Genomic DNA, 115,343 nt, shown 5'->3' on the forward strand with positions numbered 1-115,343 from the left:
CGCCAGTGGAAATCTCTCTTTAATTGACGGAATCAACGGCGACACCAACTGGAGAAAAGGAGAATGGCTGGGCTACCAGGGACAGACTTTTGAGGCGATTATTGATATGAAGTCTCCACAGCAATTTACCCAATTGTCATCAACCTATCTTCAGGACAGCAAAGCGTGGATTTTAATGCCGAAAAAAGTTGAATACTATGTTTCCAACAACGGCAAAGATTATATTTTGCTGAAAACTGTAGAAAATACAATTGATCCGAAAGATGAAACCGTTCAGGTAAAAGATTTTTCAGCTGAAGTGTTGCCAACGCAGGCCCGATATATAAAAGTAAAAGCCTATCATTTCGGCAAGCTTCCGGAATGGCACCAGGGAGCCGGCGGAGACGCGTATATTTTTATTGATGAGATTTCTGTTAAATAATTAATTATGAAAAAATTATTCTCGTTATTGCTTTTGATTCTGTGCATCATAAGCATTCCTGCATGCAAATGTAATATAGATCCGTTGGCAGAGAACTATCTGGCTGCAGATGTTGCAGGAATTATCCGGATTATGAAGGTTTATGGTGAAAATACGGAGCAAAGAACTTATAAAGCTGACATTAAATTTGAGAAAATCTATAAAGGGAAAGAGTTCAAAATTCTGAATGTGCGCGGCCTTATCGGTAATTCGTATTCGGGAGCATGTGAGATCGATGTAAAACCAGGTGAAACCTATCTTATTTTATTAAATAAATACAATGGTGAATATTCTATTTCTGCGTGTTCTCCAAAATACAGGTTTGATATGGAGAAGGAAAAGACCACCGCAAAAGCTTTAGAAAAGACCTTTGCTTATCTTGATAAAAACAAATCTAAGTTCATAGGGTTTGAGTTTACAACGTGCTTCGATGAATTACAGAAAGGTGACAAGTCCGATCTTTCTGCAATCAGAAATTTTTCGCCGAAAAATCCTTTTGCCATTTATAAAGTAAAAATAAATGATCTTTCAAAGATAGATGAACTTACTCCGCTAACAACTTTTGGGGATAAAGATCAGGAAGTAGAAGACATTCTCAAAAAAAACATGATAGTTGACCTTCCCATGTTCGTAAATAAAGAACCCGGAAAAGAATTTCTGATATTGCTTTTGTACATGCCGGATAATATCAAAACAAAATACGGAGAAATAATCAACGCCGAATGGTAAAAAATAAACCTCTTTCTATGGAAAGAGGTTTATTTTTGACTCGACAATTCAATTTATCGGATAATTGATAGACTTGTCATTTTCCGGTGATCATAGGATTGGAAGAAAGATCCTACCGTTTCAGGGCTTTATCCGGTTTTGTATCAATTTTCAAACTCCATTCTCTCCGACCAGCTCAATCCGCACGGTAATTCCCTGTCGGAAAATTCGATGTGAATGACTCTCCTTCTCTTTCCGTTGGTGGTGCGGTTGGAACCATGCAGAATCAAAGGTTTCATAATCATAATTCCCCCTTTTTCTACCCTGCAGATCTCCTCGGTTTCGATGGTCCAGTCGATGGTTTCGGGTCTGTAAATTTCTTTGGCATGAGATCCGGGAATGACTTTCAGTGCACCATTGTTTTCATCGGTATCATCAAGATGAATTCTGATGGTAAAAATATTTTCGAGAATATCAAGTGGAGGCTGAACCGCAAACTGATTTTGCTTGGTTGTCCACGGACCGAAATCCGGGAGTTCAGCTTTTCTGTCTACTGAAATGGTCAGGTCCTGGTGATAAGCAACATACCAGTTTGATTTTTCAGGTTTATCGAAATAAATACTTTTTACTACGAAATAGTCACTCCCGAAAATATCCTTGATGATGCTTTTAATATTTTCATTAAAGATTAAATCTTTCACGTTGGGAATTTCTTTCAGGAACTGCCGAATGGCGAAAAGGTCTTCCGATTTCCTGAAGGTTTCTTTGGAAGTGTCTATATGTTGAATGAACTCACTTATCTTTTCAGTTTCTTCATCCGAAAAAATATTGTTGATTATTGTAAAGCCGTTTTCTTGTATTAAATCTTTATGATTTTGTAAATTCATTTTTATCGTTTTATTCTGGAGACTCATTTCTAACGCAAAGATGCAAAGATTTCTTTCAATCAAACAATTGCTTCTTTATTCATCGAACAAAACTTCAAAGAAAACAGCATTTCCTAGCCCTGATCGAACGGCATGTCTGAGCTCTTTTTATATTCTTCCGCGGCGGCTTTGCCGCCGCGGAAGAATATAAAAAAGCGAGTAGTGAGAGCAGGAAACAGCTCCTAAAAAAATAAATGGTCAACAATGAAAAACACTATTGACCATTCACCAGCTAAAGCTGAAATTTATATTTTATAAATCGCCGCCGTGATTATCCAACTGTCCTTCCCATTTGGAAACCGCTGAGGTAGCCAGAGCATTTCCGAGAACATTGGTCATGCTTCTTCCCATATCGCAAAAATGGTCAATAGGCAAAATAAGAGCGATCCCTTCCGGCGGAATTCCAAACATGGAACAGGTGGCTACGATAATGACCAGAGAAGCTCGTGGCACGCCTGCGATACCTTTTGAAGTGAGCATTAAAACCAGAAGCATGGTAATCTGCTGTCCGATCGTCATTTCAATTCCGTAGATCTGTGCGATGAAAATGGATGCAAATGTCATGTACATCATACTTCCATCCAGATTGAATGAATAGCCTAAAGGCAGAATAAAAGATACCACCCTGTTGTTACATCCGAATCTTTCGAGCTCTTCCACCAACTTCGGGAAGACTGCTTCGGAGCTGGTCGTTGAGAAGGCGATCAGCAACGGTTCTTTAATTCTTCTTAATAATTCGAAAAGGCGGTTGCCGATAATTAAATATCCCACCAGTAAAAGAACCAGCCAAAGTATTCCTAAAGCAAAGAAGAAATCCCTGAGATAAATGGCATAAACTTTAAAAATCTCAAATCCGTTGGTTGCCACAACTGCAGCAATTGCGCCCAGAACTCCGAGAGGAGCGAACCACATGATATATCCCACCATTTTAAGGATCCCGTGTGCAACAATATCAAACAGCTTTACGACAGGTTGTGAATATTCATCACCCAGATTGGCCAGTGCAATCCCAAACATAATGGAAAATACGACGATCTGCAGCACTTCATTGGTTGCAAAAGCTTCAAAGATACTTTTGGGAATGACATGTTTTACGAAATCTTCCATTGAAAATCCTTTACTGCTTTTCAACAACTCTTCTGCGGATGCTGCATCCTGAATCGGCAGTTTTGTTACGTGTCCCGGTTCAAGCCAGTTGACCAAAATAAGCCCTATAAAAAGGGATACCAAAGAGGCGGAAATAAACCACAGCATTGCTTTTGTCCCTACCCTTCCGATCATTTTAATATCACTCATCTTGGCAATTCCCACGACCAGAGTTGTGAATACCAAAGGAGCAATAATCATCTGTACCAAACGGATGAAAACAGTTCCCAGGAGTTTTATATTTTTGGAAAAAGGCTCTGCACTTTCCGGGTACTGCAGGTGTACAAATCCGCCAATTCCGACTCCCAGAATAAGGGCAATCACAATCGCTATAAATAGTTTATTCTGTCCTTTCATATTGATAATTCAAGTTTGGCAAATATAATATTTTTACAATTGCTTCCAATCCTACTTTACGCATAATCACTGTAATGGTATCATAAATTACAAACTTAATTTGGCTGAATTATATCAATATTTGGCAAAATAGAAGGTTTATTTATCTTTTGGTACAAATTTTATTGTTACATTTAAGCATATTAACAAATCAAAATATACCACTATGAAAAAAACTATTGCAATGGCTGCTTTGGCTGTAGCTGTGTCTTTCGGATCAGTTTCCTGTAAAAAGAAAGTTTCTGATGCCGACCTTCAAACCCAGGCAACGACTGTAGTAACTTCAAATCCCAGAGCTTCTGTAGAAGTAAAAGATGGTGTTGCCCACTTAAGCGGTACTTTTGAAAGTCAGGAAGCAAAAGATGCCATGATCAAACAGCTGAAAGCCATCAATGGAATCAAAGACGTACACGATATGGCTACAGTAGCGCCTGCTGCTGCCACGCCTACACCGGTGGAAACTCAGTCTGCCGTAGATCCTACCGTACAACAAAAAGTACAAGATGCCGTAAAGGATATTCCGGGAGTGAAAGTGGAAGTCATCAACGGAGAACTGACACTTACGGGAAATATTTCCTCTTCAGATGCAAGAAAAGTTAAAGAATCCGTGGATGCTTTAAAAGTAGGAAAAGTAAATTATAACTATACTGTTAAATAACAATCACCATGAGCACATTACAGGACAAATATTCAAGCGTGGTTTCTGCAGCACAGTCCGCAGGAATCTCCGATCTTAAAGTTCAGGAACAGGATGGTATTCTGTACGTTTCGGGAAATGCTTCCAGTACCGCTTCAAAAGATGCTGTCTGGAATGCTTTAGGAGCGATTGATTCTACGTATTCCGCTTCAGACATCAATATTGATGTTCAGGTTTCAGGTCTGACAGCAGGCACACCGCTTACTGTTGCCACCGATGATTCTAATCTGAATATCAGACAGGAGCCTTCTACAGATGCTGCGATTATTGGTAAAGTAAGTAAAGGGTCTTCAATAACGCTGGTCGAGCAAACTTCTGATGACTGGTGGAAGGTGAAAACTTCCGACGGACAGGAAGGCTATGCATACTCAAGATATCTGAGAGCATAAGAACTCTCATTATATTTAAAAAAAACATCCTATATCACCGGGATGTTTTTTGTTTTTATAGAAAAATTAACAGTTAACCCGTAATTTAGGGAAAAGATTAACTGTATTTAACTCTATTAATTGTGAATTAAATGAGATTTTTTATACTTTTGCGGCTCTAATAATCTATATTACATGAAGAAATTAGCAATCCTGCTTATCCTGACATTCAACATTGTGATTCTTAATGCACAAAAACTAAACATCGACGGAAAAATTCTCAACTTCGAAAAAAAGCCTATTGAAAACGCAACGGTTTATCTTCTTAAAGAAAAAGACTCCTCTATCATCAACTATACCGCGACCAACCGTGAAGGTAAGTTTTCCCTGAAAGCCGACGAACTGAGCGAGCCCAGCATTCTGAAAATAGATGCCGACAAAATGCTCTCTTTTTCCAGGCGTTTAGAAACAATTGAAAAATCATTTTCCCTGGGTGATATTGAAATGGAAAAAAATTCGGTCACCAATATTGAGGAAGTCAAACTTACAGCTTCCCCTGTAAAGATTAAAAAGGATACGATTGAATTTAATGCATCTTCTATAAAAGTTCGCCCTGACAGTAAAATTGAGGAGCTTCTAAAGCAGATTCCCGGTGTTCAGATCGATAACGACGGAAAAATTACGATCAATGGCAAAGAGGTTGATCAAATTACCATCAACGGAAAGCCTTTCTTCGACAAAAACGGAAGAATAGCCCTCCAGAATCTTCCTGCAGATATTATCAAAAACATTCAGTTCACCACCACCAAAACCAAAGAAGAGGAACTGAGCGGGAAAGCTTCAAAATCCAATAATGCTACCATCAATTTTAATATTGACGAAAAGAAAAATAAAGGGCTTATCTCAAGACTTACAGTGGGCTATGGCTCTGATAAGAGATACGAGGGAAGCGGGCTGTTGAGTTATTTTAAAAACGATACAAAAATCAGCCTTCTGGCCGCTTCCAATAACATAAATTCCCAGGGATTTTCCAGCGATGAGGTTTTCGACAGTATGGGACGCGGAAGGAATTCTTGGCTGATGCAAGGCGGTTCCGTATTCACTTCCGGAGGTGTTACCTATTATTCTTCGGCAGGAGCCAACACCAAAGGTATTCAGAAATCTACGACCATCGGCTTCAATTACAGTGATAAATTCGGGAAAGATACCGACCTGGATAATCTGAGCTTAATTCACATCAACAACAATCTCGAAACAAGATCCAAAGTATCAAGAACTACTCTACTTCCTGATTACACTCTAAAAACAGATTCTGAAAACAATGGTGACAATGAATCGAGACAGTACAATTTTGATCTTTCAGCAAGAGTGAGACTGGATTCTCTCACGAGCATTTACTTTTCACCTTCGTTCGCAAGAAATGAGACCCATAATTTCAATGCCTCAAATTCCAGGACATTCAGAGACAGTGTGCTCCTGAATACCAGTGATAACTACACCAAAACCGATTCTGAGAACAACTCTTTTAATCCCAACCTTTATTTCTCCAAGAAATTCCGGAAAAAAGGAAGAGAGATGCACGCCAACCTGAACAGCAACATCAGTGAAAACAAGGAAAACAAGCTAAACCGTTCTGAAAACATTTTCTACTCGCCTCTTTCTTCTGACAACAGGAACCAGTATTCGGTAAAGAAAAACCTCAACAGCAATTACCGCATGAGCGTGGGCTACTCGGAACCACTGTCGGATTCTTTAAGTATAGGTCTGGGCATCAGCTATAATTCATCCGACATGAGGAACCTGCGGGATGTAAATGATTTCAATGCGGCGACACAGGATTATTCCAGCTACAACGATGTTCTGTCGAACCGGATGAGCCAGAAGATTGATCAGTTTACCCCTGAATTATCCTTTGAACTCAACAAGAAGAAAATCAGTGCCTGGGGTTCCTTTAATGCAGATATTTCAAACATGAATGTAAATTCGAGCTACACCGGCCAGAATTACGATTTGCAGAAAAACTTTGTCCTTCCCGGCTACAACGTTGGATTAAACTATGAGTTTGCGCAGAATAAGCGTTTAAATCTTTATCATTTCTCAGACTTTACCATCCCGACGGCGGAGCAGCTTACTCCTTACCGTGACCTCTCCAATCCTTTGGTGACCTTCCAGGGAAATCCGGATCTGAAGAACACATGGAGCAATTCCACGTACCTTTATCTCAACAATTTCAATATGGTCAAGAATATCAACTACTACCTGAATATCGGATTTACCTACAGAAATAATGACATTATAAACTACGCTTCTTTTGATGAGAGCGGAAGACAGCTGATCACCTACGCCAATATCAGCGGAAATAAAAACTTTAACCTCGGAGGAAGCTTCAGCAAAACCTTTAAATGGAAAGAAAATAAGCTGACGATCAACCCGAGATTCAATACGAATTATTCATTCAGCAAAGGTTTCGTGAACGGCCAGGAATTCATCAGCCAGTCGTACAGCATCAATCCAGGCATCAATTTAACTTATGAAATCAAAGAAAAACTTACCGTAAAACCTTCGTACACGATCGGATATAATTTTTCAAAATATAAAAACTACATCATCGATGATGTAAATACCAGCAACCAGGCTCTGAAGCTGGAACTTACCAATTATATTTTCAAAAGCAGGCTGATCTTAGGAAATGACGTGGAATACAATACCAGCACTAATATTGCTCCCGGTTTTAAAAGAGATTTTTACTTCTGGAATACCAGCGTGGGCTATTCATTCTTCAATAAGCAGCTGACTGCTAAAGTGAAAGTTTATGATGTCCTGAATCAAAACCAGAGCGTACGAAGAGTGATCACCAGCACTTATTTTGAAGACCGCGACGACCTGATCCTGAAAAGATACATGATGTTTTCATTAACGATGAAGCTCAATAAATTCGCAGGAAAAAAGACAAAAACTCAATAGATTAAAATTATTGACACAAGGGCATCCTCTTCCGGGGATGCTTTTTTTTGTTTGTCATTAAGCACATCTGCCATCAACCCTATTTCCGACAAAGCTGTAAAACACTGAAATGTAATAAATTGTACTTGATCGCCTCTTCGGAGTGGTTGATCGCTTCTTCGGACCGGTTGAACGCTTCTTCGGAGTGACTGATCGCCTCTTCGGACTGGTTGATTGCTTCTCCGGACCGATTGATCGTTTATTCGAAACGCTTGATCGTTTCATCGAAATGGTTGACAGCCTCAACCAAATGCCTGAACGTTGCTTCTAACAGGTTGGAGCGTTTATTAAAACAAATGGAAGGCCTACCGGAATTTTTTGCTTTTTGTATAGGTCACGGATGTCAATTCTTTCAGAAATCTTGTCCCGGCCAACAGTAAATAAAATCATTTATCATTAAATTAGCCCCAAATTTTATATATGAAGATTCATTTTTCAATTTTATTCATTCTATGTTGCGTTTTTGGAAACGCACAAAATACAGATCAGGAAGATACTTTTGTGAAAGATAACTTCACCAAAAAGGAATTTTATATTCCGATGCGTGACGGGGTGAAGCTTTTTACAGCGGTTTATATTCCGAAAGATATTTCCAGTAAAAACAAATATCCTTTTCTGATGCAGAGAACCTGCTACAGCATTGCGCCGTACGGTGAAAATGAATACAGGGAAAGGCTTGGACCCAATAAATACCTGATGCAGGACAAATATATTTTTGTATTACAAGATGTACGTGGCAGATACATGAGTGAAGGAACTTTTACGAACATGACCCCACAGGTGGACCGAAAAACAAAAAAAGATGTTGATGAAAGTACTGATACATATGATACGATCGAATATCTTCTTAAAAATATAAAAGGAAACAATGGGAAGGTTGGTCAATACGGTACCTCATACCCAGGATTCTATACTGCAGTCGGGGTTCTGGCACAGCATCCGGCATTAGTTGCCTCTTCACCGCAAGCTCCGATTTCAGATTTCTGGAATGATGATTTCCTCCACAATGGAAAAGTAATGTTAGCCTATTTTAAAACTTTTCCAGTATTTGGCGTTCAGAAAACAAAACCTGAAAATAAAGCATGGTACAACGATACGATGATTAAATCCACTTCTGAAGATGGCCTGAAATTTTACAGAGACATGGGAACTCTGAAAGACGGTTATGAAAAATATTATAAGGACAATTTCTTTATGACCGAAATTATGAATCACCCGAATTACGATGAATTCTGGCAGAAAAGAAGTCTTTTACCTCATCTAAAAAACGTAAATCATGCGGTAATGACCGTAGGCGGATGGTTTGATGCAGAAGACCTATCCGGCCCGCTGAATATTTATAAAACCATTGAAAAGACAAGTCCGAAAGCCAAAAATACAATTGTCATGGGACCTTTTTCACATGGAGCCTGGGCCTATGAACAAGGGAAACATTTCCACAATGACATCTATTTCGGGGATAGCATTGCCACGTATTATCAAAAGAATATTGAAACTAAATTTTTCAATCATTATTTAAAAGGAAATACCAAACAGGATGCGGGTTTACCGGAAGCCCTTATGTTTGATACCGGTGCAAAACAATGGCGGGAATTTGCCACCTACCCGCCAAAAGAAGTGGAAAAAGTCAACTTCTATTTATCAGGCGGAACTTTGAAAAATTCAGCAGGACAAGGCTTTTCAGAATACTACAGTGACCCGAATAATCCGGTGCTGAGCTCTGATAAACTTAAAGATTTTAATGGCTTTACACCCAGAAATTATATGTCGGAAGACCAGAGATTTGCCGAAGGACGACCAGATGTTCTGACGTTTACAACTGATGCCTTAACAGAAGATCTTACTCTTGCGGGAGAAATTATGGCTAAACTGAACATCGCTTCCACCTCTACCGACGCAGATTTTGCAGTGAAGCTGATTGATATTTATCCTGAAGATTTTAAACCAGCCGAAAAAAAGGACGGTGTGATTTATGGTAACTATCACCAGATGGTAAGAAGCGAGATCATGCCGGCAAGATTCAGAAACTCCAGGGAAAAAGCGGAAACTTTGGTTCCGAATCAGAAAACGGCGGTGAATTTCAGGCTGCAGGATGTGGTTCATACTTTTAAAAAAGGGCATAAAATCCAGGTTCAAATTTCGTCAACATGGTTTCCGCTTTTTGCCATTAATCCGCAGAAGTTTATGGAAAATCCGAATTTTGCGACAAAGGAAGATTATACTAAGGCTTTTATCAAAGTATTTAGCGACAGCTCGCTTGAGGTTGAGGTTTTGAAATAGAACTGTGGCTTCGAGGTCCTCAGCCACCGATAGTGAGATGGCTATATCTTAAAAATGTATACCTAAAAATGGTGGCTGAGATTCTCGAAGCCACCATTTTTTATTCCTCAATGGTCCGGAAGGTAAGATTCACTCTTGGGGTTTTTACTTTTGTTGTTGGTGGAAGTCTATGGAGCCAATGATCCTGCGTTGCCCCTTTCATCACCAGCAAACTTCCGTTTTCCAGGAATATTTCTACTTTTTCTTTGGTGGTTTTATGTTTAAAGATAAACTTTCTTTCCGCTCCAAAAGTCAGGGAAGCAATGGCCCCATGTTTTTTCAAATCCTTTTCTGCATCGCTGTGGTAGGCCATTCCTTCACTTCCGTCATGATATAAATTCAGAAGACACGAATTGTACGTTTCTCCTGTAACTTCTTCACATTTCCGTTTTAATTCTAATAGTTCGGGAGTCCATGATTTTGCATATTTTGTGCGTTTTGAATAGGTGTATTCAAATGCTTTTTCTCCAAACCAGGCTACTTTTCTTTTGGTTAAAATTAACTTTCCGAAAATCATTGCTTCATCATTTTCCCATGGAATCTGGTTTAATAAATAATCATAATAGAAATCAGACTTTTCTTTAGAAAAAACTTTTCCGTAGTAGTGAACTATTCCGTCATTGGGAAGGATATTTAATGGGTAATCGGATATGTCTTCAAAGAGATTGAGCATGGCGGTTAAGGTTAAGGTTAAGGTTGAGGTTGAGGTCGAGGTTAGGGTTTATTATACTTTTTTATTCTGTAGAAATCTTGGCTTATTTATTAGATTTAAATTTTAAAAATACGTTGCTCAGATTCGTAAGAAATGACAAGAGCTTGTTGTTTTTTAAAATAAGTTTTGGCTAAAGCCAATTTTGATTTATATATCTTTAAAACGGGCTAAGCCGTTCCTATTGATAGAATAATTGACTTTTAAAAGTTTAAAAAAATCAATCTGTGTTTATCTGTGAAAAAATTTGTACCATTTGTGTTTAAACATCCTGATAAACTTTACAGCTTTCCCAGCCGATGATCAGTTGCTTTCTTTCACTTCCCCACATATAACCACCGATATTTCCGGAAGACTGGATCACACGATGGCAGGGAATTAAAAATGCTACAGGATTACTTCCTATTGCCGTACCCACCGCTCTCGAAGCTTTCGGACTTCCTATCTTTTCTGCTAAATTTCCATAAGTCGAAAGTTTCCCCATTGGAATTGTAAGCAGGCTCTCCCAGACTTTTAGCTGAAAATCGGTACCTTTTAAATGTAATTTTATCGTATTGAGCTGGGTCCAGTCTTTATTAAAAATAGACAAGGCATTTTCCTGAAATTCGTCTGTCCTTTCAAAAAAAGAAGCATTGGGAAATTTATTTTTTAAATCTCCCAATGCTTTATGGATATCGTTTTCAAAAGCCATATAACAGATTCCTTTTTCGGTTGAAGCTGTAATGATTTTCCCAAAAGGACTTTCGGAAAAATGGTAATTGATATTCAGGCTTTTTCCACCGTTTTTATATTCTGCCGGAGACATTCCTTCAATTTTCACAAAAAGATCATGCAATCTGCTTGTACTTGAAAGCCCTGTCTCATATGCGGTATCAAATAAACTCGCTTTTTCTTTCTTCAATAAATTTTTAGCATGTTCAAGACTGATGAACTGTAAAAATTTCTTCGGACTTGTTCCTGCCCAATCAGAAAACATTTTCTGAAAATGAGCCGGACTTAGATGTATTCTCTCCGCCACTTCCTCCAAACTCGGCTGAAGCTTAAAATTGCTGCGTATATATTCTATCGCTTTAGCAATTCTATCGTAGTCAATCTGATCTTGTGTGGACATATCATTATTTTTACCTCACAAATTTCCAAAGAATAGACGGCAGAAAAAATCCGATTCTTGCGGAATTTAATTGTTGTTATAAAGATGATAGTAAGCAAGCATTTTGTAATATAACTTTGCGGCCAGGAAAGCACTTGGTTTAGCCATTGGAGAATCCATTAATTCCACAATATCAAATGCCACTACATTACATTTTTCAAATACTTTTCTTAATAATTCCAGCGTTGGATACCACTGTAAGCCGCCCGGTTCAGGAGTTCCTGTTGACGGAGCGATGGAAGGATCAAAAGCATCAAGATCTATCGTGATATATACATTTCCGGAAACTTTTTCCAATACATCATTTACCCAGTTTTCATTGTTGGCAATTTCGTGAGCGAAAAATACTCTTCCTTCCGGTAAATACTGAGCTTCCTCAATATCCATCGAACGGATTCCCACCTGTACCAGATTGTGTTTTTGATTGGCCTCAAAAACTGCACAGGCATGATTGGAAGTAGATCCATGGAACTCAGGACGAAGGTCTGTGTGAGCATCCAACTGAAGAACTGTTAAATTTTCGAATTTCTCACCCACCGCACGAATTGAACCAATGGAAACAGAATGTTCTCCACCGAAGAGGGTGAATAACTTACCGTTATTATTCAAAAGTTCTTTTGTTTTTTGGTAAACCGCCTCCGTCATTGCTTCAGGAGTCGAATTTTCAGAAACTTCTCCTGCCAGATAAACACCTTCCAAATAAGGTTCAGTCTGAGTCTCGATGTCGTAAAGCTCCATGTTTTCGGAAGCATTTAAGAACAATTCCGGACCTTTGTCGGCACCTTTCCCCCAGGTTGAAGTCCCGTCGTAAGGAACGGTTACCAGCATGACTTTTGAGCTCTCTAATGATGCATTTTCTTCAGGAATTCCTGCGTATGTTTTCATGTTTTATTTGAAATTAAATGATTTCGGCAAAGATACAAAGAAGATGGAAGATGGGTGCCGGAAGTTTTATAAAAAGTGCTAAAATTATGCAGTGTATTTTAAACTTCCATCCTCCAACTTCCCCGCTTCCAGCCAAAATCATTACCTTTGTGAAAACAAAATTTTATGTCATTAAAAGCTGTGCTATTCGATATGGATGGCGTGATTGTGGATACGGAACCATTGCACAGAAAAGCCTACTTTAAAACATTTAATAAACTGGGAATCGATGTTTCCGAAGATCTTTATACCTCATTTACAGGAGCATCTACCAGAAAAGTATGTGATACCTTAATTGAAAATTTTAACTTAAAGCAGACTTTTGAAGAAATAGCAAAAATAAAAAGGGATTATTTTAAGGACTATTTTTATAATGACGAAGAATTTGATTTAATTCCGGGAGTAAAAGAACTGATTGAGCATTACTATGAAAACGGGATTACTTTAATCCTGGCATCCTCGGCGACAATGACGACAATCAATATGGTTTTTGAAAAATTTGAGCTGGAAAAATATTTCTCAGGAAAAATAAGCGGAGCTGATTTAAAAGAATCAAAACCTCATCCTGAAGTTTTTTTACTGGCAGCAGAAATGGCAAAAGAACCTGTTGAAAACTGTATGGTGATTGAAGATTCCACCAATGGAATTCTGGCAGCGCACCGGGCGAAAATTTTCTGTGCCGCCTATAGAAGTCCGAATTCTAAAAATCAGGATTATACTTTGGCAGACACCGTAGTTTCCGACTATGAAGAATTAGAATTGGATAAAATTTCAAAATATTTTTAAAAATAAAAGCTCTCAGTTTTGAGAGCTTTTTTGCTGTAAGTTTGGCTAAAGCCAATTTAATGTTATGCTTTTGTTAAACGGGCTAAAGCCCGTTCCTATTGATCGTATTATTTATATCCAAGAATTTTCAATACATCTTCCGGCTCCTGTTTTTCACGGAAAATTTCGTACTGCAACTCACCATTTTCATCTTTCTGGATCAGAACGTGTCTTGGCTGTGGCATTAAACAGTGATGAATTCCGCCAAATCCACTGATCGTTTCCTGATAAGCTCCTGTATGGAAAAAGCCGATATATAAAGGTTTCGTATCACTGAACACCGGCAGATAAATGGCATTGGTATGCTGCTCAGAATTATAATAATCATCCGAATCACAAGTTAATCCTCCTAAGAAAACTCTTTCATAGGTATCTTCCCATCTGTTAAGCGGAAGCATGATAAAGTGCCTTGAAATTGCCCATGTATCAGGAAGTGTGGTCATGAAAGAAGAATCGATCATATTCCATTTTTCCCTGTCGTTCTGACGTTTCTGGGAGATAATCTTATAAATATTCGCACCACTTTCTCCAACGGTAAAGCTTCCGAACTCTGTATAAATATTAGGTTCTTCAACTCCTTCCTCTTCACAGAATTTTTTGATCTGTGAAACAATTTCTTCTACCATATACTGATAGTCGTAATCAAAATTAAGAGAAGTCTTGATCGGGAAACCTCCTCCAATGTTTAACGAATCTACTTCGGGTGCGATTTTCTTCAAACGCGCATATACACGAAGACATTTGTACAATTCGTTCCAGTAATAGGCTGTGTCCTTGATCCCGGTATTGATGAAAAAGTGAAGCATTTTCAGCCTTGCGTTGGGATGCTCGGCGATCTTCTGGCTGTAGTAAGGGATAATATCTTTATATCCGATTCCCAAACGGGAAGTATAAAATTCGAACTTCGGTTCCTCTTCCGATGCAATTCTGATTCCTATATCAAATGTGGTGTCGATACTTTCCGTTAACTTATCCAATTCGCGGTAATTATCCAAAATCGGCGTAATATTTTCAAACCCGCTGTTAATCATATCTGAAATTTTCGCCAGATAATCATCCGTTTTAAAACCGTTGCAGATTACTTCAATATTTTTTTCAACTTTTCCATTGTCGTAAAGAGATTTTACGATATCCATGTCATAAGCAGAAGAAGTTTCTATGGAAATATCATTTTTCAGCGCTTCTTCCAGTACAAACTTGAAATGACTTGATTTTGTACAGTAGCAGTAGGTGTAATTTTTTTTATATTCGGTTTTCTCAAAAGCTTCCTTGAACCAGCTTTTCGCCTTCTGGATATTTTGAGAAATTCTCGGCAGGTAGCTAATCTTTAGCGGAGTGCCAAATTTTTCAACAACATCCATTAACGGAATGTCGTGAAACAACAAATTGTTCTCAGAAACATTGAATTCTTCTGTTGGAAAATACAATGTCTGATCAATTAGTTCCGAGTATTTTATTTTCATTTCTAAACAAGTGAATTAAGAACTGCAAAATTGCTAAAAAAGTTTGGTTTTTTAGCGTTAAAATTATTATAAAATTTGGATCACTTTTATATCGAAATATGTAAGAATTATCAATATGTAAACTTCCTGATATATTCTTCGCGTTTATCATCAGATATTTTTAAAACCTTTTGAATATAAGCATCTGCAGAGCCATATTCTTTATTGATTTCATTAAATGCTGCATTTAAATAATCAGTTTCAACCCAACTCAGCTTTTCGAGAACACGGACATCCATTTTCGGATAAAGGAAATGGAGATTATCAGCAAGATTCAGTCTTTTTTCTACCAGCTTTTTTCTGTAATTATTTGACATCAGGTAATCATTGTAGATTGTATTCTTATCAAACTTTAAAATACTTAAAATCAATGCAGTAATAATTCCCGTTCGATCTTTTCCGGCAGTACAATGATATAAAACAGGCCGATCAGATTCTAAAATTTCAGTAATAATTTTTCGGATCATTTCCGGATTTTCCGTAACATAATCTTTATAGAAATCAATCATTCTTTTATCGGCATCAGCACCATTGACTTTTCCTTTTAAGACTAATTTTCTAGCCTGATCCAGCTGATCGCCTTCATCTTCAAAAGCTGAATAATTTTTATACAAAATATCATCCGGGAGATTGTCCTGTTTCTGAGCAATTTCTTTGGAATTTCTGAGATCGATAATTTCTTTTATTCCAAGGCTTTCAAATTGAGTAAAGGATTTTTTTTTCAGTTTATGAAGATTTGCACTTCTGTAAAATTTTCCTTCTTTTAAAGTTCTTCCGTCTATATTTCTGATGTTTCCTACGGATCTGAAATTGTTGACTTTTTTAATTCTAATATGTTCCTCAGGTATGTTCTTTCCGTACTCGGGAGTAGAAAAATTTTGTGTTTTGCATGAGAAAACACAAAGCAATGATATAATAAGAAACAATATTTTAATTGGGTTTTTCATTTTTTATTTCCCACAAATTCATGGATTTTTCACAGATATTTGCGTAACATTTTTAGGTTTTGGCTAAAGCCCGTCCCTATTGATATTATAAATTGTGTTTAAAATTACAGATAATTTTTACCAATAAAAATCAGTAAATCGCCTTTTTCGTATTCAATGGATACTTCGTTTTTAATGGCAAAATTCCGGGTACCAATATTGGAAATAATATTCAAGCTTGCGTCTGTTAATGGCCAATTCAAACCTATGGTTGTAATATTTTCAACAGAAGGAAAGGGATATAATGAAATCATTTTATCTTTTACGTCCTTCAGAGTAAACTTTTTCGGAATGAAATAATATTCAGAAAACTCATCATAGAATTTTATATTTAATCTATTCTTAAAACCGAAAGCTACTGTAAGATTTCCCAAGAAATGATCTTGTTCACCACCACTTCCTCCCAGAACATCAACTTCTGTAAATCCTTTTTCGAGAATAATTTCGAGTGCTTTATGAAAATCAGTTTTGTTTTGATCCGGAGTATAAATAAATTTATCCTGATAAATATTTTCATCAGACCCTGAATGTGAATCAAAATCACCTGAAATAAAATCCAGCTTTTCCAGAGGAAAATTCATATTCTTCAAATAATGAAAAGCTCCATCGGTGCAGGCAATCAAGCCATATTCCTCTATATCCGGAAAAGATTTAGGTGCATCACCGTTGATGAAAAGTAAGGCTTTATCTTTCATTCGGATTCCAATATTCTTCCGGTTCGTTGTTGATTTTTGATATGTATCTCGCTAAAACAAACAGATAATCTGAGAGCCTGTTCAGATATTTAATTAATTCCGGGCGAACTTCTTCAGATTCATTTAAGAAGACCAGGGACCTTTCTGCCCTTCTGCAGATTGTGCGTGCAGCGTGTAAAAAAGTCGCTGGTTTTCCGCCTCCCGGAAGGATAAAATATTGCAACGGTTCTACTTTTTCGTCAAAAACATCCATCCAGTTTTCCAGTTCTTCGATTTCTGTATCGGAAATTACCAAGGGAAGACGTGATTTGCCATTGGCCAGCATCAGCTTATCAACCGGCGTTGCCGCTTCGGATCCTACTGTAAACAGATCAAACTGAATTTTCTTTAATTGTCTTAAAACTTCTTCATCTTCAATATGGCTTTTTGCAATTCCGATGAATGAATTCAGTTCGTCTATATTTCCGTAGCTGTCGACTCTTGCACTGGCTTTTGAAACTCTCCTTCCGCCGTACAATGCCGTCTGCCCTTTATCGCCTGTCTTTGTGTAAATTTTCATAGTACTAAATTACTTTTTTAAAATAAGGTTTACAAATTTGATTTTTCGGACTATAATGGTTACCGCTTTCCGGTATTTCTATTATTGACTGTTACCCTAGCCCCGATCGAGCAATTGTTTGAGCTCATTTCATTAGAATTCGGCGCGGCGGCTCCGCCGCCGCGCCGAATTCTAATGAAATAGCGAGTGCGGAGAGCGGGAAATAGCTTCAAATAAATAATAGTCTGTTTTTGATGCTTCTAAAAAGCGAGATCATGCAAATATTCTTTCTGTTTAATAAAATGATCGGTCTTACAAAAGACCGACCACTCAAAATTATTATTTACCTAACATTGCTTAAGTAAGCCTTTAACGGAAAAAGTTATTAAGTTATTTTTCAAAAACTTTTTTTTGACTCAGAAATTCTACTGACAAGCTGTTGTCATTACTTCGGTCTACCTTTGTATCAACAATAACAAACAATATTAAAATTATGACAACTACAGCAATTAACACCAAACAATTCATGACATCTGATCAGTTACTTGAACATTGGCAAGGACACAGAAATCTTACCCGAAGAGTAATTGAAGCTTTTCCTGAAAAAGAACTTTTCGAATTCTCAATTGGCGGCATGAGACCTTTTGCCAAGTTAGCGGTTGAGCTGATCAGTATCGGAGGCCCTGCCCTGAAAGGAATTATTGAGAAAAATATGGAGGCTTATGATGAGGAAGCGTTTAATCCTAAAACAAAAGAAGAGCTTCTTAAAAAATGGGATGACGAAACGGAAGTCATTAATCATTATTTTGCACAGATTTCAGAGGAACGTTTTCAGGAGACTTTTAATCTTTTTGGGCAGTATGAATTCCCTGTTTATCAGAATATTCTGTATTTCGTAGACAATGAAATCCATCATCGCGGGCAAGGTTATGTTTACCTGAGAGCATTGGGAATTGAACCGCCTTTTTTTTGGGAGAGATTTTAAGCTTTCTGGTGCCTCTGTTCAGGTTGCGAGCTTTGATCAACGCTAAGCAGCAAACATCAGTCGTTTAAAATCTTTTTACGAACATATTTGAAACCTCCGCAATACTACTTTGCTGAGGTTTTTTATTGATGTTTTTCCGCGATTTTTGTAATGAGTTCGTTCAGCCGGGTTTTCAGAATTTCGGGTTCCAAAACGGTTGCATAATCTGCAAAAGTGATCAGCCAACGCGGAAATCCATCTTTGATCCATTCGGTTTCAAAGGTCAACTCCATACCTTCAGCGGTTTCTTTTTCTTCAATTAATCCATAATATTTTTTTGAATTCGACAAATGATTGATTATTTCTTTTTTTACTAAAAGCTTTACAATGGTTTTGTTGCCGTTTCCGTTTTGCCTGTAATCATTGATCTGGCCATATTCCTGAAGAAAAGGATTATGGGTCTTAAAAATCTGCAAAATGCGGTCAACCCGGAATTGTCTGAAATCATTTCGCAGCGTACAAAAAGCCATGATATACCAATAATTGAATTCAAAAAAGACACCTACCGCTTCTATGGTTCTCATTGAAATATTTCCTTCAATGGTTTTATATTCCATGGTCAGCTGACGTTTCTCTGCTATACTTTCCAGAATGATGGGAAGAACATCTTTTATATGATCTTCTGTTTCCGGATAATAGTTATAGATATCAATCTGTTTTTCAATATTCTGGATCAGATTTTTATCTGAATATTTCAAAACCGAGCGCACTTTTTCCATGGCTGTTTTGTAATGATTCCCCAAACTCTGATGGGAAAATTTCTGCATAAGCTTTTCGGCTGTAATAAAACTCAATACCTCTTCTTTCGTGAACATTACCGGTGGAAGCTTATAGCCATCCATCAGGGAATACCCAGTACCAGCCTCGCCAATAATAGGAATTCCTGCATTTTCCAACGTTTTTACATCGCGGTAAATTGTTCTAACGCTTACGTCAAATTTCCGGGCAAGATCCTGAGCCCTGACAGTTGGTTTGGACTGTAATTGGGTGAGTATAGCAGTAACTCTATCCAGTTTTTTAAGGTAATGATCATTCATCTTATGAGAGATAATAAGTAATTCGTGGTTGATAGTTGACAGACTATAAAATTGTTACACTGTTATATTGGTAAATTGTTACACTATTACCTGTTACATTTTAAAGCTGTTAACCAATTTATCAAGATTAAGGCTTCTTGCGGAGGCATCAAAAATTTCCCGGTAGGTTCCGTTGAGCTGTACAAGTTGATCATGGGTTCCACTTTCTACTATTCTGCCTTTTTTCATGACGTATATTTTATCAGAATCTAAAATCTGTGATAAAGAATGAGAGATGATGATTACCGTTCTTCCTTCTTTTATGGCATCAAGAGAGTTTTTGATCTGTTCTGTAGCAATGGCATCGAGGCTTGCCGTAGGCTCATCAAGAAAAATAATCGGCGGATCTTTCAAAAACAATCGGGCAATCGCTATACGTTGTTGCTGACCTCCCGAAAGCTGCGTGGCATCGTGGGCATACTGATCGGGCAGTTCTAAAATCTGGTCGTGCAAATATGCTTTTTTCGCTGCTTCCTCAATTTCTTCAAAGCTGGCATTCATGTTTCCGTAACGGATGTTATCTTCAATACTCCCCTGAAAAATATGATTTTTCTGCAGCACCAAACCCAGATCATTTCTAAGAAAAGTATTATCATAATCATTGAGATTGACGTCATCCAACAGAATTTTGCCTGAATCAGGAAGGTAAAATTTGCATAACAAATTGATAATAGTAGATTTCCCTGCACCGCTAAGACCAACCAGCGCGGTTGTCTTTCCATTTTCGATTTTCATGGATACATCATGTAATGCCTGAGTTCCGTTAGGATAAGTGAAATTGATATTTTTCAGTTCAAAATTTCCTTTGATTTCTTTTTCTATAAAATTGCCATTTGGCTCCTTCTCATCTTCAGCATTTAAAATATCAAAATAGCCTTCAGCATAAATCATCGCGTCATTCATATCATCATAAATCCTGTGAAGCTGGCGGATTGGAGCAGAAACATTATTAAAAAGCATAATATGCAACATGATAGCACCGATTGTCATCTGCTGATCCAACACCAGATAAACCGTTAAAAGGATGATTAAAACAACACCAAATTGTTCGATAAATGTTTTTAAACCATCATAAATAAAATTTGTTTTACGCGTAAACATCTGGCTTTCCATCAGCTGCATCTGAAGATCATATTGCTTTTTCCCCTCAAATTTTTCACGAACAAAACTTTTAATTACCATAATGGAAGTAATAAGATTCAATAACCCCGAGGTTTTCTGTTCCCGCTGATTTCTCAAAGTCCTTCTTACACCGCCCAATTTTTTCGCCTGTAAAGCGCTGACATAAAAGTAAATAGGAACGATAACCGTAGAAACCAATCCGACATAAACATTCTGCATATACATAATCACCAGCGCAATAACCGAGTTGGAAAATAGGGGAAGCATATCGATAAAGAAATTCTGAACCAGTCTTGTAAGACTTTCGATGCCACGGTCGATCCGGATTTGCAATTTTCCGGATTCATGGTTTTCATCGTTAAAATAAGCCACACGATACGTCAAAATTTTATCGATTGCTGATTGAGCCAGTACCGAACTTACATTAATTCTAATCTTTTCACCATAAAATTTCTGTCCGAAATTGATAAAAATATTTAACAATTCTTTCCCTAATAAAATAACAGAAATCAAAACCAGAACATGAATTCCTTCTGACATCGGGTGCGGAAGATGAGTGAGCTTTGTGACTTCATCCACCGTATATTTCAGTACTAAAGGATTCACCTGTGCCGCAAGCGCTCCAAGAAACGTAAGAAATAAAGTTCCATAGATCATTAAACGATAAGGCTTAATGAACGGAACAAGCTGTTTATAAATTCCGAATAATGTGATCGTCCTGTTAAATGGTTTTGCCATACGAATTCTTTATAATTGAAAAACGCACCGTTTTACAAAGAAAAAGGTACGTTTTATTCTATTTTTCAGCAAGTATTGCTTTAATTTAATTTTCGAATACGTAAGTTGTAAGATAATGCAACTCCTCTCTACTCGCAGCTTTAGACTCAGTTTCTGCCTGTTCTAAAGAATAATTTGAGTTAATTTCTTTTTTCTGAAAAACAAAGGCATTGTTGGCATTTTTATCTACCACATCATTGAAAATATGCTGAATTTCTGAATTTCCCAATGAAGCAAAACTAATGTCTTCGAAACCGTACATCAACCTTAAATCATCATATTGAACAAAATTTTCATTGACAAAAGCTTGCAACTGAACTTTAGAATCAAAATTTCCGGCCCAGATATTATAAGCATAGCTTTTCTTTTTAGGTTTATCTAAAATACTCTGGTATACAAAGTTTTCTCCTAAATATGCTTCTCTAACCTGCGGATCGTTGGCAAGTTCTTCCGGAAGACCTTCTTTGAGGATTCTCCCTTCAAACATGATATACGTTTTATTGGTAATAGCAAGCGTCTGCTGTACGTTGTGGTCGGTAATAAGAATTCCGATATTTTTATCAACAAGGCTTCTTACAATTTTCTGAATGTCTTCCACCGCAATCGGGTCTACTCCCGCAAAAGGCTCATCCAAAAGGATAAAACTCGGATCCGTGGCCAGACAACGTGCAATTTCCGTTCTACGACGTTCACCTCCGGACAAAAGATCTCCCCTATTCTTACGGACGTGTTGCAGTGAAAATTCTTCGATCAGTTCATCACATTTAATTTGCTGCTGACGTTTTGAAAGCTTTGTAAGCTGCAAGACCCCCATGATATTTTCCTCAACAGAAAGCTTACGGAAAACAGAAGCTTCCTGTGCAAGATATCCGATGCCTTTTTGTGCCCGGCGGTACATCGCATCGGTTGTGATTTCCTGTTTGTCAAGAAAAATTTTCCCTGCAGTGGGCTTAACCAATCCTACAATCATGTAAAAAGAAGTGGTCTTTCCGGCTCCGTTCGGGCCGAGCAACCCAACAATTTCTCCCTGCTGAACCTGTACTGATACGCCTTTTACAACTTTTTTCGGACCGTATTCTTTGATTAAGTTTTCTCCTCGTAAAATCATGAAGCAAATATATAAAATGTAAATGTTTTAAATTTACACAAATACTAAAATTTAAAAACACCCCACATGAGGTGTTTTTAATGCTGATTATTTATTTAAAATTATTGCGGCTTCTTTCGCAAAATAGGTAAAGATCATATCTGCTCCGGCTCTTTTAAAACAAGTCAGACTTTCAATAATTGTTTTATCATTATCAAGCCAACCGTTTTGTGCAGCAGCTTTTACCATCGCGTATTCTCCGCTCACGTTATAAACCGCTATCGGAAGATCAATCGCTTCTCTAACTTTTGAAACAATATCCAGATAAGGAAGTCCCGGTTTAATCATGATAATGTCTGCTCCTTCTTCGATATCCTTAAACACTTCATTCAATGCTTCACGTGAATTATGAAAATCCATCTGATAGGTTTTTTTGTCTTTCGGAATTTCCATATTATCTTTCGGAGCACTGTCCAAAGCACTTCTGAAAGGACCATAGAAAGAGCTTGCATATTTTGCCGCATAGCTCAGAATACCAACATCCGTAAAACCGTTTTCTTCTAATGCTTCACGGATCACCTGCACTCTTCCGTCCATCATGTCACTTGGCGCTACAATATCAGCTCCTGCTTCAGCGTGGGAAACCGACATTTTTGCCAAAGCATCATTGGTCGCATCATTTAGAATCTTACCGTTTTCGATAATGCCATCATGTCCGTAAATTGAATAAGGATCCAGCGCCACATCAGGCATTACCACCATTTCCGGGACGGCATCTTTTATCGCCCTGATGGTATTCTGCATCAATCCGTCTTTGTTCCAGGCTTCTTTACCAGTGTTGTCCTTAAGATGGTCTGAAACTTTCATATACAAATTGACAGCTTTAACGCCTAAAGAAAATAATTCCTTACATTCTTTCACTGTCAGATCAATGCTTCGCCTGAAAATTCCGGGCATAGATGCAATAGGTTCCTGCTTATTTTCGCCTTCCATCACAAAGATTGGCATTACGAAATCACTTGTAGTAAGGGTGCATTCTCTTACCAGACCTCTGACAGATTCGCTTACTCTCAGCCTTCTATTTCTTGAATGTATCATTTTGGAATACTTTTTGAATAAAATTTAATGCAAATTTACTACAACTTAAACAAAAAAGTATTGCGGGAGATTGTAGAATTGTTTATTTTTGTTTTAATATATTTATAGAAATTGTAATTTGATGAAAAAACTTTTACTTTTATTTATCTTTTTAGGCGCTTTTGTTGGTTTTTCCAACAATATGAAAGCTCAGATAAAAGAGCCGTCAGCATTTTCTCAGAAATCTGATGATGGTGTTCTTGTAGCCTATCCGAATCCTGCGAAGGATTTTCTGGTAATAAAGGCAAAGGACTCAAATCTGAAAATTAAAAGTGTGACCTTTTATTCTATTTTAGGAACACAGGTTGCCAATTATTCGGTGAATATGAATTCGGGAGAAATCAATATTGAAAAACTGAAACCCGGAAAATATCTGATCCGCTATATTTTGAGCGACAATACCATGAAGGTTACACAAATCGTAAAACAATAATTCAATCCTGATCATCATCAGGATTTTTTCTTTTAGATTAATTCTGTTTCAATAATTCCGTAACTTTCGGAACTTTTTAATACTAATCAGTAAAAACAATTTAATGCTAAAAGCTGAACATATAAGAAAGACCTATAATTCCGGGAAAAAAGTGGCTTTGGATGACTTCAGCATCCATGTTCCGAAAGGAAGCGTTTATGGTCTTCTAGGCCCGAACGGTGCCGGCAAAACTTCATTCATCCGCATCATCAATCAGATCACCCAGGCCGATTCAGGAGATATTACCATCAACGGACAAAAACTGAATCCGGATCATATTAAAGATATCGGCTACATGCCTGAAGAGAGAGGTCTTTATAAAAACATGACGGTTGGCGATCAGCTTCTTTATTTCGGCGAGCTCAAAGGAATGAGCAAAAATGATGCTTTAAATGAAGCAAAAAAATGGTTTGATAAACTGCATATTGATCAGTGGTGGAAAAAGAAACTATCTGAGCTTTCAAAAGGTATGGCTCAGAAGATCCAGTTTGTGGTAACCGTTCTTCACAGGCCCAATCTGCTAATCCTTGACGAGCCTTTTTCCGGTTTCGATCCGGTGAATGCTAATCTTATTAAAGATCAGATTATTGATCTCAAAAACAATGGCACAACGATCATTCTTTCGACGCACCGTATGGAAAGTGTGGAAGAAATGTGTGATTATGTTGCCCTCATTAATAATTCTAAAAAAATCATTGACGGAAGAGTATTTGATGTAAGGGAAAAGTTTAAGAAAAATATTTTCGGGATTACACTTTCTGAAGTCAATGACGCACAGCTCGGAAATTTCAGAAACCAGTATGAAATTTTCAATATTACCAATGAAAACGGTCTAATGTCATTTGATTTAAAGAACGAATCCAACCAAAATCATATTCTTCTGGATCTTATACATGTAGGAAAGGTGAGATCTTTTGAGGAGAAAATTCCAAGTATGAATGAGGTTTTTATTAATGCAGTAAGCAGCAACTTTTAACTATGAATAATATTTTTTTAATTACAAAAAGAGAATTTCTGACACAGGTTAAGAAGAAGTCTTTTATTATACTTACTATTCTGGCGCCAATTCTTCTGGTAGCCTTCGGAGCGGTGATCGGACTTATGTTTAAAGCAAATGAATCTCACAATGTTATTGAAGTTGTAGATAAAAGCGGAATGTTTACCAATCAGCTCAAATCTTCCAACCAACTGAAGTATATTTTTGTTTCCGCCGCTGACGAAAAGTCAAAAATTAATAATCTTAAAGGCAATGAATCATTAGACGGTATTTTGGTATTGCCTGAGCTTAAAGATCAAAATTTTGATAATCTTCAGAAAAATACACGACTGGTCATCAACAATAAAATAGGATTTGATACCAAACAGAAAATTATCTCTGACATTACCGATGTCATTAAAAAAGAAAAAATCAAGCAGCTTGGCATTGCAGAATCTCAACTTATTAATCTTGATAAAGGTTTCACCTTAAAAACAATCAATGTTTCTGAAAACAACAAGGAAGATTCTGATCTTGCCTTCGGGGTAAAAAGCGGTCTTAGCATTCTTTTAATGTATGTGACATTCATGTTTATTATTATCTATGGGGTAAGGGTAATGCGCAGTGTGCTGGAAGAAAAAAACAATCGTGTTGTAGAGATTATTATTTCTTCGGTAAAACCTTTTGAGCTGATGATGGGAAAAATTCTTGGTGTTACTTTAGTAGCCTTAACACAGTTTGTCGTTTGGATTACAATGTCCGTCATAGGAGCACTCGTTTTAAATACAGGATTCTCTTCTATTCAGAAAAATATTCCCGGGGGAAATGAGGAGCTTGCCAGTAAGCTTGATGTAGCTCAGATTGCTACTCAGGTTTCCCACAGTCTTCTTGAGCTTAATTTTCCGCTTATTATCTGCGTGTTTATTGTATTTTTCCTTTTGGGATATATTTTTTATAGCTCTATATATGCTGCTATTGGCTCTGCAGTGGATAATGAAACAGAAACGCAGCAGTTTACGCTTTTCGCTATTCTTCCACTTATGCTGGGGATGTACGGTAGCTTTTCACTGATGAACAATCCTGATGGTCCGTTGGGCTTCTGGCTGTCAATTATTCCTTTTACTTCGCCGGTAGCAATGATTGCAAGAATTCCTTTTGGAGTTCCGGCATGGCAAATTGCTTTATCTATTGCGCTGCTTTTGGGAACGACCATTTTTATGATATTCGTTGCAGGAAAGATCTACAGGGTAGGAATTTTAATGTACGGAAATAAAGCCACTCTTAAAGAGATTTGGAAATGGATCAAAGGCTAAATTATAATCAACTTTTTGTTATAAATAAAATTCCCGAAGCCAAAGGCTTCGGGAATTTTTATGTTTAAAATGTACTATCTACTTATTGGAAAATATAGTTTACACTTAAACTGATCACCTGTTCAGATTTACTTTTTGTATTTCCATCAGGTTCATGATCAAGCCCGGGATAAGTATTGGAAAGCCCAAAATCATATCTGGCAGTTAATTCCACCTGTCTTTTGTAGCTATATCCAAATCCAAAACCAAATCCAAAGTTGAATTTATTTGCTTTACCATTGACATTAGGCAACGACGAAACAACAACATCCGGATCATAATAAGGTCTTGATACGGGAGCATTTTTTACTCTCTGACTTAATAAAAAATTAAATCTTGGCCCTATCAATCCAAAAAATTCTGATTCCGCTTCGGAAAAATAACCTTTTAAATTGATCGGTACACTCAGATAGTCATTGGCATATACGGCATCATATCCGTCTTTGCCTTTAGCATTTCTATCTTTTCCCGTCTCTCCTGCTCCGAAATATTGAATTTCTGGCTGAAGAAAAAACTGATTCTCAGTTCCGATCGGGATTAAAGCTAAACCTCCAAACTGCATTGTAAACCTTCTTCCTGAGGGATTGTGAGCATTTCTAACTCCTGAAAGATTAGCACCAAGAGAAGCTCCAAATCTTGTGCTGCTGAAGTCTATCTGTGCAAAAGACAACGCAGAAAACATTAGGCCAGAGGCCAATAAAAATTTTTTCATATCATTATGTTTAAAAAAAATTATGCTAAAACCTTAGCCACGGTAACACCAATGTCAGCAGGGGAATCTACTACATTGATACCGTTTTCTCTCATGATCTCCATCTTAGCCTGAGCTGTATCTTCAGCACCACCAACGATAGCACCAGCGTGGCCCATTGTTCTTCCTTTAGGAGCAGTTTGTCCTGCGATGAACCCTACCACTGGTTTAGTAGAACCGCTGGCTTTGTACCATCTTGCAGCTTCTGCCTCAAGACCACCACCGATTTCTCCGATCATTACTACTGCTTCTGTTTCAGGATCATTGATGAATAATTCCAAAGCTTCTCTCGTAGTCGTTCCGATGATAGGATCTCCTCCGATACCGATTGCTGTAGAAATACCGAAACCAGCTCTTACAACCTGATCTGCAGCCTCATAAGTAAGTGTACCTGATTTAGAAACGATACCTACTTTACCTTTTTTGAAAACGAAACCTGGCATAATACCAATTTTAGCTTCTTCAGAAGTAATGATTCCAGGGCAGTTCGGACCGATTAATCTGCAGTCTCTGTCGGCAATGTAAGATTTTACTTTTACCATATCCGCTACAGGAATCCCTTCAGTAATACATACAATTACTTTGATTCCGGCTTCAGCAGCTTCCATGATAGCATCAGCAGCGAATGCAGGCGGTACGAAAATGATACTCACGTTTGCACCGGCTTTAGCTACGGCATCAGCTACAGTATTGAATACAGGCTTTCCAAGATGCTCGCTTCCTCCTTTTCCGGGAGTAACACCACCTACAACGTTGGTTCCGTATTCGATCATCTGGCTTGCGTGGAAAGTACCTTCATTCCCCGTAAATCCTTGTACAATTACTTTAGAATCTTTGTTTACTAAAATTGACATTTTATTATTTATTTAATTTATTTGATAATTTTTTAATGCACACAAATTTAATTAAATTTCTTTGATTAAAGATAAATCTAAACAATTTGTTTATTTGAGATTTCTCAGTTTGACTTCTTTTTTAAGATATGTTCTGAAGTCTTCAGCAATAGAGCCAAAGTAAGTTCCTTTAGTCAGATCTCTGTTTACGCCCGCTTTTGCAAGCAGAACTGTTCCTTTCTCTATTCTCAGTCCTGATGCTATCCCGACCTGCCCCCAGATCGTAACCTCATCTTCAATAATACAGCATCCCGCAATCCCTGTCTGGGAAGCAATAAGACATTTTTTACCAATCACTGTATCATGCCCAATTTGGATTTGATTATCAAGAACTGAACCTTCACCAATCACGGTAGAATCAGTCACTCCCCTATCGATGGTACAGCCGTTTCCGATCTCGACATTATTTTCGATGACCACATTACCTACCGAAATCAGGCGGTCAAAATTTCCGTCTAATTTTCTGTAATAAAATGCATCACCTCCCAACACTGTATTTGACTGAATAACTACATTGTCTCCAATAATTGTCCTGTCACCGATTACAACATTCGGGAAAATAAGAGTATTCTTTCCGATTCTCACGTTATTTCCGATCACTGCAGAGCGATGAATATGTGTTCCTTCACCAATTTCTACATCATGAAGCTCTTCAGCGAAATTATAGATTCTTGTAAAATGTGTGTTGATTTTATTAAAGTCTCTGAATGGATCTTCAGAAACCAAAAGCGCTTTTCCTTCCGGGCATTCTACTTCTTTGTCAATCAGGATAATAGTCGCGGCGGAGTTTAATGCTTTATCGTAATATTTAGGATGATTTACAAAAACGATGTCGCCTGGTCTTACCATATGAATCTCATTGGTTCCTAATACCTGAAAGTCTTCAGGGCCTATCCATTTGGCTCCGATAATTTCGGCAATCGTTCTTAGTTTTTGTGGCTGATGAAACGTCATATTTTTTTTATGAGGTTTAAATTTTATCAAAATATGTCAATATTATCGGACTTCATCCGATTCTCTTATAATTCGTCCCTTCAGGACTCTGTAATACTTTTATAAACAAAAATTCGGAGTGCAACTGCAGACCGAATTTTTATATATTGTATTGAAAATTATTCTTTAACTCTTTCTAAGTAAGAACCATCTTCTGTACTTACTTTAATTTTGTCTCCAGGCTCAATGAACAAAGGAACCATTACTCTTGCTCCTGTTTCTACGATAGCGTTTTTAAGAGCATTGGTCGCTGTATTTCCTTTCACTCCCGGATCAGCTTCCACAACTTCAAGATAAACGGATTGTGGCAATTCTGCTGAAAGAGGTGTTTCATCCGCTTCTTTTAGAATGATGGTAACTTCTTCTCCTGCTTTCATCAGGTTTGAGTTTTCAATCATTTCCTTATTAAGATAAAGTTGAGAGAAATCATCGTTATTCATGAAGTGAAAGCCATTTTCATCATCATACAAATACTGATATTTTCTCGTGATTACTTTTACTTCGTCGATCTTGTGACCTGCAGAAAAAGTATTATCGATCACTTTTCCGTTGGTTACGGATTTTAATTTTGTTCTAACGAAAGCAGGACCTTTTCCCGGTTTTACGTGAAGGAATTCGATAACTTTATAAATATCGTTGCTGTATTCAATGCAAAGCCCTTTTCTGATATCGTTACTTGTTGCCATTAATTTTGTATATAATTATTTACTTTTATAAACTTGTATTCCCTGTCCCTGAGGCTTCATTCTGTTGAATGTGTTATTATTGAATGTATTTACATTGTTCTGCAATCTATTGACATTCATCTGCACATCAGAGTTATATTGATTTGCCGTACCAAAAATAGAATTTGAGTTATCCTTTTGTTTCAGGATAGAATTAAAATTGCTTTTGGCAAGACTGTCTTTAGACTTATCAGGAATTTTCCTTTCCATAATGGAAGCCTTGGTTGTTTTCTCCGTTTTTAATCCTTCCGTTTGCTGTCCAAACAAAGAAGTCGCTGAAAGCATAATAAGTAAGATTAAAATTTTCATAGGTATTTATTTTAATTACTGTCTTTTCCGGTACCGTAGCCTTTTACAATTCCTCTAGGAGAATTTTGGATAAACTGAAGAATCTCGTCTCTTTCGGCAGTAGGAAGCATTTCTTTTTCAATATGGGAAATAGCCTGAGAAACATTCATTTTCATTTGAAAAATAGCTCGGTAAATTTTCTGGATTTCAAATATTTTCTCATTGGTAAAACCTCTTCTACGTAATCCCACAGAATTGATTCCTGCATAAGACATCGGCTCTCTAGCTACTTTTACATAAGGCGGAATATCTTTTCTTACGAGCGTCCCCCCCGAAATCATCACATGTTTTCCTATTTTACCGAATTGATGAACAGCAGATAAACCACCCATTACGGTATAGTCTCCGATTTCAACGTGCCCTGCGATACCACAACCGTTTACGATGATGACATGATCCCCGATAACACAGTCATGAGCGATGTGCGATGTTGCCATGATGAGGCAGTTTTTACCAATTTTAGTAAATCCAAGTGCTTTTGTCCCTCTGTTTACGGTTACGCATTCCCTGATGGTTGTTTCGTCACCGATAATCACCTGGGTATCCTCACCGTCGAATTTTAAATCCTGAGGAATAGCCGAAATAACAGTTCCTGGAAAAATCCTGCAGTTTTTACCGATTCTTGCGCCATCCATGATGGTTACATTGGGACCTATCCATGTGCCTTCTCCGATTTCCACATCCCCTGCAATGGTAGTAAAAGGTTCTACTATTACATTTTTGCTGATTTTCGCACGTTTATCTACGGCTGCTAATTGATGAATCATTTAATCAACTTTATTTTTTGCAACTTGGGCCATTAATTCTGCTTCTACCGCAACAGTATCTCCTACATAGCCGTAGCCCTGCATGTGGACGATTCCTCTTCTGATAGGTTCTATCAATTCAATCTTGAAAATGATCGTATCTCCCGGTACTACTTTTCTTTTGAATTTTACTTTATCAATTTTTATAAAATAGGTAGAGTAATTTTCAGGATCCGGAACACTTGCCAATACAAGAATTCCTCCGGTCTGTGCCAATGCTTCTACCTGCAATACACCTGGCATAACTGGTTCTTTCGGAAAATGCCCTACGAAGAAAGGTTCATTCATCGTGACATTCTTCAAACCAACTACGTGAGAATCTGACAATTCAAGAATTTTATCAATTAATAAAAACGGAGGTCTGTGAGGCATTAGTCTCATGATTCCATTAATATCAAAAACAGGTTCTTTCGTCAGATCAAAATCAGGAACGTTTTTCTTTTTCTGCAGCTTCCACTGACGGTTCAGCTTTTTTGCAAACTGTGTATTTACAAAATGTCCCGGTTTATTGGCAATGACCTTACCTTTTATTTTAACGCCTGCCAAAGCCAGATCACCAATCACATCAAGTAATTTGTGTCTTGCTGCTTCGTTAGGATAGTTTAAATTTAAATTATCAAGAATTCCGTTTGGTCTTATAGAAACATTGTCTTTACCGAATGCTTTTTTAAGTTTTTCCGTAGTTTCCGGTGTAAGATCTTTATCTACGTAAACAATAGCATTCGAGATATCTCCTCCTTTGATAAGGCCGTGATCCAACAGCATTTCAAGTTCATGCAGGAAACTGAATGTTCTTGCTGAAGAAATTTCATCTTTAAATTCTGAAATATTTTTAAGCGTAGCATTCTGGGTTCCTAAAACTTTAGTCCCAAAATCTACCATCGTCGTTACTTCGTAGGTATCAGAAGGAATAATGGTGATTTCAGATCCCGTAGCAGCATCACTGTAGGTAAGCACTTCTTTTACCACAAGATATTCTCTTGCAATATTCTGCTCAACTACGCCAACACTTTCAATAGCTTCAACGAAATATTTGGAAGAACCATCTAAAATCGGAGGTTCTGAAGCGTCCATTTCTAAAATGGCATTATCAATATCGCAACCTACCAATGCAGCTAAAAGATGCTCGCAAGTTGTAATTTTTACACCTAATTTTTCTAATGTTGTTCCTCTTTCTGTAGCTACCACATAGTTTACGTCTGCTTCTACCTGAGGATGACCTTCTAAGTCTGTTCTTACAAAGACGAAACCTGTGTTTTCCTTGGCAGGTTTCATGGTAAGTTTTACTTCTTTACCAGTATGAAGTCCGATTCCGGAAAGTGTTACTTCTTGCTGAAGCGTTTTTTGCATATCACTCATTAGTTTTATCTTTTGAGTTATTCTCAAGATTGTTTATTCTGTTAACGATTTCAGTAAAGTTTCTGAAATGAATATAATTTCTCAGGTAATCATTGTAGCTGATAGCCGGCGAACCGTATAAAGTTTCCCTATCATTCACACTGGAATTCACACCACTTTGGGCTTGGATCTTCACCTGATTTCCTATTTTAATATGACCTACAATACCCACCTGACCACCAATCTGGTTCCAGTCTCCAATGGTTGTAGAACCTGCAATTCCGGCTTGTGCGGCAATTACGTTGTTTTTACCGATTTTCACATTGTGTGCGATCTGAATCAGATTATCAATCTTGGTTCCTTTTCCGATAACGGTAGAACCGATGGTTGCTCTGTCAATACTGCAGTTTGAACCGATTTCCACATCATCTTCAATGATCACATTACCAAGCTGAGGAATTTTTTTAAATCCTTCCTGGGTAGGCTGGAAACCAAAACCATCTCCACCTATTACCGTATTGGAATGAATTACACAATTATCACCGACGATACAATAATCATAAATTCTTGCACCACTGTCTATTTTGCAGTTTTTACCGATCTTCACTCCTTTTCCTATATAAACCTGCGGATAGATCTGTGATCCTTCACCGATTTTTGCTTTTTCAGAAACATAAGTAAAAGCGCCGATGTATACTTTATCCCCGATTATTGCGGTATCATGTATAGAAGAACCATTTTCGATACCTTCTTTTCTTCCCTGCATTTCCTGGTAAAGGTTCATCAATACCTGGAAAGAAAGATAAGCATCTTTTACTGATATAATAGTAGGATTATAGTAATCTTTAGTCAGAAGATCTTCTGAAACGATGATAACGGAGCATTTTGAGGAGTCTAAATAATGGGTAAATCGATCTTGTGCTATAAAAGAAAGATGTCCTGTTTCCCCACTTTCAATAGGCGAAACTCCAGTAATAAGTGCGTTTTCATCACCTATTATTTTTCCGTCAATAAAACTTGCAATTTGCGAAGCTGTGAATTCCATATTCTGCAAAGATAAGAAATTCTATAATTCGCAAACATTTTTTGGTTTTAGGATCGTAAATTTTAATAATATTTAAGAATCTATTCCCTAAATATCCCGCGGAAAAGTAAGGATATATCTAATAGTCTTATTTACCATAAGCCCTGATAAAAGCTGGTCTTCCGACTCCTCCAGTCTTATTTTCCTGCCATTTTTCTGCAACAGATAAATAGGCTGCTTTTGAGTATTGTAAGGAAGCAATTTTCTTTTAATCTCATGCACTAATTCATCCCCATTATCAATTCCGAAAAAATCATTGGTATTTTTTACTTTTTCCTTAATAAATTCTGTATCAAAAGGATGGGATGAAATAATGGTTTTCGGAAGATTTCTTTGGATGACGCATGTACACCAATACGACAATATTTTATCTTCTGCATTTTGCCAGGATTTCATCGCCTGAATTACATCATTATCGTCTAACTGGGTAAACCTGCGTACATCTTCATCCGTAGCAGCACTCTTTTCTCTATACAGGAAATATTTAAGATTATCACCGGCCGGAAGATCTATTCCCTGAGAAACAAGATATTTGGCCCGTTCCAGAATTTTAACCAGAATAAACTCAGCCAATGCCGATGTTTTATGATAATATACCTGCCAGTACATAAACATTCTGGCCGTTAAAAAATTTTCAATCGAATAAACTCCTTTGGCGTCTATAACCAATTCTCCTTCATCGCAAACATTCATCATTGAAATAATACGCTGTGTGTTGATGCTTCCTTCAGAAACTCCTGTAAAAAAGCTGTCGCGCTTCAGATAATCAAGCCTGTCTACATCAAGTTGGGAAGAAATAAGCTGATTAAAAAATTTACGGTGATATTTTCCCTGAAACATTTCAATAGCGCAAGACAATTCGCCGTTGAATTCATCATTCAGGCGGTTCATCAACAATAATGAAAGATTTTCGTGATGCCAGTCATCCATCAGCATACATTCCAGCGCGTGGGAAAATGGACCGTGACCAATATCATGCATTAAAATCGCAAGCATGGCTCCTTTCTCTTCTTCAGGCGAAATGCTGACTCCTTTTTGTTTCAGTGTTTCGAGGGCTGTGAACATCAGATGCATTGCTCCCAAAGCATGATGAAATCTGGTGTGAGTGGCTCCCGGAAAGATAAGATTCAACAGACCCGTCTGTCCGATTCTTCTCAGTCTCTGGAAATATGGATGCTCAATAATATCAAATAAAATTTCATGTGGAATTCTGATAAAGCCGTGAACGGGATCGTTGATAATTTTGAGTTTATTCTGCATTGAAACGTCTGAATTAGTGAACAAATTTAGGAATTTTAAATTTGAGCATTCATTAAATCATCATTAAAAAATTCCGCAAAAATTCAATAAGAATAAATATCCCGAAACATTGCAGTTTTCATTAACTTATATTTAACTTTACAGGTGTTCATTTTGGCAGATTTTAATTTGAGTTGGTCAGCAATTTGATACAATAACCATGTAAAAAATAAATTTTATGTCGGAAAAGATATTATGGATAGATGATGAAATCGACCTTTTAAAACCTCACATTGTATTCCTTGAAAAAAAGGGATATCAGGTAACTCCCGTGAACAATGTAAATGAGGCTTTGGAACTGATGGATTCTGAAAAATTCGCACTAACACTTATAGATGAAAATATGCCCGGAATATCCGGGCTTGAGGCTATTCCTATGATAAAGGATAAAGATAATTCTTTAAAAATAGTGATGGTCACTAAAAGTGAAGAAGAGCATATTATGGAGGAAGCAATCGGTTCTCAGATTGCTGACTATATATTAAAGCCTGTAAATCCGAACCAGATTTTACTTTCTTTAAAGAAAAACCTGCAGCAGGATAATCTAGTTGAGCAAAAGACAATTCTTCAGTATCAGCAGGAATTCAGGAATCTTTCGATGGAGCTTTCATACCTCAGAACTTATCAGGAGTGGGCGGAATATTATAAGAAAATTTTGAACTGGGAAATTAAATTTGATAAGGTTACAGACAATGAATTTGCAGATCTTTTACAATCACAGAAAGAAGAAGCCAATATTCAGTTTGCCAAGTTTATTGAAAATAATTACGAAGACTGGCTTCACGATTCCGAAAAACCCATTATGAGCCATACTCTTTTCAAAGAAAAAGTAAAACCGGAAGTTGAAAAAGAAAAAGTTTTGCTTTTGATGGTGGATAATCTCCGCTATGATCAGTGGAAAGTCATCGAGCCTTTATTCACGAAATATTACAATAAAATTTCTGAAGATTATTACTACAGTATTCTTCCTACAGCAACGCAATATGCGAGAAATTCGTTTTTTGCAGGCCTGATGCCATCAGAAATTGAAAAACGTTTTCCTGACAAATGGTTTAACGATAATGAAGAGGGAAACAAAAATGAATACGAACGTGATTTCCTTGAAGATCAGATGAAAAGAATCGGTCTTGGCTCTAAGTCGATGAAGTACCTTAAAGTCCTGAATGCAGATTTTGAGCGAAAAATTTATGATGATTTTAACCAGCACAAAAACAATGATCTGTTAGTGATCGTTTATAATTTCATCGATATTCTTTCTCATGCGAAAACAGACAATCACATTGTAGATCAGCTAATCCGTGATGATAAGACGTTCAGATCTCTTACTTTAAACTGGTTTGAGAATTCATCTTTGATGAAAATCATCAAAGTGGCTGCCGAAAACGGGTTTAAGCTTGTGATCACAACCGATCACGGAACGGTGTATGTAAAAAAACCTAGTAAAGTTGTGGGTGACCGAGAAACTTCAACTAACATCCGCTATAAAACGGGGAAAAGTCTGACATATGATGACAGTGATGTCTGGGCAATCACTAATCCTGAGAAGCTGTTTCTACCAAAAGGAAATCTGAGCTCAAAATATATTTTTGCAAAAAATAATATTTTCCTTGCTTATCCTAAGAATTACAATCATTTTGTGAACTATTACAAAGAAACCTACCAGCATGGAGGAATTTCACTGGAAGAGTGTATTATTCCGATCAGTATTCTGGAGCCTAAATAAGCAGATGGCTTTTGGCAGTTTACCAATGGCTTTATTAATATGATGTTTCGGGCGGAAAAAATCTAAGATTTTTTCCGCCCGAAACTATTTTAGAACCTAATTAGCTAATTTCATTTCGTATTTTTGGAAAAATTAAAATATTGAAATTAATCACTTATAATGTAAACGGAATCAGGGCCGCTTTCACAAAAGATTTTTTAGGCTGGCTAAAATCTGCCGATCCGGATATTATCTGCATTCAGGAAAGTAAGGCCGGAAACGACCAGATCGACATCGAAAGCCTGGAAAAGCTGGGATATCACAGCTATTGGCATTCAGCAGTAAGAAAAGGCTACAGCGGAGTTGGAATCGCTTCAAAAGTAAAGCCCAATCATGTTGAATACGGTTGTGGTATTGAAAGCTACGATAATGAAGGCAGAATTATACGGGCTGATTTTGACGACTTTTCTGCAATATCGGTCTATGTACCGTCTGCGTCGAATATTGAAAGGCTGGGGTTTAAAATGCAGTTCTGTCATGATTTTCTAGACTACATCAAAAATTTAAAAAAGGAAATTCCTAATCTTATTATTTCGGGAGATTTCAATATCTGTCATGAAGCGATCGACATTCACGATCCGATCCGGTTGAAGAATGTTTCAGGGTTTTTACCAATGGAAAGAGAATGGATGACCGATTTTATTAATGAGTGTGAATTAATCGACAGTTTCAGGTTTTTTAATAATGAACCTGATAACTACACATGGTGGAGCTATAGGCAAAATTCCAGGGCAAAAAACAAAGGCTGGAGACTGGATTATAATTTTACTTCTTATACTTTAAAAGATAAACTTGCCAGAGCGGTTATTTTAAAAGAAGCTGCACATTCTGATCATTGTCCGGCTCTTGTAGAACTTAATTTTTAAATACATTTATATAAAAACAAAAAAGCCAACTCAAGAGTTGGCTTTTGTAATTTAAATCATAAGATTAATCGACAATTTCATATTCCACCGGAATGGTACCCCTATCAGTATCTCCGATTTCATCGAACGCTGCTTTAGACATATCTAAAGCTCTTGACGAATGGTAAGGTCCTCTATCATTAATTTTCACAATCACCTCTTTACCATTGTTCAGGTTTGTTACCTTAATGTTTGTTCCAAAAGGAAGCGTTCTGTTTGCTGCGGTGAACTTTGCATTATCAAAGATTTCTCCGCTTGCAGTTTTTCTACCGTTAAATTTATCGTGGTAGTACGATGCATAACTTGTTTTTTTCGCATCTATGGCATTCATTTTGAACGAATAAACACCAAGGGTTGAAATCATCATTATGATTACGAGAATGAATCTTTTCATCACTTTGAACTTTTATTGGTTTTGACTTGGCAAATGTATCAGGATTCTTTTAAAGTGCCTATTCTAATTGTTAACAAACGTTAATAAAAACATAAATTAACGTTAATATTTTATTTAAATAATTGAAAATCAATTCAATAAACTATATTGTTAAAAAATGTTAAAATTATTATTAAAAAGTTAACAAATTTAACTTGTTTCTATGGAATTTTAAAATTTAAAAAATATAAATAATTAATAATCAAATATTTAAACATTGTCACCTTTAGCAATTATGCCAATTATACCATGCTATAAATAGCTTATATAAATTTCTCATTTGAGATATTCTATTACATAATCGTAACTACCACCAGGATATATTACAGACATATTAGGTGAGCCTGTAACAGCATTCCCAGCATTTGTAGAAATAGTATAAGAATAAAGACTTCTATCATATACAACTCCTGATCCTGTCTTATATATAGTAATGGAATATAAGGAGGTCATTCCAGGAGGTGAGGGAATGCTTACTGTTGAAGAAGTTCCTGTTGCATTAAATGATCCTTTTATTGCATAAATCTGTGAACTGCCGACAAGTGTATTGGTAGGCGTCTCGGCAGTACCAACTGATACTTTTAGATTCGGAGTTACCGCTACCCAAACTGCGTTTGGCGCATCGTAATAGTAGAATCCGACATTTTTAACATTTATCGTCTTACCTGTTCCTGTTCCACTGGTTGCATCATTCACAAATACTAAAGCTCCGTTTTGGTTTGCAGCTCCGGTCCCATTGGTATAGGCCGCATTTTTTGCTTCCAGCTGAGCTCTCGTCAAACGGGGAACCAAAATCGCATCCGGTAAAGAATTGCTTGAAGTATTAGCCTGTATATCTAAAGTTGCTGCAGGGCTGGTTGTGTTAATTCCTACTCTTCCCTGTTGGGCATGAATGCTTATTCCTAAAACAATTAAAATTGTTGATGTTAATAATATTTTTTTCATATGTTTTTTAAGATTTAAATAAATTCTCTAATATCAACTTGTGCATTTTATAAAATATAGCTAAATTATTTTCTCTGCGAATGTAATTAACTTTCAAAGCATTATCTATCGCAAATGTAGCATTTTATTCTAAATGGAAAATAAACCGCACCATAATCATTAATCAATCTCATTATGAACTCTGAATCTTAAACCAATTCTCCATACAGATCAAATTCTTCTGCAGATGTAATTTTTACATCTGCAAAATCACCGATAGAAATATAAGTATTTTCTGCTGATACCAAAACTGTATTATCTACATCTGGAGAATCGTATTCTGTTCTCCCAATGAAATAATTGCCTTCTTTTCTATCGAAAATACACTTGTATACTTTTCCGATTTTTTCCTGATTTTTTTCCCATGAAATTTGTGACTGTAGCTCCATAATTTCCTCTACTCTGGCTTCTTTTACTTCCTGTGGAATAGTATCTTCCAAAACGTAAGCCCCTGTATTTTCTTCATGAGAGTACGTAAAGCATCCAAGTCTGTCAAACTTTTGTTCTTTTACCCAGTCTTTAAGCTCCTGGAAAATTTCTTCCGTCTCGCCTGGATAGCCGACAATAAGTGTTGTTCTGATTGCCATATCTGGAACTTTCTCTCTGAATTTTGACAAAAGAGCATTCGTTTTTTCATGAGTAGTTCCTCTTTTCATTGACTTTAATAAGTCTGAATTGATGTGCTGAAGAGGAATATCAATATAATTACAAACTTTTGGTTCTTCTCTGATAATATCTAACACATCTTCCGGGAAACCACTAGGAAAGGCATAATGAAGACGAATCCACTCGATACCTTCTACTTTTATCAATTCCTTTAGTAAATCTCCAAGCGCACGTTTTTTATAAATATCCAACCCGTAATAGGTAAGATCCTGTGCAATAAGAATTAATTCTTTAGTTCCTTTCTTGGCCAGCTTTTGAGCTTCAGAAACTAATTTTTCGATAGGCGTAGAAACATGTCCTCCCCTCATAAGTGGAATTGCACAGAAAGAACAAGGCCTGTCACAACCTTCTGAAATTTTAAGATAAGCGTAGTGTTTAGGAGTTGTCGTTAAACGTTCTCCTACCAGTTCGTGCTTGTAATCTGCACCCAAATGCTTTAACAAAATCGGAAGATCCCTTGTTCCGAAATATTGATCTACATCAGGAATTTCCTTTATAAGATCCGGCTTATATCGTTCTGATAAACAACCGGTAACAAATACTTTTTCTACCTCGCCCCTGTTTTTGGCCTCTACATAATCAAGAATGGTATTAATTGATTCTTCTTTAGCATTATCTATAAATCCGCAGGTATTGATGACAACAATATCTCCTCTGTCTTCATGAACAACTTCTTTCCCATTGGCTTTCAGCTGACTCATCAAAACTTCGGAATCATAAACATTCTTGGAGCATCCAAGTGTTACTACATTGATTTTCTTCTTTCCTACAGATTTTGTACGCATCTTTTTGATTTTGAGTTTGCAAAGATACGAAATATTGGAGAGTATGGATTAAAAAATAAGCCACTTTTAATAAAGTGACTTTCAATATATTGTTTAAAAATTCCTTTCTTTAAAGCTGGGAGCATTTTCATCTTTTTCGGAAAGTATGGCATCCTGTATACTAATTTTCCAGTCAATATTAAGATCTGAATCATTATATCTTACACTTCCTTCGGATTCCTTATTGTAAAAATTATCACATTTGTAAGAGAAAACCGCAGTTTCGCTGAGTACAGAAAATCCATGTCCGAACCCTCTTGGCACATACAGCTGTACTTTGTTTTCTGCTGTAAGTTCAATTCCAAACCATTTTCCATAGGTTGGTGAATCTTCTCTCAGGTCAACTGCAACATCCCAAACGCTGCCCTCAAGGCAAGAAACCAATTTGGCCTGTGCATGCTCACCTTTCTGTAAATGTACTCCGCGGATTACGCCATAAGAAGATTTGGAGATGTTATCCTGAACAAAATGCCCATTCATTCCTGTAAGCTCCTCAAATTTTTTTTCATTAAATTTTTCAAAAAAATACCCTCTATCATCTTCAAAAATTGTAGGTTCGATGATATAACAATCTTTTAGCGGAGTTTCTTTTATTTTCATTTTTTATTTAATAACAGATTTCATTTTCCTTTTTAAGCTTATTTTCATACCTAAATATATTGCTCCAAAGGGAATAAAAATAATCAATATAACAATACCAATGGGTAATTTTGTATGGAGTAAAAAGACATTGATCACTAACTGACTAATAGCATAAATGCTACTGATTGTAAGGTGAGACAGCTTTTTTTCATTAGCAAGCAGTTGATAAAGATGTCTTCTGTGAGCTTCGAAAATGTTTTCTTTCAAACTCAGCCGCTCAATAATTGTCAATACAACTTCCATTCCGTAAACAGAAAACAGCAAGATATATTTATAATCCTGAGTTTTCATAATAAGAAGAGTTACCAAACCAATTACCCAAAAACCGATACCCATACTTCCCACATCTCCGGCGAAGCATTTCGCTTTTTTTCTGAAATTAAAAAACAGAAAAACCAAAGACGCCAGAATTGCATAGGTTATAAAGTCATCTGCTGTAAAAGCAATAATATCTTGATTGATGTATAGCAAAGTCAGTAATGTAACTAAAGTATAAGCACCTGTCATCCCATTTATTCCATCCATAAAATTATAGGCATTTAATGTACCTATGATCATTATAAAGAACATCGGCCACGTCCAAAATGGTAATAGATTAAATGTTTTAGTGAAATAAAGCAAAAGGCATACAGATATAAAATGAACTGAAATTCTCACTTTGCCTGACAGTGTTTTAATATCATCTATAAAGCTGACAAGACATATTGCCAGTAATCCAAGCCCGAACGGCCAGTATACCTGGATTGTTTCTTTACAATTAAATAAACAAAAAATCATAAAGGCTATCGGAAAGATAATTCCGCCTCCTCTCAGTGTAATCTGCGAATGGGCACTGCGATGATTGGGTTTGTCGATAATATTATATTTATCGGCGATTTTAAAATAGATATGTATTAAAATAAATAATGTTATGAAAACCAAGAGATGTTCTATCATTCGTGTTCAAAGCTTTTTATAGTTTTTATTAATCCTTCTTTAGTCGACGAGGGAAGATGTCGAATATTTAAATTTTCTTTTATTTTCTGGTTAGAAACTTTATAATTTTCTGTCAGTTTTTTTAATCTTTCCGAATTTAATGAAAATTTTAATTTGTCACCAATTTTCGAAAAAGATTTTATAACGAAAGGATAGATTTTTAATTGTTTTGTCTTTTTTCCAAGAACTTCATCAATAATCTCTATCAATTCATTAGTTGATACAAAATCGTCATCTGCAAAATTATAAATTCCAGACTTAATTTCTTTATTTGTTAATAATTTTAATATTAAAAAGTTTAAATTATCTATACTTAAAAAAGATCTTTCATTATCAAAGGCTGCTAAAGGCCACGGAACATTTTTTTTAACCAACTTATAAAGCAAATTTAAGTTTCCTTTATTTCCCGGGCCATGAATCATGCATGGACGAATAATGAAAAGTCTTTTTGTGCATGGAAGTTTACAAGAAAGCAAATATTCTTCTGCAAGTAATTTAGATTTGCCATAAGGTGTTTGAGGTTGTGCGATTTGAGTTTCATACAAAATATCTTCAACGGTATCTGCTACAGCTTTTACACTGCTGAAATAAATAAAATCTTTTATATCAGAATGTAAAAAATCGTTAAAAATTTTCTTTGTTAATTCAGTATTCACCTTAAAATATTCATCTGCAACTGAAGTATCTTCAGTATCATGTGCTTTGCCTGCAAGATGAATAATCGCATCGGCATCTCCAGGACAATTCCATTCGTTACGCATGGAAATTGCGAAAATATTTATTTTTTCTTCATTAAGATATTTCGATACATTTTGCCCTACAAAGCCTGATGCTCCGGTGATTATAACTTTCATTATTGAGAAATTATTTTTTCAAGATTTGAAATACATTGCTCCATTGTGTAGTTAAAATCATAATATTCTTTTCCATTTCTTCCTAAGGTAGCCAAATCACCATTTTTCATTTGTGATATCATTTGAATTACAGATGCTAGCTTTTCTGCTTGACCTGCAGGCACAGAAAAGCCACAATTAGCTTCGGCTATGTTTTCCGCTCCTTCTCCATTTAACATTGCTAAAATTGGTTTTCCTGAACTCATGTACGCCTGAACTTTTGCAGGAACAGTAATATTAAATATAGGGTCATCTTTAAGACTTACTAATAATATATCTGCAACATTGAAAAAAGAAGCCATAGCTTCAACGGGATAGCGACCTACCGTATAGACAGTTTTCTCAAGGTTATTCATTTTAATAAACTCCTGAACAAAAGGCATCTTCCTACCATCTCCTACTAAAATAAACTTAATATCAGTATTTTCCTTTAAATACAAAGCAGCCTTCATAACATTATCCATATCCTGTGCTTCACCGATATTTCCAGCGAACATTACCTTGAATCCTTCTGGAAGCTTAGGCAGTGGGAAGTTTTTGTTTCCTGAACATATAGTATGTTCTGCCCAATTAGGAAAATATTCGATTTTACTTTCAAAATCGCCTTTTTCCAAAATAGATTTTTTAAAACCTTTAGATGTGACAAGTATTTTTTCTGATTCTTTGTAAAAGCTCTTCACCATTCTAGTAAAAAAACTTATTATAAATTTATTTTTAATACCACCAGCTATTTCAAGGCTTTCCGGCCATAAATCCATTACCCAAAAGTAAATGGGAGTTTTTTGCAGTTTCTTTACTATTAATGCAGGATAAAACTGTGTAATAGGTGATGGCTCATGTACAATAATCCTGTCAAACTTTTTAGACGATAGTTGTATTGCTTTCAAAGAAGCAAAGAAAGCCCAGCTAAAATAGTTGAGAAATAATCTAAAACCGCCGCCGTTTCCTCTTGTTAACAATAATGACCTTACAACTGTAACGCCATTAATAATTTCCTTTCTTTTTTTTAAATATCCATACCCATTAAACACTTTACCTTCAGGATAATTTGGAATGCCTGTAAGAACAGTAACATCATGACCTCTTTTTTTTAATTCAAAGGCTAAATCATTACTTTTAAAATTTTCAGGAAAAAAATATTGAGTTACAATAAGTATTTTCATTATTTTTTGCTCCACACTACTCTGTTAATATAATCTGTATAGCTGAGAATAATCCTTACCATCTTTTCAGATACGTTTGGCATTGAATAATCTGCAACCTGTCTGTAATTTCTTTCTTTTCCGGTTTCCTGCTGCTGAAGCTGGGCAAGTCCCTGCATAATTCTTTCCGGTGACAACCCTACCATCATCACGGAAGCTTCTTCCATGGCTTCCGGTCTTTCGTGAGCTTCCCGTATGTTCAGGGCCCTGAAATTCAAGATTGAAGATTCTTCAGAAATGGTTCCAGAATCTGATAAAACCGCATAGCTTCTCATCTGCAATGCATTATAGTCATGAAATCCTAATGGTTTTAAAAACTGAATTTCAGGTCTCATGGTCAGCTTCATTTTATCAATCATATTTCTGGTTCTTGGATGAGTAGAAACAATAATTGGGAATCCGAACTTTTCCACAATAGCATTAAGGCTTTCCATCAATCCATTAAAATTTTTCTCTGAATTGATATTTTCTTCCCGGTGAGAAGAGACTACAAAATATTTCCCTTGTTCTAAATTTAAACGGCTTACTACATCTGAGCTTTCGATTTGCTGCAGATAGTGATTCAAGACCTCAAACATCGGAGAACCTGTCTTAATAATCCGGTCTGCAGGAAGCCCTTCTCTTAAAAGATATTCTCTTGCAATATCTGAATACGTAAGATTAATATCCGCTGTATGATCAACTATTTTCCTGTTTGTTTCCTCAGGAACCCTTTGATCAAAACATCTGTTTCCAGCTTCCATATGAAAAATCGGAATCTGCCTTTTTTTAGCAGGAATCGCACAAAGACATGAATTGGTATCACCCAACACTAAAAATGCATCAGGCTTTATCTCTTCCAGAAGAGGATCAATTTTAATCAAAATATTTCCGATCGTTTCAGTAGCTGTTTTTCCGGCCGCTTCCAGGAAATAATCAGGTTTACGAAGTCCTAAATCTTCAAAGAAAATCTGATTAAGCTCATAATCATAATTTTGCCCTGTATGTACGATAATATGTTCAACAGCCTCAGAATGATCTAAAGCTGACAATACTCTTGAGAGTCTAATAATTTCGGGCCTGGTGCCCACCACGGTTATTACTTTTAATTTCTTCATTTGTAAAATTTGAAATTATTTTTTTTTGCAGCATCAAAAATACCAAATTCAAATGATAAATAGATATTTCCATGATGTTGTGATAAAAATAAAATTTGCTATAGCCTATAATTCTTATTTTAATACGATATTGAAACTGTTGAGGCTATTATTTAATAGTAATATAATATTCTATTCGATCATACTTCCACAAAATAGGTATCAGCATCTTCCGGATTAAACGGCTCATTGATCCAAAAGATAGTGTATAGTTCTTCTTCTCCAATATTTTTAATGTTATGTGTATACCATATCGGCATGTCTACATAAGCTGGCTCATTACTATCAAGATAAAAGTCTAATACTTCGTCCGTATCAATCTTTCTCAACTGTATTAATGCTTTTCCTTTTATTACTGCAAATCTTTCTATTTTCCTGGTATGAAAATGATTTCCTCGTGTAATTCCCGGAACAGTCGTTGAAAAGGAACATTGGCCACCAATCCCCAACCTGATCACTTCCACAAAGGCACCTCTGGGATCTGTATGTTGTATAAATTTTACAGGGTAATGATTTTTAATATCAAAGTAACACCGGAACGTATTAAAAAGGTTTAAATCAAAACTACTTTCCAATCCAGGAATTTCGCCATTGTCAAAATATAAATTTTTAAAGTTTTCCAGCTTTTGAAGAACTTCGGACACTTTATTTACTGAAGTATGAGGTACTTCATAAAACGTATTTGCGCCCTCATTTTCAATCTGGCTGATGATTTCCTGAACGAGCTCTGCTACATAAATTAATTTTACTTCACCATCATTATCAATTACCGGTTTTTCACCATGAGTTAATTTATGGCAAAAGGTTGCAATGAAAGAATTATAGTTAGGTTTACCGAAAGGTCCAAACACATTAGGAATTACCATCCCTGAAAATTTTCCTCCTGCTCTTTCCGCCCAGTCTGCCAGTAATTCTCTTCCCTCTTTTTTGGATTTTCCATACCAATTATATTTTTCTTCCTGTGATGAAGACGAAAAAACAACATGTGCTTTGGAGCCTGTATTTTCCAGTGATGTTACTAGTTTTTTAACAAGATCCACATTATTATGGTAAATAACCTCGGGATCAGGATGGCGATGCATTGCCGCCAAATGGATAATCACATCGCATTGTCTGACAAATTCATCTAACTTTTCAGATTCATCAAAAATTTCTCTGTCAAAATTTATTCTTTCGTATTTGTCCGGAGTTAATCCTAAAGTATTATATAAATGAGATCCGACAAAACCATTTTGTCCTGTAATTCCGATTCTTTTCATGATGTTAATTTTTCAAAATAATCTATCTCAAAACGATATTGGTCATCTATTTCCCCCAATAAGTAATTGGCCATTACCAATAGTCTTGATCCGTTTTCTTTCGCCTGAATCGCCGTAGCATATCCTTGGGGAATGTGCAGAACATTTAACTGACGACTGTCCAGTTCAAATTCTATTATTTCAGTTTGTTTATCTGGTTCGATCCAATTGTCAATTTTCACAAGCCTTATGATAAAGCTTCCCGTTAATGCACTAAACCAGCGCTGCTCTATTTTATGTCCTATCCAGCCTCTGACAAAATGTGTATCTTTATTTTCGATAAAGTAAATTCTTTTCACTTCGGAAGCATCGAAATTATTATTGAAAAAAAGAGTGCCCCTTTCATCCAGATGATTTCCTCCGGAAATAATTTTAGGAATTTCCATATTAATATACTTTAATCCGGATACTGCATGATATCTTCTCCTAACACTTCTTTTCGGATGAGAGGAAGCTTCATTAAAAGCTTTTTCATCCCTTCGACATCCTGCTGCTGAGTGTTATGAGAGTGATAATCCTCAACCTTTGAAATATCCTTTGTTCCTTCAGAAAAGTACTGAGCATAGTTCAGATCCCTGTTATCAGCCGGAATTCTATAAAAATCTCCCATATCTTCAGCTTTAAGCATTTCTTCACGCGTACACAATGTTTCGTACAGCTTTTCACCATGTCTGGTTCCAATAACTTTTACAGGGTTATCTGCTTTAAACATTTCTTTCAGTGCTTGAGCGAGATCTCCAATTGTTCCTGCGGGAGCTTTATTGACAAACAAATCTCCGGGATTTCCGTGTTCAAATGCAAATAAAACCAAATCTACAGCTTCTTCCAGTGACATCAGGAATCTTGTCATATTCGGATCTGTAACGGTAATCGGTTCTCCGTTTTTAATCTGCTTTACAAATAGAGGAATAACAGAGCCTCTTGAAGCCATCACATTACCATATCTAGTGAGGCAGACCACTGTATTTTCAAGATTTCTGGATGCTGCTACGGCGACCTTTTCCATCATTGCTTTAGAAATTCCCATTGCATTGATAGGATAAGCAGCTTTATCGGTACTCAAGCATATCACTTTCTGTACATGATTCTGAGCTGCGGCGTCAATAACATTCTGTGTTCCCTCAACATTTGTCTTCACGGCCTGCATGGGGAAAAATTCGCAAGAAGGTACCTGTTTAAGGGCTGCTGCATGAAAAACATAATCTACACCTCTCATAGCCGATTCAACACTTCTGTAGTCTCTTACATCACCTATATAGAATTTTAATTTATCATTTTTAAACTGATTTCTCATATCATCCTGCTTCTTTTCATCGCGGGAGAAAATCCTGATTTCTTTAAAATGATCTGTATGAATAAATTTCCTTAAAACAGCCGTTCCAAATGAACCTGTTCCGCCGGTAATAAGCAGGGTTTTATTTTGTATTTGCATTATTCTAACAATTCAATAAGTTTATTTATATTATTATTTACTTTGCTGACACTATCTTTTACATTATTTCCTAAAGATAATGTAAAAGAAGCAACAATACTATCAACATTATCAGGATCAAATACCAATGACGGATTGCAGACCGCATAGGTATAAGGTAAATCTGCACCAATGATTTTACAATTATTATCAATAGCCTCTAAAAGGCCTAATCCAAAACTTTCAGACAATGAAGGAAATATTAAATATTCTGCGGCATAATAAATTTTACCCAGAACATCTCTTGAAATGTTGCCGTAGTTTATAATAGGATATCCATTTTGCTTTTTTAACTCTATAAGATTATATAATGTATTAAATTGTCTATCTATTGTAAGCATTAGTTTTCCTGTTTTATGTATATCATAAAATTTACAGAAAGCATCAATTAATTTTAAATGATTTTTATGCTGATGACCATTACTTACATACAGGTATGTTGATTTTTCTTTTTTTACTGTCTCATCTTTAATTACTTCATAAAAAGGAATAATAAAAATTTTTTTCAAATCTATCCCTATTCTTCTTGATAGCAGTTCAGCCATAGTATCTGATTGCACTATCCATTCATCAGTATTATTTTTAAAGTTTATTAAAGCTTTTCTCTTTAGCCATAATAATGCTTTTGTTTTTATATTATAAGAGGGTGGAATTTCCAAAAAAAGTCTCTGATGAAAATATACATATACTTTACAAGAAAGTTTAATAGTAGGTGGTAGATTTGCAAAACACAAAACAGTGCTAAAAATATCCTTATTTTTTTTGTAAAATAAGTTTCTGTTTTTCAATCCTGATTTTAAAAAAGTGATTGTATTAGAGTCTTTAATGTGAAAATTGATATGTAACAATCTTTCATCCAGTAGATAATAAATTTTTCTATCAGTATTTTCGAGCTTTTCTATAAGATAATCTAATAGAATCTTACCTCCACTGTCATTAATATAAACTGCGTCTATTAATATCATAATCAATTTATTATAATGCGAAGTTTATTGAAAATTCAACTTCAGCATTGAAAAGTCTTTAATAAAAATGCTCTTTTTTGTCAATGGGATGAGTACCTGCATTATCATATTATTTTAGTAATTCCAAATAAGAATTTATTTGATGTACATCTTTTTCGTTAATATTAAAATTCTGAACATTTTCGTAGTATGTATACTAATTTTGCTCAATATTATGAATAGCATCCATTAAAGATTTCTCATTTCAGGATCAAATATACAGCCTGTTTCAGGTTCCGTTAATAATTCTGTATTAGAACCTATCATTTGGCTCAAAAGGAGTACGCAATCATGATGCAAAGCCTCTTCTACAACCAGTCCCCACGGCTCGCTAACAGAGGGCAATACAATAGTCTTTTTAGAGATTTCGTCCCAAAGATATTTTTTTTAAATTAATTTCTCTGCATTATTACAATATTGATTCAATGCTTCGTTTGATAAATTCACCATATTAGTGAGCACCTTTTTTATATGCTCTTTGTCAATATCTACCCAGTATCCTGCATTATAATCATCCAAATCTTTCCAGCTGGATGATTTTGTTGTGATTACCGGCAAGCCATATGCTAAGGCCTCAACAACTACCATTGGAGAACCTTCCGAATAAGATGGTAAAATAAAAAAATCTGAAGCGTCAAAAACGTCATACTTTGCGGAACCGAACTGTGGCTCAATGATAAAAACTTTATCTTTCAGCTGTAATTCATTTATTAAAGCCTCTACTTCTACCTGATAATTAAATTCGTTATTTCCTACGATAACCAAAATCCAGTCATTAAATTTTTCCTGAAGTTCTGAAATAGCAGGCAGTAGCATATCCAAACCTTTTTTGGGAGTAATTCTTGAGAGATAGAGTAATACTTTTTTATCTTTGGGTAAGTGATATTTGGATTTGAATCTATACCCATTTCCTTTTTGTAAAAGAACTTTAGAGCCTATACCATTTTCTATGTAGGCAATAGGATTTTTCAGTCCTAATTTTCTAAAATCTTCAATTTCATATTCAGATGTAGCATGAAGTACACTTGCTTTTTCCAAATTCTTCATTTCAAAAAGCGATAATGCAATCTTTTTCTTTAATTTAGAATTTTTCAGAGCGTGTTCTGCCAAAGTGCCATGGGGTGCGATGATCGTCTTTGCCCCATTATTTCTTAAAATAGATGTTATTAAAGATTGAGATATCCACAAGCTATGTTGATGAACGATATCATTGCTATTATCTTTTAAAGCTTTATTTATTTCTGTAACAGAAGCTTTTATAACAGAAAAAGTATGAGGAAACCCAAGTAACTTCTCTTTAGGAAAACCATAATTTTCTGAAGCCCATAATATGGTTTCTTCTTTGTCAGAACTCCACACACTGACGTTTTCTCCCAATTCCAGCTGAGCTTTTGCAAGCCCCATGCTAATATTGCCTAAACCACAAGAAGCTTTACCAAAAGAATCAACTGTATGTGTAATTTTCATTATTCGTAGCTAGATATAAATTTCTTTATGACAATCTCCGGATTAAAATTTTCCTCAGCTAATTGTAAGCTTATTTCTGAAAACTCTTTCCAGTATTCTTCTCTATCCATTAGCATGTTAAATTTCTCCTTAATTTCAGCATGATTGGAAGGATCAAAGATATAGCCATTTTTACCTTCCGAAACTGTTTCAAAGTGGTTTCCACAACGATCACTAACGAATACAGGCAACCCGGATGAAATAGCTTCAACAATAGATAATGGACTTGGGTCTGAAAACGAAGGTAGCAAAAAAACATCAGCATTTTTATATTCTTCTCCTATTTCTTGCTGTGTAAGATTTCCTAAAAGCTTTACATGATCATCCAAATTATGATCTTTGATGTATTTTAAATAATTATCATAAGAACTTCCTGTACCTGCAATTTTTAAAATAATCCTCCTGAGATTTTCGACACCCACTGCATTCATAAAATTCTTTATTCCTTTTATGTTTTCTTCTAACCTGGCAACCAGAAGAAAAACAGGTAGCTTGTTGTTTTTATCTACTGTTTTATTAGTGTTAAAAACATTTGTAGATACTACATTCGGTAGATATACAATATTATGAATTGGAATATCCCATTTTGCAAATGACTTTACAGACATCTCGCCCGGAATTATAAACTTGCCATCAATCTGTCTGAAAAACCATTTTTTTAAAAAGTCCCTTAGCTTATTTTTAGCCTGACTTTCATTTGTTAAATAATTAGCTTCACTCCAAACTGATAAAGTATTCTTTGCCAATCCTATACTTTTTAAAAAGGCTATCAGCATCACATTCGGATTATTCCAACTGCCTCCTAAAATAATTTCATCCTTAGATTTTATTAGATCTTTTACCAAAAGAGGATTAAAATGAAAGAAAAAACCTTTTATATCAAGGTATAATCCGTTACCGATTTTATATTTAAACTTAAGATCATTCAGATCAATATTCCAATTTCTGTTGGACTCTGTTTCTCTCATGAAAAAAACTTCAAAATCGAAATTACTTCCTTTGCGAGTCTGTTCCAGCAGATTGTAAAAGAAAACTCTGTATGGAGGAATTATGTTTGTAAAGAAATATACTTTTTTGTTCTTCATCTATTAGCTGCTGTTAGTCTTTGAATATAACTTTTCTTAAGGCTTTAATATATCCTTTTCCGAAACGACGATCCGGCTCCATATAATTTCCTTCTCCCCACTCATTCCAGGAAACTAAAAATAAAATCTTTTTATCTTCTTTTTTGTTCTTCAGAAATTGGAGTGCTTTTGAAACCTGTCTTGCAAATAAATCCGGAGTTGATCCTGAAATTACAAATCCTCTACTGCCAGACCTTGGTGTATGATCGTAATTAGGAATTATTGTAGGAATAGTATCTTCATCATGGTGCTGATCCGTGTAAAGATTATCAGATAATCTCTCATAATCAATCTTTCTGGGGGTATTTAACAATTTAATGTTTAAAAACTGCCAAGCCTTGACAAGATAAGGCTGATTAACATATGTCTTCAGATAATCCTGCAGTCTGTACATTGCGTCAAACCCTAAAGCTTTTACTTCTTCTTTTGTTTCCCCTCTTTGAACTGCTACAAAATAAATTCCTTCCAGGCCATTTTGTAATGCCAGCTCACGCCAAACTTTAATAATTTCTTTTATTTCCTCTTTTTTATCAATGGCATAAATAACAAATAATGGCTTACCATCCACCTGGATATATCTCTTGTCCTTAAAAGCAGGTAATAAAGCCGTCATAAAATGCTCTTCATAATCCTCTCTGCCAAGATATTTCTGTTCGATCAGTAGTTTATCTCCGCTTCCGGAAGGATCCCAAAGTTTTTGATACCAATTATGATTAGCCCATCCAAAACAAAAAGGAAAATCCGGTTCACCAGAAGCTAGAACCTCATTAATAGGCCTTTCCAAGAGTCTCTTTCCGTCTCCGAACCAATAATGCCAATAACAAAAGCCTTCCACGCCAGCTTCCTTCGCCATTTCGACCTGTAACTTTCTGGTTTCTGCAACTCGTAAATCATAAAACCCAAGATCAGCAGGGATATTAGGTTGATGATGCCCTTTGTAAAGTGGTTTGGCATTAGCCACACAATGCCATTCTGTAAAACCAGGTCCCCACCATTCATTATTTTCAGGAACAGGATGGAATTGAGGGAGATAGAAAGCTATTACACGAGCTTTTTTATTTTTCATTATTATTAATTTTTGATTCTGAAAGTTGTTATTTTATATACGAAAATTGCAGCAAAGATAAAACCAAATAGGTATGCCACTGAGCTAAGCATATCACCTCTTAAAATAAAAAAAAGAAATCCCAGTGAAACTGTATATAAGACTGAAAAAAAATCACCAGTAATTTTTCTCTCAGTCTCCCAGTATGCTTTATCAATCAGTGCTGTCTGATAGGCTATAAATATCAAAAATAAAATAATTCCTATATATCCAAAGTTTACGTATCCTTCCGCAAAATAATTTGCAGCCACATTACTAAAGAAGAAGTTGAGTTTTTCTGCGGTGAAAGCTCCTGTCCCTAGCGGCTTATCAGGCCAGACAGATCTTGGTACCCAAAACAAAAATACTCCAAGCAGTTGCTTTCCATAGGTAATTAAATCATTGGATATCAGCAAGGCAAAATTCTGGTAAGAATCGAAATGGGCTTCGGTAAACATTTTGAAATCCAATTTAAACTTCTCGGTATTTTCATCTCCAAAATTCCGGAAAATATTTAAAAATGGAAAAAGAAAAAGTAATCCTCCCACAAAAATTAGTGAAAAGACGTTTTTTTTCCTCACAAATGAAAATAAAATCAGTAAAACAGGAATATACATTGCCGCTGCTGCAAAACGGGGAACAGCAGACGGAAAACAGGTAAAAAGAGCCAATATCCCCAATATAGCAAAAACAACTTTATTTTTTTCTTTAGTAACACCGTAATAAAGAAAACACATGATAGAAATGGGCCGCACAAAATTATTTACGATCAGCCATTTTGTAGGACTCTCATCTACTTCAAAATCTCTCATTGCATCAGCAACCAACTCTCCTCCACGAACCAACATTGGAACAATATTAAAATTATTGGATGCAAATACTATGAAGAAGGCCAGTAAGGATAAAGCTATCAAAAGTAAAGAATTGATAAAAGTTACTTTATCAGGTACTTTAAAGCTGTTAAGCTTTCTTTCCAGTCGTGGTCTTTGTATTGTTTTTCTGAAAAAGTTATAAATAATCTTATATAAAATAATGATAAATATGACTAAAATATTTGTAAAAAAATATTCTTCTTCCAAAAGAGGCCTATAATACCAGAGCTTAGAATTATCGTATGACTGTAGTAATGGTGCTACTCCAAAGAAAAAAAGAGAAAAAAGATAAAACATTTTTTCTAGTGAATAGGATTCGTGACTTTTGGAAAAAATATTATATATAGAAATTACCTGTATAATACTACTTGTAAAAAATACTCTGTTTGAAAAATACTCAGAATCTTTTCCTGCAAAAAACATTGCAACAATACAGATTACTGATATGAAGATCCATAAAAGCCTATTCATTAGTTCTAAATAAATCTATCTTTAGGTTGATAATCAACGCTTCTACTATTGATCTTTAATATTTTTGTCATAATGCTATTATCTTCATTCGATGCTAAATTATTCTTATGATTCGTGCAGGATTACCTGCTGCGATACAGTTATCAGGAATATTTTTTGTTACCACACTATTAGAGCCAATTATCGAATTTTCTCCAATTTTTATTCCTGGTAATATTGTTACTTTATCAGCTATCCATACATTATCGCCAATATAAACCCCCCCCTTAGAAAATAATTTTCTTTTAGCCGGAGCGGTATTCAATTCTCCTTTATCCATTGAGCCATGCGAGTTATCACTTATTGTAATATATTTTCCTGTCAATACATTTTTACCTATATATATACTATTTATGCTCGTAATATGAAATCCTTCACCAATGGTAGTACCCTCATCTATAATAATGTTAGGAGAATAAATATCCCCATTATATTCATTCCATGCAGCAAGGGTTCCATTAGCAGCTAATGTAACATTATCTTTTATACTTATTGAGTTAAATCCTATTATTTCACTGGAATAATGGATAAATATATTTTTTCCAAAATATTTAAAATATCTAGATAAGCTTCCTGCCTTGAAAAATCCTAATATGGCAACTTTTTTGTCATGAAAGCCTGATGTTAATACTATACTATGCAATACTCCCAGTTTAAATATTATTTTTTTTAAAAATCTATATGTTATATTCATATCACTTAATGTTATTATATCAAGTTTAACATTCTAACTTTAACTTAGTCTTTTAGCTTTTATAATGCTTGCTAAATTTAGCATAATTAATTTGGGACTAAAGTATTTCCAGTTTATAATATTAATTTTCATTTTTTTAAGAAAACAGAAACATAAAATTATAATCATAATATCTATAAAGATAATATTCCATGCTGCGCCATAATAACCAAATTTTTTACTTAAATAATAGTTTAGTAACAAGCCAGCAATATTACAAAATAAATTAATTCTAAAATAGAGTTTATCAAAATTATAATTCAATAGAACTTGAACACCCAATAAATTACATAATCCCATAGTTAAAGGGGCAAAAGATACAATTTCCAAAATTTTAATAGATTCGTTGAACTTTTCTCCAAAAATTAATTTAATTAAAAAAGGAGAAAAGATTAATAAACATAAGCAGATTATAAAGTAAAAATATGTAATGATCGGTACGATTTTTTTTACGATATCATTTCCTACTTCAGTAGATTTTGAAAATGCATTTGAGATAAATGGATAGATAGCCGTTGATATAGGAATGAAAAGTACATTCACCACCACAAATAAAAAATTAATGCTTGTTGTAAAATATCCTATTTCTTTTGTAGTAACGAAGAAACCTAAAATAATGGTATTAGTAGTTGCCCGGAAAGCTCCTAATACGTTGGATATAAATATAAATCTATCATTAAATATCAGGGTAAATAATTTATTTAATGGCTGCCTCATTAATTGTAATGAGTATTTTCTTTTAGCATATATGAGCAATCCTATATTAATCGTAACATTAAAAACTGTTGCAAATAAAGGGATGTAAAAATAATCTTGCTTTGTTTTTACAAACAGGAAAATAAGGATCATATTAATGAATCCTCTTACCACATTTATTTTGGAAAAAATCTTTAAATCCTGAAAGCTCTGATAAATGAATTGTGGCGAAAAAACCGAGGAAAGCAATCCTAAAAATAAAATAATACTTACTACGTAATCTTTATGTAAAACCTCACCAAAGAATAGAGAAATCATAAACAATATACTCGAAATGACATATAAAATACATCTGGAATAGATAACTTCAGAAAATGCCTTACTGACAAATTCTTTATCCTGAATATTTCTGGAAATTATTTTAGTTCCTGATAAATCAAAACTATATAAAATAAACAATGTAAAGTATCCTATAAAAGCAGTACTATAATTTAAAATACCATATCCCTCAGGTCCAATAATTCTCGATACATAAGGCATCGTAACTAAAGGGAAAGCAACATTTGCTATTTGGCTTATTCCTAAAGAAAAAATATTTTCAAATACTTTGTTTTTAAACATTACATGTTATTAGTATAGCTTTAATTTGTTTTTAGAACGTATATTCTATTTTTTTGTAAAATATAAAATTGGATTTTCTATCTGTTAAGAATCTTTTGCCACCATTTTCTTTCTTCAGCATTATACCCATAACCATATTTGTTTCCATAGCCAAAATAATTCTGATTTACATCATTTAATACAAAACCTACATTTTTGATTTTCTCTGACTCAATATTCTTATTAGCAAAATCGATCAATGTTTTTTCTGTATAACCAGATCTTGCAACATACAATGTTACATCTGCCATTTCAGCAAAAAGGAAGGTATCTGTAACAAGCATTAATGGGGCTGTATCTAAAATAATATAGTCATACTTAGTTTTAAGTTCATCTAAAAGTTCTTCATAGCGACCATTCGTAAGAAGTTCTGTAGGATTAGGCGGTATACTTCCCGAATAAATTACATGCAGGTACGGATTAAAAGTAGAGGTATGTACGATATCTTCAATTTTGGTTTTATCCTCGTACAGATATTCAGTAAGTCCCATCAAGCCTTTTCTTGCAGGATTATACCTTTGAAGTTGGGGATTCCTGATATCAGAACCTATAATAATAACTTTTTTATTTGGAGTAGCAAGTGCTAAAGAAAGATTTACAGAAACGAATGTTTTACCTTCCCCTTTTACGGTGGAGGTTACAAATACCACTTTAGCTTCTTTTTTCTTAGCCAGCATAAAGTTCATATTCGTAATCAATATTCTGAAAGCTTCTGCCAAAGGAGTAAGATCATTAGTCTTAATAAGCTCTTCCTGCCCTCTTTCCAAGCTCGGGATTTCTCCGATTACTGATTTACCGTGAGATAGGACTTCCAGATCGTGTCTTGACTTGATTTTATTATTAAGTAATTCTTTAATATAAATAATGATAAAAGGGATCAGTAAACCAAGCAACAGCCCTCCTAATAAGAATACTTGTTTTCTTGGAGAGATAGGATTCGGTAATGTATATGCATAATCTACAATTCTTGCTTTATTCGCTGTTACAGCCAATGAAATTGCTGTTTCTTCTCTTTTCTGAAGTAATAAAAGATATAAACTTTCTTTGATCTGCTGTTGTCTTTCAATACTTCTAAACTTTTTTTCCTGAGAAGGTACTTTAGTAATCTTAGAATTAATTGTACTTTGTTCTCCCTGATATTGGTTTCTGGCTAGCTGTAGGCCCGTTCTGTTTTTAATTAAGCTTTCCATAACGGCGCCTTTTAAGGAAGAAATCTGCTTACTTAAGTCTACTACAAGCGGGTTTTGAGCCGTTGCATTCTCCAACAACCTATTTCTCTCTATAACCAATTGATTATAAGCAGATATATTTGACACTGCTGTTTCATTATTTAAACCTATGTTTGCTGGTAAAACCTGAGAATTATTTTGCCTGCCTAAAAAATCAATCAATGAATTAGTTAATTCAAGTTGAGATTCCAATTCCAGCTCTCTTGCCCTGGCGTTCGCAGAAGTTTCAAGATTTAATTTGGCTTCGGTTTCAATATCAACAATTTTGTTTGAGGTTTTAAAGTTTTCTTTCTGATTTTCAACCTGTCCTAACTCATTTGCAATAATATTTATTCTGTCATCTATAAAATCCTTTGTTTTCTTGGATTCAGAATTTTTTTCATTAATAGCTTCAGTGTTATAAACATCCACTAAATTATTAAGAATGTCTTTGGCTTTGTCGTTATTAGGATAATTTAATGAAAGGCCAATCACGGTAGCATCTTTATTCACTAAATAAACATTTAATTTGCCCTGCCAGCTATTTACCGTGTTTTCAAGTGTAGTATAAGAGAAGTACATTTCACTCGTATCACCAGCTTTTAGCTTGTTAAATTTCCTGTTGCGCTCAATGATCAGATTAGCATAAGGCAAACTGATCGTTCTATTAAAAGTTGTTTTGATTTCTTTTGGAAGTTCTTCAGAACTTAAGGTAATATCATTTCCAGATATTTTTATAGCAATGGGCTTTTCAGGAGTTTTTGTAAAAGGCTTTTCGTTGATTGTATGTATGATGACCGGCGAAGTATCTCTGTAAAGTTCTTTTGTCTTGAGGCCAGATTTTGTGTAAACCACATTCTGTAATTCAAGCTTTTTGACAACATCATACATCATCTTCTTAGACTTGAATATTTCTATTTCGTTTTCAATACTGTTGGTACCCATTCCTCCCAAGCCCGATAGATCCTGTAATACAGCAAACTCTCCCGTTGTTGTAGAAGGTGCTTTTTTGGCATCTTTGATGAGTACTGATGTTTGGGTTTTATATACAGGTGTTGCCTGTTTTACATACAGATATACTATAACTAAAGATAAAATAGGAATGATAATGAACCAGATCCAGTTTCTCAGATAAGGTTTTAAAGCTTCATTAATATTAATTTTTTTACCCTGTTCTTCAACTATAGAGTTATTCATTATTTAGTTTTATATTTAAATCTTTAACTATCATTATATGCGCATTAACAATCTTTTCTTCAGACTTTACCCATAATTGCTGTATTTGTTTAATGCTTAATCTAACTAATCACCAATTCTTAATATTGATAAGTATTGATTTGTTGCTAAATGTACTGTAAAATCTATTTTCGGATCAAAGATACGATAACCGCAACTGCAGTTACTGCAATAGAAATCGCCGTTAAATAGAGTCCTGTATTAGGATTCTGTTTTGCCTGTACATCTTTGGTATTAGTGGCTGGTACAATGATCGCATCACCCTGCTTAAGGTAATAATAAGGTGAGTTGATAAGATTGGCATCCGTTAAATTTATTTTTCCGTGAGACACCACTCCGTTTTCGGTACGGATAATCAGTATGTCATCTCTTTTTCCATACATGGTAAGATCGCCTGCCATTCCCAATGCATTCCAAATTGTTCCCTGTCCGTTTGAAATCGTGTAGTCACCCTGTTTGTTAACTTCTCCTAATATCGTAATTTTAAAATTAGCCAGTCTTACATTTACGGCAGGATTAATAACATACTGCTGTATCTTTTCTCTTAGTTCGTCTTTAAATTCAATAAGGGTTTTACCTGTTGTATTGATAATACCTAATGTTGGAAAATCAATATCACCTTTAGAATCTACGATATAGGTTGGTCCGGAAATACTTGCAGCCCCCTGGTTCGGCGTGTTTCCTCCTGCTGCTGCATTTGTCTGTACAACTTCTGATGATGAGTAGTTTTGATTAAAAGGTTTAACCACATCCATATCCTTGGCTGTTATTAAAATAACAAGCTGATCTCCAGGCTGAATGGTAGACCGTGAGTTTTTTAAAGAATTTTCAACAGCTGCCTGCTCAATATTCTGCATGTAATTCAAATCATTCTTAGCATTTTGATTAACTCTGCACGAAAGCAACATCAAAGCACTAAATATAACTAAAGCTTTACCCTTCATAAATTTAAAATTGTACAAATATATACATTTAAATCTTTTCTACTTATCCAATGATTCATATATTGAATTATTACTTCTGAATTCAGGAACAATTATCTTCAGAAGCTTTACAACTTCAACTTTGTCCCTTCTCAGAGAAGCTTTAGTTATGGAATTCACCAACGTTTCTATTTCCAGGAATTCCATCGTCGGATCTTTGGAAACCATGATTTTTTCATTGTGGGTAGGCAATGTTTTGGCATCATCACTCAGAAGTTCTTCATACAGTTTTTCTCCCGGTCTTAATCCTGTATAAATAATTTTGATATCAATATTAGGTTCAAATCCTGACAACTTAATCATTCTTCTGGCCAAATCCAATATTTTTACAGGCTCTCCCATATCGAAAACAAAGATCTCACCTCCCTGTCCCATTGTTCCTGCCTGCAATACAAGTTCACATGCTTCAGGAATTGTCATGAAATACCTCACAATATCCGGATGAGTAATCGTCACTGGTCCGCCTGCTTCAATCTGTCTTTTAAAATGTGGAATTACCGATCCATTTGATCCTAAAACATTTCCGAATCTGGTGGTAATAAATTTGGTACTGTTGCCCTCAACATTCTGTAATGACTGTACAAATAACTCCGCAGCTCTTTTGGAAGCCCCCATTACATTGGTAGGATTTACAGCCTTGTCGGTAGATATCATCACAAATCTGTTTACATGATACTTGCTCGATAATGTGGCAATAATTTTTGATCCTAATACATTCACCAAAATTCCTTCATGTGGATTTTCTTCAACCAACGGAACATGTTTATATGCCGCCGCATGATATACCATAGAGAAATTATAAGTCTGGAATAAAGGCTCTATTCTATACTTATTCGAAACATCAGCTAAAACAAACTTAAATCTGATATGAGGAAACTTTTCCTTCATTTCAAGCTCTATATCATATAAAGGTGTTTCAGCCTGATCTAATACAACAATCAAAGAAGGATCAAATTGAGCAACCTGGCGTACGATTTCACTTCCGATAGATCCAGCACCACCTGTTACCAGTATGTTTTTATTAAAATGTCTTCTTCTGATCTCCTCATTCTGGATTTTAATAGGCTTCCTATTCAAAAGGTCTTCAATCTGCAGATTACGGATCGATCCTCCAAAATCACTATCCCTAAGTTTCTGTACAGATGGTGCTTTAAATATATTAAGATCTTTTTCCAGAAACAAATTGACCCAGGAGTTCATCTCATCTTTTGACATCATCTCTTTTATAATGATGACACCGTCTACAAGAAGCTCTTCTTTTGAATGACGTTCTATTTTTTCTTTTCCAAAGATTGGCTTCCCGAGGAGATATGCTCTTCTGGAATCAGTACGCTGGGTAAGAAATCCTACTACGTGATAAGGAAGACTCGGATTATCTAGAATAGCTCTTGCTATAGCAATAGACTGTTCATCTATCCCCAATACAAGAATTCTTTTCTTCAACGTACTTCTTCTGTATTCTCTAACTATATGGAAAAATTCTTTTACATAAAGCCTGAAAAGAAAAAGGCCCATAAAAGAAATAATAAAATACAGAACCAAAAAAGGATTAATGATAAATTTTATGCCCGTAATCCATAAACAAATAAAGTTTACAGTTCCTACCGTAAATAATGTACAGAAGCACGATATAAGTAATTTGAAAAGATCAATAAACGTTGAATGCCTTATAATACCTGCATACGTTTTAAAAATGTACATAAAAATGACATTTGAAAGTAATATGCCTGCAAATACAATAAGCCGGTCTCTGTTGTAGACAAACTCAGCTTGTGTAATCTTTTCTATAATGTAGGTAGATAAAAACAGAGATATAACCAAAATGATAATATCTATTACAAGAATTATCCACCTTGGCAGATATCTTACATCCGAGAGATTGACAACATTATCTCCTCCGAACATTTTCTTTCTAAAAGAGTTGTACATTGTCTTTAATGGTATTCATGTGTGTAAAAAAGTATAAGTTTACCTTCTTATTCGAAAGTATTGATGCAAATTTAAAATAAAATTTCATCTATCATTAATATTTAAAAATAAATTTAATTAAGAGATAATATTGACTCTCAAACTTATCCTTCTATGATTAAAAGTACGTTTGAGCGACAGAAATCAACCTTGGCAAAAAACATACCACAGATTAATAGTATTATTTTCTATTTTCAATAAATTGTAAAACATATTGTGAATCAAAACTATTTTTTTTCTTTTTCTCAATCTCACTAATCTATAATTATTCAAAAACTTCATTTATTTTTTCATATTCAAATCCCCTGGTCATTAAATACTTTATTGTTTTTGATTTACGCTGATATTCTTTAAGCCCTTTTTGTTTTGAATAATAATCATCATACATTTTCCGGATGGTTTTATTATAGTCTGTTTCATCAATTTCATCGAAACATCCATTGATGAGCTTTTCCGGAATCTGTTTTTGTTTGAGGTGGATTTTAATTTTTGTCTTTCCCCAGTGTTTAATGTAAAATTTCCCTCTGATATAGCTCCGTGTAAATCTTTCTTCATTTAAATAATTTTCCTGTAAAAGATAAAGCAAGATCTCTTCTTTCGCTTCATCAATCAGGAGAAATTCCTTCATTTTCTGTTCCACTTCATAATGACAGCGATCCTGATATACACAATAGTTTACCAGCTTTTGCTTAATCTCATCAAAGGTGAACGACTTCTTTTCCATATCATATAAAAAGAATGAGCAGATGCCCATTCTTTATATTGTATTTAAATAAATTTTAATAGTTAAATAAGGCTTTACCTTCCATTAATTCATTTACTTTCTTTCTTACAGTAGCGATTACTTCTTCATTTTTAATGTTATCCACCACTTCAGAAATCAATCCTGCAATGGTATCCATATCATTTTCTTTCAATCCTCTGGTTGTGATCGCTGCGGTTCCCAATCTGATCCCGGATGTCGTGAATGGTGACTTATCATCAAAAGGTACCATATTTTTGTTGCAGGTAATATCTGCCAGCACCAACGCTTTTTCAGTTTCTTTTCCGTTTACACCTTTATTTCTTAGGTCAACAAGCATCAGGTGATTGTCGGTACCTCCGCTTACAATGTCAAATCCTCTGTCAATCATTGCTTTTGACAATGCCTGAGCATTAGATTTAACCTGTTTTGCATATGTTTCGAACTTAGAATCCAAAGCCTCCCCAAAAGCTACCGCTTTTCCTGCAATCACATGCTCCAAAGGACCTCCCTGAATACCTGGAAAAACAGCTCCATCCAAAACCTGACTCATCATTTTGATTTCTCCTTTCGGAGTTTTGTGGCCGTAAGTGTTTTCAAAATCTTTACCCATCATGATCATACCTCCTCTCGGACCTCTCAACGTTTTATGCGTCGTAGTAGTCACTACATGGCAATGCTCAAATGGTGAATTCAATAATCCTTTTGCCACCAAACCTGCAGGATGCGCGATATCTGCCCAAAGTGTCGCACCAATTTCATCGGCAACCTCTCTGAATTTAGCATAATCAAGATCTCTTGAATACGCTGAAAAACCGGCAATCATCATTTTTGGTTTTTCTCTCAGAGCAACTTCTCTCATCTGATCATAATCGATAAGACCTGTTTCCTGCTGAACTCCATAAGAAACGACATCGTATTGAATTCCTGAAAAATTAACGGCCGAACCATGAGTAAGGTGCCCTCCCATAGAAAGATCCATTCCCATGATTTTGTCGCCCGGCTTTAAAACGGCAAGATAAATAGCTGCATTCGCCTGAGATCCTGAATGTGGCTGCACATTAACATAATCTACACCAAAAAGCTGCTTTGCTCTTTCAATGGCCAAAGTTTCAACCTCATCTACAACCTCGCATCCTCCATAATATCTTTTTCCGGGATATCCTTCCGCATATTTGTTGGTAAGTACGCTTCCCATAGCTTTCATCACATTGTCAGAAACAAAGTTTTCTGATGCAATCATCTCAATCCCGTGGGTTTGTCTTTGTCTTTCTTTTTCAATCAGGTCGAAAATAATGTCCATTTACTTTTAGTTTTGAAATTTTTCACCCCAAAAGTACGAAATTTTGAGCAAGATTATGGTATTAACAAATATGATTTTTCATCCTTAAAATTGTTCAATTTGTTAAGATATCTCTTTTTTAATGATGTTAAAACAATATTTTCCGGGTATTTTTCATCTACATTTTAATCTTAAAAATTAAAAAATTCCTCACAAAAAAATTTTAGAGGAATAAATATATTTGATGTAAAGAAAATTAAAATCCTTCATCAGAAAGCTCTTTATTAACGATTGCACCTGTAAAGTTTCCTTGTGCCACAGCATTCGCAACAGATCTCATCATCGTTGTATTATCACCGCACGCAAAAACACCTTCTGCGCTGGTCTTGTGGAAATGATCTATTTTAATGAAACCATGTTCGGTAAGCTCAAGTTTGAGATCATCCGTATTAATGTTCTGCTCAAAAGGTATTTTAGCATACAAAGCATCAAGTGTTTCCTCCTGACCGTCTTTAAATACAACTTTCCGGATCTGGCCATTCTCGTGTACTATTTTTTGTATTTCCTGTTCGGCAATGACGATTTTATTTTGGTTAAATCTATTTTTTTGATCTTCACTGAATGTACATTTTCCATTAGTAAATAAAATAAGATTTTTTGATAAATTAAAAACCAGCTTTGAAAATTCGAATGCAAGATCGCCATTGGAAAGTATTCCTGTTCTTTTGCCTTTTACTTCATAGCCGTGACAATACGGACAATGGATTACAGATATTCCCCAGCATTCTGAAAATCCTTCAATATCCGGAATCTGATCTTTTACACCAGAAGCGAGAATTATTTTTTTAGCGGAAAATTTTTCTCCATTTGTCGTTTCTATAGTAAAACCATCAGAATTTCTTGAAGTTCTTAAAACTGTACCATCAAAAAAAGATACTGTTTCATATTTCATAACCTGTTCTTTCGCCATATCCGAAATTTCTTTCGGCGTTTTTCCATCCTGTGTCAAAAAATTATGTGAATAAGGTGTCCGTCTGTTGCAGGGTTTTCCGCTGTCTATGATTAAAACATTTCTTAAAGATCTGCCCAAAGACATTCCTGCCGATAATCCTGCGTAGCTACCTCCTATTATTATTACATCAAAGTTATTTTCCATAAAATCGTTGTTTGCCTCAATTAAATACAAGTAATGAACCGTTTATCAGGCAAAGTTAAAAAAGATTTCTTTAATGCAATAATGTTGCGTTAATAATTTAAAATTATTCCGAAACAGGAGTAAGAAATAAATAAATATCTCTAATATCCGGCCTTAATTTCTTCAATCTCACTTTGTACTCTTTTATTAATATCAATTTTGGCCCCTTCAAAACTGAAAATAACAGTACCTTTTTCTCTTGCAAAAGGATTAACAATGGAATCTGAAATTTTTGAATATTTAAAGACCGTAGCCGTTTTCTTAAGCTCATCTTCCGGAGACTCTTTTATCCTGATTAAGTTGGTATATGTTTTACTGAAATCAAACCAATTAATGTAATCTGCATTAAATGAAACTGCTTTTATCCCTTTTACCGAATAGTAATTGATTGCACCTGCCTGTCCATAATTATCACACAGCACCAAAGTATTTCCGCTTTTAGAAAGTTCCGTATACAGTCGATCTGTTTTCTCAGCAAGCTCTTTCCAGCCAAGCATATCTGCAAAATCCTGCGGCAGCTGGTGATCTTTACCGTCTTCCCAGCGCAGCATTCCCAAATTCCTGTACATATCCTGATGAGACAAAATATACCGCGGACTTTTGTTTGGCAAAGCAACACCGTAGATCGGAATAAAACACATCACAGCCATCACTATAAAAACAACTTTCAGTATTTTCCCAGGCTTTATTCTATCCAGAAAGTCTGAAATAAATACCGCTCCAAAGGCAATATAGGTTGGATAAATACCAATCGCATAATAATCTTTAGCCTTAAAAAGCAAAAATAAGATCATCGTAAAAAGATAAGCCCACAGGAAGAACCTGAATTTTTCAAACCGCTTGTAAACAAGCAATGCGTAAAATCCGGAAAAAATAACCAATACAGATCCTAAGAAAAACAGAATCTGCGACTTTAGAAAATCAAACCGGTTCACATTCGCCAACTGTCTTTCTGAAAGTTCTTTCATATGATGAATCATCGGAAAATGATGAAGATACTGCCATATCATATTTGGTAAAATGAAAACTAATGACAATAATGCGGCAAAATATAAGTGCTTCTGCAGAAAAATTTTTCTTTGTCTTGTTAAAAGCAGAGCAGGAATAATTCCCAAGAGTGAAAATACAATATTATACTTGTTTAAAAAGCCAATTCCAAAAAATACAGCTCCTATATACAGCCATTTTACTTTCTCAGAGTTTAAATACTTAATTAAGGAAAAATACACCAGTGTCCATAACAATACTTCCAGTGAATTAGGCTGAAAAAGCGTATTGAGACGCAATAGAACGGAAAGCAGAATTCCAGTAGAAGCCAAAATCTGGGCGTATAAATTCCCTCCGAGTTCTTCAATCATTTTCCAGACAACAACAATCGTTAATGCTCCAAATAATGCAGGAAAAAATTTCACCCAAAATACAGAGTTCCCTAAGATTTTAATTAAAAACGCTATCCAGGAAGTCACCGGTGGAACTGATAAATATCCCCATGCCAGATGATTTGCCTGATCAAGATGCAGATATTCATCACGCTGAAGCTCATATTCAGGATTGATTGCTGTGAATTGAAGAATAAATTTGGCTAAAATAAATAAGAAAAGGATAATTCCACTTTTTTTCATGGTCGTTCTAATATTATAATAAAACATTCAAAAGCCTGCAGATATTACATTCATGTTTAAAATTACAATTAATCAATATTTTAAACTCTTTATTAAATAAAAATCCTGAGAAAAAGATCCCAGGATAATTACATCTAAAAAATTTATAGTGTTAGTTTACTATTTTTTTGCTTTATCTTTCAGTTCTTCTTTGTCTTTGTCAGATGGGTTCCAAACTTTAACATCAGCATTTTTATCAATTCCTGACAGGATTTCAACATTGATTCCGTCGCTTGCCCCAAGTTTTACGTATGCTTTTTTGAATTTACCATCTTTCTGCTTCACCTCAACGAAAGGAACATCTTTACCATTTTTCTTTTCATACTGAATTAAAGACTCGTCTAAAAGCAAAGCATTTTTCTTTGACGTCAGTACAATCTCACCATTGGCAGAAAATCCAGCTCTGATATATTCGTTATTCGGATTGAAAACGTCGCCTTCGACCGGGAATTTAATGGTTCCGTTGTTGTCTTTACCTTTTGGGGCGATCATCGTCAGTCTTCCCGGAAATGTTTTATTCTGAAGAGCACCAATTACGATATTCATATCCATTCCCTGTTTCAGTTTGCCGGCCTGAGCCTCATCAATTTCTCCCTGGAAAATCAATGAATTAAGATCAGCGATTGAACAAATGGTAGTTCCCGCGTTGAATGAGTTGGCTTCAATTACCTGACTTCCCACCTTTACCGGCACTTCAAGAACAGTCCCTGAAGCTTTCGAACGGATCTGCGTAGTGGCCAATCCCTGCAATTCAGGAGTAGCACCCGTTTTTGCAATCAGTAAAGACTTTTGCGCGGTTACAAGCTGCTGCTGCGCATTTCTCAATGCCTGCTGTGTAGTATACAATTGCTGTTGTGCATTTAAATACTCCTGTTTTGAGGCCACGCCTTGTTTGTAAAGTCTTTCCTGTATTTCAAACTGTTTGCGCATATTTTCAACATTCAGTTTTGCATTGCTGATCTGAAGCTGCTGATTATTCACATTCTGCTGGGCGTTGTTTACCTCCGCAATATTCGGAACAATTCTTACTGTTGCGATCAGTTGTCCGGCCTGTACCTTATCGCCTTCATCCACTAAAATTTTATCGATAATCCCTGCTATATTGGGTTTGATTTCAATTTCTTCCTTCGGAATAATTTTTCCTGTAGCCATCACCTTATCATCCATATTCTGAACGGTAGGTTTACGGGTAAGGAAAGCTTCGCTCTCTTTAGAATTGGATTTTACGAGATACCCGATCCCTGAGAACAATGCCACTGCAAATAAAAGCCCCAAGATAATATAAATGGCTTTTTTCCAAGTGAATTTCTTTTTCATATGTATAGTTTATTTATTATTTAAATTAAAAATCAACTGCTTCAGTCGCGACAATCACCCATTACAACTTATAATTTATTCCGTTCTTAATGCTTCAATAGGTCGTATTTTCACTGCCCTCTGTGCCGGAATCATCCCGATAATCAGCCCTAAAAATACCATTACCGCCATCGCTGCAAATACATTTCCATAATTCACTGTAGGATTATAGAACGGGAATGAGTCCTGACCTTGCGTTGCTATGTTTAAAATCATCAGGACAAAAATTCCGAACATAAAACCGATAAGTCCCGACGACAGCGTAATTACAACACTTTCCAGGAGAATCTGGTTTCTCACTTCAGAAGGTTTGGCACCAAGCGCTCTCCTGATTCCAATTTCCTTCGTTCTTTCCTTTACGGTAATCAAAAGAATGTTTGAAATAGCAATTACCCCTGCGAGGATAGTCAGTGTTCCTACGATAATGGTAAGAAGCTGCATCCCTGTTAGAAAGCCGGTAAGTTTTTTAAATTCTTTTCCAAGGTTAAAACTTCCGAAAGCATTGGTATCTTCTGGAGAAACTTTATTTTTAGTTTTCAATTCAAGCTTTACATTTTCTTCTACGGAATTTACATTGACATTAGGCTTGCTTACAATCGCAAACATATCGATCTGATCTGCTGCATTATACATCTTCGTATACGTCGAAAGCGGTATAAAAACCGTCTGATCATTTTCAAATCCGCCTCCTTTTTTCACCCGGAAAACGCCTACGACATTAAAGAAAATCCCTTTAATATTGATTGATTTTCCCAGAGGATTTTCATTCTTTTTAGAATCAAAAAAGTTTTTATAAATCTCTTCACCAATAACAGCTACATTTTTATTTCCTGATACGTCAGCATCATTAATATAACGTCCGTAAATCAGTTTTTTCTCTGATATTTTATTTCCTACAGGATAATCTCCAGTCAAAGAATACGTGCCACTTTTACCGTTCCTTGACATTGATTCTCCCGGTGTTCCGGTAAAGCTTCCTCTGGAGTTCTGAGGCGAGATGTAATCAATATCTGAAATTTTCCTTTTCAGCATATCTGCATCCGAAAGATGGAGATGCATCTGGCGCCCTTTGGGAAAACCTTCGTAAGGAATGGATGTATTTTGTGCCCAGAGAAAAATGGAATTGGTCGCAAAGCCTGAAAATAATTTATCGAAACCGTTTTCCATTCCCTTGGCAGCCCCAAGCAGACTTACATACAAAAACATACCCCATCCTACCCCAATCATGGTAAGAAATGTTCGAAGTTTATTATTCCTGAGTGAATAATAAATTTCCTGCCAAGTATCTTTTTTAAATATTATATTCATTTTCTAACTGTCAATCTTTTTAATAATGTCAAAAGTCAATCTCTGCGAATCAATGGTCAATCTTTCTGAGACTAAATTCCCCATTAATTGTTCATCATTCTGTTCTCAGCGCTTCAATAGGTTTAATTTTCGATGCTCTGTATGCCGGAACAAAACCAGCTATTAAACCCGAAAATACGAGGGCAATAAATGCCATAAAGATAGAACCCCAGCCTACACTCGGATCTTTTATAAAATATTCTTCCAGGCTGTCACCAATCAGATGTAAAGCTAAAACACCCAGTCCTACTCCCACAAAGCCTGAAATAACAGTAATGACCACACTTTCCTGAACAATCAGCGCAACAATACTTCGCGGTTTAGCGCCGATCGCTTTTCTTACTCCGATTTCCTTTGTACGTTCTTTTACAATATACACCATGATATTACTGATCCCGATAATTCCGGCTGCTAGAGTTCCCAAGCCGATAAATCCTACGATTCCGGTAAGTACCGCCATAAAGGCAAAAGTATCTTCCATATTTTGGGCATTGTTCCAGACTCTTACTCCATTTTCATCACTTGGGGCAACATTTTTTCTGGCTTTTAATTTTTCTTTAATTTCATCACCATATTTAATGGCTTGTTGTGGCGTAAGCTTATCATTATAAGCGATGTAATTGATACTCACGGTATCTGAGCCTTTTTTCATCTGCTGTAAAGTAGTGATGGGAACCGTAATATGCCTTTCATCCCAGTCGCCACCGTCATCAGAGAAAACACCAACCACTTTAAACATGGTTCCGTTAATGTTTAATTCTTTACCAATGGGACTTCCGTTTTTAATTAAATCACGCTGCACCATTCTTCCGATTACCGCCACATTTTGCTTTCTTTCAAGATCGGTGGGTGTCAGATATCTGCCGTCCAGCATTTTCCGGTTTTCAATAACCTGTTCTTCAGGCTGCGCCCCGTTGATCTGATAATTACCACTTTCTTTGCCGTATTTTACTAATAAATTTGCGGTATAACGTGGTGTTGAGCTTCCTACTTTTTCTTTATCAATGTTGACGAGGAAATCATAATCGTCATTATTCATCGTCACAACTCTATCAGACTGAAGTCCTTTGTAAGCCACTGTTGTTTTGCCTGTCACAATAGAAATCAGATTTTGGGCATCCCGTGCAAAGCCTTGTGTAAAGGCATTCTGAAGTCCTGTCCCAATTCCGAAAAGAACAATGAAAATAAATAATCCCAAAGCCACAGTAAAGCCGGAAAGCACCGTCCGCAATACATTACTGCGAATCGAACTGAATATTTCCTGCCAGCGATCTAGGTCGAACATATTTCTTAGATTTGAAGCGGGAAGCCTGATGATGGAAGTTTCCAATCTTTCCGCTGATTTATTTAATTATTACAATTTTAATTTTTTCATCCTCAAGCCTCCATCTCCCAGCTTCCAGCCTATAAAACGAGCTGCTTAATAAACTCATCACTTTCGATGATACCGTCTTTTAAAATAACGTTTCGTTTGGTTTGTGCAGCCACGTCAGGTTCGTGAGTTACCACGATAATGGTCTTTCCTTCATTATTGATATCCTGCAGAAGTTTCATGATATCGTGCGTTGTTTTAGAATCCAGAGCTCCTGTAGGTTCGTCGGCAAGTACAACTTTAGGATCCGTGATCAATGCCCTTGCAATGGCAACCCTTTGTTTCTGTCCTCCGGAAAGCTCATTAGGCAAGTGATTGGCCCATTGTGCAAGTCCGACTTTTTCCAGATATTCCATCGCTTTACGCTCCCGTTCCTTTCTCGGAACATTCTGATAATATAAAGGAAGGGCAACATTATCCAAAGCTGTTTTATAACCAATCAAATTAAAAGACTGGAAGATGAAACCTAAAAATTTACTTCTATATTCTGCAGCCTTTACCTCCGAAAGATGCTCTATCGGAACACCATCCAGCTCATAAATACCTGAATCTTTTTCATCAAGAATACCGATAATATTAAGCAAGGTCGATTTTCCGGAACCGGAACTTCCCATGATCGAAACAAATTCACCCTCGGAAATAGTAAGATTAATTCCCTTAAGAACATGCAGCTTACTTTTTCCGGTATCGTATGACTTATGTAAATCCTGAATTACTAACATTAAGTGGTATGTTTTATCCAATAAGTAGATATAAATTTTGATTTGTTACGCAGAATGAAAAATTCTTTAATTAAATTACTGTTTAATACATTTATTCTTTATTTATAGTACTTTATGAATTAATGTTTAATATTAAATCGCTGATACGATGTATTTTTACCGCATATTGTTTTGTAAGCCAGTATCTAAGCGGTTTTCATGTAAATGTGGAAAACTTTTACGGTTAAAACTCAATCATTTAGTGTTTCACCCTTTTAAATACAGTTCTTGTTTTCTAACTTTGTACTTGTACATCACAAAAAATAAAACACTTTTCAGGTTAATAACTATTAACTCTAAGTGACAACAAATCAAAGCGTTGTATATTTTTTGAACTTTATCCACATCGATCTATTATTTAATTTTTTAAGACATTCTAAAATATGGGAATTTTTGATAAAAGAGTAAGCTATAAGCCATTTGAATACCCTGAGGTTCTTCAATTCGTAGAGGCGATCAACAAGTCGTTTTGGGTGCACTCGGAAGTAGATTTTACTGCAGATGTTCAGGATTTTCATTCACAGTTGGAACCGCACGAAAAACACGCCGTAAAAAATGCACTTCTTGCCATCGCACAGATTGAAGTATCCGTAAAAACGTTCTGGGGGAATTTGTATAACCATCTTCCAAAACCGGAATTCAATGGTTTGGGGGCAACTTTTGCAGAATGCGAATTCCGTCACTCTGAAGCCTATTCGCGACTATTGGAAGTACTGGGCTACAATGAAGAATTTTTGAATGTTATTGAAATTCCTGCTGTAAAAAAGAGAATTGACTTTTTGTCAAATGTTCTAAAACACGCTAATTCAGCGACCCCGAAAGAATATGTTTCTTCTCTTCTGCTATTCAGCATCCTGATCGAAAACGTTTCGCTTTTCTCACAATTTGCGATTATTCTTTCTTTCACAAGGTTTAAAGGATATATGAAAAATGTTTCCAACATCATCGCATGGACTTCCGTTGATGAGCAAATTCATGCCAACGCCGGAATCTACCTGATTAATAAAATCCGTGAGGAACAGCCTGACCTGTTGACCGATTCTGATATTGAGGATATCTATACCCTTGTTGACCAATCTGTTGAACTGGAAGGAGAAATCCTTGACTGGATCTTCGAATTGGGAGAATTAAATGTATTCTCAAAAGAAGATTTATTAAACTTCATGAAATATCGTGTTGATGACAGTTTAAAGAAAATCAACATGAATACAAGATATAATGTCTCTCCTGAACAATACCGCCCAATGGTATGGTTTGAAGAGGAAGTTTTCGCCAATTCAATGGATGATTTCTTCGCTAAAAGGCCTGTAGACTATACAAAGCATGATAAGAGTATTACGGCGAATGATTTATTCTAAAGATTATGGCAAGATTTATTGAACTTACTCAAGCTAATGATGATGGACATAAAATAATTGTTAATTTAGATAACATAATAAGAATTATCCCTAATACAGACAATCCTATTGAATCTACAATTTTTTTTAATGTTATATTTGGAGGAAATGGATCTTCAATGCCTAATAATATAACTGTAAAAGAAAATTATTTTGATATTAAGGATCTTATTACAGAATCTTCAGACAACAAAATACCAACATTAGATTTAAATAATTCATAAATTATTAGCGATGTCATGGTGAACCCGTCGAAACATATTTACAATCTTTTTAAAGAAAATTATAATTAAAAAGCACAAAATTCCTGAGCCTTAAAATCGTTCAGGAATTTCGAAAATATAAACAACTATGGAGGAACAAAATACAAATATATGGTGGCTCAATGAAGAGTCTGAGCAAATGCTCAACCGCGGCTATTTGCTGAAAGGTGAAACAGTGGAAGGCGCTATCGACAGAATTACCACGGCAGCCGCAAAAAGACTGTATAAACCTGAGCTTCAGCCGGCTTTCAAGGAAATGATTACGAAAGGATGGATCAGCTTCTCGTCACCGGTTTGGGCCAATATGGGAACCCAGAGAGGTCTTCCTATTTCCTGTTTTAACGTTCACATCCCGGATAGCATCGAAGGAATCACCCACAAAATGGGCGAAGTCATCATGCAGACAAAGATCGGTGGAGGAACCTCAGGATATTTCGGGGAACTTCGTAACAGAGGAACTGCAGTAACAGATAACGGAAAATCTTCAGGGGCCGTTTCTTTCATGAAACTTTTTGATACGGCAATGGATGTGGTATCTCAGGGCGGCGTAAGAAGAGGTGCTTTTGCAGCGTATCTTGATGTCGATCACGGAGATATTGAAGAATTCTTATCTATCAAAGACATCGGAAGTCCTATCCAGAACCTGTTTACAGGAATCTGCGTTCCAGATTACTGGATGCAGGATATGATCGACGGAGATATGGAAAAACGTAAAGTCTGGGCAAGAGTATTGGAAAGCCGTCAGCAAAAGGGACTTCCATATATTTTCTTTACCGATAACGTAAACAGAAATAAACCACAGGTTTATAAAGATTTAGGATTAACGGTTAATGCAAGTAACCTTTGCTCAGAAATCATGCTTCCTTCAACGATGGAAGAATCTTTCATCTGCTGTTTATCTTCCATGAATCTTGAGCTTTATGATGAATGGAAAGATACAGATGCAGTGAAACTGGCGATTTACTTCCTGGATGCCGTTCTATCCGAATTTATCGATAAAACAGAAGGAAATTATTATCTTCAGGGAGCGAGAAATTTTGCTATGAGACACAGAGCATTAGGACTGGGTGTTTTAGGATATCATTCTTATCTTCAGAAAAATATGATTCCTTTTGAAAGTTTTGAGGCAACTCAATTCAACGCAAGAGCTTTCAGAAGAATCAAAGAACAGGCAGAGCAGGCTTCCAGAGAACTGGCAAATATCTACGGAGAACCAGAATTACTGAAAGGTTATGGATTAAGAAATACCACGACAATGGCTATTGCTCCTACCACTTCAAGTTCTGCTATATTAGGACAAACTTCTCCTGGAATTGAGCCATTCGCATCGAACTATTTTAAAGCAGGTCTTGCAAAAGGAAACTTTATGCGTAAGAATAAATATCTGGCAAAGTTATTGGCAGAAAAAGGCTTGGATAACGAGGAAACATGGAGAACTATTATGTTAAATCACGGATCTGTACAACATCTGAAAGAATTAACGGATGAAGAGAAAGCAGTATTTAAAACATTTAAAGAAATTTCTCCGATGGAAATTATTTCACAGGCTGCACAAAGACAGCAGTATATTGACCAGGCTCAGTCATTGAACCTGCAGATTCCTTCTACAATGCCGGTGAAAGATGTTAATTATCTGTATATCGAAGCATGGAAAAAAGGGGTAAAAACTCTTTATTATCAAAGAAGTTCTTCTGTTTCAAAAGAAATGATGGTAAACTTTGTTACCTGTACCGCTTGCGAAGCTTAAGATTCTCAAATAATAAACACTACATATTCAATTGAGCACGCTTTTACGGCGTGCTTTTTTATTTTAAATTTGTTTAAAGAATAACACTAAAAAAGTAAGATATGAAATTCGGACAAGTAGAGGATCCTTCAAAGATAGATTTTACATTACCCAAAGATCATCCATCAACCAAAGAAATTTTAAGCCATAATAAAAAAGGGCTAGAGAACATTTCCATCGGATGTGCCAAATGGAACAAAACCGACCTGAAAGGATTTTATCCTAAAGGGACAAAGGATGAATTGACTTATTACGCGACCCAGTTCAACTCTATCGAATTGAATGCGACGTTCTATGGAATGCCCACGCCTGATCAGGTACAGACCTGGAAGGAGAAAACACCTGAAAATTTTAAATTCTTCCCTAAAATTACGAATACGGTTTCTCATTTCAGACGATTAATTGATGTTACTGAACCGGTAACTCAATTTGCTACTTCGGTGCTGAATTTTGGTGAAAAATTGGGAATGGTATTTCTTCAGCTTCATGATAACTTTAAACCTAAAGACTATGACAGACTGGAAAAATTCGTCAAGGACTGGCCGAAAGAAGTACCATTAGCTATTGAGTTAAGAAATACCGAATGGTTTACCGATGAAAATATTTTCAATACCACCTGCGAGCTTTTTGAAGCCAATAATATTACAAATATCATCGTAGATACGGCAGGCAGAAGAGATATGCTTCATATGCGTCTTACAACACCTACAGCGTTTATCCGTTATGTAGGAGCCAATGCAGAAAGTGATTATGACAGGTTGGATGACTGGATGAAACATCTTACAAAATGGAAAAAAGAAGGACTTCAAAATGTTTACTTTTTTGTACACCAAAATATTGAAAAAGCTTCACCTTTATTGTCTGCATATTTTATAAAAAAAATGAATGAAGAGTGGAAAACGGACCTTCACGTCCCAAAAATGGCGACGGAAAGCACCGGTACATTATTTTAGCAGCTGATACATTTTAATTTTATTCACTTTTCAGTGGAATGATTTTCGTTGAAATTATATTTTAGAGAAAAAAAATTAACCTTTTTTGCCGAAAAAAAAATTAATCGCCAAAACCTTTCTCATATTATTATTAATTTAAAAGTATGATAACTTTAATTTAATAACACTCTTAAAAAACAACAAATATGGAAAAGGAGATATGCAAAGTAAGCATCTCAACAAGCTTTCTTGGAGATGAGTATATTTTTTACGAAAATGACAAAATCAAAAGAGTTTATGATAACAACAGTTTAAGCTCCGATGTCACAGAATGGCTGGAAGCTAAGCAAATCAGTAAACAAAACAAAGATAAAATTATCAGAAAATGTCCTGAAGAATTTAAGGAAAGAATAATGCTGATTTTAGATTATCCTTAATTTTTTAGTTCAATAAAGTTTTCATAAAATTTCCGGCTTGCTTCGCAAGCCGGAAATTTATTTTCTTCTCATTAGCAGCATAAGATTAAGAAATAATAGAAGAAAATCGAGTGTCACCCAGATTCCTACCTTTATGTTCTCATAATTATAAGCCTCTATCTGCTTTTTAGCCAGATCTGAAAGCTTTACACTTTGATTGATGTAATTCCTTATTTCAATAATCTGGTCTATATTTTTATTAGGAAGTGCGTGTTGTGAAAAATACACAAGGTTTTTCCCTAAATAACCGACAATCCAGTATTCATCAGACTTATCCATTGTAAGATATTCAATCCTGTAATATTCAGGTCGGACTTTCCCAATGTGTTTTGTATCAATTACTTTACCTACCTCAGAATCGTTAAGTGTTATCACGTAGAAATCAAGCGGTTGAGGAATCTTATTAATCACCTGCAGCGCCAAAGAATTCTCTACAATTCCTACGGAACTTTTCTTAATAAACCAATACGTAAAAATAGAAATTGAAAATACGATACTGACGATACGGAACAATTTTGCCCATTCGGCTCCTTTCCCTCTTTTAATTTTAGACAAAAGAAGAGAGATTACCAAAGCCCAGAAGATAGCCAAAACAATGAATACCATACTGCAAAGATACTTATTTTAATAAGCTTTCAGCAGAAATATCAGCTGACGTTCCATTCTTTATAAAACTGGTCGAGAAACTGCAGCATAAAATCATGTCTTTTAGTAGCAATTTCTTTTCCTTTCCGTGTATTCATAAGGTCTTTCAGCAGAAGAAGCTTTTCATAAAAATGATTAACGGTAGTTCCATCAGACTTTTTATATTCCTCTTTCGACATATTCAGTTTGGGCTTAATTTCAGGATCATACATCAGATTATTTTTAAAACCTCCGAAATTGAATGTTCTGGCAATTCCGATTGCGCCAATTGCATCAATCCTGTCGGCATCCTGAACAATTTTGAGCTCAATAGGAAGATGTTCGGGAGCTTCTGCCCTGTTTTTAAACGAAATATTTTTAATAATAAATAAAACTTTCTCAATAATACCTTCCGGAGCATCCTGGTTTTCCAGAAACTCACGCGAAACTTTAAGAGCAACCGTTTCATCACCATTGTGAAATTTCGGGTCGGCTATATCATGAAGGAGCGCTCCCAATTCGACAACTTCAATATTGCATTCTTCCGTTTCAGCAATATTTTTAGACAGCTTCCAAACTCTTTCAATATGATACCAGTCGTGACCGGCTTCGGCGCCTTTCAGCTTTTCTTTGACAAATTCTACAGTGTTTTCAATCAGATTCTTCATTTATTCAATTCATTTAAAATAATATTCCAGAGCTTTCTATTGTAGCTTCTAAAAAAGTTAACATGCCCGATCTCTCCTTTTTCGGATTCGGAAGTTTTGATCAGTCTGTAAGTAGGCCTTAGATTAGGATAAGTATCATTGAGAAGGCTCTTCACTCCTTTCTCGGTAAGCCATACATCATCTTCAGCCCTGATCACGAATGTTTTCTGTGTTAAAATTTTAGAATAATCATCGGTTTTTTCTAATAAACCGTTGGTTGATTTTCTGTTTAAAATTAAGGTTCTCCAGTCATATGCGCAATTTTTCGGAAGACTTTCTCCCAATCCAAACCATTGCGCCGGGAAATAGCCTAATAATGTTGTCATTACCGGTTGCGCGATCCCAAAGCCAAGATACGCTTCTATTTTTGTTCTGAATTTTAAATTTCCTACAAATGCATTCTGAGTTCCTACGAAGACAAATTCGTCAAAAATACCTGAGTCTTTATTCATTCCTAAAATTAAAGCGCCAACAGAATGGCCAAGACAATATTTCTGATAATCATTAAAATTAATTTTAATATAGTCCGTTAATGCTTTATAATCTTTCGATCCCCAGATTCTCATAGAAGCTTTGAAACCTTTCATATTTTTCGGCTTTGAAAGTCCGATTCCACGATAATCGTAAGTAAGAACAGTAAATCCCTTTTCGGAAAAATATTTCGCAAAAGAAAAGTAAACATGCTGTTTAACTCCTGTTGCAGAATTGATGAGCAAAAGTTTATGATTGCTTTTTTCAGGCAAAAAAAGATGAGCCGCGATCGAGAAAGAATCTTCTGTAGTAAGAACTAACTTTTCCATAGATAAAAGAAAAAATCCACTATAAAAGTGGAAATATTAGTTTAAATTTTGAGCTAAATCTTAAAACTTCGATATGTAACAAATAGTTTATGAAGTAAAATCCGATAATCTGGGAAGCCCTGTCTGAGAACCTTTTTTTGCAGAAACTCTTGCAGAAACTTCATTCCCGAATTTTACACAGTCATGAATATCATTATTATGACACAATGCAACGGAAAATCCTGTCGTGAAAGCATCTCCCATTCCCAATTTATAGATTGCACTGTCTTTGTCATTCCTGCAATATTTCATTTCGGTGCCATCGAAATATACGGTCGAATTGATGTCATCACGTACAAAAACTTTATTAAAGTATTTTTTAAGAATCTCTTCTCTTTGATCCTCTCCAAAAAGAATATGCAGTTCGTTACTCTTTACGATAATAAAATCAAGATCTTCAATGATTTCATCTTTGAGCCGCTGAGCCGGTGATGCGTAAAGTCCAACTTTTCTGCCGTAATTTTTAGCCTTTTTAATGGTATACTCAACAACATCCATCGAAACCTCCAGCTGGAGAAGAACGAGATCTGCCGTTTGAAAATATCGGTCTGCAGATTCTACGTGCTGTGTGCTTAAATAATTATTTGCAGCCGGGACGACAACAATAGCCGAATTTCCCTTTGAAGTTGTCACATAAGCTGTACCGCTCGCATCATGATCTGTTTCAAAAACGAAATCAACATTTACATTTTCACTGATCATATTTCTCATAATCTGCTGTCCAAGCGGATCCATTCCCACACAACCGATAAAGTGCACACTGGCCCCCAATCTTGCAGCGCCAACAGCCTGATTGGCTCCTTTTCCTCCAAAAAAACTTTCTGAAGTAGCAGCAATGACTGTTTCGTTTTTACCGGGAAGCTTTTCGGTTTCCAGAATAAGATCTATTGATGAGCTTCCTACAACTACAATTTTCGGTTGTTCTGATGAGAAATTCATATTTTAATAATTTGTGTGTTGGTGTTGATTATGATGAATAACTTTAGCTGATTTCTATAAATTCAGTCACAATTTTTACCGGATCATTATTTTTATCATAAGCAATATAGCTTGCGTAAAATCCTTCACCATATCCGGTTTCAAAGGCAAAAATAGTTCCAGGATGATCTTCAGAAGGTTTTAAAAATGCATATTGATCAATCGCTCCGTTTTCATCAAAAAAATATTCATGGAAAAACTCTTCGTAAATACCCATGAAATCTACTCCTTTACTGTGATATAATCTTTGCTCAAGATCATTAAGGCTGTTCTGTGCATCTGCATCCATAAAACATCCCATCCCACTTTCTACAGGATATCCGAAAACTTCGCCTTCTTCCAGATCTTTTACATTTTGCCCTTCTGTCGTAGCAAGCTTCCAGTCGAAAATCTCTTCCTGACTGAAAATAATTTCTGCGTATGCTACACAATTACTTTCTCTTTCTTTATGCAACAAAACAGAAAAGTCTCCTTTCGGAAATACTGTGGTAAAAGATTTCATATCATTCGTGATCACAGGATCACAAGCGACAAGATGACCGCTGGAAAGATATATTTTCCCAACTTCAAAACTTTCCAGCAAAGGACTTTCTATAAAGTTTTTGGAGAACAGTTTTTTTATGTTTTCTAAATGTGTCATGTTATATTCAGGCTAAGATTAAGGTTCAGGCTAAGCGAGACTCAACCTTAACCTAAACCTTTTATTATAAACTTTTTAATTTCTCTTCTAAAATCGCAATCTTATCAAGTGCATCTTTTTGTTTTTTGCGCTCAACTTCTACGATTTCAGGTTTTGCATTGGCAACAAACTTTTCGTTGGAAAGCTTTTTGTCTACAGAGATTAAAAATCCTTTTAAGTATTTTAATTCTTCCTCAGTCTTCTTCTTTTCTTCTTCTAAATCAAGGTTTTCACTTAAAGGAATTGAAATTTCTGTCGCTCCTACCAAAAATGTGAAACTTGGCTTGTCGGTTTTTGTTCCGAAATGAATTTCTGAAACATTGGCCAGCTTTCTGATGACAGCTTCATTCGCAAAAGCTGTCGCATTGGTATAAATTTCAGCGACTTCTCTTGGCGAAATTCCTTTTGTCTGACGGTAATTTCTAACTCCGGAAATCAATTCTGCCGCAGTTTCAAAGTTTTTAATAACTTCTTCATTAAAAGCTTCTGCTTTTTTCTGCTGAGCAATAACCAGTGCTTCTTCAGTATTCCTTTCAGAAATTGTCTGCCATAATTCCTCTGTTAAGAAAGGCATAAACGGATGAAGCAATTTCATTAATTCTTCAAAGAAATAAATGGTTTTATGATACACTTCTTTAGAAATTCCTTCGCCATAATTTGGTTTGATAGCCTCTAAATACCAACCACAGAAATCATCCCAGATTAATTTATAAATCAAATGCAAGGCATCAGAAATTCTGAACTTTTCAAACTGATCGCTGATTTCAGCAATGGTTTTATTTAATTTATTTTTAAACCATTCGATTGTCTGATTTTCAGTAACATTGGCAGATTTATCTTCATGATTCCACATATTGATCAGTCTGAAAGCATTCCAGATCTTCGTCATGAAATTTCTTCCCTGCAACATTAAATCTTCATCAAAAAGAAGGTCATTTCCTGCCGCGGAACTTAATAAAATTCCGACACGAACGCCATCTGCTCCATATTTATCCATCAATTCAAGCGGATCCGGAGAATTTCCTAAAGATTTTGACATCTTTCTTCTCTGCTTATCTCTTACAATTCCTGTAAAATAAACATTTTTGAACGGAACTTCTTTTCTGTATTCCAACCCTGCCATGATCATTCTTGCTACCCAGAAGAAAATAATATCCGGACCCGTCACCAAATCTGAAGTTGGGTAATAATAGTTGATATCTTTATTTTCAGGATCAAGCAATCCGTCGAAAACTGACATTGGCCACAACCATGATGAGAACCAAGTATCAAGAGCGTCTTCGTCTTGTTTTAGGTTGTTGGTTGTAAGTTGGTCGTTGTTGGTTTTTTGTTTTGCAAGTTCTAATGCTTCTTCGATGTTTTCTGCAACGACAAAGTCATTTTCTCCATCACCATAATAATAGGCAGGAATTTGCTGCCCCCACCAAAGCTGTCGGGAGATGTTCCAGTCGCAGATGTTTTCCATCCAGTGCTTGTAGGTATTTTTGAATTTTTCAGGATAAAATTTAACCTCATCATCCATTACAACATCCAGGGCAGGCTTTGCAATTTCAGACATTTTTAAGAACCATTGTACAGAAACTTTAGGTTCGATTACCGCACCCGTTCTTTCAGATGTTCCTACTTTATTTACATAATCTTCTGCCTTTAACAAAAGATCTTTTTCTTCTAATTCTTTTGCGATCTGCTTTCTAACTTCGAATCTGTTTTTTCCGGCGTAATGTAACCCGTACTCATTAAGATTTCCGTCATCATCCAGAGCATCAATCATCTGAAGATTGTGCTTTTGCCCGATTTCATAGTCATTAACATCGTGAGCCGGTGTAATTTTCAATGCACCTGTTCCGAATTCAATATCCACATATTCATCTTCAATAATCGGAATTACCCTGTTTACAATCGGTACGATTACTTTTTTACCCTTTAAATGAGCATATCTTTCATCATTAGGATTGATACAAACGGCAGTATCTCCGAAAATAGTTTCAGGACGCGTTGTCGCAACCGACAAATATTCGTCGGTATCTGAGCCTGTCGAAGATTCGATGGCATATTTTAGGAAATATAATTTTCCGTTTTGCTCTTTGAAGATTACTTCTTCGTCGGAAATATTGGTTTTTGCTTCCGGATCCCAGTTTACCATTCTGTAACCACGATAGATCAATCCTTTATTATAAAGATCAACAAAAGATTTGATAACCTGCTGAGAAAGTTTTGGTTCCATTGTAAACCGCGTTCTGTCCCAATCGCAAGAGCAACCCAGCTTTTTAAGCTGCTCCAGAATTGTTCCTCCGTATTTGTCGGTCCAGTCCCAGGCATGTTTTAAGAATTCTTCGCGGGTAATATCAGATTTATTGACTCCTTCAGACTTCAGTTTGGCAACAACCTTCGCTTCCGTAGCAATGGAGGCGTGATCTGTTCCCGGAATCCAGCAGGCGTTGAATCCCTGCATTCTTGCACGTCGGACCAGAACATCCTGAATGGTATTATTCAGCATATGCCCCATGTGTAAAATCCCCGTAACGTTTGGTGGAGGGATGACAACAGTGTAAGGCGGCTTTTCATTCGGCTCTGAATGGAAATAGTTATTCTCCAACCAGTAATTGTACCACTTTTGTTCTGTTTCCTGTGGATTGTACTTTTCTGAAATCTGCATAAATTCTATTACTTTAATTTACAATTTGCAAAAATAGTCTAAAGAAAAAAAATTTTAAGTATGAATTAAAATAATTTTTAACTTTGTTTCTCAAAATTTATCTAACAACATATTTAATATTCAAGAATATGAAAAAATTAATCGCAGGAATTGCATTATTCGGAACATTCGCATTAGCATCTGCACAAACTATTACATTCGACAAAACTACTTTTGACTATGGTACAATCAAACCTAGCTCAGACGGTACAAGATTTTTTACAGTAACGAATACAGGTGACAAGCCTCTTGTTCTTTCAAACGTAAAAGCATCTTGCGGATGTACAACTCCAGAATTTAAGACAGATCCTATCATGCCAGGAAAATCTGCTCAGATCAAAGTTGGATACAACACGGCTATCAATGGCGGATTCAACAAAATGATCGAAGTATTTTCTAATGACCCTGTTAACAGCAGAAGCGTAATTTACATCAAAGGAAATGTAGATCCAAATGCTCCGGATCCAAAACCATTAACTCCTGAAGAACTAAAAGCTAAAGCTAAGGCTGACAAAAAAGCTGCTAAAGCTGCTAAAAAAGTTGCCGCTGCAAAGTAATTTCTACTCAAAAAAATAAAAGAACCGTCTCATTGAGGCGGTTTTTTTATTATATTTAAGTAACTGATTTAATCTTTAATTTAAACAATATGGATATCAACTTTTCAGATGACTTTTTGGTAAAAGGAAAATTTTCAATAAAAAAATCTTCAACTTCATATAAAGGAAAACTAACAAAAGAGGAAGGCGAAAAGTTGCTTATTCTTGAAAAAGTAAAACTTCGTGAGCTTCAGGAAAGATTATATTCCGATGACAGTAAGTCACTTTTAGTGGTACTTCAGGCGATGGATGCTGCAGGCAAAGACAGCATGATAGAACATGTTTTCGGAGGAGTAAACCCCCAGGGATGTAATGTTGTAAGTTTTAAAACTCCGAGCTCAAGAGAATATTCACACGATTTCCTTTGGAGACATTATCTCGCTTTACCTAAAAAGGGAATGATCGGTATTTTTAACAGATCCCATTACGAAAGCGTATTGGTATGCAAAGTTCACCCCGAATACAATCTGAACGAAAAAACCTGGAAATCCGTAAAAGATTTTGATGAAAAGTTTTGGGAAAACCGGTATGAAAGCATCAGAAATTTTGAGAAGCACCTGACTGAAAACGGAACAACCATCGTAAAAATATTTTTACACGTTTCTAAAGATGAGCAGAAGAAAAGACTTCTTGACAGAATTAATGAACAGGAAAAAAACTGGAAGTTTTCTGCTGCCGACCTGCCTGAAAGAGCACTTTTTGATAAATATATGGACTGCTACGAAACCGCCATCAACGAAACATCGAAAGATTATGCGCCCTGGTTTGTACTTCCGGCAGATGATAAATGGTTTGCAAGAGTAGCGGCCATTCAGATTATTATTGATGCACTGGAAAAAATGAATCTTAAATATCCTAAACTTTCTGAAGAAGATAAAGCCGGATTAGAGGAAGCTAAAAAACAACTGGAAAGTGAATAAATTTGGATGGAAGACAGAAGCTGGAGGTTTAAAATTACTATGTTAAAAACTTCCCTCTTCAAGCTTCTAACTTCCAGCTTTTTAAAAATCACGAGAAAATCTGTAAGCCGGATTTTGTTCTTCCGAAGAAGTGCCTGTTATTTATCTGCGTTTTACATTGCTGCAAAACTTTAGCTGATTACCCCTCGGCTTTCAGAGCGAGCAACTCCTATTTTCATTACTGAAAAGAACCGATATACTTATCATTGCACCACAAAGAGTTTACCTGATTTCACTACAGCCGAACTGTACATCCTTTCTGTTGCACTTGTCCTACCCTCACGGGTGACGGATGTTATCCGCTTTGCTGCTCTACGGTGTCCGGACTTTCCTACCCCTGCCGAAGCAGGAATCAACAAGCCGACTTTCTCGTGGGTGCAAAGATACAATTTAATGTAACAATTTAGCAATGTAACAATATAACAATGAAAAATTACGCTGAATTTAATAATTGCTAGATTGTTAAATTATTACATTATTAAATTGATATTTTCTTTATCTTCGTACCACTAAATTATACATCTGCATTGGCTTCAAAGGAAAAAGAATTTGCGCAGCTTATTAAAGATAATCAGGGTCTGATTATTAAGGTTTCGCGTCTTTATACCAATTCTTTGGAGGATGAGGAAGATCTTTTCCAGGAAATTGTTTTACAATTATGGAGGAGCTACGACTCATTTAAAGGAAATTCCAAAATCTCTACGTGGATGTACCGTGTTGCCCTCAATACAGCCATTACTCTTTTCAGAAAAAAAAGCAAAAGCCTGCCTACCAACGAGCTGGACATCAATCATGCAGATTTTATTGAAGATGATGACGAAAAACAACAGCAGGTATCACTTTTGTATACTGTAATAAAAACTCTTCCTAACGTAGAAAGAGCGATCGTAATGATGTATCTGGATGATTTGCCTTACAAGGATATTGCAGAAAACCTCGGGATCACCGAAGTTAATGCTCGTGTGAAAATGAACAGATTAAAGAAAACCCTTAAAGAAAAGATGGAAAAATATGCCTGAATTTGATTTAGACAGCTTTAAGAAAACATGGCAGGAACAACCTGTTCAGCAGAAATACGACGATAATGAAATCCTTCAGATGCTCAACAGAAAATCACGAAATTATGTGAAATACATTTTCTGGATCAGCGTAGCAGAGTTTTTACTGTTCTCGGTAATGGGGATATTTTATTTCTTTCAGACAGAAGAAGATAATGGTTTTCTAAATATTCTGGAAAAACTGGGAGCGCAGAAGACTCCTGAAGTTGAAAGCAGTTTTGATACTATTTACTGGATATTAAAAGTATTAAGCATTAGCGTTACGGCTTATTTTGTTTATAAATTTTATCTGAATTACCGCAAAATAAGAATTGAAGAAAACCTTAAAGGATTGATTACAAGGATTATTAAATTCAAAAAAACTGTAAATGCTTTTATTTTAATCAGTATTCTTTTACTGGTGGCTTTTACTTCTATTTTTACCATCTTTATATTCTATTCTTTAAACTCACAGAATGTAGAGCCTAAAAATTCTGCAATGATAATATTTGTGGTAGGAGTTATTCTTACAACTGCATTTTCAGTATTGCTGATCTGGCTTTATTACAGGTTGGTATACGGAATTATTATGAGCAAGCTCGATAAAAACCTCAAACAGCTTAAAGAAATCGATTCTCAGGAAATGTAGTTTAGAAAGCAGGAGTTTAAGATATAATTGTTAATTTTATTTTATTAAATCTCCACTTTATGCAAATATCCTATGTTCATGGCGCTTCTGACATTCCTTTGTTAGGAGAAACCATTGGAAATAATCTTAAAAGGACCGTAGAAAAATTCCCAAATAATGATGCGTTAATCTGTGTCCATCAAAATTACCGCGCGACATACCAGGAATTCTATAATCAGACCACTGCCGTTGCTAAAGCATTAATTTTTCTGGGTGTAAAGGCAGGCGACCGCATTGGAATCTGGTCAGCTAACCGCTATGAATGGGTACTTTTACAATATGCTACCGCAAGAATAGGTGCCATTCTCGTGAATATCAATCCAGCGTATCGGACCAGCGAGTTAATTTTCGTGATTAATCAATCGGAAATGTCGCATATTTTTTCTTCGCTGCATTTTAAATCAAGCGATTACAAAAATATGATCGCTGATGCCCGTGAATTTTGCTCAACTTTACAATCAGAGATTTTCTTTGACGACAATTGGGAAGACTTTCTTAATAACGGACAGCATATTTCGGACGATGTGCTGCACAGCTTTGAAGAACATGTACAGTTTGATGATCCGGTAAATATTCAATACACTTCCGGCACTACAGGATTTCCAAAAGGCGTTACGCTTTCTCATCATAATATTTTAAATAACGGATATTTTATAGGAATAAGGCTGAAATATTCTGACAAAGACAGGGTTTGTATTCCTGTACCATTCTACCACTGCTTCGGAATGGTAATCGGAAATATGTGTTGTACCGCACATGGCGCGTGTATGGTGATTCCTAATGATAGTTTCGATCCTGAAATTACACTGAAAGTTGTTTCTGATGAAAAATGCACTTCCCTATACGGCGTTCCGACGATGTTTATTGCCGAGCTGGCCGTAAAGAATTTTGACAGCTTTGATTTTTCCAGCCTGCGAACAGGTGTAATGGCCGGCTCAGTATGTCCGCCCGAAATTATGAAAAAGGTGGAAAGCCTTATGAATATTAAAGAAATGAGCATCTGCTACGGAATGACGGAAACTTCTCCGGTTTCAACGCAGACATTAATCGGAACACCTTTTGAAAAGCAGGTTCATACCGTGGGAACCGTTCAGGATCATCTTGAAATTAAGATTATTGATGAAAATGGAAAAACCGTTAAGAGAGGAGAACATGGTGAACTTTGCACCAGAGGATATTCTGTAATGCTGAAATACTGGAATGACCCGGAAAATACAAAGAAAGTTCTCGATGATTCCCGTTGGATGCACACAGGAGATCTGGCCACGATGGATGAAGAAGGATATATTACGATTTCAGGCAGAATAAAAGACCTTATTATCCGCGGAGGTGAAAACATTTCTCCTAAAGAAATTGAAGATTTTCTTTACACCTATCCCAATATTCTGGATGTTCAGATCATAGGAGTTCCTAGCGAGAAATTTGGAGAGGAAGTAATGGCCTGGGTAAAACTGAGAAAAGGTTTTACAGTGGATGAAAAAGAGCTTGTAGATTACTGTAAGGGAAGAATAGCCCATTATAAAATTCCAAAATTCTGGAAGTTTGTAGATGAATTTCCCATGACCATTTCAGGTAAAATAAGAAAAGTTGAAATGAGAGAAATTTCCATTAAAGAACTTGGTCTTGAGCATATTAAGGCTTAAATGAGATCCTAAGTTTCAGGCAAAGTTTAAAGTCAATAATAAAAAAAGCACTTCAGAACGAAGTGCTTTACTATATTTTAAAGTTCTTTTCGTAATCTTGCGACCGGAATATTGAGCTGTTCACGGTATTTGGCAATTGTTCTTCTGGCGATATTGTATCCCTGTTCTTTAAGAATTACTACTAAAGCATCATCGGTAAGAGGCTTTCTTTTATTTTCCTTGCTGATCACTTCCTGAAGATGAGTTTTAATCTCTTTCGTAGAAACTTCTTCTCCGTCATCATTGGTAAGACTGTCTGAAAACAGATCTTTAAGATAAACAATTCCGTTTGGTGTATCGGCATATTTGCTTTTTACCACCCTCGAAATCGTGGAAATATCAAACCCGGTTATATCTGCTACATCTTTCAAAATCATTGGTCTTAAAGATTTTTCATCCCCTGTAATAAAATAATCCTTCTGGAATTTTACAATTGCTGTGATCGTTTGCAATAAAGTATTTTGGCGCTGATTGATAGCATCAATATACCATTTTGCAGCATCAAGCTTCTGTTTAATGAATAAAGCAGCCTGCTTGTGTTCTGATGAGTTTTTATCGTGAGAATAAGTTGTCAGGATATCTTTATATTCTTCGGAAACCCTTAACGTTGGAGCGTTCTTACTGTTCAACATCGGAACAACCTGTCCATCCTTTACCTGTATAACAAAATCCGGAATAATTTCCTGGTTGATCGTAATGGTTTGCGTATCGAAGTTTCCGCCTACTTTAGGAGACAATTTTGAGATTTCATCCAGTGCATCTCTCAAATCCTCTTCCTCAATATCATATTTTTGAATGATTTTATTATAATGTTTGTTGGTAAGCGCATCAAACTGGTATCTCAGGATATTGGCAGCAAGAGAAACAGCTTTATCAGAGCTCACCTTTTTCTCAATCTGCAGGAGAAGACATTCCTGTAAGCCCCTCGCTCCCACTCCAGGTGGATCCAGTTTTTGGATATAATTTTCGAGAATATCTTCTACCTTTTCTTTTGTAGTATAAATTCCCTGGGAAAAAGCAAGATCATCCACAATCGATTTAATTTCCCTTCTAAGGTATCCGTCTGTATCAAGGTTTCCGATAAGGTATTCTGCGATTTTTTCGTCTTCTTCACTGATATTTACCAGATGAATCTGCTCAAGAAGATAATCGTAAAGAGACTGACCTTCTGTTAAGAGACTTTCATTATCAAATTCTTCGTCGTCGGGAGAATAATTGCTGGAAGCCGTTTTATAGCTCGGCTCATCATCATAAAGATATTGGTCTACATCAAAATCTGTCTCAATGCTTTCTGTACCCTCACCTTCATAGTTATCTTCCAGAGAAGAAAAATCATCCTCTTTAGATTCTTCTTTTACAATTTCCAATGCAGGATTTTCTTCTAACTCTCTTTCAAGTTCCTCTTCAAATTCCAACGTGTGAAGCTGAATCAGCTTCATCAACTGGATCTGCTGAGGCGCCAACTTTTGTCCTAATTTGAGTTGTAAGTGTTGTTTTAGCATATTACTAGATTGTGTTTTAACATAACATATTGTACGAATTTAGTAAAATATTTTGACAAAAATAAATTTTAGCACGATTTTTGCATTACAGTGTGCATAATAAGCTATTTAAAAATAAACAGAAAAGCCCTGAAGTATTGTTTTCAGGGCTTTTTCTTATATTCTAGACTTAGTGAATCAGGATCTCTTCTGTTGTCCCAGAATGCGAGAATTTCAATAACATCATCATTAATTCTATAATAAAGAGAAAAATTTTTATCAATCAATATATAGCGTACTCCTTCAATTTCTGATAAAGAACCAATGTTTGGATTTTTAGAAATGAGCTTTTCCTTCTTTTCAACTTCATCGATTAATTTAGTAGAATATTTATTTGATTTATTATGATTCATCCAATATTCAAGAATATCAATGTAGTCAGATTCAGCTTGATGTGACCAAATTAGCGTAAACATTTTCTGGCTTTTTCAGAAACAGATTTGCTTGATGAAAATTTTCCTTCAGAAATATCTGATATTCCTTTCAAAATTTTTTCTTTTTGCCATTCCGTTAAATTTTCCTCTTTATTAATTTCAAAATTAATTTTCAATTCCTTTAAAAGAGCCTTAAGCAGATTAATTTGATTTTCATTATCCGTGTGTATCGTAATAGTATTCATTTCCGAAATTTTAGTAAAGTTAATAAAAAATCCTTCTGTATTATTCAGAAGGATTTCAGTATTTTTAGAAATAATATTTAGAATTCTGCATTCTTTGGTGTTCTCGGGAAAGGAATTACGTCTCTGATGTTCGTCATTCCCGTTACGAAAAGAACAAGCCTTTCCAACCCTAAACCAAATCCCGCATGCGGAACAGAACCGAATTTTCTGGTATCCAGGTACCACCAAAGTTCATGCTCATCAACATGCATATCTGCCATCTTCTGCTTTAGAACATCCAATCTGGCTTCTCTTTCAGAACCTCCAATGATTTCACCGATTCCAGGGAAAAGTACGTCCATCGCTGCAACAGTTTTACCGTCTTCATTAAGTTTCATATAAAAAGCTTTAATTTCTTTCGGATAATCAAACAAAACTACCGGACTTTCAAAATGTTTTTCTACCAGATATCTTTCGTGCTCTGACTGAAGATCTGTTCCCCATTTTTCAACAGGATATACAAATTTTCCTTTTTTATTTTCTTTCGAGTTTAATAAAATCTCAATAGCTTCTGTGTAAGAAACTCTCTTGAAACGTTTAGAAACTACATTTTCAAGCTTTTCAATAAGACCTTCTTTGGCTCTTTCTTTCTCCGGTTTCGATTTTTGCTCTTCTGCAAAACGCTTGTCTAAGAAGTCAAGATCATCTTTACAGTTATCCAAAACATACTGGATCACGTATTTCAGGAAATCTTCCGCCAAGTCAATATTATCTTCAAGATTGTTGAAGGCTACTTCCGGCTCAATCATCCAGAATTCTGCAAGGTGTCTTGTGGTGTTCGAGTTCTCTGCACGGAAAGTTGGTCCGAATGTATAAATTCTTCCCAATCCCATCGCTGCCGTTTCTCCTTCAAGCTGTCCGGAAACCGTTAAGTTGGTCTTTTTACCGAAGAAATCCTGTGCAAAATCAATATCTCCCTGTTCATCTCTCGGAATATTATTTAAATCGAAGTTGGTAACACCAAACATTTCTCCTGCTCCTTCTGCATCAGCCCCTGTTATTACAGGTGTATTGATGTAAAAGAACTGATTCTGGTTGAAGAACGAATGGATTGCAAAACTCACGGCATGACGCACTCTGAAAACTGCTCCGAATAAATTTGTTCTGAACCTTAAGTGAGCCTGCTCTCTTAAAGTTTCCAGTGAATGTTTTTTTGGCTGAAGAATCGTTTTATCTCTTTCTTCCGTAAAGTTGTCCCCTAAAACCGTAATTTTCTTAGCTAAAATTTCTACAGCCTGCCCTGCTCCCTGACTTTCAACGACTTCACCAACAATTTTCAGAGAAGCTGCGGTACTGATTTTAGAAATGATTTCCTCATCAAAATTTTCAAAATCAACAACAATTTGCAAATTATTAATTGTAGAACCATCATTAAGGGCAATGAAACGATTGGCACGGAATGTTCTCACCCAGCCGTAAACCGTAATGTCATGATGTAATACTTTCTTGTAATCCTCAAGGATTTCCTTAATTGTCTGCTTTTTCATTTGTTGATTAAATTTTTGTATAAAAATTAATGAGTGCAAAGGTACAAAAAACGTTTTAAGACTTAAATAGTTATCCTCTTTTAATTTTATATTTATTGCCAGTAAACAGGGTATTGCATATAATCCAGAAAGCCGTTTGTTTCGAAAAGTATATCGTAGCCCTGATCCGTTAAGTAATAGTGACAGACTTTTACTTCATTATTTCTTTTCGGAAATGTTAATACCGCAGGACAAAGCTTCGCCTTATCAACTTTCATAGTGAAGACTTCATAAGCGTCATTTATTTTCTTCTTGCTGAAAATTCCTAATGATCTGTCATTTATAAATCTTGCGATCACAATATCCTTTATGGAATACGTAAAAAGCTCATATTTTATTCCTTCGTATTTTGCACAGTTTTCATTCATTGTAGAAGAAATGGTGAGAGAATCTTTTGTAATATTTTTGATAACGCCCGATCTGTAAAGTTTTCCATCATTAAATTCGAGATCATAAATTGCTTCCATTCTAATAGCAAATCCTTCTTTTGTGGGTTTCCAGCTTTTTGCAGGATCAATTATTTTTCCTTTTTTCTGAATAATTAAAACATATCCCGGTTCATATTTACAATCATAATATTTCTTATAATGTAATTCATAATCCAGACTATCTTCGACTGTTTTAAACTGCCCATTAATACCTATTCCTGATGCAACAAAAAGTAGAATGAGAATAATTTTCAATTTTAGAGCTTTCATAATTAATTTATTTTAAAATTTGGTTTAATTAAATAAAAGTGTTTTCTTGATATTTTTCCCTTTCCTGATCCTCCATGCGTGGTAGGAACTCGGAACGTCATATTGCCATTTCGGGAGAATCAGGATAATAAGAATTACATCAATATGCGCGATAAATCCTAAAATAACTGTAAGATAAAATGCCCATCCAGCTTCTTGGAATCCGATGAGATAGGTAAAAGCAATAAGCAAACTTATTCCCCACATTTTTGATAAAAAAGCATGGGTACAGGTTTCTTTTTTAAATTTCAGAATGCTTATGATGTAGCAAAGCGCTTCCATACTCAGGATTAAAAGAATGCCGATCCATTCATCTTTTATCAAGTCAGGGTTTAAGAAGTACACTGCAAATCCTAATGAAAGCCAGAAAACCAAATCGGTCTGACTGTCCAGCCTCCGCAATTTTTCAGAAGACACGCCAACTTTCCGGGCGATGATTCCGTCAAAAATATCAGTCAATAGTCCGAAATACATTAAACTTAAAATAAAAAATCCAGACACTTCTCCTTTGAAATAAGCTAATAAAATGATAATCGGAGCAAGAATAAATCTTATAGCAATTAAAATATAGGGTATAGTTTTCATGGTTCTAAAAATTAATAATTGGTAAACTTCTTTTTCCATTTTTATTCCACAAGCCGATTTGCAGCCCTTTCAATTTTTTAGACTTATTGATAAGACCTATCTGCATGCCTTTTCCATCCTTGTTAGAATTATACCCTCCAATTTGTATCCCCCGCATTATTTCTGCATTATTAAAAATCGAAATACTCACACCATTCAATTTTTTGGAATGAACACCTAAAGATGATACAAAAAAACCGTTTCCTGTTTCAATATAAGTAGTAAAAAAAGTTCCTGAAATGCCATTCATTGTATGCCCGTAATTATAAAGAGAAAGGGTGAGTCCATTATGACTGATGCCTTTTAAATAGCCTGCCGCTGAAATATTAAGCCCGTTAATCTTTATAAATTCTGTATCCTGATCTTTTTCCGGATCGTACAACATCCAAAATAAAATACCTAGCGGGTTAACCTCTATATTTAAGCCATTTACTTTTTGAAGTAGTTCGGTATCTTGCTTTTTAACAATGTATTTTGAATCAAAACCTAACCCAAAAGTCAAACCATTTACTTTATCTGTTTTTTTATTTAAAGGAGTTAAAGCGATTAATTTTGCGTTTTGTATCTTCAAAGTATCATCCTGTGCTTTAATAAAATTAATTATTAAAAGGCTCATTATTAATAAAATCCGTATTTTCATAATTCATTTTTTAAAAATTGATGATTCAAAATTATTAGCAGAAACTGCGCAAATGAATGCGGAAAAAAATTAAAATAAATTTCTAAATTTGTGAAAATCGCAAAACATGTATCAGGAACTTTTACTCAAGCAGATTCGGAGAAAGATTGGTGACAAGTCTCTTAATGACGAAATTTCAAATATTCTTAATATAAGTTATGACGCTGCTCACCGGAGAACTTCACTGAAAGCGAAATTCAGTTTTGAGGAAGCTCTTGAACTGGCAAAATATTTTCAGATTTCATTAGATCAGTTCCAGGCTTCTGATCATCAAATCGTTGTGAGAAAAACTTCTGCTGTAGCCAAAACTGAGGATTTGGAATCTTTCTTTAAAAACAACCTTCATGTTTTCGAAAATCTTCCCCTAAACGATAAAATGACAATCTATTATTCAGCGAAAGACATTCCATTTTTTTATACGCTTTCCGATACATTGCTTTCTCGTTTTAAAATTTATGTCTGGATGAATCTGCTGAATGCAAAACAGGTTTTCGTCCCTTTCCTGCAATTTTCTTCTCCAAATTTCCAACTTAATACTAAAGAGCTGAGAAAAAAATATGAAGAACAAAATGTGATTGAATTATGGAACGACATGACGGTTTCCAGTATTTTACAGCAGATTATTTACTATTACGAAACCGGCCTTCTGAAAAATCATGAAGCACAGATCATCCTAAAAGAACTGAAGGAATTAATAGAATATATTGAACAAAAAACAGAAAGCAATCCAAAATTTCATTTATATGAAAATGAACTAATGCATCTTTCGAATGACATTTTTTTTCATCACCCGCAGCAATCTCTTTTTGCGATTCCTACTAATATGTTTGGATATATTTTAGTTAACGATGAAAAAACCTGTAAAGAAACACAGAATTACTTTGAGCATCAGATTAAAAATTCAAAGTCACTGAATACTTCCGGCAATCGGGACCGGAAAATATTTTTCAATAAAATGTATGTACAGATTGAAAAGATATATGAAAAAGTGAATTTTTAAAAATGAATTTCTTTATGTTAAGAAAAATTATTCATCTTTTTTGGAAGGAACCAGAAAAACATCGATAAGACCTTCCGGCAACTGCATTTTGATGAATTTTTCTTCTCTGTTCACTTCAAGAATCCAGTCTTTGATCATGGGTATTACGACTTCTTTTCCGTCGAGATTGGTAATAAAGTACGTTTGTGCGGTCTGATCATTTACAGATCTGATTACACCACAGTCGTTATCATTTTCATCAACAATATTGTAGCCGATGATTTCATGATAATAGAACTGCTTCCCTGAAAGTTTAGGTAATGTGGATAACGGCAAATAGACATTTTTGCCTAAAGACTGATCTACCAAAGCTTCGGTAGAATTTTTAAATAAGATATTGAGCGCATCAGATTTGCTCCAGGTTGTTTTTGCAATAAAAAAAGGAACCAATAATCCGTTGATTTCAACGAATATTGATTCCAGTTTATTGTAAAGCTCGGGTTGATCGGTATCCAGTTTAAGGATTACGTTTCCCGCAAGTCCGTGTCTGCGTGTGATTTTTCCTAATAAATAGCAATCTTCTTTACGCATACAGGGCTTTCTTATGCTTCAGTGTTTTCTTCTGTAGATTCAGCAGCAGCTTCTCCTTCAGCAGTATTTTCTTCAGCAGGTGCGTTAGCAGCTTCTTCAGCAGCCTTAGCATCAGCTTCAGCCTGTGCAGCAGCAGCGATTCTTGCTTCGTTTACTTTAGCTTCAGCTTCTAAAGCAGCTTTTTTAGCATCAGCCTGCGCTTTAGACAAACCTTCAACTTTACCTTGAACCTTAGCTTCTTTAGCTTCTACCCAAGCATTGAATCTTTTTTCAGCTTCAGCCTCATCAAAAGCTCCTTTAGCAACACCACCTTGTAAGTGTTTTTTGTAAAGAGCACCTTTGTAAGAAAGAATAGCTCTTGCCGTATCAGTTGGCTGAGCACCGTTGTTTAACCACTTTACAGCAGAATCAACATTTAAATCGATTGTTGCAGGGTTAGTAATTGGGTTGTAAGTTCCTAACTTCTCGATGAATTTACCATCTCTTCTAGCTCTAGAATCTGCAACCACGATGTGGAAGAAAGGTTTTCCTTTTTTACCGTGTCTTTGTAATCTGATTTTTACTGACATAATGTTTGAATTTTAAGGGAGCTCGTCCCAGTTAAATATTTTAAGAGTGCAAAGATACATAAATTTTTAAAATCCAATATAGGTAACACGATAATTTTAAGATTATTTTTTTACTATCTTATATAATAGTGAGTTTTTATTCTGATAGTTTATCCTTAGATAATAAATCCCAGCGGTCCAACCCCTGCAATCTATTTGATCAGATAAGTCACTGCTTCGAATTGATTTAATTCTTTTTCCCGAAGCATCCATTATTAAGATTTCTTTTATATTATCCTGACTATCAATGGTGAGAAAATCCGTAACAGGATTAGGATAAATGGTAAGTTTTTTAAAAGAGTCTGAAAGATCCTGAGTCCCCAGCAAAGTATTGTATTCAATAACGTAATACAATGTATTATCCTGAGACACGTCATTCCATTGCCCTGCTACTCCAAAAGGCCAATCAGTAAGAGCAAGTCCTAAAGCATGCTGGAAAGAATTAAAGTTGTCCGGTTCACCTCCCCAATTATTATAAAGCCCTCCGACAGGACTTCCCGTGTAATCACCTTGCCAGAACTCCGCTCCTGTTGTGTCATTATTTCCATCCCAGATCCACGTTCCTTCAACGGCCATATCATTTCCTCCCAACCATACATAAGAAGCCCCTCCACCATCCGGAGCCATAGTATTACTGTTAATAATGCCGGCATTCTGAACTCCTGAAAAAACAGCATTTTGTTCGTTCTGGTCATTTATTTCAGCCAAAAAGCCTCCTTTTTCCACGGCACAAGCCGCAGCATCAATCCAATTCTTTTTTTCTTTAACGACCTGATACGTTTTTCCGTTATAGTTAAAAGAATACACATTTGCAGGATTGGCACATTGACCGTTAATCTGAATATGGCCAATACTGAACAGAATAGCAGATACCACTTTAAGAAGTAATAAATTTTTTTTCATACAATTGCTTTTAATTTTTGAAATTACATAATTATTCTTTACCGTCAAAAAAAACAGATCTGCCTCATAATGAAGCAGATCTGATATTTTCCTTTAAACTAGAATTGATGAAAAAAAATTATAAACAAAATGAAAATATGCTTTATTTTTTTAATTAAAATAAAGCAATTATATAAATTTATTTTTTTTGCTTTACATCATATTTCCCATATAAAATAATCCCAGACATTTCTGGTTTTCTTCAATCGTTAAAGAATCTTTCAGGTGATCTACGATTTTAGGAGAACTCCAGTAGCAGCCGATCTCATTCGCCGTACAGGTAAGATACATATTTTGAACCGCCATGGAAACGGCAGCAATTTCTTCCCATTCCGGAACCATTCCACTGAAATTAACCACAATAGAAATTACAGCATCCGCTTTATTGATTTTAAAACCAATATCGTTATATTTCTTTTCTAAAAAGAGCTGTTCCGGCTGGGTTGATTTGTAAATAGCCTGCATTTCTGAAGCTAATTTTGATTTTTCCTCACCTTTAAATATTTTAAAACGCCAGGGTTTTGTACGCTTGTGGTTAGGTGCAAAGGTTGCAGAATTTACAATTTCATCTATAATTTCCTGAGAAATTTCCGTATCAGTATAATCTTTAGGAAAGATACTACGTCTTTGCGCTATGATTTCTTTTAAAACTTCTGATTTATTCATAACAACAAATTTACAATATGTTATCTGATACTTTATTTATGTCTTACTTATTTTTTTAATTATTTAACAACAATTTCCTTTTCCTGTAAGCCATTATATTACTTGTAAAGAAAGTTATAAGTATCACAACACCAAGAAACAGAGAAAACCAACGGGTGAATACATTTGCATTGGCAGGCCCCAACAGCTGAAGACTGATGAAACAAATTGCATAAATGCTTCCTGAAATGATCCAGAGACGATCCGGATCGGAATACTGTTCTACTAAATATGATTTATTGTAGCTGAGTAATGGCAAAATCTTATGCTTATCCCAAATCAGTAGTACAAGAATAGCGATCATCATCAAAGAAGTAATAATCCATGTACCCTGAAAAGACAAACTAAGTGTAATAATCCAAATATTACTCAAAATTGCCAGAAACACAAGCGCTCCTAAAGTTGCGAAACGCTGGGTCATCAACAATATCCCTGCGATCACTTGTGTCAGCCCGAGAAAATTCCAGTAAAATCCCGATTGATATAAAGCTTCAAAAAAATAACCGATAGGCTCTGAAGTGGAAACCCTTGTAAATCTCTCTCCCATGACCTTCACAAGTCCGGAAGGAAAAAAGGCAAAGCCCAAAAGATAACGTAAATGAATAATAATCCATTGATTGAATGTGTTTGTTCTTAGTTTTTCGAATCTCATAATAATAGTTTATGTTATATAATATGTATTGCAAGGTACTAAATAAAAATAAAACTCCAATAAAATTGAAGTTATTTTTGGGGAATAATGAAATTAAATGACTTCTATAATCTTCTGATGAATCTTATTTAAGGTAAATTCATCACCAGGCTTCATGCCCATCATCTTTTTTGCCATAGGGCTTTCAGCGGAAATTGCATAAAATCTGTCGCCTTCAAAAAAGAATTCTCCTAAAGAAACGGAAATATAAAACCTTGCTTTATTGGTAATAACCAAAGAACCTAGCTGAACCCTTTCCGTAGAATTGTTCAGGACTTTGGCCATATTTCTCTTAAGATCATTTAAAGCTCCTAACTAACGTTGCATCTGGTAAATTTCTTCCTGCATTTCCTCACGCATGCTGTCATATTTCGGAGTTTTTTTAATATCGCGGCTTGCTTCTAAAGTAAATTCGATAAAGTTTTTTAGCCTTTCTATTTTTTCGGCAATCACGGTTTTTACATAATCTCTTATGTTATTTTTCTCAAATACTGTCTTCTCCATACATCTAATCTTTATATAAAGATAATATTTTTTACATAATTCATACTTTTGAATATGTTAAAAACTTGTAATAAGTACCTATGCGATTATTGATTAGCGAATGCTTTTATAATATGATCAGATTTTATAACAAAGAAAAAGATAAAATAACCAAGCATATTCGAAAGGACTGAAAAATATTTCAACGATTATTTTGATATGCTATATGCCTAAAAAAGCCCTGCAGAAGTTTTGCAGGGCTTTAGTTTTATTTTTCAACTAAGTTTTTAAGATTAGTAAGGCCTTCTTCATAGGATTTTCCCATCTGATAATCCATCATTGGTCTCATTATTTTCATCATGGCGTCTTGTTCCATGTCCATCGTCCAGGTTACTTTTGTAGCGTTTCCTTCAGGAGAAAGTTTAATTTCGGAAGTGGCCTGCCCGTCAAAAGGTCTTTTAAAAATCATTTCTGTTTTCTGTTTTTGGTTTGTTGCCAGATCTTTGATTTCCTGACAACCTGCTCCTGCGTCATCATTCTTACTGTCCCAACAGTATTTATCACCTATTTCACCGCTGTTTCCCGAATAGATAATTTTCATACTCGGATCCAGCTTCATCCATGGATTCCATTGATTAAAAGCTTTCATAGAGCTTATCTGTTGCCAGACTTTTTCTTTCGGAGCTTTAATAACCATAGATTTTTCATAGTGATAATTACCCCCAAAGGCAATCATGGCAATTACTGCGTATACTACAAGGAGAAGAATAATGACACCTAGAATTTTTAAAATTGTTTTCATAGTCCATATTATTTAAGATTAATTTTTTTTCAGTGAGCAGTGTTTGAAATAGTTGTTAAAAATAATCAATTCACCATAATCTCCACTTCGCATATGACAAGATTTATCAACTACCGTAATTCTGTCACATCTTCTTATTCAGGCATCATTTTTGAGCAATTTTGCTGTCGATTCAAGAGAATCATTAAATTTACAAGAATTAAAATTTTGAACATGAATATTTTAACAGAAAAGTTTAACACACCATATCATTCAGCACCTTTTAATCAAATTAAAAATGAAGATTATCTTCCTGCCTTCAGGGAATTAATTAAAAAATCAGAAGAAGAAATTGATGGCATTGTCAGCAATCCTGAAGAGCCAACTTTTGAAAACGTAATTGAAGCACTGGCTTATTCTGGTGAACAACTGGATGTGGTTTCCAATATATTTTTCAATTTAAATTCAGCAGAAACAAGTGATGAGCTTCAGCAGATCGCTCAGGAAGTTTCGCCGATTCTGACTGAATATTCTTCAAAAATTTCTCAAAATGAAGCTTTGTTTAAAAAAATTAAAAAAGTTTACCACGAAAAAGAGAAATACGACCTGAACGACGAACAGCAAATGCTTTTGAATGAGACGTATAAAGGTTTCGTAAGAAGCGGAGCCTTGCTCAATGAGGAAGACAAAGAAAAACTGAAAAAAATCAGCATGGAGCTGTCTGTAAAATCCCTACAGTTCGGGCAAAATGTACTGGCTTCCACCAACAGTTATTTCAAACACATCACGAAAAAAGAAGATTTGGCAGGAATTCCTGATGCTATCATGGAACAATACGCCGAAGAAGCAAAAGAAAGAAATCTTGAAGGCTGGGTAGTTACGCTGCAGTATCCGAGCTATGTTCCTTTTATGACGTACGCGGAAAACCGTGAATTAAGGAAAGAGCTGGCATTGGCCAATGGAAAGAAATCTTTTGATGGCGGTGAGTTTGATAATCAGAATTTAATTAAGGAACTTCTTACTTTAAAGCAGCAAAAGGCAGAATTATTAGGCTATAAAAACTATGCAGATTATGTTCTGGAAGAAAGAATGGCAAAATCTCCAACAAAAGTTAGTGATTTTCTAAATGAGCTTTTAACCAAAGCAAAACCCTATGCCGACAAAGAAATCGAAGAATTAAAATCATTAGCAAAAGCAGACGGAATCGATGAAATTCAGGCGTATGACCATGCTTTTTATGCCGAAAAACTTCGTAAAGCTAAATTTGATCTCAATGATGAAGAATTAAGGCCTTATTTTCCATTAAATCAGGTTCAGGATGCTGTTTTCGGATTGGCAAACAAGCTTTTCGGACTGACTTTCGTGGAAAGAAACGACCTCCCAAAATACCATGAAGACGTAAAAGTGTATGAGGTCTTTGAGGCAGGAAGCAGAAAGTCAGAAGCTGGAAGTACCCATCCTGAAAAAAATTTCAAAGCTTTACTTTATGTAGATTATTTTCCGCGAAAAGGCAAAAGAGCCGGAGCATGGATGACAAGCTATAAAAACCAGTATCAGAAGAACGGAGAAAATTCCCGTCCTCATATTTCTATTGTTTGTAATTTTACCAAACCGACAAAAGATACGCCTAGTTTATTGACGTTCCAGGAGGTGACCACTTTATTCCACGAGTTTGGTCATGCCCTTCACGGAATGCTCGCCAATACACTCTATCCGACCCTTTCCGGAACTTCTGTGAAATGGGATTTTGTGGAACTACCATCGCAATTCCTTGAAAATTTCTGCTATGAACCGGAATTCCTAAAAACTTTTGCCAAGCATTATAAAACCGGTGAAGTTCTTCCCGATGAAAAAATCGAGAAAATAGCACAATCGAAAAACTTTATGGAAGGCTATCAGACCTTGCGACAGCTTGGTTTTGGATTACTGGATATGAATTACCATACGAAAGTTGAAGAGCTGGAGAATAAGACTATTAAGGAGTTTGAAGATGGATACACTAAAGCAACTCAACTTTACCCTACAAATCCTGAAACGGCGATGAGCCCAAGCTTTTCGCATATTTTCCAGGGTGGATATTCTGCCGGATATTATTCTTACAAATGGGCGGAAGTTCTGGATGCTGACGCTTTTCAGTATTTTAAAGAAAATGGAATTTTCAATCCTGACATTGCCACAAAATATAAAATCCTTCTTTCTTCAGGCGGAACAAAAGATCCGATGGAGCTGTACAAAAGCTTTAGAGGAAGCGAACCGAAAGTGGAAAGTTTACTGAAGCGAGCATTCGGATAATTATTTTAACAAAATGACTGATAATGGAAGACGTTATCGTTTCCTTTATCAGTCTTAAAACTTAGACGAGGGTGTAAATTATTATTAAATAATGGTTAAAAGTCAGGAATATTAGTGATTGACTTCATTTTATTTTCATTACCTTTAGTAAAATCAAAAACAAGGTATTGCACAATATTATGAAAGATCAACTATATTTTATAAAAACAGATCCTGTCAGCGCAAAGATCAATCTTTATAATAGACTCTGCTGCGAAGAAAACGGAATGCTTCCTTACCTTGAAGATGATAAAAAAGCAAGTCTTGAAATCATAAAAAGAAAGACACTTGATAATATCGAGACGCTTTCCAAGGAAGAATTCATCAGTATTTTTAATTGGTTTGACGCTAAATACAATTCTGATCCTGAAGAGCTGAAAACCCAGCTTTTTATCCATGGAATTGATATATTTTACGATATTTCAAATCCGCTATGTATTGAAAATTTCCAGCACATTCTTTCAGGATATGAAGATTATTTACAAAGTAAACTTTCCTTCAAAATCAATTCCGAAGCTTTCAATCATTTTGTGATTTATGCCATCTTTTTTACAGGAATGGCAAATTCAGAAGAAAAATATCTGTTCAATTTTTTAAAGCAAGACCACAATGTGCTCTACTCGCTGGCAGAAAAAGGATACAGTGAAAAAAGATATGGAATTTCTTTACAACCGGAGATGTATCAATACTTTTCGGATCTTTATGATTGTACAAAGTTTTATAAAGGATCGGTAATTACCATTTAGACACCCTTAGTGCTCTAATATAAACATTAAATATCTGAGGATGTAAATTATAAAGTCAAAAAAACGATCGTTTTTTTTAAGCGATCGTTTTCTATTTTAGAATATAAAATTATTATGCAATTTCTTTTTCTGAGACCATACTATTTCTCGCTCTGGCCAACATCGGAATGGAGATAAGTCCCATCGTCAACATGATAATGATCTGCAACGGTAATGAAATAAAAGAATAGGTTAATCCGATTTCTCCTCCTAATGCACCACTCTTACCCATAGAAATGAATAATGCCATAAAACCATATTTCATAGCAAGATTGAAAGCGCCGATTCCACCACTTGCTGGGATAATCATTCCGAGGGTTCCTACGACAAGAATTAAAAAGCCGTCATCGAAAGTAAAATTTGAGGTTTCCGGTAGTGCAAAACATACAAGATAAGCTGCAAAATAATACGAAATCCAGATGCCTATGGTGTAAATAATAAATTTTCCTTTTTGCTTTAATTTAAATATGGAAGTCAACCCTTCAAAAACACCATCAATAAATCTGATGATCTTATCTAAAACAGGAATATTTGCCAATCTTTTTTTAAAAACAAAAAATAAAACCGTTCCGACAATCAGAATTCCCAGAATGATTAAAATTTTATTAGGGTTAAATTGTATGCCTGAATTTTTATAAAAAGAATAAATAGCTTCCCCTTTAAATAATAAAGTCAGACCCAGAAATGCCACCATACAAACGAGATCCACAACTCTTTCCAGAATAATAGTCCCGAAAGACTGATCTACAGGAACTTTTTCTACACCATACAAAGCTGTTGCTCTTGCGACTTCACCACTTCTGGGAATGGTAAGGTTCATTAAATATCCAAAAGAAATAGACCACAACGAATTGGAATTTGAGATTGTATGTCCCATGGGCTCCAGCATCAGATTCCAGCGTATTGCCCTAAACCAGTAAGCCGCGATCCCGAAGCATGCTGCTAATAAAACCCACCAGTAGTTTGCTTTTGAGATAGACTTCCTGAATGATTCATAATCAAAATCTTTCAGGGCAAGCCATAAAAAAAAGCCTGCAAAAGCAAGCGAAATTACTATTGTAAGAATTGATTTTAAAGGGCTCTTTGTATTTTTCTCCATCAGTTTAGGTCAAAAGATTGGTCTTTTCATCCGGGAAAACAATTTTCGGCTGAAAATCTTTGGCTTCTTCAGGAGTCATCTGCGCATAAGCAATAATGATAATAATATCGTCTCTCTGCACTTTTCTTGCGGCAGGACCGTTGAGGCAAACTTCGCCTGATTTTCTTTTACCTTTAATCACATACGTATCAAAACGCTCACCATTATTTACATTTACAATATATACTCTTTCTCCTACGACAAGACCGGCTGCTTCAATAAGATCTTCATCTATGGTAATACTTCCGATATAATTAAGGTCAGAAGCCGTAACTCTCACCCTGTGAATCTTAGACTTAAAAACTTCTATTAACATACTGCAAATTTATTAATAAAAATCAATAAAACGCTTTTTTAGACTTATTTTAAAACTATCAGAGTCACAGCATTTTAATTTCTTTAAATATAATTTTTAGAGTTTTTAATTGTAAAATCAGTAAATATATTCTAAAACTGTTAATACTTTAGTTATAATTTAGGATTTAATAAATACAGAAAATAATATTATGATTCTCATAAAGTCAATATACATAAGCATTTGGCATGATTTTAGTAACGTGTAACGTACATTTTACGTAAAAAAGAGAATTATCATATTTTAATCATTTTCACGTAAAAACAAAAAAATTATTTATTTTTTTATAAAAAAATTGCACATATAGAAAATAGTATTATATTTGCTATTATACGAACTAACTTTAATATTAGAAAAATTATGAACAAGTCTGAATTAATCGACGCAATCTCAAAAGATGCAGGTATCACTAAAGTTGCAGCTAAAGCTGCTTTAGAATCATTCATCAATAACGTAATGACTACTTTAAAGAAAAAAGATGGAAAAGTTTCTTTAGTAGGATTCGGTACTTTCTCAGTAGCAGAAAGAGCTGCAAGACAAGGTATTAACCCTGCAACTAAAAAACCAATCAAAATTGCCGCTAAAAAAGTTGCTAAGTTCAAAGCAGGAGCTGACCTTTCAAATGCAGTTTCAGGAGCTAAGAAAAAATAATCATTCAGATTAAGTAAAAAGCAACCTCATCATTGATGAGGTTTTTTTATGGAAAAATGGCTTTGAAGGCTTTATGATCCTTAAGGTGCCAGCCTCGAAATTTTCCAGTCGAGATTGTCAATTAATTCATAGATAATCCGGTCATGCAAACGGTTGGGTCTTCCCTGCCAAAATTCTATTTCATACGGTTTTGCAATATATCCTCCCCAGTTACCCGGTCTTGGAATTTCTTCTGCATTTTCATATTCTTTTTCAAGCGCTCTCAGTTTTTCTTCCAAGAAATTCCGATCCGGAATCACCTGACTTTGTGGTGAAACTACCGCTCCAAGTTGGCTTCCTTTCGGCCTTGAGTGAAAATATCCGTCACTCAGATTCTCAGCAATACGTTCAAGATTTGCCTTAATAATGATTTGCCTTTCAAGATTTGGCCAGAAAAAATGAAGACATGCCTTATGTGTACTCTCAATTGCTTTTCCTTTTCTGCTGTCGTAATTGGTATAAAAAATAAATCCCTCGTACGTATATGCCTTCAACAGTACCATTCTCGTACGCGGACATCCGTCTGACTCTACTGTCGAAACCGCCATTGCATTAGCTTCAGAAATACGGGGATTATCGCTCGCTTCGATGAACCAGTCCCGAAATTGTTCAATGGGATTTTGTTTTATCTCACTTTCAATAAGTTGGGATCTCTCGTACACTTTTCTTTTATCGTGCAGGTTTTCCATAAATATTTTTTATTAAATTTGAGTATGAATTACTCCTACAAAGGTAAAATATTAATTTCCACACCTGACATTTCCGGTGATATTTTTTCCCGATCGGTAGTATTGGTTATAGAACATAACGAACAGGGTGCATTTGGCTTAATATTAAATAAAAAAAACAGCCAGATGAGCGACAAATTCAAAGATCTGTTCGAATTTAAGATCGAAGTTTACGATGGAGGCCCCGTGGAAAATGATAAGGTTTTCTTTATCGTTAAAGGGAAAAAAGTAACGGAAACTTTTGTAGAGATTACTCCAGAATTTTATCTGACAGAAGATATTGAAAATATTATCAGCGCCATTTTAAACAGCGAACTGAATATCAATGACGTAAAAATATTTTCAGGTTATTCAGGATGGACATCGATGCAGCTCGACAGCGAAATACAGCGAAAAATGTGGACCGTAGTTGACGTCTATAATCTTGATTACACTTTGCCGAACGATCAGACGCTTTGGAAATCTATCATGCAGAATTTGGGAGGCGAATACTTACTTTGGGCAAATTCTCCTGAAGATATCTCACTCAACTAGAAAAAGTTACAAATTCATCCCTGATAATTTTAACAAAATTTTGGGAAGGCGTTAACCAATTTTAAGCAAATAATTTCCGTTATTTGCTTAACCAAAAACTCAGCCGATATGAAAGGAATCAAACTACTTGCTATATCAGTATTTTCTGCTGCTTTTCTATCTTTCACTCCTGAAAACAAAAAGATAATTATCATCGACGCAGGCCATGGCGGTAATGACATGGGCGCTAACAGAGATGGCATCTACGAAAAAGATGTTGTTCTTAATATCGCTAAGGAAATCCGGGAATTCAATAATGTACAGGATAAATACGAAGTTATTTTAACTAGAGATAACGACACCTATTTACAACTAGCTGACAGAAGCACTTTGATCAACAAACTGAATCCTGAAATAGTGGTTTCTCTTCACATGAACAGCAGCCCGCATCAGGAATCTGTAAGATTTGGAAAGGAAGTTTATACTCAAAGTACGGAAGCATCAAAAAAGCTGGCTCAGCAAATTTCTCAAAAACTTAATCCATGTGAAATTTCGGGAGAAAAAAATCTTCACATTTTAAGAGAATCTAAAGCACCTACTGTTCTTGTAGAGCTGGGCTTTATGAATAATACAGAAGACAGAGAATATTTAACCAGCAAAAAAGGTCAAAAAGAAATTGCTCAAAAATTCATTGAAGTTTTTAATGAATACTAAATAAGAAACAATTCTGATAATTTCGGAATAAAACCCGGTAAAGGACTTTGAAAATTTTTGTTGTTTACCGGGTTTGTCAATTTTAAAAGCTGCTTTTCCAGGCTTCTACCAATCCTGAGAACTTAGCGCTTCCAAAAGTTTTATTTCTTATTTTACCTACCGAAAAAATTCCCTTTTCATCAGATATCAAAAGAATTTCTTCAGCTTTCTGAGATTCAAATGCAATAATTTCGTGCTCCTGAATATCGGCAAGATTATTTTTATGTAAAAAGGTAACAAAGTTTTCCATTAAAGGCGAAATATATGCTCCTTCGGTTTGTTTCGGTATTTTAATCATATCCCCTTCCAGAAATAAAAGATTACCGGATATCGCCCTTGCAATTCTTTTGTTCGGATTTAGGAAAATTACGTCATCAAGATCATTTTCCTGCGCGTAAATTTCACCATAAATATTTTCCGGACTATGGACACGGATATTGCTCAGAAGATTGTTATTAACGTTAATTTCTTTGATTAAATCCAGTTCCAGCAGTCTTTCATGGATTGATAATACATCATCCATTGCCGTAACCTCATAATAATATGATACGTAAGATTTTGACAAAGTAATACCATCCCTATTTCTGAAGACCTGAAAATTAATGATTCCGTTCTGAATTCCCTTTCCTTCGATAATATCTTTATTGAAAGTCGACTGGAAAAATTCTAGCGTGTATGACAAAGGAATATTGAGTCTCATTTTCCTCATGGAAGCCATCAGAAAAAAATAGCATTCTTCATCCATGATTAACTTTGAATTTCTTATAAAGAATGAAACCTTCACCGCATCTCCAAGCAGAAATGCTCTGTTCTTTATATTTAATTCTCCCGATGTAAAATATTGATTTTCCAATTTAATCTGATTTATTATAAAAAAATAATGAACGATAAATCGTTCATCAGTTTTATCTGCAAATACTGCTTACGTTTAAGCGGCACCTAATTTTATTCTAAGGTTTTCGATAAGATTTTCCCAATACATTGCGTTTTCCTCTTCGTCTCCTTCTTCGCAAAAGTCTGTAATATTTAAAGCAAGATCTTCTGTAATATCGTCGATTGTAATTGTCATTTCAAAGAAATGCTTCGTTCCTTCATCTTCTTCCCATCTAAAACGCACGAAACCTTCAGGCTTATATCTGATTAAAGTTGCCTTCTCGGCAGGACCTCCTCCCCAACTAAAAAAGAAATCATCTCCTTTCTCTATTACTTCATCCGCAAACCATTCAGATAATCCCTCTGCAGTGGCCAGATATTCATATAAAATCTCTGATAAGCAATGCATTGGAAATTCGTAATGGACTTTATGTTTCGCCATATAATCTTTGTTTTAATCGTCCCGCAATATATAAATTAATTTTTTTATTACACAAAAATGTGTTTACTTTTTTACACAATCTTCATGACATTTGTCAGAGATTTTCAAATATTTGCTTTACGTAAAATTATATTATAAATATACCTTCCGGAATGATTTTCACAACTAAATATATTTAAAAACATTCAAATTAAACAATTAATGCTTCAATATGAAGCAAATCAAAGGGCATCGAAAAATTTCGATGCCCTTGTCGTATTAATTCTTATTAATTTTCTTCTAAAACTTCCAGGATAATTTTGCAGCCTTCGGTAATTTCTTCTTTTGAAATTGTAAGAGGTGGTGATATTCTGAGGTATTCATTTCTGTAGAGCTGCCAGAAAACTATCAATCCTTTTTCCATACATTTTTTTGCAACATGTAAAGTATATTCCGGCGAACCAAGATTTACAGCCAACATTAATCCTTTTCCATTAATATTTTGAATTTTTGGATGAACTAAAAGTTCTCTGTATAATTTTTCTTTCTCTTTAATTTCATCCATCAATCCGCTTTCCAGCACTTCCTTAAGGGTTGCATAGCTTGAAGCTGCAATCAGGGGATTTCCGCCAAAGGTAGTTATATGACCCAATTTCGGGGAATGCGAAAGTGTTTCCATGATTTTTCTTGAGCTCATAAATGCGCCCACCGGCACTCCGCCACCCATTCCTTTTCCCATTACCACGATGTCGGGAACAATTCCGAAATGTTCGAAAGAAAACAATTTCCCGGTTCTTCCGAATCCGGGCTGTATTTCGTCAAGAATCAACAATGCGCCGACTTCTTCACATCTTTTTTTAAGGTTAATTAAATAATCCCTGTCAGGAACCAGAAAACCTGCAGCTCCCTGAATAGTTTCCATGATAACACAGGCTGTTTTCTCGGTAATTTTATCAAAATCATTTTCATTATTGAATTCAATAAACGTTACCATCGGCAGAAGCGGTCGGAATTCTCTTTTGTGATTTTCATTTCCGGAAACGCTTAATGCTCCATGAGTATTTCCATGATAAGAATTCTTAAATGAGACAATTTCTTCTCTTCCCGTATACCTTTTTGCAAGTTTCAGACTGCCATCGATAGCCTCTGCACCACTATTTACCAAATAAGTAATTTCTAATGGATCAGGTGTTGATTCTGCGAGAAGCTTACATAAAGCTACCGGCTTTTCCTGAGCATATTCACCATACACCATCACGTGAAGATATTTATCTGCCTGCTCTTTAATGGCATTTATGACTTTCGGATGCGAATGTCCCAATGTATTTGCAGAAACACCGGCTACAAAATCCAGATATTTTTTTCCGTCGGTGCCGTAAATATAGCTTCCTTCTGCTTTTTCCACTTCAAAACCTGCGGCAAATTTTGTGGTTTGTGCCTGATATGTAAAAAAATCCTGTTGCATTTTATCCATTGAAAATTTTTCAGCAAAGCTAAAAAACATTCATCAAATGCCGAAATTAAACCGATAGAATAAAAAAATCGCTTACAGTAAAACTGTAAGCGACACCACCAAATCACAAAATATTAATATAGCTTAATTATTTTCTCATTCAAATATATGCAAAAAAACAATTCGAATACATATTTAATAAAAAAAAATGAAATTTAATAATTATAATTAAAACAAATGATTAATTTAATTATTTAAAAACTATTAAAAATACAATAATATGAAGATATCACATTTTAGAGATCTTTAAAGAACGAACACAAAATCTGAAACTTATAAAAAGAATCTCTCATCAATCTAAACCAAAAAAATAACCCACTACATAGAATAGCGGGTTATCATATTTCTTACAAGAGCCTTATTTTCTGACGCGTTTTGGTTTTTTGGCTTCTTCTTTAGCTTTTTCGTCTTCGATCACTTTTTGTGCCGAATCATATAAAGTAGTATCCGACTCATATTTTATTTCAGGATAATTTGGAGAGTCTACCAGAATGTCCTGCCATTTTAAAATACGGTCTTTGGTATTCCAGTTGAAATCCGGAAATTTACGCTTAGAAGGCTCAATCATACTCATGGGAAATGTATCTGAAGCCGCACCGATATTACATTCTACAACATATAGCGCTTTTTCTTCAAAAATAGCATCGATAATTCCACAGGTACTAACAGATATTCCTATTCTTTCTTTTTTTTTGGTTTGCGTATTTTCATCATCAGAATAGGTAATTGCCTGAGCATTTCCAATCACTTTTGCTTCTCTGATATTATTACCTTCTCCATAATATACCGTCATCAGCTTTCCTTTCACCTGATTGAATTCATCCTTCATATTCAGCGAATCTACTTTACTGATTGCAAAAGCATTTCCAATTACTTTGAGAGAATCTATATTTTCTTTTTGCGTATTAAAATAAGCCTCTATTTTATTGCCTGTCACCTGCTTACCGTTGCTCCACAGAATAGGTTCCCTGTACATATGCAGCACCCCGTCCGTTTCATTAAAGGCAATTGAATCTGCTCTACCTTGGGCATTTGATTTATAAAATCTGCCTTTTCTGAATGCTCTCAGAAAACTTTTTTTAACGGTAGCATCTGAAGAATCCGGTTTTTGAAATGATATGATCTTTTCAGCCGCAAAATACATAGAATCTTTTTCCAGAGCTTTTACAGCGTAGGGATTTTTAGTCATCATGGCAGAATCTTTCTTTTCAAAAATCTCTCCGTACCCGCCTTTGATCCATCTTTTTTCATTAGGATCATCCAGTGTTACATTTCCAGTTGCCTTTCCGAAACCGGTAAGCTGATTGTAATACATTTCATCTCCGGTAAGGATTTTATCATTATAAAACACTTTCGAATTCTTATATAAAAAAGCTTCTTTCGTGTTCGTATTGTAATTCCCTTTATCCGTAACAATACGGTTTTTAGGGTTCTTTTTATTGATAATTGTAGTTGGTCCGTTGATGTTTACAATGTTCGTATTCTGATTCTGAACAACATTATCACCTTCCAGGATATACTGCGCATCTTCAATTTTCACTCTCCCCGAAAGATCAATGGTTCGTGTTGCAAGAAAATAGGTTGCAGATTTCGAATATGTGGTGCTTTTCCCATCATTGATTGTCCCGCCGGTATTGTAATAAGCCTGATTGGAAACCCTGTCGTAATACATGGTTTCAGTTTTGATCACTGTTCCTTTAGGATCTGTAAGTACTACATTTTTTCTTGCAATTCCTCTTTGGGTATTGCCGTCATATTCCATTTCATCAGCGGTGATTACTGAGCCATCCGCATTCTGCAGCTTTACATTTCCGATAGCTTTCACAAAGTTCTGACCTTCATAAACAATCACAAGGTCCGCATTCAGCAGAGATCCCTGATGCTCAAACTGTACATTTCCTGTAAAATAATTATTGCCGTCGTATTTGGCAGGATCCTTCCGCAATTCATCAGAGTGTATATGCTTTACCTTTTCAGGAGGCGGAGTATTTTTCTGCGGAACGGTCTTAGGCGTAAAATAGGGATCTTTCTGCAGAGGTTTTTGATTGTCCTGTGCAAAAATAAGCGAAGAAATACATACGAAAAGGCCGATGAACAGCCTTAAGGAACGGTTAGTCATTCTTTGTACCATAAAAATACAGCGAATGAGAATCAATCTTTACCCCAAATGCCTCTTCAATAGCTTCTTTAATTCCCTGGATTCTCGGATCGCAAAATTCTATAATTTCTTCAATTTCCTTGTCAGAATCTTTTTTGTAAATCACTAAATGATCATGCTGTTTATCAAAATAAGACTTTTCATAGGAAGAAGAAGTAAGCGTTTTTTCACCAAACTGATGCTTACGGATAAGCCCTGCATCCAGGAAAATCTCAATGGTGTTATAAATTGTTGCCTTGGAAACATGATATTTTTTCTGCAGCATCAAAAGGTACAGATCATCGACATTAAAGTGATGATCCATACTGTAAATCTCTTCTAATATTGTATATCTTTCAGGAGTATTGCGAAAGCCTTTTTCCAGCAAATAATTCCTTAAAACATCTTTAATAAGTGCAATATTTTTTTCTTTTTGTATTGTATCCATCAAAAAAATTATATACAAATTTATTGATTTTTATTTAAATACATATTGTACCCGAATGTTAAAGAATTTAACTATTATGACGAATAAAACCGCACTGCTCTATCCTGGATTTGCTTACACAATCTTCTGTCATTGGTGCAGATTCCACCTCTACATTGTGTGAAGTGATCCCCCAAGCCTTGAAATCGTCGCTACCGATATACTTAACGAAATTATAAATATTAAGGATAATTTTCTCTTTTACCGTAAGAAGTATATCGTTGATATAGGTATTATCTATGATCACATACTTTAGATCAGGCGGAATATTGTGCGCTCTTAGTGAAGGATGGCTACTTCTTGAAGGGATTGTTCCGTCTGCCATCATATCCCTTAATACCATATCAAAATAATCATTGATTCTTCGGTCGATTTTAAAACCTAACATAAAATTGATTTTATAAATCGTACCCGGAAGTACTTCATCAACGGCATATTTAAAGGTGTACGGATCTTCCTGATTGGTAATACTTAAAATGAAATAATGATCTGCTCTTTTCGGCTGCTTTTTAATAATTGAATAGATAATTTTTGATTCTATTTCATCATTTCTTTTGGCCCTACTCAGATAAGCGAGATTGGTAGCATATTTAGGAATTGTTTCGTCAAGCTTCATATCTTTAATGATAGGAATATAATTTTCCAGCTTGATAAACTTGATAAATTTGGTCTTGATGAGCCTTCCGTTGTACCATGCATACATACATACTCCGATGGAACCAGCCAGAACAACTGTTATCCAGCCTCCTTCCATGAATTTAATGACATTGGCACTAAAGAAACCTAATTCAATAGCCATATATACCAAGGCGAATACAAGAATTAAAATCTTGTTTACTCTGTGTTTTAAAAGCCAATATACCAAAAGGATGGTTGTCATCAACATCGTCACGGTAATGGAAAGACCGTAAGCAGCTTCCATTTTCCCGGATTCCCTAAAGTGCAGCACCACAATAATACAGAATAATAAAAGTCCCCAGTTGATTCTCGGTATATACATCTGTCCTTTTACCCCCGAAGGATAATCGATTTTCTGGTTTGGCCATAAATTCAGAGACATTGCTTCTGAGAAAATGGTGAACGAACCCGTGATTAAAGCCTGGCTCGCAATAATTGCCGCAGCTGTCGCCAGAATAACGCCAGGAATAACCATCCATTCTTCCATAATTCCGAAGAAAGGATTAACAACAGAAAAGCCCGGTTTATTATAATTCATTAAAAGCCATGCTCCCTGTCCTAAATAATTAAGAATCAGCATGATTTTAACAAATCCCCAGCTTACTCTGATATTTTTTGCACCACAGTGTCCCAAATCTGAATAAAGCGCCTCTGCTCCCGTTGTACAAAGGAAGACAGCTCCCAAAATAATAATGGCACTTGGTGAATGCGCAATAAGCTTATAAGCATAATACGGATTGAATGATCTCAGAATCTCCATATTTTCGCTTAAATGAGACAATCCCAAACCGCCTAATACCAGAAACCAGATGACCATGACAGGTCCGAAGAATTTCCCGATAAAGCTTGTTCCAAACTGTTGAACGACAAAAATAACAATTAAGATCGCAATTGTAATCGGAACAACGGGTGTATGAGGATTGTAAATTTCAAGACCTTCGATGGCCGACATCACGGTAAGAGAAGGCGTAATAACACCATCTGCGATAAGTGCGGCAGCTCCTACAATAGCGATGAGATACAGCCAGCCTTTCTTCAGATTCTTAACCAGTGAAAAAAGCGCAAGAATCCCTCCTTCTCCTTTGTTGTCTGCTCTAAGAGCGATTACTACATACTTTATTGTCGTCTGAAGAGTAAGTGTCCAGATAATGCAGGAAAGAGCTCCTTCAATATATTCATTAAAAGGCATCGTGCTTCCGCTCTCTCTTGCATTGACGATTGCTTTCATTACGTAAAGCGGTGAAGTACCAATATCTCCGAAAACGATCCCCAGAGAAACCAAGACTCCAATGAAAGAAAGCTTCTTAATGTCAAAATGATGACCGCCTTCTGTAACTTCTGCCATATCAGCTAATTTTATTTTAAACGCGCAAATTTAAATCAAATTTACAACCCTAAGAATTTTTCTTCATGAATATAATAAATGAAAAAACTTCCTTTCGGAAGTTTTTTTCTATAATTATGTTAATTATTTCACGTACATCGCTTTTTTGATTTCTTCTTTTACTTTTTCAAGTTTTGGAAACCATTCAGCAAATAAAGCTGCAGAGTAAGGAGCAGGTGCATCAGGAGTGGTAATTCTCTTGATCGGAGCATCCAAATAATCAAAAGCTTTCTGCTGAACCATATATGTAATCTCAGAAGCCACAGAGCCAAATGGCCATGCTTCTTCAAGAACTACTAATCTGTTTGTTTTCTTCACAGAAGCTAAAACGGTATCGTAATCTAAAGGACGAACTGTTCTAAGATCGATTACCTCTACAGAGATTCCTTCTTTAGCAAGATCTTCAGCTGCCTGAATTGCTAATTTCATAATTTTCCCGAAAGAAACCAACGTAACATCGCTTCCTTCTCTCTTAATGTCAGCCTTTCCGATTGGTAAATAATATTCTTCTTCAGGAATTTCCATTTTATCTCCGTACATCTGCTCAGATTCCATGAAAATAACCGGATCATTATCCTGAATTGCTGTTTTTAACAATCCTTTCGCATCGTAAGGGTTTGAAGGTACCACTACTTTTAATCCCGGACAGTTGGCATACCAGCTCTCAAAAGCCTGCGAGTGAGTTGCACCCAGCTGACCTGCAGAAGCTGTAGGACCACGGAAAACGATAGGACAGTTCCACTGACCACCACTCATCTGACGGATTTTCGCAGCATTATTAATAATCTGATCAATCCCCACTAATGAGAAATTGAATGTCATAAACTCTACGATTGGCCTGTTACCATTCATTGCAGCTCCCACAGAGATCCCTGCGAAACCAAGTTCAGCGATTGGTGTATCAATTATTCTTTTAGGACCAAATTCATCCAGCATTCCTTTTGAAGCTTTGTATGCACCGTTGTATTCTGCGACCTCCTCACCCATCAAATAAATAGATTCGTCTTTACGCATTTCCTCACTCATTGCTTGTGCAATTACCTCACGAAAAGTATATTCTGCCATATCTTTTTGAAAAATTTAGAGTACAAAAATAGTGTTTTTTTATTATTCACATAGCAAAAACGACATCTCATTTATTGAAATGCCGTTTATTAATTTTATTTAATGGTAATTAATTAACTTTATGCCATATTTGGGTCCTTCCAATAAGAGAAAACCCAATATAACCTCTCACATTCAGATTATCTCCTTCCCTTTTAATGGTACACTTATATGTTTTTCCATCTTTAGGGTCTGTGATAGTACCTCCGGTAAATTCATCTCCATCTTTTTTCAGACCTCTGATGATTTCCATTCCAAGAATAGGCTTGTTTTTTCTGTCATCCTTACAATCTACACAATTTGGATTTTCAGGTTTTATTAAAAGCTGGGAAACTTTTCCATAGTACTGGTCTCCCTTTTTATAGATTTCAACAATAGATTTTGCCTGTTTGGTTTTATCATCTATCGTTTTCCATTTTCCTTCAATCTGTGCAAATGAAAAGACACCCACGAAAGAAAGAATAAAG

At 35.4% G+C, this 115,343-nt stretch carries 112 protein-coding genes, 1 other RNA gene and 1 pseudogene (2 of these 114 running past the window's edge); 29 read left to right on the forward strand and 85 right to left on the reverse strand.

The features are described 5' to 3' along the window. Together BMW64_RS00820 and BMW64_RS00825 are read left to right on the forward strand one after the other, a co-directional pair. Positions 1–421 carry the 3' portion of a GH92 family glycosyl hydrolase gene (locus BMW64_RS00820; RefSeq protein ID WP_089997963.1) on the forward strand. It extends 2,381 nt beyond the left edge of the window, so 421 of the gene's 2,802 nt are visible here — the last part of the coding sequence; its start codon lies off the left edge, out of view; the stop codon is at positions 419–421. 6 nt (positions 422–427) lie between these two features. After that, a complete protein-coding gene (locus BMW64_RS00825) occupies positions 428–1,189 on the forward strand; it encodes a hypothetical protein (RefSeq protein ID WP_089997964.1) in 762 nt (253 codons plus the stop codon). Between the two features lie 143 nt (positions 1,190–1,332). On the opposite strand, the gene BMW64_RS00830 is transcribed toward BMW64_RS00825, so the two are convergent. Then, on the reverse strand, positions 1,333–2,055 hold the full coding sequence (locus BMW64_RS00830; protein ID WP_089998486.1) for a phytanoyl-CoA dioxygenase family protein: 723 nt from the start codon (positions 2,053–2,055) through the stop codon (positions 1,333–1,335). 291 nt (positions 2,056–2,346) lie between these two features. Further along, on the reverse strand, positions 2,347–3,597 hold the full coding sequence (locus BMW64_RS00835; RefSeq protein WP_089997965.1) for a dicarboxylate/amino acid:cation symporter: 1,251 nt from the start codon (positions 3,595–3,597) through the stop codon (positions 2,347–2,349). A 205-nt stretch (positions 3,598–3,802) separates the two neighbouring features. Between BMW64_RS00835 and BMW64_RS00840 the strand changes: the two genes are divergently transcribed. From BMW64_RS00840 to BMW64_RS00855, 4 genes are all read left to right on the forward strand, one after another. Further along, positions 3,803–4,294, forward strand: coding sequence for a BON domain-containing protein (locus tag BMW64_RS00840; protein ID WP_089997966.1), 492 nt, complete (start codon positions 3,803–3,805; stop codon positions 4,292–4,294). An 8-nt stretch (positions 4,295–4,302) separates the two neighbouring features. Continuing rightward, complete coding sequence (locus BMW64_RS00845; RefSeq protein ID WP_089997967.1) at positions 4,303–4,722, forward strand: SH3 domain-containing protein; 420 nt, start codon at positions 4,303–4,305, stop codon at positions 4,720–4,722. A gap of 174 nt (positions 4,723–4,896) precedes the next feature. Further along, a complete protein-coding gene (locus BMW64_RS00850; protein WP_089997968.1) occupies positions 4,897–7,665 on the forward strand; it encodes a TonB-dependent receptor in 2,769 nt (922 codons plus the stop codon). 459 nt (positions 7,666–8,124) lie between these two features. Further along, a complete protein-coding gene (locus tag BMW64_RS00855) occupies positions 8,125–9,984 on the forward strand; it encodes a CocE/NonD family hydrolase (protein WP_089997969.1) in 1,860 nt (619 codons plus the stop codon). 100 nt (positions 9,985–10,084) lie between these two features. On the opposite strand, the gene BMW64_RS00860 is transcribed toward BMW64_RS00855, so the two are convergent. From BMW64_RS00860 to speB, 3 genes are all read right to left on the reverse strand, one after another. Further along, a complete protein-coding gene (locus tag BMW64_RS00860) occupies positions 10,085–10,696 on the reverse strand; it encodes an alpha-ketoglutarate-dependent dioxygenase AlkB family protein (protein WP_089997970.1) in 612 nt (203 codons plus the stop codon). A gap of 298 nt (positions 10,697–10,994) precedes the next feature. Beyond that, positions 10,995–11,843, reverse strand: coding sequence for a bifunctional helix-turn-helix domain-containing protein/methylated-DNA--[protein]-cysteine S-methyltransferase (locus BMW64_RS00865; protein WP_089997971.1), 849 nt, complete (start codon positions 11,841–11,843; stop codon positions 10,995–10,997). Between the two features lie 66 nt (positions 11,844–11,909). Continuing rightward, a complete protein-coding gene (gene speB / locus BMW64_RS00870; RefSeq protein ID WP_089997972.1) occupies positions 11,910–12,767 on the reverse strand; it encodes an agmatinase in 858 nt (285 codons plus the stop codon). Positions 12,768–12,932: 165 nt separating this feature from the next. Here speB and BMW64_RS00875 point away from each other — a divergent pair, with 165 nt between their 5' ends. Beyond that, positions 12,933–13,592 carry an HAD family hydrolase gene (locus BMW64_RS00875; RefSeq protein ID WP_089997973.1) on the forward strand — a complete coding sequence of 220 codons (660 nt, stop codon included), beginning with the start codon at positions 12,933–12,935 and terminating at the stop codon, positions 13,590–13,592. A gap of 107 nt (positions 13,593–13,699) precedes the next feature. Here the strand turns inward: BMW64_RS00875 and BMW64_RS00880 are convergent, their stop codons facing one another. From BMW64_RS00880 to BMW64_RS00895, 4 genes are all read right to left on the reverse strand, one after another. Further along, complete coding sequence (locus BMW64_RS00880) at positions 13,700–15,094, reverse strand: type III PLP-dependent enzyme domain-containing protein (protein ID WP_089997974.1); 1,395 nt, start codon at positions 15,092–15,094, stop codon at positions 13,700–13,702. Between the two features lie 110 nt (positions 15,095–15,204). Next, positions 15,205–16,080: a tyrosine-protein phosphatase gene (locus BMW64_RS00885; RefSeq protein ID WP_089997975.1), complete on the reverse strand. Its 876-nt coding sequence runs from the start codon at positions 16,078–16,080 to the stop codon at positions 15,205–15,207. Positions 16,081–16,184: 104 nt separating this feature from the next. Continuing rightward, positions 16,185–16,814, reverse strand: coding sequence for a thiamine diphosphokinase (locus BMW64_RS00890; RefSeq protein WP_089997976.1), 630 nt, complete (start codon positions 16,812–16,814; stop codon positions 16,185–16,187). Further along, positions 16,804–17,373 carry a cob(I)yrinic acid a,c-diamide adenosyltransferase gene (locus BMW64_RS00895; RefSeq protein WP_089997977.1) on the reverse strand — a complete coding sequence of 190 codons (570 nt, stop codon included), beginning with the start codon at positions 17,371–17,373 and terminating at the stop codon, positions 16,804–16,806. Before BMW64_RS00895 ends, BMW64_RS00890 begins: the two co-directional genes overlap by 11 nt. Positions 17,374–17,845: 472 nt before the next feature. Between BMW64_RS00895 and BMW64_RS00900 the strand changes: the two genes are divergently transcribed. Then, a complete protein-coding gene (locus BMW64_RS00900) occupies positions 17,846–18,337 on the forward strand; it encodes a DinB family protein (protein ID WP_089997978.1) in 492 nt (163 codons plus the stop codon). Positions 18,338–18,459: 122 nt separating this feature from the next. Here BMW64_RS00900 and BMW64_RS00905 read toward each other — a convergent pair whose 3' ends face one another. From BMW64_RS00905 to hemB, 4 genes and pseudogenes are all read right to left on the reverse strand, one after another. Further along, complete coding sequence (locus tag BMW64_RS00905) at positions 18,460–19,413, reverse strand: helix-turn-helix transcriptional regulator (protein WP_089997979.1); 954 nt, start codon at positions 19,411–19,413, stop codon at positions 18,460–18,462. 93 nt (positions 19,414–19,506) lie between these two features. Further along, positions 19,507–21,231 (reverse strand): ABC transporter ATP-binding protein, encoded by a 1,725-nt coding sequence (locus tag BMW64_RS00910; RefSeq protein WP_089998487.1) that lies wholly within the window; start codon positions 21,229–21,231, stop codon positions 19,507–19,509. Between the two features lie 502 nt (positions 21,232–21,733). Then, a pseudogene (gene lptB, locus BMW64_RS00915) lies at positions 21,734–22,459 on the reverse strand (LPS export ABC transporter ATP-binding protein); the annotation flags it as partial. Positions 22,460–22,546: 87 nt separating this feature from the next. Beyond that, positions 22,547–23,536, reverse strand: a complete 990-nt coding sequence (hemB, locus tag BMW64_RS00920) for a porphobilinogen synthase (protein ID WP_089997981.1) — start codon at positions 23,534–23,536, stop codon at positions 22,547–22,549. A 121-nt stretch (positions 23,537–23,657) separates the two neighbouring features. Between hemB and BMW64_RS00925 the strand changes: the two genes are divergently transcribed. The 3 genes from BMW64_RS00925 to BMW64_RS00935 all read left to right on the forward strand — a co-directional run bounded on the left by BMW64_RS00925 (position 23,658) and on the right by BMW64_RS00935 (position 26,336). After that, entirely contained in the window at positions 23,658–24,008 is a 351-nt protein-coding gene (locus tag BMW64_RS00925) for a T9SS type A sorting domain-containing protein (RefSeq protein ID WP_089997982.1), read from the forward strand. 103 nt (positions 24,009–24,111) lie between these two features. Next, complete coding sequence (locus BMW64_RS00930; RefSeq protein ID WP_089997983.1) at positions 24,112–25,023, forward strand: ABC transporter ATP-binding protein; 912 nt, start codon at positions 24,112–24,114, stop codon at positions 25,021–25,023. Positions 25,024–25,025: 2 nt separating this feature from the next. Then, positions 25,026–26,336 carry an ABC transporter permease gene (locus BMW64_RS00935; RefSeq protein WP_089997984.1) on the forward strand — a complete coding sequence of 437 codons (1,311 nt, stop codon included), beginning with the start codon at positions 25,026–25,028 and terminating at the stop codon, positions 26,334–26,336. An 82-nt stretch (positions 26,337–26,418) separates the two neighbouring features. Here the strand turns inward: BMW64_RS00935 and BMW64_RS00940 are convergent, their stop codons facing one another. The 9 genes from BMW64_RS00940 to BMW64_RS00980 all read right to left on the reverse strand — a co-directional run bounded on the left by BMW64_RS00940 (position 26,419) and on the right by BMW64_RS00980 (position 34,573). Then, complete coding sequence (locus BMW64_RS00940) at positions 26,419–27,087, reverse strand: porin family protein (RefSeq protein WP_089997985.1); 669 nt, start codon at positions 27,085–27,087, stop codon at positions 26,419–26,421. Positions 27,088–27,107: 20 nt separating this feature from the next. After that, on the reverse strand, positions 27,108–27,980 hold the full coding sequence (sucD, locus tag BMW64_RS00945) for a succinate--CoA ligase subunit alpha (RefSeq protein WP_029294782.1): 873 nt from the start codon (positions 27,978–27,980) through the stop codon (positions 27,108–27,110). Between the two features lie 90 nt (positions 27,981–28,070). Then, positions 28,071–28,973 (reverse strand): UDP-3-O-(3-hydroxymyristoyl)glucosamine N-acyltransferase, encoded by a 903-nt coding sequence (locus BMW64_RS00950; protein WP_089997986.1) that lies wholly within the window; start codon positions 28,971–28,973, stop codon positions 28,071–28,073. A 158-nt stretch (positions 28,974–29,131) separates the two neighbouring features. Beyond that, positions 29,132–29,698, reverse strand: a complete 567-nt coding sequence (gene efp / locus BMW64_RS00955) for an elongation factor P (protein WP_027379799.1) — start codon at positions 29,696–29,698, stop codon at positions 29,132–29,134. Between the two features lie 15 nt (positions 29,699–29,713). Next, positions 29,714–30,046: a hypothetical protein gene (locus BMW64_RS00960; protein ID WP_228400814.1), complete on the reverse strand. Its 333-nt coding sequence runs from the start codon at positions 30,044–30,046 to the stop codon at positions 29,714–29,716. An 11-nt stretch (positions 30,047–30,057) separates the two neighbouring features. Continuing rightward, complete coding sequence (gene lpxA, locus BMW64_RS00965) at positions 30,058–30,852, reverse strand: acyl-ACP--UDP-N-acetylglucosamine O-acyltransferase (RefSeq protein ID WP_089997987.1); 795 nt, start codon at positions 30,850–30,852, stop codon at positions 30,058–30,060. Then, positions 30,853–32,250 carry a bifunctional UDP-3-O-[3-hydroxymyristoyl] N-acetylglucosamine deacetylase/3-hydroxyacyl-ACP dehydratase gene (locus tag BMW64_RS00970; RefSeq protein ID WP_089997988.1) on the reverse strand — a complete coding sequence of 466 codons (1,398 nt, stop codon included), beginning with the start codon at positions 32,248–32,250 and terminating at the stop codon, positions 30,853–30,855. After that, positions 32,243–33,274 (reverse strand): UDP-3-O-(3-hydroxymyristoyl)glucosamine N-acyltransferase, encoded by a 1,032-nt coding sequence (gene lpxD, locus BMW64_RS00975; protein WP_089997989.1) that lies wholly within the window; start codon positions 33,272–33,274, stop codon positions 32,243–32,245. Before lpxD ends, BMW64_RS00970 begins: the two co-directional genes overlap by 8 nt. An 87-nt stretch (positions 33,275–33,361) precedes the next feature. Beyond that, a complete protein-coding gene (locus tag BMW64_RS00980; protein ID WP_089997990.1) occupies positions 33,362–34,573 on the reverse strand; it encodes an HD domain-containing protein in 1,212 nt (403 codons plus the stop codon). Positions 34,574–34,790: 217 nt separating this feature from the next. Between BMW64_RS00980 and porX the strand changes: the two genes are divergently transcribed. Together porX and BMW64_RS00990 are read left to right on the forward strand one after the other, a co-directional pair. Further along, the gene (gene porX / locus BMW64_RS00985; RefSeq protein WP_089997991.1) at positions 34,791–36,335 is read left to right on the forward strand and encodes a T9SS response regulator signal transducer PorX; all 1,545 of its coding nucleotides are present in this window, start codon (positions 34,791–34,793) and stop codon (positions 36,333–36,335) included. Positions 36,336–36,475: 140 nt separating this feature from the next. After that, positions 36,476–37,240 (forward strand): exodeoxyribonuclease III, encoded by a 765-nt coding sequence (locus tag BMW64_RS00990; protein ID WP_089997992.1) that lies wholly within the window; start codon positions 36,476–36,478, stop codon positions 37,238–37,240. A 64-nt stretch (positions 37,241–37,304) separates the two neighbouring features. Here BMW64_RS00990 and BMW64_RS00995 read toward each other — a convergent pair whose 3' ends face one another. The 30 genes from BMW64_RS00995 to BMW64_RS01135 all read right to left on the reverse strand — a co-directional run bounded on the left by BMW64_RS00995 (position 37,305) and on the right by BMW64_RS01135 (position 71,064). Further along, positions 37,305–37,676 (reverse strand): septal ring lytic transglycosylase RlpA family protein, encoded by a 372-nt coding sequence (locus BMW64_RS00995; RefSeq protein WP_089997993.1) that lies wholly within the window; start codon positions 37,674–37,676, stop codon positions 37,305–37,307. Positions 37,677–37,988: 312 nt separating this feature from the next. Then, the gene (locus BMW64_RS01000; RefSeq protein ID WP_089997994.1) at positions 37,989–38,657 is read right to left on the reverse strand and encodes a hypothetical protein; all 669 of its coding nucleotides are present in this window, start codon (positions 38,655–38,657) and stop codon (positions 37,989–37,991) included. A 188-nt stretch (positions 38,658–38,845) separates the two neighbouring features. Beyond that, on the reverse strand, positions 38,846–40,147 hold the full coding sequence (gene rimO, locus BMW64_RS01005) for a 30S ribosomal protein S12 methylthiotransferase RimO (protein WP_089997995.1): 1,302 nt from the start codon (positions 40,145–40,147) through the stop codon (positions 38,846–38,848). Positions 40,148–40,240: 93 nt separating this feature from the next. After that, positions 40,241–40,786 (reverse strand): dTDP-4-dehydrorhamnose 3,5-epimerase, encoded by a 546-nt coding sequence (gene rfbC, locus BMW64_RS01010; RefSeq protein ID WP_089997996.1) that lies wholly within the window; start codon positions 40,784–40,786, stop codon positions 40,241–40,243. 3 nt (positions 40,787–40,789) lie between these two features. After that, positions 40,790–41,764 carry an MraY family glycosyltransferase gene (locus tag BMW64_RS01015; RefSeq protein WP_089997997.1) on the reverse strand — a complete coding sequence of 325 codons (975 nt, stop codon included), beginning with the start codon at positions 41,762–41,764 and terminating at the stop codon, positions 40,790–40,792. Next, entirely contained in the window at positions 41,761–42,657 is an 897-nt protein-coding gene (locus tag BMW64_RS01020; protein WP_177175207.1) for an NAD-dependent epimerase/dehydratase family protein, read from the reverse strand. The genes BMW64_RS01015 and BMW64_RS01020 overlap by 4 nt, the downstream gene beginning before the upstream one ends. Further along, positions 42,657–43,859: a glycosyltransferase family 4 protein gene (locus BMW64_RS01025; protein ID WP_089997999.1), complete on the reverse strand. Its 1,203-nt coding sequence runs from the start codon at positions 43,857–43,859 to the stop codon at positions 42,657–42,659. The genes BMW64_RS01020 and BMW64_RS01025 overlap by 1 nt, the downstream gene beginning before the upstream one ends. Beyond that, the gene (gene wecB, locus BMW64_RS01030) at positions 43,859–44,995 is read right to left on the reverse strand and encodes a non-hydrolyzing UDP-N-acetylglucosamine 2-epimerase (RefSeq protein WP_089998000.1); all 1,137 of its coding nucleotides are present in this window, start codon (positions 44,993–44,995) and stop codon (positions 43,859–43,861) included. The genes BMW64_RS01025 and wecB overlap by 1 nt, the downstream gene beginning before the upstream one ends. Before the next feature lie 179 nt (positions 44,996–45,174). Then, on the reverse strand, positions 45,175–46,293 hold the full coding sequence (locus BMW64_RS01035; RefSeq protein WP_089998001.1) for a polysaccharide biosynthesis C-terminal domain-containing protein: 1,119 nt from the start codon (positions 46,291–46,293) through the stop codon (positions 45,175–45,177). Continuing rightward, positions 46,290–46,718, reverse strand: a complete 429-nt coding sequence (locus BMW64_RS01040) for a WxcM-like domain-containing protein (protein WP_089998002.1) — start codon at positions 46,716–46,718, stop codon at positions 46,290–46,292. The genes BMW64_RS01035 and BMW64_RS01040 overlap by 4 nt, the downstream gene beginning before the upstream one ends. Before the next feature lie 11 nt (positions 46,719–46,729). Beyond that, a complete protein-coding gene (locus tag BMW64_RS01045; protein WP_089998003.1) occupies positions 46,730–47,764 on the reverse strand; it encodes a polysaccharide biosynthesis protein in 1,035 nt (344 codons plus the stop codon). Then, on the reverse strand, positions 47,764–48,768 hold the full coding sequence (locus BMW64_RS01050; protein WP_089998004.1) for a glycosyltransferase: 1,005 nt from the start codon (positions 48,766–48,768) through the stop codon (positions 47,764–47,766). Before BMW64_RS01050 ends, BMW64_RS01045 begins: the two co-directional genes overlap by 1 nt. Before the next feature lie 228 nt (positions 48,769–48,996). Continuing rightward, positions 48,997–49,173, reverse strand: coding sequence for a glycosyltransferase (locus BMW64_RS21100; protein WP_143052637.1), 177 nt, complete (start codon positions 49,171–49,173; stop codon positions 48,997–48,999). 21 nt (positions 49,174–49,194) lie between these two features. After that, positions 49,195–50,274, reverse strand: coding sequence for a glycosyltransferase (locus BMW64_RS01055; protein WP_089998005.1), 1,080 nt, complete (start codon positions 50,272–50,274; stop codon positions 49,195–49,197). Continuing rightward, positions 50,274–51,398, reverse strand: a complete 1,125-nt coding sequence (locus tag BMW64_RS01060; RefSeq protein WP_089998006.1) for a glycosyltransferase family 4 protein — start codon at positions 51,396–51,398, stop codon at positions 50,274–50,276. Before BMW64_RS01060 ends, BMW64_RS01055 begins: the two co-directional genes overlap by 1 nt. Positions 51,399–51,411: 13 nt before the next feature. Further along, a complete protein-coding gene (locus BMW64_RS01065) occupies positions 51,412–52,503 on the reverse strand; it encodes a glycosyltransferase WbsX family protein (protein ID WP_089998007.1) in 1,092 nt (363 codons plus the stop codon). 5 nt (positions 52,504–52,508) lie between these two features. Further along, entirely contained in the window at positions 52,509–53,864 is a 1,356-nt protein-coding gene (locus tag BMW64_RS01070; protein WP_089998008.1) for an oligosaccharide repeat unit polymerase, read from the reverse strand. Between the two features lie 94 nt (positions 53,865–53,958). Further along, entirely contained in the window at positions 53,959–54,597 is a 639-nt protein-coding gene (locus tag BMW64_RS01075) for an acyltransferase (protein WP_089998009.1), read from the reverse strand. A 39-nt stretch (positions 54,598–54,636) separates the two neighbouring features. Next, positions 54,637–55,953: an oligosaccharide flippase family protein gene (locus tag BMW64_RS01080; protein WP_089998010.1), complete on the reverse strand. Its 1,317-nt coding sequence runs from the start codon at positions 55,951–55,953 to the stop codon at positions 54,637–54,639. A 77-nt stretch (positions 55,954–56,030) separates the two neighbouring features. Beyond that, a complete protein-coding gene (locus tag BMW64_RS01085; RefSeq protein ID WP_089998011.1) occupies positions 56,031–58,397 on the reverse strand; it encodes a GumC family protein in 2,367 nt (788 codons plus the stop codon). 164 nt (positions 58,398–58,561) lie between these two features. After that, positions 58,562–59,380 carry a polysaccharide biosynthesis/export family protein gene (locus BMW64_RS01090; RefSeq protein ID WP_089998012.1) on the reverse strand — a complete coding sequence of 273 codons (819 nt, stop codon included), beginning with the start codon at positions 59,378–59,380 and terminating at the stop codon, positions 58,562–58,564. 39 nt (positions 59,381–59,419) lie between these two features. Further along, positions 59,420–61,348 carry a polysaccharide biosynthesis protein gene (locus tag BMW64_RS01095; RefSeq protein ID WP_089998013.1) on the reverse strand — a complete coding sequence of 643 codons (1,929 nt, stop codon included), beginning with the start codon at positions 61,346–61,348 and terminating at the stop codon, positions 59,420–59,422. Positions 61,349–61,652: 304 nt separating this feature from the next. Then, positions 61,653–62,111: a regulatory protein RecX gene (locus BMW64_RS01100; protein WP_089998490.1), complete on the reverse strand. Its 459-nt coding sequence runs from the start codon at positions 62,109–62,111 to the stop codon at positions 61,653–61,655. A 55-nt stretch (positions 62,112–62,166) separates the two neighbouring features. Then, entirely contained in the window at positions 62,167–63,432 is a 1,266-nt protein-coding gene (gene glyA / locus BMW64_RS01105; RefSeq protein ID WP_089998014.1) for a serine hydroxymethyltransferase, read from the reverse strand. Between the two features lie 235 nt (positions 63,433–63,667). Next, complete coding sequence (locus BMW64_RS01110) at positions 63,668–64,567, reverse strand: NAD(P)/FAD-dependent oxidoreductase (RefSeq protein ID WP_089998492.1); 900 nt, start codon at positions 64,565–64,567, stop codon at positions 63,668–63,670. A gap of 140 nt (positions 64,568–64,707) precedes the next feature. Beyond that, entirely contained in the window at positions 64,708–66,228 is a 1,521-nt protein-coding gene (locus tag BMW64_RS01115; protein WP_089998015.1) for an ArnT family glycosyltransferase, read from the reverse strand. Between the two features lie 159 nt (positions 66,229–66,387). Next, a complete protein-coding gene (locus tag BMW64_RS01120) occupies positions 66,388–67,584 on the reverse strand; it encodes an efflux RND transporter periplasmic adaptor subunit (protein ID WP_177175209.1) in 1,197 nt (398 codons plus the stop codon). A gap of 75 nt (positions 67,585–67,659) precedes the next feature. After that, complete coding sequence (locus BMW64_RS01125) at positions 67,660–68,931, reverse strand: ABC transporter permease (RefSeq protein WP_089998017.1); 1,272 nt, start codon at positions 68,929–68,931, stop codon at positions 67,660–67,662. Between the two features lie 94 nt (positions 68,932–69,025). Continuing rightward, positions 69,026–70,255, reverse strand: a complete 1,230-nt coding sequence (locus tag BMW64_RS01130; RefSeq protein ID WP_089998493.1) for an ABC transporter permease — start codon at positions 70,253–70,255, stop codon at positions 69,026–69,028. A gap of 119 nt (positions 70,256–70,374) precedes the next feature. Beyond that, positions 70,375–71,064 carry an ABC transporter ATP-binding protein gene (locus BMW64_RS01135; RefSeq protein WP_089998018.1) on the reverse strand — a complete coding sequence of 230 codons (690 nt, stop codon included), beginning with the start codon at positions 71,062–71,064 and terminating at the stop codon, positions 70,375–70,377. A 422-nt stretch (positions 71,065–71,486) separates the two neighbouring features. On the opposite strand from BMW64_RS01135, the gene BMW64_RS01140 reads away from it, so the two are divergent. From BMW64_RS01140 to BMW64_RS01160, 5 genes are all read left to right on the forward strand, one after another. Beyond that, positions 71,487–72,461 carry a ribonucleotide-diphosphate reductase subunit beta gene (locus BMW64_RS01140; RefSeq protein ID WP_089998019.1) on the forward strand — a complete coding sequence of 325 codons (975 nt, stop codon included), beginning with the start codon at positions 71,487–71,489 and terminating at the stop codon, positions 72,459–72,461. A gap of 5 nt (positions 72,462–72,466) precedes the next feature. Beyond that, positions 72,467–72,724: a hypothetical protein gene (locus BMW64_RS01145; RefSeq protein WP_089998020.1), complete on the forward strand. Its 258-nt coding sequence runs from the start codon at positions 72,467–72,469 to the stop codon at positions 72,722–72,724. Positions 72,725–72,851: 127 nt separating this feature from the next. Further along, the gene (locus BMW64_RS01150; protein WP_089998021.1) at positions 72,852–74,510 is read left to right on the forward strand and encodes a ribonucleoside-diphosphate reductase subunit alpha; all 1,659 of its coding nucleotides are present in this window, start codon (positions 72,852–72,854) and stop codon (positions 74,508–74,510) included. A gap of 101 nt (positions 74,511–74,611) precedes the next feature. Next, on the forward strand, positions 74,612–75,502 hold the full coding sequence (locus BMW64_RS01155) for a DUF72 domain-containing protein (protein ID WP_089998022.1): 891 nt from the start codon (positions 74,612–74,614) through the stop codon (positions 75,500–75,502). Between the two features lie 185 nt (positions 75,503–75,687). Then, positions 75,688–75,918, forward strand: coding sequence for a hypothetical protein (locus tag BMW64_RS01160; RefSeq protein ID WP_089998023.1), 231 nt, complete (start codon positions 75,688–75,690; stop codon positions 75,916–75,918). Between the two features lie 57 nt (positions 75,919–75,975). Here the strand turns inward: BMW64_RS01160 and BMW64_RS01165 are convergent, their stop codons facing one another. The 6 genes from BMW64_RS01165 to BMW64_RS01190 form a co-directional block, all read right to left on the reverse strand. Then, positions 75,976–76,563 (reverse strand): hypothetical protein, encoded by a 588-nt coding sequence (locus tag BMW64_RS01165; protein WP_089998024.1) that lies wholly within the window; start codon positions 76,561–76,563, stop codon positions 75,976–75,978. Between the two features lie 41 nt (positions 76,564–76,604). Further along, complete coding sequence (locus BMW64_RS01170) at positions 76,605–77,249, reverse strand: HD domain-containing protein (protein WP_089998025.1); 645 nt, start codon at positions 77,247–77,249, stop codon at positions 76,605–76,607. Next, a complete protein-coding gene (locus tag BMW64_RS01175; protein WP_089998026.1) occupies positions 77,246–78,088 on the reverse strand; it encodes an alpha/beta hydrolase family protein in 843 nt (280 codons plus the stop codon). Before BMW64_RS01175 ends, BMW64_RS01170 begins: the two co-directional genes overlap by 4 nt. 87 nt (positions 78,089–78,175) lie before the next feature. Further along, complete coding sequence (locus BMW64_RS01180; RefSeq protein WP_089998027.1) at positions 78,176–79,066, reverse strand: ribokinase; 891 nt, start codon at positions 79,064–79,066, stop codon at positions 78,176–78,178. A 43-nt stretch (positions 79,067–79,109) separates the two neighbouring features. Next, the gene (locus BMW64_RS01185) at positions 79,110–79,745 is read right to left on the reverse strand and encodes a DUF4241 domain-containing protein (protein ID WP_089998028.1); all 636 of its coding nucleotides are present in this window, start codon (positions 79,743–79,745) and stop codon (positions 79,110–79,112) included. Positions 79,746–79,809: 64 nt separating this feature from the next. Next, on the reverse strand, positions 79,810–82,440 hold the full coding sequence (locus tag BMW64_RS01190; protein ID WP_089998029.1) for a valine--tRNA ligase: 2,631 nt from the start codon (positions 82,438–82,440) through the stop codon (positions 79,810–79,812). A 128-nt stretch (positions 82,441–82,568) separates the two neighbouring features. On the opposite strand from BMW64_RS01190, the gene BMW64_RS01195 reads away from it, so the two are divergent. Then, positions 82,569–83,036 carry a DUF1573 domain-containing protein gene (locus BMW64_RS01195; protein WP_089998030.1) on the forward strand — a complete coding sequence of 156 codons (468 nt, stop codon included), beginning with the start codon at positions 82,569–82,571 and terminating at the stop codon, positions 83,034–83,036. Between the two features lie 89 nt (positions 83,037–83,125). Beyond that, positions 83,126–83,995, forward strand: coding sequence for a polyphosphate kinase 2 family protein (locus tag BMW64_RS01200; protein WP_089998031.1), 870 nt, complete (start codon positions 83,126–83,128; stop codon positions 83,993–83,995). 87 nt (positions 83,996–84,082) lie between these two features. Here BMW64_RS01200 and rnpB read toward each other — a convergent pair. Next, positions 84,083–84,406: RNase P RNA component class A (gene rnpB / locus BMW64_RS01205), an RNA gene on the reverse strand. A 155-nt stretch (positions 84,407–84,561) separates the two neighbouring features. Between rnpB and BMW64_RS01210 the strand changes: the two genes are divergently transcribed. Genes BMW64_RS01210 through BMW64_RS01220 form a run of 3 tightly spaced genes read left to right on the forward strand, consistent with a single transcriptional unit; the run spans position 84,562 to position 87,402 of the window. Continuing rightward, entirely contained in the window at positions 84,562–85,053 is a 492-nt protein-coding gene (locus BMW64_RS01210) for an RNA polymerase sigma factor (RefSeq protein ID WP_042722258.1), read from the forward strand. Next, positions 85,046–85,720 (forward strand): beta-carotene 15,15'-monooxygenase, encoded by a 675-nt coding sequence (locus BMW64_RS01215; protein ID WP_089998032.1) that lies wholly within the window; start codon positions 85,046–85,048, stop codon positions 85,718–85,720. The genes BMW64_RS01210 and BMW64_RS01215 overlap by 8 nt, the downstream gene beginning before the upstream one ends. A 59-nt stretch (positions 85,721–85,779) precedes the next feature. After that, positions 85,780–87,402, forward strand: a complete 1,623-nt coding sequence (locus BMW64_RS01220) for an AMP-binding protein (RefSeq protein WP_089998033.1) — start codon at positions 85,780–85,782, stop codon at positions 87,400–87,402. Positions 87,403–87,479: 77 nt separating this feature from the next. Here BMW64_RS01220 and rpoN read toward each other — a convergent pair whose 3' ends face one another. The 7 genes from rpoN to BMW64_RS01255 all read right to left on the reverse strand — a co-directional run bounded on the left by rpoN (position 87,480) and on the right by BMW64_RS01255 (position 93,167). Next, positions 87,480–88,943, reverse strand: coding sequence for an RNA polymerase factor sigma-54 (gene rpoN, locus BMW64_RS01225; protein WP_089998034.1), 1,464 nt, complete (start codon positions 88,941–88,943; stop codon positions 87,480–87,482). A 143-nt stretch (positions 88,944–89,086) separates the two neighbouring features. Continuing rightward, the gene (locus tag BMW64_RS01230; RefSeq protein ID WP_089998035.1) at positions 89,087–89,398 is read right to left on the reverse strand and encodes a type II toxin-antitoxin system RelE/ParE family toxin; all 312 of its coding nucleotides are present in this window, start codon (positions 89,396–89,398) and stop codon (positions 89,087–89,089) included. Continuing rightward, complete coding sequence (locus tag BMW64_RS01235; protein ID WP_089998036.1) at positions 89,386–89,601, reverse strand: DUF2683 family protein; 216 nt, start codon at positions 89,599–89,601, stop codon at positions 89,386–89,388. Before BMW64_RS01235 ends, BMW64_RS01230 begins: the two co-directional genes overlap by 13 nt. 77 nt (positions 89,602–89,678) lie before the next feature. Beyond that, on the reverse strand, positions 89,679–91,127 hold the full coding sequence (asnS, locus tag BMW64_RS01240; protein WP_089998037.1) for an asparagine--tRNA ligase: 1,449 nt from the start codon (positions 91,125–91,127) through the stop codon (positions 89,679–89,681). A 92-nt stretch (positions 91,128–91,219) separates the two neighbouring features. Further along, a complete protein-coding gene (locus BMW64_RS01245; protein ID WP_228400815.1) occupies positions 91,220–91,864 on the reverse strand; it encodes a hypothetical protein in 645 nt (214 codons plus the stop codon). Between the two features lie 24 nt (positions 91,865–91,888). Then, complete coding sequence (locus tag BMW64_RS01250; RefSeq protein WP_089998495.1) at positions 91,889–92,488, reverse strand: CDP-alcohol phosphatidyltransferase family protein; 600 nt, start codon at positions 92,486–92,488, stop codon at positions 91,889–91,891. Between the two features lie 4 nt (positions 92,489–92,492). Continuing rightward, on the reverse strand, positions 92,493–93,167 hold the full coding sequence (locus BMW64_RS01255; protein ID WP_143052618.1) for an LA_2272 family surface repeat-containing protein: 675 nt from the start codon (positions 93,165–93,167) through the stop codon (positions 92,493–92,495). A gap of 106 nt (positions 93,168–93,273) precedes the next feature. Here BMW64_RS01255 and BMW64_RS01260 point away from each other — a divergent pair, with 106 nt between their 5' ends. Then, positions 93,274–94,206, forward strand: coding sequence for a transcriptional regulator (locus tag BMW64_RS01260; protein ID WP_089998039.1), 933 nt, complete (start codon positions 93,274–93,276; stop codon positions 94,204–94,206). Between the two features lie 27 nt (positions 94,207–94,233). On the opposite strand, the gene rimM is transcribed toward BMW64_RS01260, so the two are convergent. From rimM to BMW64_RS01295, 8 genes are all read right to left on the reverse strand, one after another. Continuing rightward, positions 94,234–94,776 (reverse strand): ribosome maturation factor RimM, encoded by a 543-nt coding sequence (rimM, locus tag BMW64_RS01265; protein ID WP_089998040.1) that lies wholly within the window; start codon positions 94,774–94,776, stop codon positions 94,234–94,236. An 11-nt stretch (positions 94,777–94,787) separates the two neighbouring features. Next, positions 94,788–95,345, reverse strand: a complete 558-nt coding sequence (locus BMW64_RS01270; RefSeq protein ID WP_089998041.1) for a 30S ribosomal protein S16 — start codon at positions 95,343–95,345, stop codon at positions 94,788–94,790. 102 nt (positions 95,346–95,447) lie between these two features. Beyond that, positions 95,448–96,287: a T9SS type A sorting domain-containing protein gene (locus tag BMW64_RS01275; RefSeq protein ID WP_089998042.1), complete on the reverse strand. Its 840-nt coding sequence runs from the start codon at positions 96,285–96,287 to the stop codon at positions 95,448–95,450. 192 nt (positions 96,288–96,479) lie between these two features. After that, the gene (locus BMW64_RS01280) at positions 96,480–96,992 is read right to left on the reverse strand and encodes a nitroreductase family protein (RefSeq protein WP_089998043.1); all 513 of its coding nucleotides are present in this window, start codon (positions 96,990–96,992) and stop codon (positions 96,480–96,482) included. A gap of 55 nt (positions 96,993–97,047) precedes the next feature. Continuing rightward, positions 97,048–97,683 carry a DoxX family membrane protein gene (locus BMW64_RS01285; RefSeq protein WP_089998044.1) on the reverse strand — a complete coding sequence of 212 codons (636 nt, stop codon included), beginning with the start codon at positions 97,681–97,683 and terminating at the stop codon, positions 97,048–97,050. A 93-nt stretch (positions 97,684–97,776) separates the two neighbouring features. Then, a complete protein-coding gene (locus BMW64_RS20820; protein ID WP_228400816.1) occupies positions 97,777–98,007 on the reverse strand; it encodes a GreA/GreB family elongation factor in 231 nt (76 codons plus the stop codon). A 30-nt stretch (positions 98,008–98,037) separates the two neighbouring features. Further along, on the reverse strand, positions 98,038–98,226 hold the full coding sequence (locus tag BMW64_RS20825) for a hypothetical protein (RefSeq protein ID WP_228400817.1): 189 nt from the start codon (positions 98,224–98,226) through the stop codon (positions 98,038–98,040). Positions 98,227–98,473: 247 nt separating this feature from the next. After that, complete coding sequence (locus BMW64_RS01295) at positions 98,474–99,007, reverse strand: SRPBCC family protein (protein WP_228400818.1); 534 nt, start codon at positions 99,005–99,007, stop codon at positions 98,474–98,476. A 213-nt stretch (positions 99,008–99,220) separates the two neighbouring features. Between BMW64_RS01295 and BMW64_RS01300 the strand changes: the two genes are divergently transcribed. Together BMW64_RS01300 and BMW64_RS01305 are read left to right on the forward strand one after the other, a co-directional pair. Further along, on the forward strand, positions 99,221–101,278 hold the full coding sequence (locus tag BMW64_RS01300) for a M3 family metallopeptidase (RefSeq protein ID WP_089998045.1): 2,058 nt from the start codon (positions 99,221–99,223) through the stop codon (positions 101,276–101,278). Between the two features lie 179 nt (positions 101,279–101,457). Next, positions 101,458–102,063 carry a hypothetical protein gene (locus tag BMW64_RS01305; RefSeq protein WP_089998046.1) on the forward strand — a complete coding sequence of 202 codons (606 nt, stop codon included), beginning with the start codon at positions 101,458–101,460 and terminating at the stop codon, positions 102,061–102,063. Positions 102,064–102,175: 112 nt separating this feature from the next. Here the strand turns inward: BMW64_RS01305 and BMW64_RS01310 are convergent, their stop codons facing one another. Both BMW64_RS01310 and panD read right to left on the reverse strand, forming a co-directional pair. Beyond that, complete coding sequence (locus tag BMW64_RS01310; RefSeq protein ID WP_089998047.1) at positions 102,176–103,204, reverse strand: lysylphosphatidylglycerol synthase transmembrane domain-containing protein; 1,029 nt, start codon at positions 103,202–103,204, stop codon at positions 102,176–102,178. A 1-nt stretch (position 103,205) separates the two neighbouring features. After that, on the reverse strand, positions 103,206–103,556 hold the full coding sequence (gene panD / locus BMW64_RS01315) for an aspartate 1-decarboxylase (RefSeq protein WP_029294648.1): 351 nt from the start codon (positions 103,554–103,556) through the stop codon (positions 103,206–103,208). A gap of 399 nt (positions 103,557–103,955) precedes the next feature. Between panD and BMW64_RS01320 the strand changes: the two genes are divergently transcribed. Further along, the gene (locus BMW64_RS01320; protein ID WP_089998048.1) at positions 103,956–104,246 is read left to right on the forward strand and encodes an HU family DNA-binding protein; all 291 of its coding nucleotides are present in this window, start codon (positions 103,956–103,958) and stop codon (positions 104,244–104,246) included. Positions 104,247–104,326: 80 nt separating this feature from the next. Here the strand turns inward: BMW64_RS01320 and pdxH are convergent, their stop codons facing one another. Continuing rightward, a complete protein-coding gene (gene pdxH, locus BMW64_RS01325) occupies positions 104,327–104,974 on the reverse strand; it encodes a pyridoxamine 5'-phosphate oxidase (protein WP_089998049.1) in 648 nt (215 codons plus the stop codon). Between the two features lie 24 nt (positions 104,975–104,998). On the opposite strand from pdxH, the gene BMW64_RS01330 reads away from it, so the two are divergent. Both BMW64_RS01330 and BMW64_RS01335 read left to right on the forward strand, forming a co-directional pair. Continuing rightward, entirely contained in the window at positions 104,999–105,547 is a 549-nt protein-coding gene (locus tag BMW64_RS01330; RefSeq protein WP_089998050.1) for a YqgE/AlgH family protein, read from the forward strand. Positions 105,548–105,655: 108 nt separating this feature from the next. Continuing rightward, positions 105,656–106,240, forward strand: coding sequence for an N-acetylmuramoyl-L-alanine amidase family protein (locus tag BMW64_RS01335; protein WP_089998051.1), 585 nt, complete (start codon positions 105,656–105,658; stop codon positions 106,238–106,240). Between the two features lie 82 nt (positions 106,241–106,322). Here the strand turns inward: BMW64_RS01335 and BMW64_RS01340 are convergent, their stop codons facing one another. The 8 genes from BMW64_RS01340 to BMW64_RS01375 form a co-directional block, all read right to left on the reverse strand. Beyond that, a complete protein-coding gene (locus BMW64_RS01340) occupies positions 106,323–107,132 on the reverse strand; it encodes an aminotransferase class IV (RefSeq protein ID WP_089998052.1) in 810 nt (269 codons plus the stop codon). Between the two features lie 75 nt (positions 107,133–107,207). Further along, positions 107,208–107,594, reverse strand: coding sequence for an START-like domain-containing protein (locus tag BMW64_RS01345; protein ID WP_089998053.1), 387 nt, complete (start codon positions 107,592–107,594; stop codon positions 107,208–107,210). Between the two features lie 268 nt (positions 107,595–107,862). Then, complete coding sequence (locus tag BMW64_RS01350; protein WP_089998498.1) at positions 107,863–109,038, reverse strand: aspartate aminotransferase family protein; 1,176 nt, start codon at positions 109,036–109,038, stop codon at positions 107,863–107,865. 406 nt (positions 109,039–109,444) lie between these two features. Beyond that, positions 109,445–111,205 (reverse strand): OstA-like protein, encoded by a 1,761-nt coding sequence (locus tag BMW64_RS01355; RefSeq protein ID WP_089998054.1) that lies wholly within the window; start codon positions 111,203–111,205, stop codon positions 109,445–109,447. Beyond that, positions 111,198–111,671 (reverse strand): Fur family transcriptional regulator, encoded by a 474-nt coding sequence (locus BMW64_RS01360; protein ID WP_029294631.1) that lies wholly within the window; start codon positions 111,669–111,671, stop codon positions 111,198–111,200. The genes BMW64_RS01355 and BMW64_RS01360 overlap by 8 nt, the downstream gene beginning before the upstream one ends. Before the next feature lie 67 nt (positions 111,672–111,738). Next, a complete protein-coding gene (locus tag BMW64_RS01365; protein ID WP_089998055.1) occupies positions 111,739–113,733 on the reverse strand; it encodes a KUP/HAK/KT family potassium transporter in 1,995 nt (664 codons plus the stop codon). 123 nt (positions 113,734–113,856) lie between these two features. After that, entirely contained in the window at positions 113,857–114,837 is a 981-nt protein-coding gene (locus BMW64_RS01370) for a pyruvate dehydrogenase complex E1 component subunit beta (protein ID WP_089998056.1), read from the reverse strand. A gap of 109 nt (positions 114,838–114,946) precedes the next feature. Continuing rightward, positions 114,947–115,343 carry the 3' portion of a DUF2147 domain-containing protein gene (locus tag BMW64_RS01375; protein ID WP_089998057.1) on the reverse strand. 20 nt of this gene lie beyond the right edge of the window, so 397 of the gene's 417 nt are visible here — the last part of the coding sequence; the start codon falls outside the window, past its right edge; it ends in the stop codon at positions 114,947–114,949.

It is taken from the genome of Chryseobacterium taichungense, assembly GCF_900109935.1.
GTDB lineage: Bacteria > Bacteroidota > Bacteroidia > Flavobacteriales > Weeksellaceae > Chryseobacterium > Chryseobacterium taichungense.

What these genes read in the sequence shown, in the direction of transcription:
- BMW64_RS01260 (WP_089998039.1), top strand. Translation starts at nt 93,274, where the DNA reads ATGTATCAGGAACTTTTACTCAAGCAGATTCGGAGAAAGATTGGTGAC.
- BMW64_RS01250 (WP_089998495.1), bottom strand. Translation starts at nt 92,488, where the DNA reads ATGAAAACTATACCCTATATTTTAATTGCTATAAGATTTATTCTTGCT.
- BMW64_RS01040 (WP_089998002.1), bottom strand. Translation starts at nt 46,718, where the DNA reads ATGGAAATTCCTAAAATTATTTCCGGAGGAAATCATCTGGATGAAAGG.
- BMW64_RS00875 (WP_089997973.1), top strand. Translation starts at nt 12,933, where the DNA reads ATGTCATTAAAAGCTGTGCTATTCGATATGGATGGCGTGATTGTGGAT.
- BMW64_RS00850 (WP_089997968.1), top strand. Translation starts at nt 4,897, where the DNA reads ATGAAGAAATTAGCAATCCTGCTTATCCTGACATTCAACATTGTGATT.
- BMW64_RS01055 (WP_089998005.1), bottom strand. Translation starts at nt 50,274, where the DNA reads ATGAAAATTACACATACAGTTGATTCTTTTGGTAAAGCTTCTTGTGGT.
- BMW64_RS01110 (WP_089998492.1), bottom strand. Translation starts at nt 64,567, where the DNA reads ATGGAAAATAACTTTGATGTAATAATAATAGGAGGTAGCTACGCAGGA.
- BMW64_RS00980 (WP_089997990.1), bottom strand. Translation starts at nt 34,573, where the DNA reads ATGCAGAATAAACTCAAAATTATCAACGATCCCGTTCACGGCTTTATC.
- BMW64_RS01070 (WP_089998008.1), bottom strand. Translation starts at nt 53,864, where the DNA reads ATGAATAGGCTTTTATGGATCTTCATATCAGTAATCTGTATTGTTGCA.
- BMW64_RS01355 (WP_089998054.1), bottom strand. Translation starts at nt 111,205, where the DNA reads ATGACTAACCGTTCCTTAAGGCTGTTCATCGGCCTTTTCGTATGTATT.
- BMW64_RS01130 (WP_089998493.1), bottom strand. Translation starts at nt 70,255, where the DNA reads ATGTTCGACCTAGATCGCTGGCAGGAAATATTCAGTTCGATTCGCAGT.
- BMW64_RS01125 (WP_089998017.1), bottom strand. Translation starts at nt 68,931, where the DNA reads ATGAATATAATATTTAAAAAAGATACTTGGCAGGAAATTTATTATTCA.
- BMW64_RS00900 (WP_089997978.1), top strand. Translation starts at nt 17,846, where the DNA reads ATGACAACTACAGCAATTAACACCAAACAATTCATGACATCTGATCAG.
- BMW64_RS00830 (WP_089998486.1), bottom strand. Translation starts at nt 2,055, where the DNA reads ATGAATTTACAAAATCATAAAGATTTAATACAAGAAAACGGCTTTACA.
- BMW64_RS01135 (WP_089998018.1), bottom strand. Translation starts at nt 71,064, where the DNA reads ATGTTAGTAATTCAGGATTTACATAAGTCATACGATACCGGAAAAAGT.
- BMW64_RS01165 (WP_089998024.1), bottom strand. Translation starts at nt 76,563, where the DNA reads ATGGTATTCATTGTTTTGGCTATCTTCTGGGCTTTGGTAATCTCTCTT.
- BMW64_RS00950 (WP_089997986.1), bottom strand. Translation starts at nt 28,973, where the DNA reads ATGACGTTTCATCAGCCACAAAAACTAAGAACGATTGCCGAAATTATC.
- BMW64_RS00865 (WP_089997971.1), bottom strand. Translation starts at nt 11,843, where the DNA reads ATGTCCACACAAGATCAGATTGACTACGATAGAATTGCTAAAGCGATA.
- porX (WP_089997991.1), top strand. Translation starts at nt 34,791, where the DNA reads ATGTCGGAAAAGATATTATGGATAGATGATGAAATCGACCTTTTAAAA.
- BMW64_RS01035 (WP_089998001.1), bottom strand. Translation starts at nt 46,293, where the DNA reads ATGAAAAGAATCGGAATTACAGGACAAAATGGTTTTGTCGGATCTCAT.
- BMW64_RS20820 (WP_228400816.1), bottom strand. Translation starts at nt 98,007, where the DNA reads ATGGCCAAAGTCCTGAACAATTCTACGGAAAGGGTTCAGCTAGGTTCT.
- BMW64_RS00930 (WP_089997983.1), top strand. Translation starts at nt 24,112, where the DNA reads ATGCTAAAAGCTGAACATATAAGAAAGACCTATAATTCCGGGAAAAAA.
- BMW64_RS00910 (WP_089998487.1), bottom strand. Translation starts at nt 21,231, where the DNA reads ATGATCTATGGAACTTTATTTCTTACGTTTCTTGGAGCGCTTGCGGCA.
- BMW64_RS01330 (WP_089998050.1), top strand. Translation starts at nt 104,999, where the DNA reads ATGAATTACTCCTACAAAGGTAAAATATTAATTTCCACACCTGACATT.
- BMW64_RS01220 (WP_089998033.1), top strand. Translation starts at nt 85,780, where the DNA reads ATGCAAATATCCTATGTTCATGGCGCTTCTGACATTCCTTTGTTAGGA.
- BMW64_RS01200 (WP_089998031.1), top strand. Translation starts at nt 83,126, where the DNA reads ATGGATATCAACTTTTCAGATGACTTTTTGGTAAAAGGAAAATTTTCA.
- rimM (WP_089998040.1), bottom strand. Translation starts at nt 94,776, where the DNA reads ATGCGTAAAGAAGATTGCTATTTATTAGGAAAAATCACACGCAGACAC.
- BMW64_RS01145 (WP_089998020.1), top strand. Translation starts at nt 72,467, where the DNA reads ATGGCAAGATTTATTGAACTTACTCAAGCTAATGATGATGGACATAAA.
- BMW64_RS01045 (WP_089998003.1), bottom strand. Translation starts at nt 47,764, where the DNA reads ATGCAAATACAAAATAAAACCCTGCTTATTACCGGCGGAACAGGTTCA.
- rfbC (WP_089997996.1), bottom strand. Translation starts at nt 40,786, where the DNA reads ATGAAAATAAAAGAAACTCCGCTAAAAGATTGTTATATCATCGAACCT.
- rpoN (WP_089998034.1), bottom strand. Translation starts at nt 88,943, where the DNA reads ATGCTAAAACAACACTTACAACTCAAATTAGGACAAAAGTTGGCGCCT.
- BMW64_RS01360 (WP_029294631.1), bottom strand. Translation starts at nt 111,671, where the DNA reads ATGGATACAATACAAAAAGAAAAAAATATTGCACTTATTAAAGATGTT.
- BMW64_RS01350 (WP_089998498.1), bottom strand. Translation starts at nt 109,038, where the DNA reads ATGCAACAGGATTTTTTTACATATCAGGCACAAACCACAAAATTTGCC.
- BMW64_RS01245 (WP_228400815.1), bottom strand. Translation starts at nt 91,864, where the DNA reads ATGAAAGCTCTAAAATTGAAAATTATTCTCATTCTACTTTTTGTTGCA.
- BMW64_RS01140 (WP_089998019.1), top strand. Translation starts at nt 71,487, where the DNA reads ATGGGAATTTTTGATAAAAGAGTAAGCTATAAGCCATTTGAATACCCT.
- BMW64_RS01080 (WP_089998010.1), bottom strand. Translation starts at nt 55,953, where the DNA reads ATGTTTAAAAACAAAGTATTTGAAAATATTTTTTCTTTAGGAATAAGC.
- BMW64_RS01100 (WP_089998490.1), bottom strand. Translation starts at nt 62,111, where the DNA reads ATGGAAAAGAAGTCGTTCACCTTTGATGAGATTAAGCAAAAGCTGGTA.
- BMW64_RS01275 (WP_089998042.1), bottom strand. Translation starts at nt 96,287, where the DNA reads ATGAAAAAAAATTTATTACTTCTTAAAGTGGTATCTGCTATTCTGTTC.
- efp (WP_027379799.1), bottom strand. Translation starts at nt 29,698, where the DNA reads ATGGCAACAAGTAACGATATCAGAAAAGGGCTTTGCATTGAATACAGC.
- BMW64_RS00905 (WP_089997979.1), bottom strand. Translation starts at nt 19,413, where the DNA reads ATGAATGATCATTACCTTAAAAAACTGGATAGAGTTACTGCTATACTC.
- BMW64_RS01015 (WP_089997997.1), bottom strand. Translation starts at nt 41,764, where the DNA reads ATGATAGAACATCTCTTGGTTTTCATAACATTATTTATTTTAATACAT.
- BMW64_RS01305 (WP_089998046.1), top strand. Translation starts at nt 101,458, where the DNA reads ATGAAAGATCAACTATATTTTATAAAAACAGATCCTGTCAGCGCAAAG.
- BMW64_RS01185 (WP_089998028.1), bottom strand. Translation starts at nt 79,745, where the DNA reads ATGACACATTTAGAAAACATAAAAAAACTGTTCTCCAAAAACTTTATA.
- BMW64_RS20825 (WP_228400817.1), bottom strand. Translation starts at nt 98,226, where the DNA reads ATGGAGAAGACAGTATTTGAGAAAAATAACATAAGAGATTATGTAAAA.
- pdxH (WP_089998049.1), bottom strand. Translation starts at nt 104,974, where the DNA reads ATGGAAAACCTGCACGATAAAAGAAAAGTGTACGAGAGATCCCAACTT.
- BMW64_RS01075 (WP_089998009.1), bottom strand. Translation starts at nt 54,597, where the DNA reads ATGAATATAACATATAGATTTTTAAAAAAAATAATATTTAAACTGGGA.
- BMW64_RS00835 (WP_089997965.1), bottom strand. Translation starts at nt 3,597, where the DNA reads ATGAAAGGACAGAATAAACTATTTATAGCGATTGTGATTGCCCTTATT.
- BMW64_RS00825 (WP_089997964.1), top strand. Translation starts at nt 428, where the DNA reads ATGAAAAAATTATTCTCGTTATTGCTTTTGATTCTGTGCATCATAAGC.
- BMW64_RS00925 (WP_089997982.1), top strand. Translation starts at nt 23,658, where the DNA reads ATGAAAAAACTTTTACTTTTATTTATCTTTTTAGGCGCTTTTGTTGGT.
- rimO (WP_089997995.1), bottom strand. Translation starts at nt 40,147, where the DNA reads ATGCGTACAAAATCTGTAGGAAAGAAGAAAATCAATGTAGTAACACTT.
- hemB (WP_089997981.1), bottom strand. Translation starts at nt 23,536, where the DNA reads ATGATACATTCAAGAAATAGAAGGCTGAGAGTAAGCGAATCTGTCAGA.
- BMW64_RS00970 (WP_089997988.1), bottom strand. Translation starts at nt 32,250, where the DNA reads ATGAGTGATATGCAAAAAACGCTTCAGCAAGAAGTAACACTTTCCGGA.
- BMW64_RS01365 (WP_089998055.1), bottom strand. Translation starts at nt 113,733, where the DNA reads ATGGCAGAAGTTACAGAAGGCGGTCATCATTTTGACATTAAGAAGCTT.
- wecB (WP_089998000.1), bottom strand. Translation starts at nt 44,995, where the DNA reads ATGAAGAAATTAAAAGTAATAACCGTGGTGGGCACCAGGCCCGAAATT.
- BMW64_RS01155 (WP_089998022.1), top strand. Translation starts at nt 74,612, where the DNA reads ATGAAATTCGGACAAGTAGAGGATCCTTCAAAGATAGATTTTACATTA.
- BMW64_RS01320 (WP_089998048.1), top strand. Translation starts at nt 103,956, where the DNA reads ATGAACAAGTCTGAATTAATCGACGCAATCTCAAAAGATGCAGGTATC.
- BMW64_RS01300 (WP_089998045.1), top strand. Translation starts at nt 99,221, where the DNA reads ATGAATATTTTAACAGAAAAGTTTAACACACCATATCATTCAGCACCT.
- BMW64_RS01060 (WP_089998006.1), bottom strand. Translation starts at nt 51,398, where the DNA reads ATGAAGAACAAAAAAGTATATTTCTTTACAAACATAATTCCTCCATAC.
- BMW64_RS01090 (WP_089998012.1), bottom strand. Translation starts at nt 59,380, where the DNA reads ATGAAGGGTAAAGCTTTAGTTATATTTAGTGCTTTGATGTTGCTTTCG.
- BMW64_RS00860 (WP_089997970.1), bottom strand. Translation starts at nt 10,696, where the DNA reads ATGCTCAATCTCTTTGAAGACATATCCGATTACCCATTAAATATCCTT.
- BMW64_RS00935 (WP_089997984.1), top strand. Translation starts at nt 25,026, where the DNA reads ATGAATAATATTTTTTTAATTACAAAAAGAGAATTTCTGACACAGGTT.
- BMW64_RS00940 (WP_089997985.1), bottom strand. Translation starts at nt 27,087, where the DNA reads ATGAAAAAATTTTTATTGGCCTCTGGCCTAATGTTTTCTGCGTTGTCT.
- BMW64_RS01120 (WP_177175209.1), bottom strand. Translation starts at nt 67,584, where the DNA reads ATGAAAAAGAAATTCACTTGGAAAAAAGCCATTTATATTATCTTGGGG.
- BMW64_RS01190 (WP_089998029.1), bottom strand. Translation starts at nt 82,440, where the DNA reads ATGCAGATTTCAGAAAAGTACAATCCACAGGAAACAGAACAAAAGTGG.
- BMW64_RS00880 (WP_089997974.1), bottom strand. Translation starts at nt 15,094, where the DNA reads ATGAAAATAAAATACTCGGAACTAATTGATCAGACATTGTATTTTCCA.
- BMW64_RS01370 (WP_089998056.1), bottom strand. Translation starts at nt 114,837, where the DNA reads ATGGCAGAATATACTTTTCGTGAGGTAATTGCACAAGCAATGAGTGAG.
- BMW64_RS01255 (WP_143052618.1), bottom strand. Translation starts at nt 93,167, where the DNA reads ATGAAAATACGGATTTTATTAATAATGAGCCTTTTAATAATTAATTTT.
- BMW64_RS01085 (WP_089998011.1), bottom strand. Translation starts at nt 58,397, where the DNA reads ATGAATAACTCTATAGTTGAAGAACAGGGTAAAAAAATTAATATTAAT.
- asnS (WP_089998037.1), bottom strand. Translation starts at nt 91,127, where the DNA reads ATGAAAAAGCAGACAATTAAGGAAATCCTTGAGGATTACAAGAAAGTA.
- BMW64_RS01175 (WP_089998026.1), bottom strand. Translation starts at nt 78,088, where the DNA reads ATGGAAAAGTTAGTTCTTACTACAGAAGATTCTTTCTCGATCGCGGCT.
- panD (WP_029294648.1), bottom strand. Translation starts at nt 103,556, where the DNA reads ATGTTAATAGAAGTTTTTAAGTCTAAGATTCACAGGGTGAGAGTTACG.
- BMW64_RS01215 (WP_089998032.1), top strand. Translation starts at nt 85,046, where the DNA reads ATGCCTGAATTTGATTTAGACAGCTTTAAGAAAACATGGCAGGAACAA.
- BMW64_RS01295 (WP_228400818.1), bottom strand. Translation starts at nt 99,007, where the DNA reads ATGAAAACAATTTTAAAAATTCTAGGTGTCATTATTCTTCTCCTTGTA.
- BMW64_RS01345 (WP_089998053.1), bottom strand. Translation starts at nt 107,594, where the DNA reads ATGGCGAAACATAAAGTCCATTACGAATTTCCAATGCATTGCTTATCA.
- BMW64_RS01025 (WP_089997999.1), bottom strand. Translation starts at nt 43,859, where the DNA reads ATGAAAATACTTATTGTAACTCAATATTTTTTTCCTGAAAATTTTAAA.
- BMW64_RS01180 (WP_089998027.1), bottom strand. Translation starts at nt 79,066, where the DNA reads ATGAATTTCTCATCAGAACAACCGAAAATTGTAGTTGTAGGAAGCTCA.
- BMW64_RS00855 (WP_089997969.1), top strand. Translation starts at nt 8,125, where the DNA reads ATGAAGATTCATTTTTCAATTTTATTCATTCTATGTTGCGTTTTTGGA.
- BMW64_RS01195 (WP_089998030.1), top strand. Translation starts at nt 82,569, where the DNA reads ATGAAAAAATTAATCGCAGGAATTGCATTATTCGGAACATTCGCATTA.
- BMW64_RS01160 (WP_089998023.1), top strand. Translation starts at nt 75,688, where the DNA reads ATGGAAAAGGAGATATGCAAAGTAAGCATCTCAACAAGCTTTCTTGGA.
- BMW64_RS01235 (WP_089998036.1), bottom strand. Translation starts at nt 89,601, where the DNA reads ATGAATACTATTACGATACACACGGATAATGAAAATCAAATTAATCTG.
- BMW64_RS00960 (WP_228400814.1), bottom strand. Translation starts at nt 30,046, where the DNA reads ATGAAAATTTTAATCTTACTTATTATGCTTTCAGCGACTTCTTTGTTT.
- BMW64_RS00895 (WP_089997977.1), bottom strand. Translation starts at nt 17,373, where the DNA reads ATGAAAATTTACACAAAGACAGGCGATAAAGGGCAGACGGCATTGTAC.
- BMW64_RS01230 (WP_089998035.1), bottom strand. Translation starts at nt 89,398, where the DNA reads ATGTTTACGCTAATTTGGTCACATCAAGCTGAATCTGACTACATTGAT.
- BMW64_RS01280 (WP_089998043.1), bottom strand. Translation starts at nt 96,992, where the DNA reads ATGAATAAATCAGAAGTTTTAAAAGAAATCATAGCGCAAAGACGTAGT.
- BMW64_RS01285 (WP_089998044.1), bottom strand. Translation starts at nt 97,683, where the DNA reads ATGAGATTCGAAAAACTAAGAACAAACACATTCAATCAATGGATTATT.
- BMW64_RS01335 (WP_089998051.1), top strand. Translation starts at nt 105,656, where the DNA reads ATGAAAGGAATCAAACTACTTGCTATATCAGTATTTTCTGCTGCTTTT.
- lpxD (WP_089997989.1), bottom strand. Translation starts at nt 33,274, where the DNA reads ATGGAATTCACAGCTTCGCAAATTGCAAGTTTTATTGACGGAAAAATA.
- BMW64_RS01065 (WP_089998007.1), bottom strand. Translation starts at nt 52,503, where the DNA reads ATGAAAAATAAAAAAGCTCGTGTAATAGCTTTCTATCTCCCTCAATTC.
- BMW64_RS00890 (WP_089997976.1), bottom strand. Translation starts at nt 16,814, where the DNA reads ATGAAAGATAAAGCCTTACTTTTCATCAACGGTGATGCACCTAAATCT.
- BMW64_RS01095 (WP_089998013.1), bottom strand. Translation starts at nt 61,348, where the DNA reads ATGTACAACTCTTTTAGAAAGAAAATGTTCGGAGGAGATAATGTTGTC.
- sucD (WP_029294782.1), bottom strand. Translation starts at nt 27,980, where the DNA reads ATGTCAATTTTAGTAAACAAAGATTCTAAAGTAATTGTACAAGGATTT.
- BMW64_RS01150 (WP_089998021.1), top strand. Translation starts at nt 72,852, where the DNA reads ATGGAGGAACAAAATACAAATATATGGTGGCTCAATGAAGAGTCTGAG.
- speB (WP_089997972.1), bottom strand. Translation starts at nt 12,767, where the DNA reads ATGAAAACATACGCAGGAATTCCTGAAGAAAATGCATCATTAGAGAGC.
- BMW64_RS00840 (WP_089997966.1), top strand. Translation starts at nt 3,803, where the DNA reads ATGAAAAAAACTATTGCAATGGCTGCTTTGGCTGTAGCTGTGTCTTTC.
- BMW64_RS01020 (WP_177175207.1), bottom strand. Translation starts at nt 42,657, where the DNA reads ATGAAAGTTATAATCACCGGAGCATCAGGCTTTGTAGGGCAAAATGTA.
- BMW64_RS01270 (WP_089998041.1), bottom strand. Translation starts at nt 95,345, where the DNA reads ATGTCAGTAAAAATCAGATTACAAAGACACGGTAAAAAAGGAAAACCT.
- BMW64_RS01000 (WP_089997994.1), bottom strand. Translation starts at nt 38,657, where the DNA reads ATGAAAAAAATATTATTAACATCAACAATTTTAATTGTTTTAGGAATA.
- BMW64_RS01115 (WP_089998015.1), bottom strand. Translation starts at nt 66,228, where the DNA reads ATGAAAAAAAGTGGAATTATCCTTTTCTTATTTATTTTAGCCAAATTT.
- BMW64_RS00885 (WP_089997975.1), bottom strand. Translation starts at nt 16,080, where the DNA reads ATGAAAAACCCAATTAAAATATTGTTTCTTATTATATCATTGCTTTGT.
- BMW64_RS01050 (WP_089998004.1), bottom strand. Translation starts at nt 48,768, where the DNA reads ATGATATTAATAGACGCAGTTTATATTAATGACAGTGGAGGTAAGATT.
- BMW64_RS01170 (WP_089998025.1), bottom strand. Translation starts at nt 77,249, where the DNA reads ATGAAGAATCTGATTGAAAACACTGTAGAATTTGTCAAAGAAAAGCTG.
- lpxA (WP_089997987.1), bottom strand. Translation starts at nt 30,852, where the DNA reads ATGATTCATCAATTAGCAGCCGTAGATAAACGTGCGAAAATCAGCAAA.
- BMW64_RS00845 (WP_089997967.1), top strand. Translation starts at nt 4,303, where the DNA reads ATGAGCACATTACAGGACAAATATTCAAGCGTGGTTTCTGCAGCACAG.
- glyA (WP_089998014.1), bottom strand. Translation starts at nt 63,432, where the DNA reads ATGGACATTATTTTCGACCTGATTGAAAAAGAAAGACAAAGACAAACC.